This is a genomic window from Umezawaea endophytica, from assembly GCF_025061645.1.
In the GTDB taxonomy this organism is placed as follows: domain Bacteria; phylum Actinomycetota; class Actinomycetes; order Mycobacteriales; family Pseudonocardiaceae; genus Umezawaea; species Umezawaea endophytica.
Genome location: NZ_JANYMP010000015.1, coordinates 112,862 through 220,416 on the forward strand (window position 1 = coordinate 112,862; position 107,555 = coordinate 220,416).

The following is a 107,555-nucleotide window of genomic DNA, read 5'->3' on the forward strand; positions in this document are numbered from 1 at the left end:
CCCCGGCTCGATGTTCTCGCTGTAGCGCGGCAGGGGCCGAACACCCTGCCGCGCCACGACTAGTCCGCGACGTAGAAGTAGTAGGCCTCGTTGTACGGCGACTCGATCCCGGCCGAGGTGCGGCTCCGGACCCACAGGTCGTGCCAGCCCGTGGTCGTCGTACACGAAGATCGGGTCGCCGTCGCACGGATGATCCGACACCACCAGCCCGGTCGGCGTCGCCGGTGGCCCCACCGGATCGGCTGACGCGGGTGCCACCGCCATCGCCATCACCGAGGCCGACACCACCAGCACACCGGAGGCGCGCCGCGATAAACCCGCTGTTCCCATGTGATCCCCCTCGATGCGCACCCTGTGCCCAGAAAAGCTAACCGAGGACCGGGGTCCACCGAGGGAAAGCTCCGAGGTTGGGCCTTGCGGCGCAACGATGATCCTGTCCACCGGTGTCGCCCTCGGCGGGACGGTCACCGGCGAGCACGGCATCGGCACGATCAAGCACCGGTCCCGGAGCGCGACCATCCACTTCGGACGGTCGCGCTCCGGGACCGGTTAGCCCTTCGCCTGCGGGCGTCGTGCGCCACCGGTCTGCGGGCGGAACGATCTCGTCAGCCTCCCGGTACCAGCAAGGGCTTCCGGGAGGTTGGTGCGGGTTCTCCGGGCGGGCGCGTTCGGAGGCGGGGCCTCAGCGGTCGCGGTAGTCGGCGCGCGGGATGACCTGCGTGGCGTCCGAAGCGGAGTCGACGCGCGGCAGGACCTGGGTGATGTCCTCGACCTCCTGCGCGACCAGCGACTTCTTCTCGCGCCGCGCCTTGATGAACTCGATGATGATCGGCACGACCGAGATCAGCACGATCAGGATCAGCATCATCTCGATGTTCTTGCGCACGAACTCGATCTGGCCGAGGAAGTAGCCGAGGATCGTCAGGCCGGCGGCCCAGGCGACACCGCCGATGGCCGAGTAGGTGAAGTACTTCTTCGGGTCCATCCGGCCCACACCGGCCATGGCCGTGATGAAGGTGCGGACGATCGGCACGAAGCGGGCCATCACGATCGCGCGGGCGCCGTACTTCTCGAAGAAGCCTTCCGTCTTCTCGACGTACTCCTTCTTGAAGATCTTGGAGTCCGGCTTGCTGAACAGCGCGGGCCCGGCGCGGTGGCCGATGTAGTAGCCGACGATGTTGCCGACCATGGCGCACACCGTCACGAGCACGCAGACCAGCCACAACGGGTAGTCCAGCGCGCCGGTGGCGACGAACAGCCCCGCGGTGAACAGCAGCGAGTCACCCGGCAGGAAGAAGCCGACCAGCAGGCCGCACTCGGCGAAGATGATGAAGCAGAGTGCGAAGAGCGCGAACCCCCCGAAGCTGCTCAGGAGGTACTCGGGGTTGAGCCACTGCGGGCCAAGGGCAACCGTGGAGGTGGTGAGCGCGATGGTCACGGAGACCACGGTACAGGCCGGTGAACTTGGTCATTTCCGGCATCGGTGATGGGCGTTCAGCGCAACGTGACGACGATGCCGACGACCGTGCCCGCAGCGAGTCCGAAGAGGAGCGCGAGCAGCAGCACCCACCGCACCGGCAGCGACGGCGGGTGCGGTAGGGGTGGTGGCACGGGCTGGACCACGTGCAGGCCGGAACTGGTGGCCTGTGCGCGCAGCGCGTTGGCCACCAGCCGCTCCTGGTCGTCGGTCATGGCTCCGACGCTAGCCGAGTCCGCGACCTAGTCCTTGACCCACGCGCCCCTGCTCATCACATCGCGTGGCCGCAGCTCGGCGTCGAGCACGACCAGGTCGGCCGCCAGACCGGCCCGCAGCTCCCCGGTCTGGGCGCTCAGACCGAGCAGCGCGGCGGGCCGGGTGGACGCGGCCTGGGACGCCTCGACGACGCTCAGCCCGCACGACGTGACCGCGTTGCGGAACGCCGCGTCCATCGTCAGCGTGCTGCCCGCCAGCGAACCGCCGCCCGCGAGCGTCGGGACACCGTCGACCACGCGCACCTCCAGGCCGCCCACGTCGTACACGCCGTCGCCGACACCGGCCGCCGCGATGGCGTCGGTGATGAGGACCGTGCGGCCCGTGCCCGCGTGCCGCGCGGCGAGCCGCACCGCCGTGGGGTGCAGGTGCACGAGGTCGCAGATCAGCTCGACGGTGACGCGCTCGTCGTCCAGCAGCGCGCCGATCGGGCCGGGCTCGCGGTGGTGCAGCGGGCGCATGCCGTTGAACAGGTGGGTCGCCACGGACGCGCCCGCGTCGATCGCGGGACGGATCTGGGCCTCGGTGCCGTCGGTGTGGCCGACCGCCGCCAGGACACCGTTGTCGACCAGCAGCCGGACCGCGTCGACCGCGCCCTCCAGCTCGGGCGCCAGGGTGATCATCCGGACGGCGCCCCCGCCCGCGGCGAGCAGCTTCGTCACGGAGTCGCGGTCCGGCGGGCGCAGGATCGCCGGGTCGTGCGCGCCGCAGCGGGCGGCGGACAGGAACGGGCCCTCCAGGTGCAGGCCGGAGATCAGGCCGTCCTGCGTCAGCTCGGCGAGCTTCGCGATCTGCTCCACCATCTCCGGCACCGGCCGCGACACCAGGCTGGCCAACAGCGTGGTCGTGCCGTGCCTGCGGTGCGCCGACGCCGCCTTGCGCACGCGGTCCGGGTCGGCGTTGGTGAACGCCTCACCGCCGCCGCCGTGGCAGTGGATGTCGACGAAGCCGGGCACCAGCCACGACCCGCTCACGTCCGTCGTCGGCCCGTCCGGCGGGGCGCCCTCGCCGACGGCCAGGATCCGGCCGTCGCGCACGGCGAGCCACCCGGATTCGAGCACGCCGTCCGGCGTGACCACCCGACCACCGGTCAAGGTCACGTCCACCGGTCCGCCCCACGTGCTCATGAACCCTCCAACTCGTCGATGGCGAGCAGCGCCGCGCCGAGGCATCCGGCCTCGTCGCCGAGCGCGGCCAGCCGCAGTTCAGGTCGTCGCTGGAAGGTGATCAACCCGTCCAGCCTCTTCGCCAGTGGCGCCACGAGCAGTTCCCCGGACAGGGCGAGACCGCCGCCGAGCACCACCGCCTCGGGCCCGAGCACACCGGCCAGGAGCACGATCCCCCTGGCCAGCGCGTCGATCGCCTCGTCCCACACCAGGCGCGCGTCGGGATCGCCCGCGCGCACCATGGCCGCCACCTCGGCCGCGCCGCCGACGGGGATTCCCGTGCGCTCGGTGAACCGGCGGGCGATGCCGCCGGAGGACGCGCGCACCTCGACGCAGCCGATCTGCCCGCAGCCGCAAGGATCTCCGTGGCCGACGTCGACGTGGCCGACCTCGCCCGCGTAGCCGTCGCCGCCGTAGATCCGGCCGTCCAGCACCAGCGCGCCCGCGATCCCGGTGCCGATGGGCATGATCACCCCGTTGCGCAGGCCGCGCGCCGCGCCCATCCGGTACTCCGCGAGCCCGCCCGCCCGCACGTCGTGTCCGAACGCGACGGTCAGCCCGGTGCGCTCGGCGATCCGCTCGCGGAACGGGAAGTGGTTCCAGCCCAGGTTGGTCGAGTACACCCCGACACCCGCGCGCTCGTCGACGACTCCGGGGACGACGACGCCGACGGCGTCGACCCCGTGCTCGGAGGAGGCCCGTAACCCGTCGACGACGTCGACGACCAGGTCCACCACCGCCTCCGCTGTCGAGGGGCCGTCCACGCCCTTCGGCGTGTTCCGCCGCTGCTGTTCCACCGCGACCACGCGCTCCGGCGTACCCGCCACCAGCGCTGCTTTGGTCTCGGTTCCGCCGACGTCGACGGCCACCACGTGTCTCGTGCGTGCCACGAGGGTCGATACTGCGGCATGCACCGCCCATTGGTCTATACCAAGCACCGGAATGGGTCCGGTCGCGGAATCATGGGGGCGGTGAACCGGGACGAACGGCTGACGGCACTGCTGGAGCTGCTGGCCGCCAGGGGCCGCCTCGGGACCGACGAGGTCGCGGCCGAACTGGGCGTCTCGGCGGCCACCATCCGCAGGGACCTGGACCACCTGGCCGAGCAGCAGCTCCTCAGCCGCACCCGCGGCGGCGCGGTCACCCAGGCCGTCTCCTACGACCTGCCGATGCGGTACCGGACTTCGGCGGGCACCGACGAGAAGCAGCGCATCGGCCGAGCGGCGGCGGCGCTGGCCGGCCCCGGCTCGGTCGTGGGGCTCACCGGCGGCACCACGGCCACGGAGGTCGCGAGAGGACTGGCGACCAGGTCGGACCTCGACGTGACGGTCGTGACGAACGCGCTGAACATCGCGGGCGAACTCGCCGTCCGCCCCCGCGTGAAGCTCGTCGTCACCGGCGGTGTCGCGCGACCGCGGTCGTACCAGCTCATCGGCCCGTACGCCGCCAGGATCGCCGACGAGCTGTCACTGGACCTGGCGTTCCTCGGCGTCGACGGCCTGGACCCGGTGCTGGGCGCGACCGCCCGGCACGAGGGCGAAGCGGAGCTGTGCCGGGTGTTCGCCGCGCACGCCGAACGCGTCGTCGTGGTCGCGCACTCGTCCAAGCTCGGCAGGAGGGCGCTCGCGAAGATCATCGGCACCGACCAGGTGGACGTGCTGATCACCGACGCGGCCGCGACCGACCAGGCCGTGGCGCCGTACCTGGAACGCGGTGTCGAGGTCCAGCGCGTCTAGCGGGCCATGAGCTTCTGCAACGCGTCCAGCGCCCGGCTGGCCGTCGACTTCACGGTGCCCTTCGAGATGCCCGTGGCCTCGGCGATCTCCGCCTCGGACATGTCGCCGTAGTACCGCAGCACGAGCACTTCGCGCTGCCGCGGCGGCAACTGCTGGAGCGCCGCGACCACGGCCTGGTGCTCCGCGGTCAGCATCGCCAGGCTCTCGGCCGAACGCGCGTTCACGGCGTGCGGGGGTGTGTAGTCGCGCGCGGTCTTCCGGCGGCGCAGCACGCTGCGCGAGCCGTTGACGACCGCGGTACGCAGGTAACCGAGCGCCGCCTGCGCGTCGCGCAGGTTGCCCCAGTTGCGGTGCAGGCCGGTGAAGGCCTCCTGCACCACGTCCTCGGCCGTCGCGGGCTCGTCGACCAGCAGCAGCGCGAGGCGCACCAGCCGCATCCGGTGTTGGCGGTAGAGGTCCTCCAGTGTCAGGGGACCGGCGGGCGCCGGAGCCGCGCCGTCCTGGATGCGGAGGTTGGTCAGCGTGTCCTGCACGCGCACGACGCCGCTGTTGTTCTGCTCGGGACCGACCACGAGGAGGACGGTACCGGTCGCCGGGTAGCTTCGGCTCGGCAACACAGGTTCTCGCCGGAGGTGCGCATGCCCAAGTTCGCGGTCCAGATCGTCTACGGGCCAGATCGGGACAAGTTGGCGGAGGTCAGGCCCAAGCACCGGGACTACCTCGACACGTTGGTGGAGAAGGGTGTCCTGCTGCTCTCCGGCCCGTACGCCGACATGGAGGGCGCGCTGCTGGTGTACGAGGCGGCCGACGAGGCGGAGCTGCGCGGCTACCTCGCCGCCGACCCGTACGCGGGCGCGCAGGTGCTCTCCGAGACGACCGTGCGCGAGTGGAACGCCATCAAGGGCTCACTGCTGACCTAGGACTCCACCGGGTCCGCCCGCGGCACTTCCCTCGCGGCCGAGGGCGGGGTGCCCTCGTGGGGTTCGGCGGGGGTCACGTCGCGCGGTGCCGCGCTCGGCGGGGCCTCGGCGCTCGGGGCCGTGGTCGACGGCACCGGCTCGGTCGTCGTCGTCCACCCGACGTCCGGGCCCGCGGGCTCGACCGGGACCGGACCGCGTTCCCCCGGCAGCAGCACGATCACCACCACGACGGCGGCGACCGTGGCGAGCCCGCTGCCCACGGCGGCGGCCGTCCGCCGCCGCCGTCGGACCCGTTCCCCGGCGCGGACGACGTCGGTGACGTCGAACCCCAGGTCGGGGTCGCTCCCGGCGTGCAGCGCGCCGAACACGTCCCTCAGGTCATCCTCGCGCACCACGTCGCACCTCCATCCGAAGCTCGTCGAACGCGGGGCCCAGCCGTCGCCGGAGCGTGGCCAGGCCCCGGTTGCCCTGGCTCTTCACCGTGCCCACCGAGCAGCCCAGCGCCACCGCGGTGTCCTCCAGGCTCAGGTCGTGCCAGTACCGCAGCACCAGCACGGCCCGCTGCCGCGCGGGCACCGACCCGAGCGCCTGCCAGAGCACGATCCGCACCTCGTTGGACGAATCGGGCTCCGGCAGTTCGGGCGGCTCCCCGACCAGCCGCTCCCGGCGCCAGCGGACCCGCCGCCGCTCGGTGATGAAAGTTCGGACCACGATCTGGCGCAGGTAGGCGTCGAGCCCCTCCCGGCGGGCCACCCTCGGCCCGGCCAGGTACAGCTTGAGGAACGCCGACTGCACGACGTCCTCGGCCTCCGACCAGTTCCCGCACAGCAGGTACGCCGTGAAGCGCATCGACCGGGCGCTGCGGGTGAAGTGGTCGGTGAACTCGACGTTCCAGTTCAGGTCTGTCACCGCGTGGTGGTCTCCGGCTCGGGTCTCCTGGCGGCGTGGATCAGCGTTCGACGGCGGTGGGCGCGTCGTGCGGTGCCGCCTGGGGGCTTGCCTCCGCGGGCACCGCGGAAGGCGCTTCGGCGGCCTGCGGCGTCCACGCCTCCGGGACGGCTTCGGCGGGCACCGCGGAGGGAGCCTCGGCGGGCACCGCGGAGGGCGCTTCGGCGGCGGGCGGGACGGTCTCGGCGGGCACCGCGGTCGGAGGCCGGCCGACCGGGTCGGCGGTCTCCGCCGGGACCGCGATCGGGGCTGGTTCGGCGGGCACGGCGGCGGGTGGCGCCGTGGCCGTGGCGACCGGGGCGGGGTCGTTGCCGCTCACGGCGCCCGCGATGGCGGGCACGGCGAGCCCCACGCCGCCGAGCACGATCGCCCCGACCACCAACACCAGACGTTTGCGCATGTTCTGCTCCTCGCGGTTCGACGGGCGGTCACCGGTTCGGTGACGCCCTCACGCCGCTCCACGCGATTGGTGAGCAGAAATGTTGCACGGTATTTCGGCGGGCTAGCGGATCGCCGCCCGACCGCCCGGACCGACCGGTCGGGACGACTCGACGGCCCCGCGCTTCGCGATGTCGTCGAGCATCGCCCTGTCGCCCTTCGGCACGACCCCGGCCGACCGCCGTTCCACGACGACCGGCGTGAACGCCCGCAGCACCTTGATCCGCCCGACCCAGCCGGGCACGTGGACCGCGCGCGCCCGCTTGCCGATGCCCTTGACCACGGCCTTGCCGACGTCGGACACGTCGTACTTGCGGCTCGCCAGCCCCGGCAGGGCCTTGCGCATCGGGCCGAACACCGGGTGCTCGTCGGCGCCGTTGACCATGTCCGTGTCGATCCAGGAGAAGTACGCGATGCCGACGTCGACGCCCAGGTGGCGGACCTCGGCGCGGAGGCTGTTCGCGAACGCCTCGACGCCCGCCTTGGCGGCCGAGTAGGCGGCGTTGCCGGGGATCTGCACGATCGCCGCGAGCGACGACACCACCAGGCAGTAGCCGCGGCTCGCGACCAGGTGCGGCAGGCACGTGCGGACCGTCCGCCACACGCCGAGCAGGTTGACCTCGACGACCCGTTCGAACGCGGCGGGGTCGATGGAGCGGACGAACCCGGCCGACGCGATGCCCGCGTTGGCCACGACGACGTCGATGCCGCCGAAGTGCTCGACCACCCCGGCGACGGCGGCCTCCAGCGCCTCCCAGTCCGTGACGTCGGCTTCCCACGCCCGGCCGCCGCACTCGGCCGCGACGGCGGCCAACTGCTCGCCCTCCAGGCCGACCAGCGCGAGCCTGGCGCCCTGGGCGGCGAGCCGCCGGGCCACGTCGGCGCCGATCCCCCTGGCCGCGCCGGTGATCAGGACAACCTTGCCGTTGACGTCCACGGTGACCTCCCGAAGCTGTTCGGAAGGCCACCGTAGCCCAACTTACCGTCAGTAAGCTACTGGTGAGTTAAACGCTCGCGTCCGTCAGCCTCTGCACCTCGGCCGGTGACAACGCCAGGTCGAGCGCGGGCACCAGTTCCGCCAACTGCTCGGGGGTGCGCGCGCTGGCCAGCGCCGACGGCACGTTCGGCTGCGCCGTCAGCCACGCCAGCGCCACCGCGGCGATCGACGTGGCCCGCGCCGCGGAGATCTCGTCGAGCGCCGCCAGCACCCGCAGCCCCCGGTCGTCCAGGTACTTGGTCGCACCGGCCGCCCGCTTGCTGTCCACCTCGACGCCTGGCCGGTACTTGCCGGTCAGGAATCCCTTCGCCAGGCCGAAGTACGGCAGCGTGGACAGGCCGTTGGCCGCCACGACGTCCGCCACCGCGCCCTCGTACGACGAGCGCACGACGAGGTTGTACTCCGGCTGGAGCGCGACGAACCGGGCGAAGCCCTCGCGCTGCGAGATCTCCAGCGCCGCGGCCAGCCGCTCCGCCGAGAAGTTCGACGCCGCGATCTGCCGGACCTTGCCCGCCCGCACCAGCTCGTCGAACGCCGCCAGCGACTCCTCGGTCGGCGTGTCCAGGTCGTCCTGGTGCGCGTAGTACAGGTCGATGTGGTCGACGCCGAGCCGCTTGAGCGACCCCTCGGCCGCCGCCTTGATGTTCTCGGCCTTGAGGTTGTCCATCCCCTTGACCATGCCGACCTTGGTCGCGATCACGACGTCCGCGCGGTTGCCGCGAGCCGCGAGCCACCGGCCGATGATCGTTTCCGACGCGCCGCCGGTGTAGAGGTCCGCCGTGTCGACGGAGTTGCCTCCCGCCGCCGTGAACGCGTCGAGCACCGCGAACGACTGCTCCTCGTCCGCGTTCCCGCCGAAGACGTTGCCGCCGAGCGTCAGCCGGGACACGTCCAGATCGCTGTTGCCGAGTTTCGCCATGGATCGAACGTACCTTTCGGCCCTGTGGCGCACCGCGTGGATTAAATCGCTCCGAGGACCCGTTGTCGCAGGGGCCGGAACCGATCGAACGGGGAGCAGACGTGGCCGTGGAACTGGGATCTTTCGGGGTGTGGAGCCGGGCTGGGCTCTGGGAGGCGGAGGGCGACGCCGCCGCGGAGTTGGAGGAGCTCGGCTACGGTGCGCTGTGGCTCGGCGGGTCGCCCGGCGGTGACCTGGACGCCGTGACCGCCGTGCTCCGCACGACCCGCGCGCTGACCGTCGCCACCGGCATCGTGAACGTCTGGGCCGAACCGGCGGAACGGCTGTCCGCCACCTTCCGGCGGATCGACGCCGAGCACCCCGGCCGGTTCCTGGTGGGCGTCGGCGCGAGCCACCCCGAGGCCGTCAGCGAGTACGTGAAGCCGTACGACAAGCTCGTGGGCTACCTCGACGAGCTGGACGTGCCGGACGACCGCCGCGTCCTCGCCGCGCTCGGCCCGCGCGTCCTCAAGCTCGCCGCCGACCGCACCGCGGGCGCCCACCCGTACCTCGTCACGCCCGAGCACACCGCCACCGCCCGTGAACTCCTCGGCGCGGGCAAGCTCCTCGCGCCCGAGCAGCACGTCGTGCTGGAGACCGACCCGGTCGCCGCCCGCGCGCTGGCCAGGAAGTCGATCGAGCTGTACCTCGGGCTGCGGAACTACACCGGCAACTGGCTCCGGCTGGGGTACGAGGAGGCCGACCTCGCCGACGGCGGCAGCGACCGGCTGGTCGACGCGCTCGTCGCGTGGGGCTCGCCCGAGCAGGTCGCGGCCCGCCTGCGTGCGCACCTCGACGCGGGGGCGGACCACGTCGCCGTGCAGGTCGTCACGCCGGACGGCGGCCACGACCGCGAGGCGTTCCGGGAGCTGGCCAAGGAGCTTTTTTAACGGCCCGTTTCGCGCAGGTGAGCGACAGTTTCGGCTTACTCCGATCGCCAAGAGGGCCCATGATCAACTGTATCGGTCGGGTGGCGTCGTAGGATGCCCACTGATACGGCGTTCAGGGCACCTGAGGAGGACGACCGATGCCCATCGCAACCCCCGAGGTCTACGCCGAGATGATCAGTCGCGCGAAGGCGAACGAATTCGCCTTCCCCGCGATCAACGTCACCTCGTCCGAGACCCTCAACGCGGCACTCCGCGGATTCGCCGAGGCCGAGAGCGACGGCATCATCCAGGTCTCGACCGGTGGTGCGGAGTTCGCGTCCGGCACCAAGGTCAAGGACATGGTCACCGGCGCTGTCGCACTGGCCGAGTTCGCTCACGTGGTCGCGGCGAAGTACCCCGTCAACATCGCGCTGCACACCGACCACTGCCCCAAGGACAAGCTGGACGGCTACGTCCGCCCCTTGATCGGCATCAGCCAGGAGCGCGTCGCCCGCGGCGAGAACCCGCTGTTCCAGTCCCACATGTGGGACGGGTCCGCGGTGCCGCTCGACGAGAACCTCCAGATCGCGGCCGACCTGCTCCAGGAAGCCGTCAAGGCGAAGATCATCCTGGAGATCGAGGTCGGTGTCGTCGGCGGCGAGGAGGACGGCGTCGACAACGAGATCAACGACAAGCTCTACACGACCACCGAGGACTTCCTGAAGACGGTGGACGCGCTCGGAGCGGGCGACCGCGGGCACTACCTGCTGGCCGCGACCTTCGGCAACGTGCACGGCGTCTACAAGCCGGGCAACGTGAAGCTCCGCCCCGAGGTCCTCAAGCAGGGCCAGGACGCCGTCGCGGAGAAGCTCGGCCTCGCCGCGGGCTCCAAGCCCTTCGACCTCGTGTTCCACGGCGGCTCCGGCTCGCTGCTGGAGGAGATCCACGAGTCGCTCTCGTACGGCGTCGTGAAGATGAACATCGACACGGACACGCAGTACGCCTTCACCCGCCCGATCGTGCAGCACATGTTCACCAACTACGAGGGTGTGCTGAAGATCGACGGCGAGGTCGGCAACAAGAAGGTCTACGACCCGCGCAGCTACCTCAAGGCGGCTGAGCAGGGCATGGGCGCCCGCATCGCGCAGGCGTGCGAACACCTGAAGTCGTCCGGCCGCATGATCGCCGGCTGATTTCTCGTCACGGTCAACGCCCTCGGAGCCTTGGCTCCGGGGGCGTTTTCGTTGTCATTTGATGGACAGAAGATTCGCTTTCCCCCGGTGTCGTAACAGCCTTCGACACCCTCTCGATTAGGTCATCGAATCCGATTTCGGTGGACCGTCGGTGGGAAGGGGGTCGAAATGATGTCGTCGCCTGACAGGCCGATCATCTTCCAGCAAACGACCGTGTCCAGTGACCCGAGTTGGATGGAAGACGCCTTCAGGTTCTTCTTCTCCTACGTCGTCCTGGCTCCCGTGGCCGTCATCATCGCGGGGAAGCTGGCGGCGCAGGGCCTGCGGCTCTCCGGACAGAACGGCCAGCTCTTCCAGGTCAAGATCCCCGCCGTCGTCACCATCCGCGCCTCCAACCAGGAGGTCACCTTCGGATTCACGTTCTACCTGATCTGCCTGCTGGTCGCGGGTCTCGGCGCGGGGCGGACGATCCACCAGCTCTTCGTCGAGCGGTTCGGCGTGGACCCCGGCCAATTCACCTCCCTCTGCGTTTTCAGCTCACTGATGGCGATCACGTCGTCGGCCTTGATGCTCGCGGTCATCCGCTTGTCCAACCGCGTCCGGAGCAGATCCGAACGGGCTCTCAAGGAGAAGTACCGGAAGGTGCTCGAGGAATTGAAGCGGCGAGGACCGCTCGACCACCCGGCAGTTGGCCCGGCAGTGCCGAAAGACGGTAAGGGTGAGGGGAAATGAACGACCGCGACACAGCCTCCCGATCGCTCAGAGCCGACAGCGCCCGCGGCCGCATCATCGCGATCATGTCCGGCAAGGGCGGGTCCGGGAAGACGATGGTGGCCGCGACGATGGCCTCCGTGCTGGCCCGGTCCGCCAAGTCCGGTGAGTTCGACAAGGTCGTGCTCGTCGACGGCGACCTCGGCACGGGCGGGCTCTCGTACTTCCTGGCCCTCAACTACGTGCGGAACATCCGGAACGGGCTCACCGACCTCCTGCTCGGCGACGCCGTGGTCAACGCCCCGAAGGTCGGCGCGGTCGAGCTGAAGGACCGCTACCTCCAGCGCGTGAAGTTCCCCGCCCGCTCGATCGACGCGTTCTTTCTCCCGGTAGGGGACTTCCGCCGGTTGACCCACCGGGCGGGGGAGCAGTTCGCCTCCGACCGGTACAACCCCGGTGTCGCGTTGCAGAACGCGCTCGCCAGGGTGGTGGACGTGGCGGCCGGTCCGCAGTCGATCGTCATCGTCGACTGCCGCGGCGGCATCGACGACGAGACGCTCGCGATCGGTCGGGTGGCGGACGACATCATCCTGGTGTCCGAGCCCGACACGACGTCGTTCCAGGCCACCCGTCACCTCGCGGAGGTGCTGGGGGAGCGGAACCTCGGGCACAAGATCGCCGGGTTCGTGCTGAACAAGGTCTTCGAGGATCCGACGGTGGCGCGGCGGGAGGGCACCAGCGCGTTCGGGGCGCAGTCGTTGACGCCGGTGCCGTTCGACCCGGTGGCGACCCGCGCGTTCCTGGTGGGCGAACTGCCGCCGGAGAACTCGGTGTTCACCACCCACGTCGTCGACGCGCTGGCCAGCCTCTACCCGAAGGAGACGGCGGCGCCGCCGAGCCAGAGGCTGTTCCGGCCACAGCAGTACTCGGCGCTCGTCCTCGCGTCACCCGCCTCGGCCCGCGGGGGCTACGTGCTCTCGTTGCTCGTGCTGCTGCTCGGCACGGTGCTGCTGACGCGCGCGCTGACCGGGACCTCGGGCGCGCTCACGACGAACTTCTTCCTGCCCGCCCTCATGGCCGTGGGAGCGCTGGCGGGGATCGAGTCGTTCCGCAGGATCGTCGGTCGAGCGGTCGAGCGCTACCTGAGGCTGGTGTTCCGCGACTAAACCGCCGCGGCCACCCGCCGTCGCATCCAGTAGTCCACCCCGACCCACCCGGCGGCCAGCAAGCCGAACGTCGCCACCGCCGACGGGTACAGGATCGGGGGTGCCTGCACCCACTGCTGCTGTGCCCAGATCCCGCCGTACCCGATCCCCGTGACGGCCGCCGACCCCAGCAGGGCCACCGACAAAGCCGGGAGTGAAGCCAGGTGTGCGACGTCCACGCAAAGACCCACGAGCACCAGGAACAGCGGTACCGCCGACGTCGGGAAGTCCACGCCCATCAGGATCGGCCAGATCAGGCAGCGGTAGACCACGTACCCGCCCGCGACGGCGGTGGCGGCCCAGCGCCGGTCGATGGTGCGCCTCGCCAGCACCAGCACCACGCCTGCGGAGACCAGGCCCCACAGCGGGTACACCCAGTCCGCGATCGGCAGGGCGAAGCCGAGCACCGCGGTCCGGTCCACCGGGCGGCCGATCTGGTCGGCGGCGAACTGGAGGAGGATCGGTTCGGCCTCGGGTTTGCCCGCGTCCCAGGCTCCTAGGGCGATGACCCCGTACTCCTGGTGCTGGTTGGGGAACCAGGTGTTCTCCAGGAAGAACATCCACAGCGCGGCCAGGCCCCACGTGCCCGCGCGGCCCGTCGGGTAGTGGCGCAGCCAGCCGCGGATCGCGCCCGCGAGCATGATGCCGGTGCCCAGGTACAGCAGGGCGTGCGAGCCGCTCCACGACGTGATGTCCAGGCCGTTGATCCGGTGGTTGATCAGGTCGATCGGCAGTGCGATCAGGAACACACCGGTGCCCCACTGCATCAGGCGCAGGGCGATCCGGTCCACGCCGTAGCCGGTGAAGGTGTGGAAGATCGTCAGGCCGACCACGACCACCGTGCCGACGGTGTTGATCATGTGCGGTGGCGCGAGTTCGTCGCGCAGCCACTTGAAGTGCCACGCGACGTCCCACGACGAGCCGAGCAGCTTCAGCAGCAGGCCCACCAGCCACAGCCGGTACAGCAGCCGCGCGAGCTCCGCGGGCGTCTCGCGGCCGGGCTCGCCGCGCTCCCAGTACTGGTCGCGGAAGTCCGCGACACGTGCCCTTACCCCCGTGTTCACCCGGACATGATGCGTCGACCGGTGGGCCGCCCGGAAGTGCGCCCTCCCCTGGTCTTTCCGACGTCTACCCCTAGGGGAAGGTCCTGAGCTGCGCGAACGCCAGAGCGATCTCCCGAACGGGTGAGTATCGTTGATCCGAACAGCCGCACGCGGGAAGGTTCGGCGCTGAGAACCCGCTGAGAGTCGGAGGAGATCACGATGGGCAAGAAGGTCGTCGCGGGTGTGCTCGTGTCAGCTCTGGTGCTCGCGGCGGTGGCCGTGGCGGCCGGGGTGTTCCTGTCCTGACCGCGCTCGTGGGGCACGATTACCCCATGACCAACCTCCTCGGACCGGACCCGACCCTGCTGCCGGAGCGCCCGGAGGCGCAGGCCGCCTCCGACGGCGGCACCGATCCGGGCAAGATCGTCCGCGCCTACCCCGACTTCAGCGAGGCGTGGGCGCTGCTCGCGGAGCGCGCGCTCCAGGGCGGCGACCCGGTCGCGGCGTACGCCTACGCGCGCACCGGCTACCACCGCGGGCTCGACCAGTTGCGCCGCGCGGGCTGGAAGGGCTTCGGCCCGGTGCCGTGGCGGCACCGCCCGAACCAGGGGTTCCTGCGGGCGCTCGCCGCGCTGGCCCGCGCCGCCGACGAGATCGGGGAGACCGAGGAGTACGAGCGCTGCTCGAAGTTCCTCGCCGACAGCGACCCCCAGGCGCCCGCCGCGCTCGGCCTGAGCTGATCGATGGGCGCGGTGCGTGCGGAGCTGGGGCGCAGGCTCCAGCGGTGGCGGCGCACCGCGCTGCCGATCCTCCAGGCCGCGCTGGCCGCGGGGCTGGCGTGGTTCGTGGCGACGGCGCTGGTCGGCCACCCGCACCCGTTCTTCGCGCCGATCTCGGCGGTCGTCTGCCTCGGCGTCTCGCTGGGGCAGCGGCCCCGCCGGGTCGCCGAACTGGTCGTCGGCGTCTCGGTCGGTGTCGGCGTCGGGGACGTGCTGATCTCGCAGATCGGCTCGGGCCCGTGGCAGATCGCGCTGGTCGTGGCGCTGGCGATGTCGGCGGCCGTGCTGCTCGACGGCGGCGCGGTGATCGCGCTCCAGTCCGGCTCGTCCGCGGTGCTGGTGGCGACGCTGCTGCCGCCCAGCTCCAACGGCGGCTTCGACCGGATGGTGGACGCGCTGATCGGCGGCGTCGTCGGGCTGGCCGTCACGGCGCTGCTCCCGGCGAACCCGCTCACCATCGCCCACCGGCACGGCAAGGTCGTGCTCGGCGAGCTGTCCACGGCACTGCGCGGCATCGCGAGCGCCGTGGCCGAGCACGACACCGCGAAGGCCTCCGACGCGCTCGCCCAGCTCCGCAAGAGCCAGACCGCCATCGAGGACTTCAAGGACGCGCTCAAGGCGGGCCAGGAGATCGCGACCATCGCGCCGATCCGCTGGCACCGCCGCAACGAGCTGGACCACTACCGCGAGGCCGCGGTGCCCGTCGACTACGCGCTGCGCAACACCAGGGTGCTGGCGCGCCGGGCCCTGGCGGCCATCAGGGACGGCGAACAGGTCCCGGACAACCTCCCCGACGTCCTGCGCGCCTACGCGGACGCCGTGGACCTCCTGCGGACCGAACTCGCCGGTGGCGACCGGCCGGAGCGGACGCGCAAGGCCGTGCGGGACGCGGCGAGCACCGCGACCACGACCGAGCTGGGCGGCGACGGGTTCTCCACCAGGGTCGTCCTCGCGCAGATCCGCTCGCTCGCCGTCGACCTGCTCCAGGCGACCGGCCTGTCCCGCGCGGACGCCGTCCAGGCGCTGCCGCCGCTCACCGGGAAGCCGTGAGCGGCGGCCTCGACCCAGGTCAGCCCTCGGGCCGGTTCAGCACGCCCACCAGCAGCTCGTGCACCGCGGACAGGTCCTCGGGGTCCTTCAGCGCGCAGGAGCCACCGGTGAGGGCGTACCACTCGTCAGCGCCTTCGTAGCGCACCTCGGTCCGCACCGTCAGCCCGTCCTCGGCCAGCGCGGTGCGCAGTTCGAGCTCTCCGGTGATCACGCCGACGTCGTCGGTCATGATCCCGCCGGGGCCCGCGACGAACGGTGACGAGTATTCGGCCATCAGCACCTTCCGAGCATGTCCTGCAACGCGGTCTTCTCCGAGGTGTTCACCGTAAGCGCCCACTTGTACTTCGTGCGCGTCCACATCTTCGCGTAGGTGCACCAGTACGACGTCAGCGGCGGCTTCCAGGTGGCGGGTGTCTGGTCGCCCTTGGCCTGGTTCACGTTGTCCGTGACCGCGATCAACTGCGGTCCGGCGAGGTCGTTCGCGAACTGCTGCCGCTTCGCCGTGGTCCAGTTCCGCGCACCAGAGCGCCACGCGGCCGCGAGCGGCACGATGTGGTCGATGTCCACGTCGGACGCCGCGGTCCAGGTGGCGCCGTCGTACGGGGAGAACCAGCGGCCGGACGTGGCCGCGCAGCTCGAATCGACCACGACGCTGGTGCCGTCCCGCTTGAGCACGGTCTCACGGGTGTTGCAGGCACCCGAAACCGTGATCCAGTGCGGGAACAGGTCCCGTGAATAGCCCGTCATGGACCCGTCGGCCGCCACGGTGAGCGCGGCCAGTTCCGTTTTCGCGGTGGCGGTGCTGGGAATGCTCGGTGGTGTCGCGCTCGCCTGCGGAACGAGACCGAGGGTGAGCGCGGCGGTAGTCAGCAATGACAGGGCCGCCACTCGGACGGCATTGTTGACCGTTGACATGATTCCGACCTTCCGCTAGGGAAATCGGAATTACTGTCGGATAATCAGCTAGCCATAACAATGCTTTCGAGTGACACTCGAACGAATTACTTCGGTACTTACACCCCGCGCACCAGCCGCAGGTCCTCCGTGTGGCGGTACCAGGTCCACTTGTTCATCTGGCGCGGGTGCGCGAAACCGTCGGACGTCACCGCGGTCGGCAGGCAGCCGAGCTGGAACGCGCGCCCGGCGGTCGCCTTCACCTTGCTGCCGAACAGCCGCTTCTGGACCACCCGGACCACCAGCCCGGCGCCGCCGTCCGGGTCGGGCGTGACCTCCAGCCGGGTCGCCTGGCCGCGCAGCACGTTGTCGTCGTCGCAGTAGCCGACCCCGCGCACCGGGCTGACCACGCCGAGCCCCACGAGCACGCCGCCCGCGTCGTCGCGCAGGAACGGCACCTTGTCCGGGTCGCCCCCCAGCGCGAGGTCGAGCGCGCGTCCGGTCGAGGTCGGCAGACCCCACAGCGCGGCCACCTCCGAGTCGGGCGACGACGGCACGTAGGCGAGCGGGACGTCCGCGACACGCTCGGTCCGCAGCAGCCTCAAGACCACCGCGTTGAGGTCCGCGTCGGTCCCCGCGACGACGAGGCGCCGATCACCCAAATCGGACACAACGGCGTCGACGTGCGCTTTTCCCGGTCGCGAGGGCACGGCGAGCACCTCGATGTCGTCACGCTCAGTGACCATCGGCGACTCCCTGTCGAGGCTGTCGTTTCCGCAGGCCAGCACGATTCCGCGCACCATCAGCTCCTGGTCTACCCTCATGCACCGGCATTGCCCTTCCCAGTCCTAGCCCTTGGAGTTTCACATGCCGGCCGTAGTGCTGATCGGTGCCCAGTGGGGCGATGAGGGCAAGGGCAAGGCGACAGACCTGCTCGGGGAGCGCGTCCAGTGGGTCGTCCGCTACCAGGGCGGCAACAACGCCGGGCACACCGTGGTGCTCCCCAACGGGCAGAACTTCGCCCTCCACCTGATCCCCTCGGGCATCCTCACGCCCGGAGTGATGAACGTCATCGGCAACGGTGTCGTGGTCGACCCCGGCGTCCTGCTGGAGGAGCTCGGCGGCCTGGAGGCGAAGGGCGTCGACACCGACCGGCTGCTGCTCTCGGCGGACGCGCACTTGATCATGCCGTACCACGTGGCCATCGACAAGGTCACCGAGCGCTACCTCGGCAAGGCCAAGATCGGCACCACCGGTCGCGGCATCGGCCCGTGCTACCAGGACAAGCTCGCCCGCGTCGGCGTGCGCGTCCAGGACCTGCTGGACGAGAAGATCCTGCGGCAGAAGGTCGAGGCCGCGCTGGACATCAAGAACCAGGTGCTGGTCAAGGTCTACAACCGCAAGGGCCTCGAGGTCGACCAGGTGGTCGACACGGTCCTGGAGCACGGCAGCAAGTTCGCCTCGCGCATCGCCGACACCAGGCTCCTGCTCAACCAGGCCCTGGAGCGCGGCGAGACGGTGCTGCTCGAAGGCTCGCAGGGCACCCTGCTGGACGTCGACCACGGCACCTACCCGTTCGTCACGTCGAGCAACCCGACCTCGGGCGGCGCGTGCGCCGGTTCGGGCATCGGCCCGACCCGGATCACCACGGTGATCGGCATCCTCAAGGCGTACACGACCCGCGTCGGCTCCGGCCCGTTCCCCACGGAGCTGAACGACGACATGGGCGAGTACCTCAGGAAGACCGGCGGCGAGGTGGGCGTGACCACCGGCCGCAACCGCCGCACCGGCTGGTTCGACGCCGTGATCGCCCGCTACGCGGCCCGCGTCAACGGCATCACCGACTACTTCCTCACCAAGCTGGACGTGCTGTCCAGCCTGGAGAAGGTGCCGGTGTGCGTGGCCTACGAGATCGACGGCACGCGGGTGGACGAGATGCCGATGTCGCAGACGGACGTGCACCACGCCGTCCCGGTCTACGAGGAGCTGCCCGGCTGGTTCGAGGACATCAGCGGCTGCCGCAGCTTCGACGAGCTGCCCGCGAACGCCCGCGCGTACGTGGAGTACCTGGAGCAGATCTCCGGTGCCCGCATGTCGGCGATCGGTGTCGGCCCCGGCCGGGACCAGACGATCGTCCGCCACGACATGCTCGGCTGAGCACCCCCGCCTCACCACGGCCTGGCCGATCGGGACTCCCGGTCGGCCAGGCCTTTTTCCGGCCCGACCGCGCTGGGCCTTTTGCCGCGAATGCTCGTACACCGAGGTGTGTCACCATCCGGGACGGGTGTGTCCGCGCGTTGACATCGTGTTGCCCGGCACCAAAACTCGGTTCCATGAGTGGCCGCGAAGTCCTGGTCGCCCGCCTGCACGTCGATCTGCGACGCCAGGCGAGCGCTATCTGTCGCACGCGCTGATCACCTCGTCCCCCTCCGGGCGCTGACGCCCGAATCCCCTTTTTCAGCCACCGCTGGGAGAAATCGTGTCGATTTCCACCGCGGGTGTACTCGCGCGCCCGGATGAGGGAACAGCGGCGGCGCGCGCCACCCCGAAATCACGAAAACGCCGACTACCGGACCTCCGCCGCTGGATCAGCCCGATCGCGCTGGTCGTCCTATGGCAGGTCGCCAGCGCGAGCGGGGTCCTGCCGCCCGACAAGCTCGCGTCCCCGGTGACCGTGTTCGGCTCCGCGGTCGAACTGGTGGCGGACGGTCAGCTCGGAAGCGCTTTCCTCGTGTCGATGGGCCGGGTGCTGGGCGGGTTCGCCATCGGCGCGTCCGTCGGCGTGGTGCTGGGGCTCCTGTCCGGCCTGTCCCGCTGGGGCGAGCGGATCTTCGACCCGCCGGTGCAGATGCTCCGCACGCTGCCCCACCTCGGGCTGATCCCGCTGTTCATCCTGTGGTTCGGCATCGGCGAGCAGCCGAAGCTGGCGCTGGTCGCGGCCGGTGTCGCGTTCCCGCTCTACCTCAACCTGCACGCGGGCATCCGGCAGACGGACCCCGGCCTGCTGGAGGCGAGCCGGGTGCTCGGCTTCACCGGCGTCGAGCGCGTGCTGCACGTCGTGCTGCCGTCCGCGCTGCCGCAAACCCTGGTGGGACTGAGGATCTCGCTCGGCGCGGCCTGGCTGTCGCTGATCGTCGCGGAGCAGGTCAACGCGGACGCGGGCATCGGCTACCTGATCAACAACGCGCGGGAGTTCCTGCGCACCGACGTGGTCGTGGTCGGCCTGCTCGTCTACGCGCTGCTCGGACTGGCGACCGACGCGCTGGTGCGGGCACTGGAGAAGAGGATCCTCCGATGGCAAGCGCGGTGAGCGTTCGGGGCCTGGTCAAGGAGTTCGGCGAACGCCGGGTGCTGGACCGGGTCGACCTGGACATCGCGCCGGGCGAGTTCGTGGCGCTGCTGGGCCGGAGCGGGTCGGGGAAGTCGACGCTGCTGCGCATCCTCGCCGGGCTGGACACCGACGTCGACGGCGCGTTCGAGGTGCCCGGCACGATCTCGGTGGCGTTCCAGCAGCCCAGGCTGCTGCCGTGGCGACGGGTGTGGCGCAACGTCTCCCTCGGGCTGAGGGGTGTCGACGGCCGCGCGGTGGCCGAGAAGGCGTTGGCCGAGGTCCGCCTGACCGACCACGTCGACGCGTGGCCGTTGACGCTGTCCGGTGGCGAGGCGCAGCGGGTGTCGCTGGCCCGCGCGCTGGTCCGCGAACCGGACGTGCTGCTGCTGGACGAGCCGTTCGGCGCGCTGGACGCCCTGACCAGGCTCGCGATGCACCACCTGGTCGACCAGTTGTGGCGCGAGCACCGGCCCGCCGTGCTGCTCGTGACGCACGACGTTGACGAGGCGCTGCTGCTGGCCGACCGGATCCTCGTGCTCGACGAAGGCCGGATCGTGGCCGAGCACCACGTCGGCCTGGCCAGGCCGCGCCGACGCGCGTCCTTCACGGACCTCCGGACCAGCGTGCTGGCCGATTTGGGAGTCGATGATGTCGAAGCCGCTTAGGACCCTGCTGACCGGTGCGCTCGCCGCGGTGCTGCTGGCGGCCTGCGGGACGCCCGCCACCACGTCGAGCACCGTGCCCGCCGCCGTCAGCCCCGAGGAACTGGCGAAGGTCGTGCTGAAGGTCGGCGACCAGAAGGGCGGCGCCAAGTCGCTGCTCACGGCCGCGAACCTGCTCGCCGACGCGCCGTACAAGATCGAGTGGGCCACGTTCACCTCCGGGCCGCCCCTGCTGGAGGCCGCGTCCGCCGCGGCGATCGACATCGGCGCGGTCGGCAACACACCGCCGATCTTCGCCGCCGCCGCGAACGCGAAGATCGCCGCGGTGTCGGTGATCAAGGGCGACGTGAGCAGCGACGCGTTCCTGGTGCCCGGCGATTCGCCGGTCAAGGACGTCAAGGAGCTCAAGGGCAAGAACGTCGCGGTCGCCAAGGGCAGCTCCGCGCACGGCCAGGTGCTGCTGACGCTGCGCAAGGCCGGTCTGACCACGAAGGACGTGAACCTGAACTTCCTGCAACCGTCGGACGCCTACGCCGCGTTCACGCAGAAGCGGGTCGACGCCTGGGCCGTGTGGGACCCCTACACCGCGCAGGCGCAGCAGGAGGCGGGCGCTCGGGTGATCGCCGACGGCACCGGCACGGCGAACGGCTACGGGTTCCAGGTCGCGGGCACGGCGGCGCTCGCCGACGCGGGCAAGAACGCGGCGATCAAGGACTACGTGGTCCGCTACGCGAAGGCCAGGGTGTGGGCCGACACCCACCGCGAGGAGTGGGCGACCGCGTGGGCAGCGGAGACCGGGCTCAAGATCGAGGTCGCGCGCGCCGACGTCGACCGCGCGGGCGACCTGCCCGTCGCGCTGGACGACGCGGTCGTGCAGTCCGAGCAGGACCTGGCGGACGCGTTCACCGAGGACAAGACACTTCCCGGCAAGGTCGACTTCGCGAAGTTCGTCGACCGCCGGTTCGAAGCCGAACTGAAAGCCGCCAGCGGAGGCAACTCATGAGCGTGACCCTGCACTGGTTCCTGCCGACGTCGGGTGACGGCCGCACGATCGTCGAGCGGTTCCACGCGAACCGCACCCAGGGCGCGCCCGCGCAGCGGGAGGCCGACATCGACTACCTGGCGCAGATCGCCCGCGCCGCCGAGGCGAACGGCTTCGTCGGGGTGCTCACACCGACCGGGACGTGGTGCGAGGACGCGTGGCTGACGACCGCCGCGCTCATCGCCGAGACGAAGACCCTCAAGTTCCTGGTGGCGTTCCGGCCCGGCGTCATCTCGCCGACGCTGGCCGCGCAGATGGCGTCGACCTACCAGCGGATCTCCAGGGGACGGCTGCTGCTCAACGTCGTGACCGGCGGTGACGCGGTCGAGCAGCAGCGGTTCGGCGACTGGCACGACCACGACCAGCGCTACGCGCGCACCGACGAGTTCCTGCACGTGGTGCGCAACGCGTGGACCGGGCAGCCGTTCGACTTCTCCGGCGAGCACTACCGGGTGGCGGGCGCGACCGTGCTGGCGGCGCCGAACCCGACGCCGGAGATCTACTTCGGCGGCTCGTCCGACGCCGCCCTGCCGGTCGCGGCGCGGCACGCCGACGTGTACCTGACCTGGGGTGAACCGCCCGCGGCGGTGGCGGAGAAGATCGGCCGCGTCCGGGCGCTCGCCGAGGCGCGGGGTCGGAAGGTCCGGTTCGGCGTCCGGCTGCACACGATCAGCCGCGACACGTCCGCCGAGGCGTGGCTGGAAGCGGCGAAGCTGCTGGACGCGCTGGACCCGGAGCAGGTGCGGAAGGCCCAGTCGCAACTGGGCGCGAGCCAGTCCGTCGGCCAGCAGCGGATGGTCGCGCTGCACGGCGGCGACCTCGGCGCGGGCGTGCGCGGCCTTGAGGTCCACCCCGGTCTGTGGGCGGGCATCGGGCTCGTGCGCGGCGGTGCGGGCACGGCGCTGGTCGGCAGCCACAGCGAGGTCGCCGACCTGATCGAGGAGTACCACTCGGTCGGGGTCGAGGAGTTCGTGCTGTCGGGCTACCCGCACCTGGAGGAGGCGTACTGGTTCGGGGAAGGCGTCCGGCCGGAGTTGGCCGCCCGCGGTCTCCTGGCAGGGCAGGAGGAGATGGTCGCCGCCGGATGAGGGAGCGGTGGCCTCCCCTGCCGCCGCGGGGGAGGCCACCGTGGCGTCAGCTCACCCCCGGACGGCCGAGCGCGCCTCCACGGCCGTGTCGGAGTTGTCGCTGAAGAGGCCGTCGATGCCCGTGGCGAAGAACTTCGCGTACTCGTCGAACGCGCGGCCGTACGCGGCCGGGTCGGTGGACGTGCGGTAGTCGGCGGGCAGGAACGTGTTCTCGTTGCGGAAGGTGAACGGGTGCACGAGGAGCTTCACCGCGTGCGCGTCCGCCACCAGTGTCGTCGGCGCGAGCAGGAAACCGTTGGCGTCCCTGGGGATGACCTTGTCCTTCGACGGGCCGATGCCGTCGGCGTAGGAGGCGATCTCCTTGAGCCCGGCGGGCTTCACCAGGTCGTCGTAGGTGCGCTTGTCACCGGCCTTGACGAAGTCGTACGGGGCGCCGGTTCCGTTGACGAGCTGCACGATCGGGACGCGCAGCGACCGGTTCAGCGCCTTGAGGTTCGCCACCTCGAACGACTGCACGAACACCTTGGCGTCGCGCCGGTTCAGCCCGTTGCGGTTGAGCGCCTCCACCAGCTTCGGCTCCAGCGCGAGCCCGATGTCCTGGAAGTACGTGGGGTGCTTGGTCTCCGGGTAGATGCCGATGTCCCGCCGCAGCTCCTTGGACAGCCTGCGCTGGAGGTCGATCACCTCCTGGAAGGTGGCGACCTCGTACCGGCTGTCGTAGAGGGTGTTGCGCGGCCGGGTCTGCGGGATGCGCTCCTCGGCGCGCAGCGTCTTCAGCTCCGCGAGGGTGAAGTCCTCGGTGAACCAGCCGGTCAGCGCCACGCCGTCGACGGTCTTGGTCGTCTTGCGCGCGGCGAACTCCGGGTGGTCGGCGACGTCCGTCGTGCCGCCGATCTCGTTCTCGTGCCGGGTCACGAGCTTGCCGTCCTTGGTGGGGACCAGGTCCGGCTCGAAGTAGTCCGCGCCCATCCGCACGGCCAACTCGTAGGACGCCAGCGTGTGCTCGGGCCGGTAGCCCGACGCGCCGCGGTGCCCGATGACCAGCGGACCGCTGGGCCGCGACCACTGACCGGTGCGCTGGTCGGCTTCCTGCGGGGCGGCGGACGCGGTGGGCAGCACCGCGACCCCGACGAGTGCGAGGGCGGTGAGCACCGCCCCGGCCAAAACGGAACGCGCCATGGTCGTGGACCTCCTGGTGCCGGAACGGGACGGCCGGAGCCTCGTTGCCCACGGCGTCGTCCCGACCACGGTAGGAGGAACCGGCGGCCACGTCGTGGTGAACAGCGGGCATCCCGACCCGCGCTTCGTCCGAGGGTGTTGCTGTGAGCACGGTCACGGGTACGGTCACCCAAGCTGATCGACATCGGGGGTGTCCATGGCCGGTCCCGTCGAGCGCGTCAGCTCGTCCCCGGACGAGCGCCCCGACGTCGCCGAACTGGTTGCCGAGTACGACGAGGAACGGCCGTCGCGCAGGCTCGGCGGGCGCTGGGAGCTGGGCGTGTGGATCGCCGCCCTGGTCGTGGCGCTGCTCGTGCTCAAGCAGGTGTTCGACCCGTTCAGCAAGGGCAACCAGTACTACCTGGTGGTGTTCCTCGGCCTGACGCTGCCGCTGGTGTTCCTGAGCTACCGGCCGTGGCGCTCGGCGCCGGACGACCCCGGCCCGCTGGACTGGGTGCTCGCGCTGGTCGCGCTGCTCGTCGGCCTCTACCCGGTGCTCGGCGGCTACGACGCGTTCCTGGACCGCCAGGGCCAGTTGTCGACGCTGGACGTCGTCGCGGGCGCGGTGCTGTTGCTGCTCGTGCTGGAGGCGTGCAGGCGCACCACCGGGCTGGTGCTGCCCGCGGTCTGCCTGGCGTTCCTGGCGTACGCCTACTACGGCGGGTTCCTGCCGCAGAGCTGGGACGTCGCGCACGCGGGCATCGACTTCAGCCAGATCGTCAACGCGCTCTACAACGACGCCAGCGGCTTCTTCGGGACACCCCTGGACGTCGCCGCGACCTACATCGTGCTGTTCACCATCTACGGCGCCGTCCTGGACTCCTCCGGCGCGGGCAAGTTCTTCGTGGACATCAGCTTCGCCGCGTTCCGCAGGTCCCGCACCGCGCCCGGCCGCACCGCCGCGCTGTCCGGGTTCCTGCTCGGCACGGTCTCCGGCTCCGGCACCGCGACCACCGTCAGCCTCGGCGCCGTGACGTGGCCGATGCTGCGCAAGGCCGGGTACCCGCGGGAGAACGCGGGCGGGCTGCTGGCCGCGTCCGGCATCGGCGCGATCCTGTCGCCGCCCACGCTCGGCGCGGCGGCGTTCATCATCGCCGAGTACCTCCAGACGTCCTACCTGGACGTGCTGCTGTGGGCGATGGTGCCGACGCTGCTGTACTACCTCGGCATCGTGCTCGCCGTGGAGGCCGACGCCCGCCGGTTCGGCGCGAAACCGGTCGAGGTGGACTCGCCGAGCGCGTGGAAGCTGTTGCTGCGCGGCGGTTACCACTTCCTGTCGCTCGGCGTCATCGTGCTGTTCCTGGCGCTGGGCATCCCGCCGTTCGCCGCCGTCGTCTACGCCAGCGGCGTGGCCGCGCTGTTCGCGCTGATCACCCGCTGGCGGTCGCGCGAGGACGGCTGGCTGCTGGCGTGGGTGCGGTCGGTCGCGGACTCGCTGGCGACCGGCGTGCGCGGCGCCCTGCCGGTGATCGCGGTGTGCGCGGCGGCCGGGATCATCACGTCCACCATCACCAAGACCGGCCTGGGCCAGGTCCTCGCGTCGGCGCTGGTCGACGCGGCCCGCTCGGTCTCGTCGAACCCGACCGTCGTCCTGGCGCTGACCGTCGTGTTCGCCGCCGTCGCCGTCGGCGTGCTCGGCCTCGCGGTGCCCGTGACGGCGTCGTTCATCATCTCGTGGGTCGTGATCGGGCCCGCGCTGGCCGACCTCGGCGTCGCGGCGCCGGAACGCGCGATGTTCATCTTCTACTACGCCGTGCTGTCCGAGGTGACACCGCCGACGGCGCTCGCCGCCGTGGCCGCCGCCGCGATCACCGGCGGCGCGGTGATGAAGACCATGTGGCAGACGTGGAAGTACACGCTGCCCGCGTTCCTCGTGCCGCTCGCGTTCGTGCTGACCGACAACGGCTCCGCACTGCTGCTCCAGGGCTCGTGGCTGGACGCGCTGTGGGTCACGGCCGTGTCGGCGCTCGGCGTGGCGGCGCTGGCCGTCGTCACCGGGGGCTGGCTCATCAGCCGGGCGGGCCTGCCGGAGCGGCTGCTCTGCGTGCCCGCCGCGCTGCTGCTGCTCTACCTCCAGCCGATCACCATCGCCGTCGGGACCGGGTTCCTGGCGGTGGCCGTGGTCGTCCACCTCGTGTTGCGGAAGGGCAGGACCCAGGATGCGTAGCTGGATGCTCAAGGTCACCGCGGGAGCGCTCGCGGTCGGACTGGTCGCCACGGGCTGCGGCGGCAAGCGGGAAGCCGCTTCCGGCCCCTCCTCCGCCGGGTCGTGCGAGGCGGCCGAGGGCCGCGTCACCATCGCGACCGGCAACGCGGGCGGCGTGTACTTCGTCGTCGGCGGCGGCCTGGCGCAGGTGATCAGCGCCAACACCAAGCTCAAGGCCACCGCCGCCGAGACCGGCGCGTCCGTGCAGAACATCCAGCAGCTCGTCGCGGGCGACTACGACATCGCGTTCTCGCTGGCCGACACCGCCGCGGACGCCGTGAACGGCAAGGACGCGTTCGACGGCAAACCGCAGAAGGTCAAGGCGCTGACCCGGCTGTACTCGAACTACACGCAGGTGCTGGTGCGGACGGACAGCGGGATCAACAGCATCGCCGACATGCGCGGCAAGCGGATCTCCACCGGGTCCCCCAAGTCCGGCACCGAGGTCATCGCCAACCGGCTGCTCGCCGCGGCCGGGCTCGACCCCGCCGCCGACGTCCAGGCGCAGCGGCTCGACCTGACCAAGACCGCCGACGGCATGAAGGACGGCAGCGTCGACGGCCTCGTCTGGTCCGGCGGCCTGCCCACCGCGCAGATGACCGACATCACCACCTCGTTGAAGGACAAGGTGAAGCTGATCGACATCAGCGGCCAGCTCGACGCGCTGAAGAAGATCAACCCCGTGTACGACGTCGCCCCGATCCCCGCCGCCACCTACGGCATGGCCGCCGACGTGAAGACCATCGTCGTGCCCAACGTCCTCCTCGTCCGCGACGACTTCCCGGACGCCGACGCGTGCGCCGTCACCAAACTCGTCTACGACAAGAAGGCCGACCTGGAGAAGGTCCACCCGGCCGCCAAGGGCATCCTGCGCGAGAAGGCCGCCGACACCGCTCCCGTGCCCCTGCACCCCGGCTCGGAGCAGGCACTGAAGGGTTAGCCCGGATAGTCAACTACGCTGCTCCATCGTGCGTGTCCTGGTCATCGGGTCTGGCGCCCGTGAACATGCCCTTGTCCTCGCTCTGGCGAAGGACCCCGAGGTGATCGCGCTTGCCTGCGCACCGGCGAATGCCGGGATAGCGGGGCTGGCCGAGGTCTACGGGGTCGACGTCGGCGACGCCGGGGCTGTCGCCGCCCTGGCCAAGGAGTGGAACGCCGACCTCGTCGTGGTCGGCCCCGAACAGCCCCTCGTGGCGGGCGCGGCCGACGCCGTGCGCGCCGCGGGCATCCCGTGCTTCGGCCCGTCGAAGGACGCGGCCCGAATCGAGGGCTCCAAGGCGTTCGCGAAGGACGTGATGAACGCCGCGGGCGTGCCCACGGCCACCAGCGAGATCGTCGACACGTCCGCCCGCCTCGACTCCGCGCTGAACCGGTTCGGCCCGCGCTGGGTCGTCAAGGACGACGGCCTCGCCGCGGGCAAGGGCGTCGTCGTCACCAGCGACCGGGCCGTCGCCCGCGCCCACGCCATGACCCTGCTCGAAGGCGGCCACCCCGTCCTCCTGGAATCGTTCCTGGACGGCCCCGAGGTCTCCCTGTTCTGCCTCACCGACGGCACCACCGTCGTCCCGCTGCTGCCCGCGCAGGACTTCAAGCGCGTCGGCGACGGCGACGCGGGCCCCAACACCGGCGGCATGGGCGCCTACTCGCCCCTCCCGTGGGCGGGCCCCGACCTCGTCGACACCATCGTGTCCACCTGCGTCCAGCCCGTCGTCGACGAACTCCGCGCCCGCGGCAACCCGTTCACCGGCCTCCTCTACGCGGGCCTCGCCATGACCACCACTGGCCCCCAGGTCATCGAGTTCAACTGCCGCTTCGGCGACCCGGAGACCCAGTCGGTCGTCTCCCTCCTCCGCACCCCCCTCGCCGCCCTCTTCCTGGCCGCCGCCAACGGCACCCTGTCCACCCACCCCGCCCTTGAGTGGTCGGACGGCTACGCCGTCACCGTCGTCATCGCCGCCGAGGGCTACCCCGGCCGCCCCCGCACCGGCGACGTCATCGGCGGCGCCGAAGCCGAAGGCGTCCTCCACGCGGGCACCCGCCGCCGCGAAGACGGCGCCGTCGTCTCCACCGGCGGCCGAGTCCTCTCCGTGGTCGGCACCGGAGCCTCACTCGCGGACGCCCGCACCGACGCGTACACCCGCGTCGCGGGCGTCCACCTCACCGGCTCCCACCACCGCACCGACATCGCCCTGAAGGCGGCGAACGGCGAGATCGAAACGCCGTAACCCCACCCGTCGCCCCGTGGAACCGGCGGAGGCCGGAGTTCGTCCAACCACAGGTGCGTCTCACGCCGGCGTTGGTAGCCTGCGAAAAGAGACCGGACCGTCACCGACCGTACGGGGGTAGGACGACGTGGCACAGGAGAACGAGGTCGGGGACGCGCTGCTCGGCGCCGTGGCCGGCGTTGGCGGAGCGGTGGGAGCAGCCGTCGGCGCCCTGTTCAGAGCCGACGCCGCGCTCGACAAGACGCTCGGTTCGACCCAGGGCGCGGGTGCGCGGTTCGAGGTCCAGAAGGACACCGTGCTCGCCTCCGGCAAGATCATCAACGATCAGCTCGCGCTGCTGAAGCTCGCGTACCGGGACGCCTACGCGAAGCTCCGGGTCACCCTCGACGGTGCGGACGAGGTCAACGAGGGCATCGCTATCGCGTGGAACTCGCGCCTGGTCGACGCCGACGACTCGTACTCCGAACGCATCGAGATGTACATCACGAGCCTGACCAACCTCGTGGAGCAGCTCCGCACGTCTGCGGAGCAGTACGGGTTCAACGACGAAGAGATCTCGGCTTCCTTGGGAGTGCGTGCGTGATGTCGCGTGTTCGGTTCCTGGCGGTCGGCGCCGCTGTCCTCGCGCTGGCGGGGTGTTCCGCCGACCAGACCGGCCAGCCGAAACCTGAAACGTCGTCCACCGCCGGGACGGCCGCGCCGACCACCACCACGTCGAAGTTCGACGCCCCGCCGCCGGTGCGACCGAAGGTGATCAAGCTCGACGGCGTCGACCCCTGCGCCGCGCTCACCGCGGCGCAGTTGAAGCAGTTGAAGGTCGCCACTCCCGTCAGCAAGCCGCTGGACGTCGCGAAGACCGGGAACCCCGCTCCGACCTGCACCAGCAGTTCGACGGGCTCGCAGATCTTCAGCTACAGCGTGTCGCTGGTCGTGGACCGCGGGGTCGACCTCTGGCAGGGCAGCGGGAACCTCGACGTCTCCCCGGCGCAGGTCTCGGGCTTCTCCGCCTTCCAGATCAAGCTCAAGGGCACCTCCAAGGGCGACTGCGTCGTCACGGTGGACGTCGCCGACGGGCAGCAGGTCTTCGTCCAGTTCCTGCCCATCGGTGACGGCTTCACCCAGGACCAGATGTGCCAGAACGCGAAGCAGGGTGCGGAGATGGCCCTCGCCACGTTGCAGACCCTGAAGTGAGAGGGAGTCATGGGCAACTACAAGGACATCGCTGACCACCGCTTCGAGGGCTACGACAACCCCGCACTGGCGCAGCTCGTCACCAAGTTCAAGTCCGGTGACGGGGCGCAGAGGTTCAACGAGGCTTCCCACGCCCTCCGCACGCTGGCGAAGAGCCTCGCCGACACCGACGAGGTGTTGCGCACGGAGCTCCGCAAGCTTGGTATCACCTGGCAGGGCGCGGCTGGTGAGAACGCGGGCAAGACGATCACGGCCGAAGCCGACTACGCGGACCAGAGCGTCGAATCGGGGCAGCAGAACGCCCAGGCGACCGCCGTGCAGAGCGCTTCCTACAGCGACTCGCGGGACGGCATGCCCGAGCCGGACAAGCTGCGGGGCGACACGGAGACCTCGCTGGTCGACGACGTCGGCGGGTTCTTCGGGTACGAGACCGACCACGCGCAGGAGGTCAAGGAGACCAACGCCGCGCGGGAGCAGACGATTCGCGGGCTGACGCAGTACACCGAGGCCAGTCGGGACGCGTTGAACCAGTTCCAGGTGCCCGGTCAGCCGCCGAACTTCGAGGTCACCAGCACCTCCGCCACGGTCGGTGCTCCGGTCGGCACCGGTATCCCCGGTATCGGCAGCCCCACCCCCGGCATTCCCGGCGGTGGTTCCGTCGGTTCGCCGGTCGGCGGTGTCGGTGGTGTTCCCGGTGGTGGCGTTCTGCCTCCTCCGCAACCTCCCGGTGGTGGCACGCCCCTGCCTCCCGGTGGTGGCACGCAGTTGCCGCCCGGTGGTGGTACCGGTGTTCTGCCTCCCGGCATCGGCACGGTCGTCAACCCGCCCGCGGCGGCGGGGCTGTCCAGGGGTGGTGGGTTCGGGCCTGGATTGGGGATCGGGCTCGGGTTGGCGGGTGCGGCCGGGTTGGGGGCCGTTGCGGCTGGGGCGAAGGGGGCGCAGGTCATTCGTGGGGCTGGTGGGCCCGGTACGGGGGCCGCGCCGAAGGTGCCCGTGGTGAAGCCCGGTGTGCCCGGAGTCGGTGGCAACGGCACGATCGGTGGCGCGGGCAAGTCCGGTGTGGCCGGTGTGCCGGTCGACGGTGACGAGCGCGCCAACCGGGGAACCGGTGCGGCCGGTGCCGGTGGTCGGGGTGTGCGCGGTGGGGCCGGGGCGATGATGCAGCCCGCCGCGGCGGCCGGGCGGGGTGCCGAGGGTGACGAGGACGACGAGCACGTGCGCAAGTACGGGGTCGACTCGGACGACGTCTTCGGCGACGATCGGATGGTCGTGCAGTCCGTCATCGGTGAGGAACCCCAGAACAAGTGACATCTCCGGGCTCGCTCGTGCTCTCCGCGCTGGAGTTCGACGTCGTGTGGGAGGCGGCCCGCCTGACACGGCGCAACGTCGCCCTCGACGTGCCGAGTCCCGGCATCACCCACGCGGAACGCGCGGAGTTCGTCCGGAACGCGTGGGCGTCGCTCGAAGGACGTGGCCTGGCCCGCGGTGGCCGGGTCACGTCCGAGATCGCGGACACCCTGGCGCTGCTGGGGAATCCGCAGGTGTCGATCGACATCTGGATCTGGGCCGGTGGGCGGAAGATCAAGGGGCTCGCGGCGGCCGCGGACGAGGACGCCGTGCTGGCCGTCGTCGACGGCGCCGAGGTGTGGCTGATCGAGTCCCGCGGCAGCGCGCTGGCGGAAGCGGCGGTGTCCGTCGCGGGTGACATGCCCGCCGGGTTCGGGCGGTCGATCAGCCTGCCGAACGACGTGCTGCGCGCGGCGTCCGACGAGGCGGGGCGCAACCCGGAGAAGCTGGTGCTCGCGTTGGAGCGCAAGGGATTGCCGCTGAGCGACGCGCAGGAGCTGGCGCGGATGGCGGACGGCATGGGCACGCGCGGCCAGTTCGGCGCCGAACGCGCGCGGCACGGCGGCCCGCCCGCGCGCGCGGACCGGGTGGTGGCGTTCCACGACACGACCTCCGGCCGCTTCCTGCACCAGGTCCGCCCCAGCACGGACGGCCGGAACTGGAGCACGATCACCCCCGTCGACAACGCGCGCCTCGCGGGCTGCCTCTGGGAGCTGCTGCAAGAGGTCTGACCGGGAACCGAGCGGCGCGCCACCACGTCGATCCCTGTACGGGCCCGGAGACCCGCGGCCACGAGTCGTCGGATGCCCTTGATGGATGACATGACGCGATAAAGCGCGTCCCCGTCGCGGAACGGCTCTAGCATTCAGAAGACGGTCAAGGGGGTTGGTGTGGCGCTCGCGAAGTTCAACGCCGAAGCGATGGACCACTGCCGGAGCACGGCTTCCAGCGAGGCCGGGCACCTCGGCGCGGTGGGCGACGGCTTCGCCGACCTGTACGGGAACCCCGACATCTTCGGCAAACTGGCCAGTTCCGGCGGGGTGGCGTCCGCCGCGTCGGGCGTGGACGAGGCCGCGGGCACCGAGTTCGCCGCCGCCGAAACGCTCCTCGGCAAGGTCGAACGGGCGCTCGACACGATCCAGCAGGCCGTCGCGAACACCGACGACCAGGGCGCCGACAACTTCCGGATGGTGTGACCCATGAGCGCGAAGGACGAGGTGGCGGCCCTGCCCGGCGGGCAGGCGCTCGCCGCGCTGGCGGAGAAGGTCGACACCGCGCGGCCCGAGGCGGTCCGCGACATCGCGACCAGGTGGAAGGACGCCGCGGCCAAGTGCGGCGACAGCGGGAACGCGGTGCAGCAGTCGGTGAGCAGGCTCGACGGCGCCTGGGAAGGCGGGTCCGCCGACGGGTTCGTCGCGTACATGGGTGAGTTCGGCAAGTCCGGCACCTCGCTCAAGGACGCGCTGACCAACGCCGCCGCCGACCTGGAATCGGTGGCGGGCGCGCTGGAGACGGCCAAGACCTCGATGACCCGGATCTGCGAGGACCTGCTGAGCGCCGTGCGCGCGGCCCGGACCCGGAACGCGGCGATGCCGCCGGAGGACGTGGACGGGATCATCCGCGAGCTGTGCGCCGACGCCGCGGGCGACGCCGGTCCGGTGGTGGACACCGCCGAGAACGCGCTGAGCTCGGCACTGGGGGCGTTGAAGGGGCGGGCTTCGGGGATCGCGCCCAAGTTCTCGACGATGGCGGATCCGGGGGTGCAGGTGTTCATGCCCTCCCCTGGGGATCCGATCGCCTGGTCGCCGATGCCCGAGGCCCAGACCACCACCTCCGCCGCCGAGGTCGCGCCCGCGCCGGTGGCGCAGGAGGCTCCGGCCGCGGCTCAGCAGACCGGCGGCGGGTCGTCCGGCGGAGGCGGTGGCTCCGGCGGAGGCAGTGGCGGTGGCGGCGGTTTTGGTGGCGGAGGCTCTGGTGGAGGCGGCGGGGGCGGTGGCGGGTTCGGCGGATTCGGGTCCAGCGGGCCGCCGCCGTCGAGCGGCCCGCCGCCGGGGAACGTCGACCAGTGGATCCGCGAAGCCATCAAGATCTTGCAGGCCAACGGGATCCCGGTCACCGAGGAGAACATCGACGAGATCTGGACGATCATCGAGAAGGAGTCCGGCGGCAACCCGCACGCGCTGAACGACTGGGACTCGAACGCCGCGGCGGGGACGCCGTCCAAGGGGCTGATGCAGTGCATCGACCCGACGTTCCAGGCGCACAAGCTGCCGGGCCACGACGACATCTACAACCCGGTGGACAACATCATCGCCGGCGTCCGGTACACGTTCTCGCGGTACGGCGGGTTCGAGGGGCATCCGGGGCTGGCCTCGATGGCGGGTGGCGGCGGGTACCAGGGCTACTGACACCTGCTGCCGGGCGCGTCCGGCAGTTAGCCTGGCGTCATGCCGGATGACCTGCGCCGCCTGTCCGTCGCCGCTCGGGCGGACGTGCCGCCGTTCCACGTCATGGACGTGATGTCCGCCGCCGCGCGCCGTCAGCGGTTGCACGGCGACGTGGTGTCGTTCGCCGCCGGGCAGCCGTCCAGCCAGGCGCCCTCGCCGGTGATCGAGGCCGCGGCGCGGGCGTTGCGGGAGCAGACCCTGGGCTACACCGAGCAGCTCGGGATCCTGGAGGTCCGGGAAGCCCTCGCCGGGCACTACGCGCGGCAGTACGGGCTGGAGATCGGGCCTGGCGACGTGGTGATGACCACCGGGTCCTCCGGCGCGTTCCTGCTGGCGTTCCTCGCGGCGTTCGACCCAGGGGACCGGGTCGCGCTCGCCAGGCCGGGGTACCCGGCCTACCGCAACATCCTGCGCGCGCTGGGGTGCGAGGTCGTCGAGCTGCCCTGCGGGCCCGAGACCCGGTTCCAGCCGACCGTGGAGATGCTGGCCGACGTCGGTCCGCTGGACGGGCTGGTCGTGGCCAGTCCCGCCAACCCGACCGGGACGGTGCTCGACGTCGACGAGTTGGCCGCACTGGCGGAGTGGTGCGCGGAGCGGGGTGTGCAGCTCGTCAGCGACGAGATCTACCACGGCATCAGCTACGGGCGGCCGCTCGCGTGCGCGTGGACCACGTCGCGGGAGGCCGTGGTGGTCAACTCGTTCTCCAAGGCGTTCGCCATGACGGGGTGGCGGCTGGGGTGGATGCTGGTGCCCGAGCGGCTGCACCGGGCCGTCGACCGGTTGACCGGGAACTTCACGCTGTGCCCGCCCGCGCTCGCGCAGCACGCCGCCGTGGCCGCGTTCGAACCCGAGTCGTACGCGGAGATGGGCCTGCTGGTGGACCGGTACCGGGAGAACCGGGACCTGCTGCTGAGCGGGCTGCACGACGTGGGGATCGACCGGGTGGCGCCCGCCGACGGGGCGTTCTACGCCTATGCCGACGTGCGGCACCTGACCGACGACTCGCTGTCGTTCTGCCGCGAGCTCCTGGACGACACCGGTGTCGCGATCGTGCCCGGTGTCGACTTCGACCCGGTGCACGGGCACGAGTTCGTGCGGTTCTCGTTCGCCGGGGCCACGACGGACATCTCCGAGGGGCTGCGGCGGCTCAAGTCGTGGCTGGCCTGAGGAACTTCCCGGCCACCACGATCGTTCACCAAGTAAGAAACTCTCAGGGGGAGGCGCACTATGGTCCGGATCATCGCGGTGCTGTTGGCGATCTGGTTGGCGCTGACGATCCTCGGCGCTGTGGTCAAGGGTGTGTTCTGGCTGGCCGTCGTCGGCGGTGTGCTGTTCCTCGGCACCGCGGCCTACGGGGCGATCAAGAGTCGGTCGAAGACCTGAACCCGATGACCTGAACCACTGGAAAACCGCAGGTCGAGCGTTCAGTATGGGGCGATGCTCCAAGCTGACGAACGTCGCCTCGCCGAGTGGGAGGCGCGCGCCGAGTGGCCTCTGACGGGGCTGGCGGTCGTGTTCCTCATCGCCTACGCCTGGCAGGTGCTGGACGACGGCGCCACGCCGGGCGTGCGGACGGGGCTGGAGATCGCGCTCTGGGTGGTCTGGCTGGTGTTCGCGGTCGACTACGCGGTGCGGTTGAAGCTGGCCGTGAACAAGCCGAAGTTCATCGTCCGGCACCTGTTCGACCTGCTCGCCGTGGTGCTGCCGGTGGTGCGGCAACTGCGGGTGCTGCGCCTGATCACCGTGCTGAACGTGCTGAACAAGCGGCTGGCGGGCAAGATCCGGCAGCGCGTGGGCATCTACGTGGCCGGTGTGACGCTGATGGTCGGCCTGTGCGCGTCGCTGGCCGTGCTGGACGCCGAACGCCACCAGGAGAACGCCACCATCACGACGTTCGGCGACGCGCTCTGGTGGACGTTGACCACGATCTCGACCGTCGGCTACGGCGACCGCTACCCGGTGAGCTGGGAGGGGCGGATGGTCGCGGGCCTGCTCATGGTCGGCGGCATCGCCCTGCTGGGTGTCATCACCGGCACGATCGCGTCGTGGCTGGTGGAGAAGCTCAGCGGGGTCGAGCAGCAGCTCGAGCGGGCCGACGAGGCGCTGCTCACGGAGGTCCGCTCGCTGCGCGCCGAACTGGCCGAGATGCGGGCCGAGCTGAACAGCCGGTCAGCCGAGCACGCCTAGCCGCACGAGCTGCTCGCGCGCGGGAACGGCGCCCAGCCACAGCACGCCGCCCATGCCGGCTTCGAGAGCGCCGTCGATGTTGCTCTGCCGGTCGTCGAAGAACACGCAGTCCTCCGGCGTGGTGCCCAGCCTGCGCGCCAACGCCTCCCAGATCGCCGGGTCCGGTTTGGCGACGCCCAGGTCGCCGGAGAACACCAGGTGCCGGAAGTTCTTCGCCCAGGGCTGCTCCTCGACAACCCGGCCGAACGACGACGGCGCGTTGGACAGCAGCGCGAGCGGCAGGTCGGCGAGTTCCTCCAGCAGAGCCAGGGACTCCGGGTCCGGCTGGAGCCACCCCTCGGTGTCCACGTCGGTCAGCGAGGCCGCCAGCTCCGGTGACACGGACGTCCCCAGCACGTCGCCGACCGCCCGCCAGTAGTCCAGGTCGGACTGCCCGCGGTCGTAGGCGTCGCGGGCGGCCCAGTACACGTCGTCGAACCGCTCCTCCGGAGCGCCCAGCATCGACGCCAACGTCGGCAGCGCCGCCGTCCGGGTGCTGATGACCTCGCCGTAGTCGAACACGATCCACATGGACGAACGCTCCCTCAACTCGCGGACGAGATCCGGCGCAACGTCTCCTTGATATCAGCCTCGGTCACGTCGCGGTGCGTCACGAACCGCAGCATCCCCGGCATCGGCCACGCGTAAACACCGAGGTGGCGCAATCCGATGAGGGTGACCTCCGGGTCCGGCACCTCGGCCAGCACCATGTTCGTCTCCGGCATCCGCACGGTCCACCCCAGCTCGACCAGGCCTTCGGCGAGGGTGCGCGCGTTGGCGTGGTCCTGCGCGAGGTCGTCGATGCGGTCCAGCCCGACCAGGCCCGCCGCCGCGAGGACGCCGCCCTGCCGGACGCCGCCGCCGAGCATCTTGCGGATCCGCCTCGCCTCGGCGACGAACGTCGGCGAGCCCGCGACCGCGGAGCCGACCGGCGCGCCGAGACCCTTGCTCAGGCACACCTGGACGCTGTCGACGCCCACGGTCAGCGCGGCCGGCGGGACGCCGAGCGCCACGGCGGCGTTCCACAGCCGGGCGCCGTCGAGGTGGACCCGCAGCCCGGTCTCCTTGGCCACCGACACGAGCAGCGCGTGCTCGTCGGGCTGGGTCACGGTGCCGCCCGCCGCGTTGTGCGTGTTCTCCAGGCACAGCAGCGTCGTGCGGAGGTTGAAGTACAGGCCCGACGCGCCCGCCGCGGCGCGGATCGCCCCGGCCGACGCGCGGCCGGGAGCCGCGTCCCACGCCAGCGGGTGCGGCATGCCGCCCGCGAGCCACGCGGCCGTGCCCAGCTCGGCGTCCAGCACGTGCGCGCCCGCCGGGGCGAGGAACCGGTCGCCGCGGTTGAGGTGGATCATCAGCGCGATCAGGTTGCCCATCGACCCCGTCGGCACCCAGAGCGCCGCGTCGACCCCCAGCAGCTCGGCCACCCGGTCTTCGAGGGCGCGCATGGTCGGGTCGTGGTCGAGGACGTCGTCCGCCACCTCGGCCGCCGCCATGGCCAGCCGCATGGCCTCGTCCGGTCGGGTGACGGTGTCGGAGCGGAGGTCGATCGGCGCGATCTGGGTCACGAATGGATCACATCACACCTGACGGGTGCACACCGAACGCGACCGGCAGTAGGACGATAGGGGTGACGCACGTCTCCCGAGGAGTTCGTGCAACCGTTGGGCCCGTCAGTTCCGTCCCGTATTCGCAAGCACGACGAGCGGAGAGAGTCCGCGTGGACCAGCACGACGAGCAGGAGTTCGCGGAGTACTTCGCAGCTCGCCGGGAGGCCGTGCGCCGAACGGCGTTCCTGCTCTGTGGTGACTGGCACCGGGCGGACGACTTCGCGCAGACGGCGTTCGTCGCGCTGCACCGCAGGTGGCGCAAGATCCGGGACAAGCAGGCCCTGGACGCCTACGTCCGCCGGTCCGTGGTGCGCGCGGTGATCGACGAGTCCCGGCGGCCGTGGCGGAGGGAGCGATTCGTTGACCAGCTTCCCGAGACGCCCGTGGGCGACGGCGAGGTCGGCGAGTCCGTGGCGACGCGGGAAGCGCTGGTCCAGGGCTTGCGGCGGGTACCACCGCGGCAGCGGGCGGTCCTCGTGCTGAGGTTCCTGGAGGGACTGGACGTGGCGGCCGCCGCCGAGGCGCTGGGATGCTCGGAGGGCACCGTGAAGAGCCAGACCGCACGAGGCCTGACCGCGCTGCGCGAGGCGCTGGGCGACGCCATCGACGACCTGCGGCCCGCTTCATGACCGGGCGGGCCACGACCGGGTCCCGCACGACCGCGCTTCACCCGACCGCGCCGAGGAGGTGGATGTAGGTGGACGAGAACAAGCTCGCCGAGCTCTTCAAGGACGCGGTGCGGGACGCGCCACCGCCGTCCTTCGACGCGGGTGACGTGCGCGCCGCGTCGCACCGCGCGACCGTGCGGCAGCGCTCGGCCGTCGCGCTCGGCTCGACCCTCGCCGCGGTGCTGGTGTTCGGCGGTGTCGCGCTCGGGGCCGGGCTGTTCGTGAACGAGGCGAACACCACCTCCAGCGTCGCCTCCGACCTGGGGGGCAAGGCCGCCGACCAGCCCGCCGCCCCCTACGGCCTCGGATCGGCCCAGGCCTCCGCGGAACGCGATGGACCGCGGGCCCAGAACGTCCCCGAAAGCTCTTCCATGCAGGGAGTGGAGCCTTCGGGGAACGTCAGCCCTCCGGCTGACGGCACCCCAACGGGGTGCGGCACGGTCGACCGGGAGCTCGCCAACGCCCTCGCTGGCGAGCTCTCGGTCGCTCCGGACCAGGCGCGACCCGCGGACATCGCGTGCCCGTCCGGGTCGAGGTCGGCGTCGTTCGAGGTCGACGGCGGCCGGGTGTTCGCCGTGGTGGTCCCCGGCCGTGAGGCGTTGGGCACCCCGCTCGGCGCGGCCAAGTCCTCCGAGACCACCGACCGCGACGGGACGTTGTACGTGGTCAGCGAGTCGCCGAAGTTCGCGGACAAGGTCGGCGGGATCGCGGCGAACCTGCGCGGGAGGTTCTGACCCCGGAGAACTGGCACGGTTGTCCCAGAAATTTGGTACGGTAGTGCCAGATTCTGGAGGTGTCGTCATGGCATGGTTCGTCCTGGTGGTCGCAGGCCTCTTCGAGGCAGGCTGGGCCATCTCCCTCAAGCAGTCGGAGGGCTTCACCAAGCTGGTGCCCTCGCTGTACTTCGCCGTGACCTTCCTCATCAGCCTCGGCGGGCTGGCCTGGGCGTTGAAGCAGCTCCCCGTCGGCACCGCCTACGCCGTGTGGACCGGCATCGGCGCGGCGCTCACGGCCGTGATCGGCATGGTCTGGCTCGGCGACGGCGTGTCCGCGCTCAAGCTGGTGTCCATCACGCTCATCGTCAGCGGTGTGATCGGCCTCAACCTCGCGGGCGGCGGACACTGACGTGGGACAATCAACCCCTATGACCGCTGCAACTCCCAAGGGCGAGCGCCGCCGCCAAGCGCTCGTCGAGGCCGCGATCGGCCTGCTGGTCGACGGCGGTTTCGACGCGGTCAGGCACCGTGCGGTCGCGGAGCGCGCGGGCCTGCCGCTGGCCTCGACCACGTACTACTTCGACTCGCTCGACGAGCTGATCACCGTCGCCCTCGACCGGCACGGCCGCGCCGAACTGGCGTACGGCAAGGCGCGGCTCGCCGAGCTGGACCCGGAGGAGTGCGGCGGCGACGCCTTCATCGAACTGGTGCTCGACCTGCTGCTCGGCCCGGCGGGCGACGTCGAGGCGGTCGTCCTGCGCTACGAGCGGCTGGTCGCCACCGGCCGCCGCCCGTTCCTGCGGCCGCTGATGCGCGAGCTGACCGTCGAGCTGCACTCCCTGCTGCTGGCGATCTTCACCAAGGCGGGCAAGAAGATCAGCGCCGAACACGTCGAGGACCTGATCGCGATCGTCGACGGCACCGTGGTGAACGCGCTGGTGGAGGTGAGCCCCGACCCGAGGGCCGCCGCCCGCCGCAAGCTCGCGGCCGCGCTCGCGAGAACCGCCTGACCCCTCGTGCAACCCGGTTCGCGCACCGCGCGTACTAAGGGGTGAGCGCGCGGAAGGGGTATGCATGCGCAAGGCCGATGAACAGGGCTTCCGTGAGTTCGCGGTGACCCACGCCGCCTCCCTGCGCCGCACCGCGTACCTGTTCTGCGGGGATTGGCACACCGCGGAAGACCTGATGCAGCAGAGCCTGATGAAGCTGTACCAGGCGTGGCACCGCGTCCAGCAGCAGGACCACGCGGGGGCGTACGCCCGCAAGATCCTGCTGCGCACGTGGCTGGACGAGAAGCGCAGACCGTGGCGGCGAGCCGAGCAGCGCGACGGGGAACTGCCGGAGACGGCCGACTCGAACGCCGACCCGGACCTGGTCAGCGGCCGGTTGTGGGCTCGGGAACTGATCCAGAAAGCCCTGATCAAAGTCCCGCCCCGACAACGGGCCGTGCTCGTCCTGCGCTATTTCGAGGACCTGTCCGTCACGGACGTCGCGGCGGTGATGGGGTGCACCGAAGGCACGGTGAAGAGCCAGACGGCGAGAGGGCTCGTGGCGTTGCGGGTGGCCGTGGACGCTTTGGAGAACAACGGCTCGGCTATGGAGACGGAGGTGGCGTCGTGAGTGAACAGGACTTGCGGGATTGCATGAAGCAAGCCGTGTGGGACGAGCCACCGCTGGACTTCGACCCCGACTCGTTCATGGCCCGCGCCGAGCAGCTCACGAAGCGCAGACGCGCGCTGATGAGCGTCGGCGTGGCGACCGCGCTGATCATCGCCACGGTCGCGACGGTGCCGGCGATGTGGGTGGCGAGCCGGGACAAGGGGGTGGACACGGCGCACGGCGTGACCGCCACGAGCACCGTGCCGACGTCGGTCAGCTTCCCCTGGCCGCCGAACGACGAACCCCGCAAGAACCACACGTACGAACAGGACCAGCCGTACCTGGAGAGCATGTGGATCAACATCCTCAGCCCCGCGCTGCAACGCCAAGGCGCTGACCCCACCAGCATCGGCGTGTGGAGCCCGACGTACCAGCCGAACGGCTACGAGCGGGACAGCTCGGTGTCCGACGTGCTCTTCGGGACGGTCTCCTACGTCGGCCCGTCGGGGCCCGCGGTGCTGACCACCACCCTCGCCGGGGTGGGCGCCTGGGAGCCCGCCCCGGACAAGTTCTGCGCGATCCGCAAGGCCGCCGACACCACGTGCAACGCGACCAGGAGGCCGGACGGCTCGATGGTGGTCGCCATGGAGTTCGCCGGGCCCAAGTCGGCGAGCAACGGCTACCACCTGGGCTACCGGTCCGTCCACCACTACCGGCGGGACGGTTCGGTGGTGGGGATGGAATCCAGGTCCAACTTCTCCGGTGACGTCGCCGCGGGCAACTTCGCCATCCCGCTCACCTTCGACCAGTTGACCGACCTGGCCACCAACGAATCGATCGCCCTGCCGCGGTGACTAGGCTCGACCCGTGAGCAAGCCCCGGATCTCGAACGTCCTCGCAGGCCGCTACGCCTCCGCCGAGCTGGTGACACTCTGGTCGGCCGAGCACAAGATCGTGCTGGAGCGCAGGCTCTGGCTCGCCGTGCTGCGCGCACAGGCGGCACTCGGCATCGCCGTGCCGGAGGGGGCCGTCGCCGACTACGAGCGGGTCGTCGAACAGGTCGACCTGGCCTCCATCGCCGCCCGCGAGCGCGTCACCCGCCACGACGTGAAGGCCCGCATCGAGGAGTTCAACGCCCTCGCGGGCCACGAGCACGTGCACAAGGGCATGACCTCCCGCGACCTGACCGAGAACGTCGAGCAGCTCCAGGTGCTGCGGTCGCTGGAGCACGTCCGGGGCCGCGCCGCGTCCGTGCTCGCGCGCCTCGCGCGGCTGGCGGCGGAGCACACCGACCTGGTCATCGCGGGCCGGTCGCACAACGTGGCCGCGCAGGCCACGACCCTCGGCAAGCGCTTCGCGACCACCGCCGACGAGGTGCTGGTGGCGTTCACCAGGCTCGACGAGCTGATCGCCCGCTACCCGCTGCGCGGGATCAAGGGCCCGGTCGGCACCGCGCAGGACATGCTCGACCTGCTCGGCGGCGACCCGGCGAAGCTCGTGGAGCTGGAGCGCACGGTCGCGGGCCACCTCGGTTTCGAGAAGGTCCTGACCAGCGTCGGCCAGGTGTACCCGCGGTCGCTCGACTTCGACGTCGTCTCCAGCCTCGTGCAGCTCGCGGCCGGTCCGTCGTCGCTGGCGAAGACCATCCGGCTGATGGCCGGGCACGAGCTGGTCACCGAGGGCTTCAAGCCCGGTCAGGTCGGCTCCAGCGCCATGCCGCACAAGATGAACACCCGCTCGTGCGAGCGCGTGAACGGCTTCGCGGTGATCCTCCGCGGCTACCTGTCGATGGTCGGCGAGCTGTCCGGCGACCAGTGGAACGAGGGCGACGTGTCGTGCTCGGTAGTCCGCCGGGTCGCCCTGCCGGACGCCTTCTTCGCGCTGGACGGCCTGCTGGAGACCCTGCTGACCGTACTCGACGAGTTCGGCGCCTACCCTGCCGTCGTCGCGCGCGAACTGGACCGCTACCTGCCGTTCCTCGCCACGACCAAGGTGCTGATGGGTGCCATCCGCGCCGGTGTCGGCCGCGAGACGGCCCACGAGGTGATCAAGGAGAACGCGGTCGCCGTGGCGCTCGCCATGCGCGAGCAGGGCTCCGAGAACGACCTCCTCGACCGCCTCGCCGCCGACGACCGGCTGCCGCTCGACCGCGCCGCGCTGGACGAGCTGCTGGCGGACCGGCTGTCGTTCACCGGCGTGGCCGCCCAGCAGGTCGAGTCCGTCGTCGGCCAGGTCGAGGACGTCCTCACCAAGTTCCCGACCGCCGCGGGCTACGTGCCGGAGCCCATCCTGTGACCCCGATCGTCCACGGGCTCTACGTCCACCCGATCAAGGGGTGCACGGCGACCGCGCTCACCACGAGCGCGGTCGTCGAGACCGGTCTGCTGCACGACCGCGACTTCATGCTGGTCGACGCCGTGGACGGGCACTTCATCAGCCAGCGCAAGCTGCCCGCGATGGCCGTCATCCGCCCCACCGTGGTCGACGAGGGCCTGGTCGTGACCGCGCCGGGCCTGGAGGACCACGAGCACAAGACCCGCTACGACGGCGACCGGATCGCGGTCAAGGTCCACTGGTGGGACGGCGAAGGCGTCGACCAGGGTGACGAGGCCGCCGAGTGGTTCACGCTGGCGCTGGGCCGCCCGTGCCGGATGGTGCGCGTGCCCCCCGACCTCGACCGGCGGCTGGACGACGAGGGCCGGGTCGGCTTCGCGGACGCCCACGCGCTGCTGATGACGTCGCTGTCCTCGTTGGACGGCCTCAACGAGCGCATCCTCCAGACCGGTGCCGACCCCGTGCCGATGAACCGCTTCCGCCCCAACGTGGTCGTGAGCGGCTGGCCGGAACCCCACACCGAGGACCTGGTCCGCGAGGTCGCCATCGGCACCGCGTCCTTCGGCTACGCGCGCGTCTGCGTCCGGTGCGTCGTCCCGACCGTGGACCAGGAGACCGGCCTGAAGGCGGGTCACGAGCCGACCAGGACCCTCGCGGGCTACCGCCGCGCCAACGGCGGCGTCACCTTCGGCATGAAGGCCAAGGTCCTGCGCACCGGCACCCTGTCGGTCGGCGACCCGGTCGAGGTCACCGCCTGGGCCTAGAGCGGCTGCCAGCGGAGGTCGTCCCCGCCGCCCGCCGTGCACACCATCGGCTTCAGCCTGCGGTTCACCGCGAGCGCGCCCTCCACCGGGCACGCCGTCCCCTGGAGCACGAACGGTCCCTCGACCGGGGGATCGGTGGTCTCCTCGGGCGGCGGGGGCGTGGCCGTCGGCTCGGGCGGCGGGGCGGGCGCCTCGGTGGTGGGCTCGGGCTCCGGTTCCACCACGGCTGGCTCCTCCGACGTCGTGGGCACCTCCGTCGGTCTGACCGTGATGTCGTTGTTCGACGGCACCGGCGTTGAGCTGACCTGCGCGGACGTGGTGACGGCCGAGATGGTCGGGATGCTCGGGGCCGGTTTGGGGGCGGCGTCGGGCGCGCCGCAAGCGGCCGCGGCGAGCAGCACGGCGAGGCTGGTCGTCACGACTCCGCAGGCCTTCTTCGGGGAAAGCACGAGGTGCACCATAGGTGCGGATGGCCGCAACCAGAACCCCCGAACGGGCTACAGGCGGCCCGCGTCGATGATGCGGCCGAGGAACTGCCGCGTCCGCGGGTGGACCGGTTCGCCCAGCACCTGCTCCGGCGGCCCGGACTCCAGGAGCTTGCCGCCGTCGAGGAAGCAGACGCGGTCGGCGACCTGCTTGGCGAACCCCATCTCGTGCGTGGCCATCAGGATCGTGCGGCCCTGACCGGCCAGTTCGCGCACGAGCGCCAGCACCTCGCCGACCAGTTCCGGGTCGAGCGCGCTGGTGATCTCGTCGAACAGCAGCAGCCGCGGGTCGTACGCCAACGCCCGCGCGATGGCGACCCGTTGCTGCTGCCCGCCGGACAGCCGGTCCGGGTACGCGCCCGCCTTGTCCGCCAGTCCCACGCGGGCGAGCAGGTCGCGGGCGCGGTCGTTCGCCACCTCGCGCGGCACGCCGTGCACGACGCGCGGCGCGAGCGTCACGTTCTCCAGCACGGACATGTGCGGGAACAGGTTGAACGCCTGGAACACGACCCCCATCGACCGTCGCGCCACGTCGGCGTCCACGCGCGGGTCGGACACGTCCACGCCGTCGAGCAGGACCTGCCCGTCGTCCAGTTCCTCCAGCAGGTTCGCGCAGCGCAGCAGGGTCGACTTGCCGGAGCCCGACGACCCGATCAGCACCACGACCTCGTGCTCGCGCACGTCCAGGTCGATGCCGTCGAGGACCGTCGTGCCCCCGTACCGCTTCACCATCCCGCGCACGCTCAACACCGCCTGGCTCACCGCGCCCCCTCCCGACGCGCGGCGCGCCGCGACACCCAGTCCGCCAACCGCCCGGACGGCACGGCGAGCAGCACGAACAGCAGCCCCGCCACGACGTACGGCGTGAAGTTGTACGACGTGGACGACTCGATCTGCGCGGCTCGCACGGCGTCGACCGCGCCGAGCACCGAGATGAGGCCGCAGTCCTTCTGCAACGCCACGAAGTCGTTCAGCAGCGCGGGGAACACCCGGCGCACCGCTTGCGGCAGCACGACGAGCCGCATGGTCTTCTCGTGGTTCAACCCGAGCGAGCGCGCGGCGGCGAGCTGCGACGGGTGCACCGACTCGATGCCCGCGCGGAAGACCTCGGCCACGTAGGCGGAGTAGATCAGCACGAGCGCGATGCCGCCGAGCAGCACCGGGTCGTTGGGGACGCCGGACAGCCGCAGCCCTGGCAGGCCGAAGCCGACCAGGTACAGGCAGATGATCAGCGGCAGGCCGCGGAACAGGTCGACGTACCCGGTCGCGAGCGCCCGCAGCGGGAACCAGACCGAGCCGCGCAACGTCCGCACCGCCGCGATCCACAGCGCCAGCACCAGGATCGCGACCTCGGCGACGACGAGCACGCGGACGTTGAGCCACAACCCGTCCAGGACCGCGGGCAGGGTGCGCCACGCCGTGTCCAGGTTGAAGAACGACTGCCTCACCCGCGGCCAACCCGGTGCGCGGCGCACCGAGAACCAGAGCACGGCCGCGAAGACCACAGTGGACAGCAGGGCGACCGCGGTGGAGCGACGGGAGCGGGAACGCTTGTAGGCCAAGCGTTCCCGCTGGAGGTCGCTCATCACTTGAGTTCGGGCGCCTTGCCCTCGGTGGTCAGCCACTGCTTCTCGATCTCGGTGAGCTTGCCCTGCGACCGCAGCGCTTCCACGGCCGTGGACACGCAGCCGGTCAGCTTGCTGCCCTTGTCGAGCACGATGCCGAACATCTCGGGCTTCCCGTCACCGGCCGGGATCTGGCCGACGATCGTCGCCTCCGGCAGTTCGGAGCCGGTGATGAAGAACGCCGTGGGCAGGTCCACGACGATCGCCTCGACCTGGTTGGCGGTCAGCGCGGCCTTGGCGTCGTCGTTCGTGTTGTAGACGGCGATGTCCTGCTCGGCGGCCAACCGCTTCGCGGCGGTGAAGCTGGTCGTGCCGACCTGGGCGCCGATCTTGGCCTTCCGCACGTCGTCCAGCGTCTTGGCGCTCGCCACCGGCGAGGTCTTGAGCGAGACGACGGCCTGCGCGACGGTGTAGTACGGCGCCGAGAAGTCCACCGCCTGCCTGCGCTCGTCGGTGATCGAGAACTCCGTCAGGTTCGCGTCGTAGGTCTTGGCGCCGGGCTGGATGGCCGCGTTGAACGGCACCCTCACCCACGCCACGTCCTCCTTCGCGTAGCCGAGCTGCTGGGCGACGGCGTAGGCGACGGCGGACTCGAAGCCCTTGCCGTTGGTCGGGTCGTCGTCCTGGTACCACGGCGGGTAGACCGGCTGGTCGGTGCCGAAGGTGAACTTGCCCTTGGCCAGCGTCGTCAGGTTGTCCTTCGTGCAGGGGACGCCGTCGACGGCCGTGGGCCCGGAGGGTGCGGCGTTCTCGTCCACCGGGGCGCAGGCGGACAGCAGCAGGGCTGCGAAGAGCAGGGCGGGTGCGCGCATGCCGGGAATCTAGCCGCCCACGAGACCGATTTGGAGGCTGACCCGCTATCTGGGAAATCCGAAATCTGCCCGTGACCTGCGCGGATGCCTTTCGTAAGGCGAAGAAATGGTCTGAACAACCTGGTCGTACCGGGGCTGGCCTGCGTGATTGACACCACCGTCCGTCGCACGGTCGCGGTCCGGCCGGGAAGTACGCTGGCCCGCGTGCCCAAGCTCGCCGATTACCCGCAGGTCGCCGTAGGCAAGGTCCGCAGGCTGTACGCCGTGGACGACGAGCTGCTGCTGCTCGTCGCGACCGACCACATCTCCGCCTACGACCACGTGCTGTCCAGCGAGATCCCGGACAAGGGCCGGGTGCTGACCGCGATGAGCGTGTTCTGGTTCGAGCAGCTCGCCGACGTGGTCCCGAACCACCTCGTGGCCTACGACGACCCGCGGATCCCCGCCGAGGTCCGCGGCCGGGCGCTGCTGGTCAAGCGCTTGGAGATGGTGCAGGTCGAGTGCGTGGCGCGCGGGTACCTGACCGGCTCGGGCCTGTCCGACTACCGGGCGACCGGCGCCGTGTGCGGCGTCGAGCTGCCGCCGGGCCTGGTGGAGGCCGACGAGCTGGCGGAGCCGATCTTCACGCCCGCCACCAAGGCCGAGCTGGGGTCGCACGACGAGAACGTGAGCTTCGAGGCCGTCAGCGCCGACGTGGGCGCGGACCTGGCGAACCAGCTCCGCGAGACCACTCTGGCCGTGTACCGCGAGGGCCGTGACTACGCCCGCAAGCGCGGGATCATCCTGGCCGACACGAAGTTCGAGTTCGGCCACGACCGCGACGGGCGGCTCGTCCTCGGTGACGAGGTCCTGACGCCGGACTCGTCCCGCTACTGGCCCGCCGACACCTACCGGGCGGGCCGCGTGCAGCCGTCGTTCGACAAGCAGCAGGTCCGCGACTGGCTGACCTCGCCCGCCTCCGGCTGGGACCGCGCGTCCGACACCCCGCCGCCCGCGCTGCCGGACGAGGTCGTCGCGACGACCCGTGCCAGCTACGTCGAGGCGTACGAGAGGATCTCCGGACGCTCGTTCGCGGACTGGGTTTCCTGACCGGGTTCGGCGCGGAAGACCTTCTCCCGCGCCGAATCTCCTGGTCAGAGAGCTGACAGCAGCTCGTACTCCTCGTCGGGCGTCAGACCGGCCCGCCGCACCCGGTCGATCCCCAGCTCCAGCTCGTACGCGAGCGCGTCCTTCGCCGTCTCCCCGACGGGCCGCACCCGCAGTCCGGCGGCCATCGCGGGCCGGGCGTCGCGGAACATCATCGCCATGTGCGACTCGGTCAGCCACAGCGGCAGCGACCGCGGCCCCGCCCACGGCGCGATCTTCAACCGGTCCAACACCTCCAGCGGCACGCGCACAAGCTGCGTGCCGGGGGGCGCCACCGCGCCCGCGATCTCGCCGAGGAAGAAGCTCAACGGCTCCGACGGCCCGGTGCCGTCGAACGTCCCCACCAGCCGGTTCTCCGCCGCGTCCACGATCCACGCCGCCAGGTCCCGCACGTCGACGTGCGACGCCGCCTGGTCCGGCGAGTCCGGCACCGCGACCTGCCCGCCCTGCGACATCCGCGCGGGCCAGTACCCGAACCGGTCACTCGGATCACCCGGCCCGGTGATCAACCCGGCCCGCAGGATGAACGCCCGGTCCTCGAGCTGGTCGAGCACGGCGTGCTCGCTGGCCACCTTCACCGACCCGTACCGGTTCGCGTCGAACGGCGCCCTCGGGTCGTCCTCCAGCGGCGGCAACGTCGGCGACTGCACGGTCTGACCAGCGGACGAGTGGTCGCGGTACACGGAGCAGCTCGACACGAACGTCCAGTGGTCCGTGCTGCCCGCCAGGACGTGCAGCGCTTCGCGCACCCAGTTCACCGACATCTTCGCGACGTCGACGACGGCGTCGAACTGCTCGCCCCGCAGCACCTCGAGCCCACCCGGCTGATCCCGGTCGACCACGACGAGCTCCGCCCCATCGGGCACGGCCCCGGACGCCCCACGTGCCGCGCACACAACCTCGTGGTCGCGACGCACCGCCTCCGCCGCCACCGCCTTGCTGAGGAAGACGGTTCCACCCAGCACCAGGATTCGCATACTCGTAACAGTGACGACCCGAACGGGGTTCCGCCACCGGTCTCGCAGAGGGCGAACACCCCGACCAGGTGATTTACGCCAAAGTAAGCGCGTGATGGCCGTAAGTGATCTTCGAGAAACTTGCGAAGAGGGCAACGAAACCGCAGACCTGCGGACCACCGGTCAAAACGCCCGAAACACCGCTCGTGCGAGTGGGTGATCCTCCAGTGCACCCGCATGCCCGCCGATGGTGATCACCGTGAATCTGCACGCGTTCGTCGACGAATCCCGCCGCAACGACCGGTCGTGGGGTGGTGAATGGCGCAGGCGCGCCATGCCCTTGGTGGCCAGGGAGGTGAACCTCGACACCTGGTCCGGATAGCGCGAAGCGCGGCTGCCGACCGTCCGGACGGTAACCGCGCTCACTTCCTCGGCCCCTCATGGGCCTCGGCTCCTCAAAAATACATCCCGGCTTCCGCCGATCAAGCGAAGTAACCCAAAGGTGTGATGACCTGGCGGTGTGTGGTCCAGCGCACCCGTGACCGGGGTGAACGCGCAGGTCAGGTAACCTACAGCCATCCCCCGCCCTCGTAACAGGGAGCAGCCTGCTGTGGCTCGTGTCGTTGTCGACGTCATGCCGAAGCCCGAGATCCTCGACCCGCAAGGCCAGGCGGTGGCGAATGCGCTGCCCCGGCTGGGTTTCGAGGGGATCACCAGTGTCCGCCAGGGCAAGCACTTCGAGTTGGAGGTCGACGACTCCGTCGACGACGCCGCGCTGGAGAAGATCGCCGAGACCTTCCTCGCGAACCCGGTCATCGAGGACTGGGTGGTTCGGCGGGTCGGCGCATGAGCGTTCGCGTTGGGGTGATCACGTTCCCCGGCACGCTGGACGACGTGGACGCCGCTCGTGCGGCCCGGTACGCCGAGGCCGAGGCGGTGCCGCTGTGGCACGGTGACCCGGACCTCAAGGGCGTCGACGCGGTGATCGTGCCGGGCGGGTTCTCCTACGGCGACTACCTGCGCTGCGGCGCCATCGCGCGGTTCGCGCCGGTGATGGGGTCCGTCATCGAGGCCGCGGGCAAGGGCATGCCGGTCCTGGGGATCTGCAACGGTTTCCAGATCCTGTGCGAGGCGGGTCTCCTGCCCGGCGCGCTGATCCGGAACTCCGGGCTGCACTTCGTCTGCAAGGACCAGTGGCTCAAGGTGGAGAACAACACCACGGCTTGGTCGTCCCGGTACGAGAAGGGCGCCGAGATCCTGGTTCCCCTCAAGTCGGGCGAGGGCGGCTACCAGGCCACCCAGTCCACTGTGGACGAACTGGAGGGTGAGGGTCGCGTGGTGTTCCGCTACGTCGGCGACAACCCCAACGGTTCACGCAACAACATCGCGGGCATCACGAGCGCGAACGGTCGGGTCGTCGGCCTCATGCCGCACCCGGAGCACGCGATCGACGCGCTGACCGGCCCCACGGACGACGGACTGGGCATGTTCCTCAGCCTCATGGATGCGGTGGTGAACGCATGAGCATCGACACCGTCAAGAACGCCGAGACCACGCCCGACCAGGAGCAGCCGTTCCGGGAGTTGGGCCTCAAGGACGACGAGTACGCGCGCATCCGCGAGATCCTCGGCCGCAGGCCGACGGACGCGGAACTGGCGATGTACTCGATCATGTGGAGCGAGCACTGCTCCTACAAGTCGTCGAAGGTGCACTTCCGGCACTTCAGCGAGTCGCTGACGGACGAGATGCGCGCCAAGATGCTCGCGGGCATCGGCGAGAACGCGGGCGTCGTCGACATCGGCGACGGCTGGGCCATCACGTTCAAGGTCGAGTCGCACAACCACCCGTCCTACGTCGAGCCGTACCAGGGCGCGGCGACGGGCGTCGGCGGCATCGTGCGCGACATCATCGCGATGGGCGCGCGCCCGCTGGCGGTCATGGACTCGCTGCGCTTCGGCAAGGCGGACGCCCCGGACACGCGCCGGGTGCTGCCCGGTGTCGTCGCGGGCGTCGGCGGCTACGGCAACTGCCTCGGCCTGCCGAACATCGGCGGCGAGGTCGTGTTCGACGAGTCGTACGCGGGCAACCCGCTGGTGAACGCCCTGTGCGTGGGCGTGCTCCGCGTCGAGGACCTGCACCTGGCGCACGCGTCCGGCGCGGGCAACAAGATCATCCTGTTCGGTGCGCGCACCGGGCTGGACGGCATCGGCGGCGTGTCCGTCCTCGCGAGCGACACGTTCGCGGGCGACGACGGCAGCGGCAAGCGCAAGAAGCTGCCCGCCGTGCAGGTCGGCGACCCGTTCACCGAGAAGGTGCTGATCGAGTGCTGCCTGGAGCTGTTCCAGCAGGGCATCGTCGTCGGCATCCAGGACCTCGGCGGCGCCGGGCTCTCCTGCGCCACCTCGGAACTCGCCAGCGCCGGTGACGGCGGCATGCACGTCTACCTGGAGCGGGTCCCGCTGCGGGCGACCGGCATGACCCCGGCCGAGATCCTGTCGAGCGAGTCGCAGGAACGCATGTGCGCGGTCGTGGCGCCGGAGAACGTCGACGCGTTCATGGCCGTGTGCGCGAAGTGGGACGTCATCGCCTCCGAGATCGGCGAGGTCACCGAGGGCGAACGCCTGGTGATCACGTGGAACGACGAGGTCGTCGTGGACGTGCCGCCGCGCACCGTGGCGCACGAGGGCCCGGTGTACAACCGGCCCATCGAGCGCCCGGCGGACCAGGACGCGCTGATCGCCAACGGCCCGGAGTCGCTGGCCCGGCCGACCGCGGCCGCGGACATCCTCAAGACCATCGTCACCATGGCCGCGTCGCCGAACCTGGCGTCCCGCCGCTGGGTCACGCAGCAGTACGACCGCTACGTGCGCGGTGGCACGGTCCTGGCGCAGCCGTCGGACGCGGGCATGATCCGCATCGACGAGGAGACCAACCGCGGCATCGCGCTGGCCACCGACTGCAACGGCCGCTTCACCAAGCTGGACCCGTACGCCGGCGCGCAGCTCGCGCTGGCCGAGGCCTACCGGAACGTGTCAGTCAGCGGCGCGACGCCCATCGCGGTGTCGGACTGCCTGAACTTCGGCTCGCCGGAGGACCCGGCCGTGATGTGGCAGTTCGAGCAGGCCATCAGGGGCATCGCCGACGGCTGCCGCGAACTGGGCATCCCGGTGACGGGCGGCAACGTCAGCTTCTACAACCAGACCGGCAGCACGGCGATCCTGCCGACGCCGGTCATCGGCGTGCTGGGCGTGATCGACGACGTGCGTCGCCGCATCCCGACCGGCATCGGCGCGGAAGCGGGCGAGACCCTGCTGCTGCTGGGCGACACCCGAGACGAGTTCGGCGGCTCCGAGTGGGCGCACGTCGTGCACGGCCACCTGGGCGGCACGCCGCCGAAGGTCGACCTGGCACGGGAACGCCTGCTCGGCGAGGTGCTGCTGGCCGGGTCGCGCGACGGCATGGTGTCCGCCGCGCACGACCTGTCCGACGGTGGTCTGGCCCAGGCGCTCGTCGAGGCCTGCCTGATCGGCGAGACCGGCGCGCGGGTGTTCCTGGACAGCGACCAGGACGCGTTCACGCAGCTCTTCAGCGAGTCCGCGGGCCGCGTGCTCGTGGCCGTGCCGCGCAGCGAGGAACTGCGGTTCACCGACATGTGCACCGCGCGGCAGTTGCCGTGGCGCAAGGTCGGCGTCGTCGACCCGGAGTCCGAGTCCCTGGAGATCCAGGACCTCGGCCAGCTCCAGCTCGGCGAACTCCGCGCCGCCTGGGAAGGCACCCTTCCCGCGCTGTTCGACTAGGAACGCGGTGGTGGGGAGGCTTTCCGAAGCCTCCCCACCCCGGCGTCAGCCGTTGGCCAGCGCCTGGAGGCGGTCGTAGCCGCCGTTGAACCGGTTCTGGTCGATCGGCGTCGACGAGTACTGCCAGAACGTGTGGAACTCCCAGTCGAACGGGAGCGCGCCGGGCGCGGAGGCGTACCTGGCCACCCACAACGGGTTCGTGGTCTTGAAGCTGCCGCCGACGCACTGGTTCCACCAGCTCGCGGACGTGTAGATGACCGGGAACACGCCGGTCCGCGCGCGGTAGGTGTCGCTGAAGGCGAGCACCCAGGCCGTCATGGCGGCCTGCGACAGGCCGTAGCAGGTGCCGCCGTAGGGGTTGTACTCCATGTCCAGCGCGCCCGGCAGGGTTCGGCCGTCCGCCGACCAGCCGCCGCCGTTGGCGAGGAAGTACTCGGCCTGCGCCTCGCCGCTCGACTGGTTGGGCAGGGCGAAGTGGTAGGCGCCGCGGATCATGCCGACCTCGTACGAGCCGTCGTACTGCTGGGCGAAGTACGGGTTCCGGTACCCGGTGCTCTCGGTGGCCTTGACGTACGCGAACCGCTTGCCCTGGTTCCAGTGCGCCGCCCAGTCGACGTTGCCCTGGTAGCTGCTGACGTCGATGCCCTCCACCGTTTCCAGGACCCCGTGGTCCTTGTCCGGCTTGACGTCGGCACCCTCACCGCCCTCGTGCTTCCGGATCTGCGACCCCATCGAGTGGTTCTGCGTCGCGGGATCGGGGGCGGGGCCGCCGTCGACCGGGATTCGCGCCGTGACCAGCGAACCTGTTGGCGTCGGCAGGGCTCGTTCTTCGCGTGGGACTGTCTTCATCTCGGACTCCTTGAGCCTGTGCAGGGGCGGAGAGTCGAGCTGCGAGTGTCCTGCACTCGGTGACGCGGTGGCCAGCTCTCCGGTGATCGGGTTGCCGGACGGCCGCTCGGCTAATCCCCCACCAGCGCCAGCAGGCGGTCCCGCGGACCCCGTTCCACGGTCGGCGACGGCCGGTGCCACACCGGGTAGACGCCCCGGCCGCGGGGGAACGCCCCTGGTGTGGCCGAGTGCATGTCCACCCGCAGCGGGTTCACCGGGCCGGCTTCCGCGCCCGCGCACTGGGCCCACCAGACCGCCGACGTGTAGACCACCGGGTACCGACCGGTCCACTCCAGGTAGGTGTCGGCGAAGTCCAGCACCCAGTCGGACAGCGCGGCCCTCGTCAACCCGTAGCAGGCCTTGCCGTACGGGTTGAACTCCAGGTTCAGCGCGCCGGGCAGGGTCATGCCGTCGGCTTTCCAGGCCCCGCCGTTGTCCACGAAGAACTCGGCCTGGTCGGCGCCGCTCGACCGGTCCGGCAGCGCGAAGTGGTACGCGCCGCGGATCAGGCCGACGTCGAACGACTCGGCGTACTGGACGCCGAAACCGGGGTTCACGTGGTCGACGCCCTCGGTCGCGAGCACGTACGCGAACCTCTTGCCCTGCTGCCAGTGGCTCGTCCAGTCGGCCTCGGTCGGACCCTGCGCGCTCACGTCGACGCCGGACACCGCGTCGTCCCCCTGCCTCATGGTCCGCGGTCAGCCCATCACCAGGCGGACGAGCTGGTCGGCGTCGCCGTTGAACAGGTTCTGGTCGCCGGGGAACAGCCCGGCCGCCTCCCACTGCCAGATTGTCTGGTAGTCCCAGCCGACCGGCAGCGGGCCCAGTTCCTCGGCGTAGTGCGCGACCCACAGCGGGTTCGTCAGGCCGAAGTGGACGGTGCCGCCGACGCACCTGTTCCACCAGCTCGTCGACGTGTAGATCGTCGGGTACCGCTGGGTGCGTTCGAGCACCCGGTTGCTGAAGTCCAGCACCCACCGGGTCATCGCCGCCTGGTCGAGGCCGTAGCAGGTCTCGCCGTACGGGTTGTACTCCATGTCCATCGCGCCCGGCAGCGTCTTGCCGTCCACCGACCAGCCGCCGCCGTTGGACACGAAGAAGTCCGCCTGCTCGGTCCCACCGGACCGGTCCGGCAGCGCGAAGTGGTACGCGCCGCGGACCATCCCGATGTCGTAGGAGCCGTTGTACTGCTGGGTGAACTTCGGGTTCCGGTACCCGGTGCCCTCGGTCGCCTTGACGTAGGCGAACCGGGCGCCGTCGGCCCAGGACTGCTCCCAGTCCACGTCGCCCTGGTGGCTGCTCACGTCCATGCCCGGCACCTCGCCGAACGGCGCGAGCGAGCGGGCGGTCCTCGTCGTGCCCTCGTGCTTGGCGATCTGCGAGCCCGCGAAGTGCTCGGCGGACCCCTCGGGCAGCGGTGCGGCGGTCGTGCTCGGCGCGGGCGCGGCGGCGAGCGCGCCCGCCGCCGCGGTGATGACGCCGAGCCGGGCGGTCCAGGCGCGGAGTCGGGATCGGATGGCCACGGGACGCCCCCATTCGGTCGCAGATCATGGGCCGTACGGCCTAGATCCTCCGCCCGAATCGGGCGAACCGCACCCGATGATCACCCGAGTGGACCAGTCGAAGCGCACGTTCGGGGACGGCCCGCGCCTAGTCCAGGCGTGCGAACTCGGCGTCGGTCAACTCCACGTGGGTGGCCTCGGCCGAGCTGCGGATGCTCTCCGGCCGCGACGCGCCGGGGATCGGGATGACGACCGGCGCCTTGGCCAGCATCCAGGCGAGGCACACCTGCTGCGGGCTCGCGCCGTGCGCCTCGGCGACCTCGGCGAACGCCGTGTTCCGGTCGCCCAGTTCGCCCGCCTTGCCGATGCCGCCCAGCGGGCTCCACGGCAGGAACGCGATGCCCAGCTCGGCGCACAGCTCCAGCTCGGGTTCGCTCGACCGGAACGACGGGGAGAACTGGTTCTGCACGGCGGCGAGCCTGCCGCCGAGGACCTCATTGGCGAGCTCGATCTCGGCGGGGTTGAAGTTCGAGATGCCTGCCTGCTTGATCTTGCCCGCGTCGAGCAGCTCTGCCACCGCGCCGAACGAGTCGGCGATCGGGACGGTCGGGTCGGGCCGGTGGAACTGGTAGAGGTCGATCGCCTCGACGCCGAGCCGCTTGAGCGACGCGTCGCACGCCGACCGCAGGTACTCGGGGCTGCCGTTGAGGCCCCAGCCGCCGCCCGCGACCCTGGTGTGGCCGCCCTTCGTGGCCACGAGGACGCCGTCGGCCGCCGAGCCGAGGCTGCGAAGGGCTTCGGCGATCAGCTCCTCGTTGTGGCCGAAGTCCTGGTCGTCGAACGAGTAGGCGTCCGCGGTGTCGATCAGCGTCACGCCCGCCTCGACGGCGGCGCGGACCGTGCTCAGCGCTCGTTCGCGGTCGGGGCGGCCCTCGATGGACAGCGGCATGCCGCCGAGTCCGATCGCGCTGACCTCGACGTCGCCGATCCGGCGGGTGCGCATCAGGTGTACCTCCTGGGAGAAGTGGTGCCCCGAGTCTGCGCCGGAAGTATTAAGCTGTCCAACAGAACAGGCTGATGATATTCAGCAGTTTGGGTGATTAATCATGGAACTTCGTCAGCTCGAGTACTTCGTGGCGGTGGCCGAGGAGTGCCACTTCACCAGGGCGGCCAAACGCGTGCACGTCGCCCAATCGGGTCTGTCCGCGTCCATCCGGTCGCTGGAGACCGAGCTGGGCGCGCCCCTGTTCGTCCGCAGCACCAGGCAGGTCGAGCTGACCGAGGCGGGCCGTGCGCTGCTGGTCGAGGCCCGCCGGGCGCTCGGCTCGGTCGACGCCGCCCGCGACGCCGTCGCCGCCGTCCAGGGCCTGTTGCGCGGGTCGCTGTCCGTCGGCAGCCTCCAGTGCCTGCACGTCGTCCACCTGCCCGCCGTGCTGGCCGCGTTCCACGACTCGCACCCCGGCGTGGAGATCCGGCTCCGCCAGGGAGGCACCGCGGACCTCGTCGAGGAGGTCCGGGCGGGCCGGATCGACGTGGCGTTCGTGACCCGCTCGCCCGACCGGGACGTGCGGATGGCCAGCCTCGCCAGCGAACCGCTGGTGCTGGCGTGCGCGCCGGACCACCCGCTGGCCGGGCGGACCTCCGTCGCGCTGCCGGAACTGGCGGGCGAGTCCTTCGTGGACTTCAACGCCGGGTGGGGGACGCGGGACGTCGTCGACCGCACGCTCGCCGCGGCCGGGGTGGACCGGCGGGTCGGCGTGGAGGTCAACGACGTCCACTCACTGCTGGACTTCGTCGGGTTCGGACTCGGCGTCGCGCTCGTGCCGCAGTCGTTCTCGCTCAAGACGGAGCTGGTCCGGTTCGTCGGCCTGGACGGAGGTCCGGTCGCCGAGACCGTGGTCGTCACCGGTACGACCGTCAGCGCGGCCGCCAGGGCGCTGCTCGACCTGGTACGCCCCGGCTAGCCGCCAGCCCTCCGGCGGGGCGATCCGCATGCCGGTGCCCGGCTCGACGGTCAGCTCGCCCCGCACCGGCTTGGGCAGGTCGGTGCTGAGGTGCAGGAACGTGTCCACGACGGCGCCGCGGACGTCGAACTCGTCGTGGAACGTGGTGTCCTGCAACGACAGGCCGCCGCCGAACCGGGCCGAGTTGGCGGACGCGCGGCCGTGGAACACCGCCCCGGAGAACAGCGCGGGCTTGGACGCCTCCACCTCGTTGACCATGGTGATGCCGTAGAAATTGGCGCGCCGGGCGGTGAGCCGCCCGATCCGCCGCCCGGACAGCCGGAAGTACTCCAGGCTCGCCCCGGTCAGGTCCAGGTGGTACGCGACCGGGTCCTCGTCCGCGCCCCACGGCAGCATGTCGGTGATCAGCCGCTGGGCCGTGCGCCGGACCTCGCGCTCCCGGTCGTCGCGCGCCAGTTCCTCGTCGTTCGGCGTCCTCGGCTCCTTGTCCGGGTCGCCGGAGTGGTTCGAGTAGCTCCTGTGGTGGAACGGCCGCCGCAGGTACGCGCACAGCACGTCCAGCACGGTCTGCTTGTACCGCGGCGACGACGCGGTGAGGCCCGCCAGCGCGTGCATCGCGCCGACCCGCACCTGGTCGGCGTCGTGGCCGAGCATCTCCACCGACCGCGCGAACCGCTCGTCGGCGACCTTCTCGCTCTCCAGCTCGTGCCGCGCCTCCTCGGTGCGGCGCCTGCGGTCGTTGAGCCACAACGCGTACAGCGCCACGACCGCGCCACCCGCCAGCCCGCCGGTCTTGACCGCCTCGGCCTTGGACAGCTTCGGCTCCACCAGCAGCAGGACGACGACCGTCGCGGCGGTGACGGCGACGGCCGCCAGCACGCTCGCCAGCAGCATGAGTCGACCGCGCACCATCAGCTCCTCACCAGGCCGGTGCCGTCGGGGCGCTGGTCGACGACCCACCCGTCCGGCAGCCGGTTCTCGTGGTTCAGGGACACGACCATCGCGTTCGTGGTCGCCTCCTGCGGGACGGCGGTCCGCAGGTCGAGACCGCCGGTGAACTTGGTCCCGCTCATCTCGACCGGCTGGTCGAACACGGCCCCCTCGAAGGAGACCGGCCCGGAGAACTCGGTCCTGGTGAACTTCGCCGGTCCGTGGAAGCGGGTGTTCCGGAAGTCGACCCAGTCGTCGGTGGTGGCCACCTGGAACGACACCTTCCCGTGGAACACCATGTCGAGCAGGTGCAGCCGACCCTTGGTCGTGGACCCGCTGAGGAACACGTCGCCGTGCACGTGGGAGTGGTGCAGCGAGTTCGAGTAGTGGAACTCCGCGTCCCGCAGGATGAGCCGCCCGATCTGCCGGTTCGTCAGCTCCAGGAACGCCAGCGTGGCCTTCGACAGGTCCACCTCGTAGTGCGGGGCGTCGACGACGCCCACCTCGGGCAGCAGGTCGGCGATCAGCCGCTGGGCCGTGCGGCGCACCTGGAGCTCGGCCTCGTCGTGGTCGCCGTGCTCGTCGCCGAGCTCGAACGGCCGCCGCAGGTACGAGCAGACGATGTCCAGCACGGTCTGCGTGTACTCGGTGCGCGACCGGGCCAGGCCCGCCAGCGCGTGCAGCGCGCCGACCCGCACCTGGTCGGTGTCGTGCCCGAGCAGTTCCACGGCACGGGCGAACCGCTCGTCGGCGACCCGCGACCGGTCGTGCTCGGCGCGCTGGTTCTCCAGGTCCTGGCGCTCCTTCTCGATCTCCTGGCGCGCCTCCTCGGTGCGCCGCTTGCGGTCGTTGAGCCACAGCGCGTAGAGCGCGATCACCGAGCCGCCCGCGAGGCCGCCGGTCTTGATCGCCTCGTTCTTGGCGGCGTTGGGGTCGACGACGAAGAGCCAGCCGCTGACCAGGAGGAACGCGCCTATGGCGCCGACGATCGTCGGGGCGAGCATGTTGCGCTTCCCGTTGTACTTGACCACGGTCAACACCACCGCGACGGCGAGCACGACCGCTCCCGCGATCCAGAGGTACTTCACAAGTCCGGCATTCTCCAGTGCGGACGCCGTCGTTGTCCCCGGAACCGCGACCGTTCGTGCGGGCGGTGTGCCAACTCACCGCTGTGCACCATGATGGGGGACCATCGGTGTCGGCGAGGGGGGAGCACGTGGTCGAGCGGCCGGGCTGGGCGTCGGGTGACATAGACCTGGAGCGTCCGAGCGTCGCCCGCATCTACGACTACTTCCTCGGGGGCGCGCACAACTTCGCGGCGGACCGGGCCGTGGCGAACAGGACGCTGGAGGCCATGCCGGAGCTGCGCGGGGTGGTCCTGACCAACCGGGCGCTGCTGCGCCGGATGGTCCGCCACCTGCTGGACCTGGGGGTCCGCCAGTTCCTCGACCTCGGTTCCGGCATCCCGACCGCGGGCAACGTGCACGAGATCGCCCACCGGGTCGACCCCGCGGCGAAGGTCGTCTACGTGGACGTCGACGCGGTCGCCGTCGCGCACGGCAGGTCGCTCCTGCTGGAGGAGCCGAACGCGGTCGCGCTGCGGGCGGACGTCCGCGAGACGAAAACCGTGCTGGAGTCCGCAGAAGTGCGGTCGGTGCTGGACTTCGACCAGCCGGTCGCCATGCTGATGATCGCGCTGCTGCACTTCGTGCCGGACTCCGACGAACCGTGCCGGATCATCTCCGAGTACCTCGACCCGCTGGTCCCCGGCAGCTACCTGGGGATCTCGCACTCCGGTTTCGAGGAGGGCGAGGAGGGCGAGGGCGCCGCCGAGGCGCGCAGGACGTACAGCTCACAGGTCGCGCAGATGACCCACCGCACCACCGGCGAGATCACGTCCCTGTTCGGAGACCTGGAGGTCCTGGACCCCGGAGTGGTCCGAATGCCCTACTGGCACCCGGAGTCCCCGGACGACGTCGACGAGGCCTCGGCGCGCTTCCCCGGCTTCGCCGCGCTGGCGCGCAAGCGGTAATGGTCGACTCCAGTGGGCAACCGGCCGTATCCTCTGCGTTTGTGGTGGCAGGCCGACGAACATGACGGAACGGGTTGACCAGCGGGTGCCCAGCAGCCGATCGGAACTGGACCCGGCCCTGGTGGCCGGGGCCGAAGCGTTCGCGCGCACGTGGGCCACGGCGGTGATCGGCAGCAGCTACGTGCCGATGACCAGGGCCGAGGTGGCCGAGCACCTCCAGTCGCTGACGGAGGTGCTGGTCTCCGCGCTGTTCGCGAACCCGTTCCGCACCGCCCCCGGCTACGAGATCGGCTCGCGCCTGGTCGAGGCCCACTTCACCGGCACGGACACGCTGGGCCGGACCGTCCAGCTCCTCGGCGACGACCTGCTGACCGAACTCGGCATCGGCGTGGACAACCGCATGTCGTCCCGCCTGGCCGCACTCCAGGGCGCTCTCGCCGCCGGGTACGCGCGGGCGCTGCGCGAGCGGACGCTGGCCGAGCAGGAGGCCATCCGGGCCGCCGTGCTCGACGCCCGCGACCAGGCCGAAGCGGCGCTGCGGGCCAGCGAGGCCCGGTTCCGCGCGATGTTCACCGAGGCCGCGATCGGCATCGGCATCGCGGACATCGAAGGCCGGATCCTGGACGTGAACCAGGCGTTGCAGGACATGCTCGGGTTCAGCGTCGAGGAGATGCGGCAGTACAACATCCGCGACCTCATGCACCCGGAGGACAGCGGCAACGTCTGGCGGCTGTACGACCAGCTCATCGCGGGCGACTGCGACCACTACCGGGCCGAGAAGCGGTTCCACCGGGCCGACGGCGAGCAGGTGTGGACGCACCTGACGCTGTCGCTGGTGCGCGACGACCACGGTGAGCCGCAGTACCAGGTGGCGATGATCGAGGACGTGACCGACCGGCACCTGCTGCAGAACCGGCTGCGGTACCAGGCGCTGCACGACCCGTTGACCGGCTTGCCGAACCGGGCGCTGTTCCTGGAGCGGCTGGGGCGGGTGTTCGCGGCCGCGGCCGGGGTGCCCGGTCGGCGGGCCGGGCTCTGCTACCTGGACCTGGACGGGTTCAAGGTGATCAACGACAGCCTCGGGCACGACATCGGCGACCAGTTGCTGGTCGAGGTCGGGCGGCGGTTGGACCACTCGGTCTCCGGCGACGGGAAGCTCGTCGCGCGGATGGGCGGCGACGAGTTTGTGATCCTGGTGGAGGGATCGGAGAGCACCCAGGACATCGTGAACGTCGCCGATCGGGTGCTGCACGAGCTGGAAGCCCCGATCAAGATCGGCGGGCACGAGCTGACGGTGTCGGCGAGCATCGGGATCGTGGAGCGGCCGTTGGAGGGGACGACGGCCGCCGACCTGATGCGGGACGCGGACATCACGCTGTACTGGGCCAAGGCCGACGGGAAGTCCCGGTGGGCGCTGTACAACCCGGAGCGGAACGCTCGGGAGGTCGCGCGGTTCACGTTGTCGGCGACGATGCCCGCGGCGTTGGAGCGGGACGAGTTCTACGTCGACTACCAGCCGTTGGTGCGGTTGGCGGATAGTCGGATCACCGGTGTCGAGGCGTTGGTGAGGTGGCAGCACCCGGAGTTCGGGAGGTTGGCGCCTGATCGGTTCATCGAGTTGGCCGAGGAGACCGGGCTGATCGTGCCGCTCGGGCGGTGGGTGCTGCGGAAGGCCTGTCAGGAGGGGCGGCGGTGGCTGGAGGAGTTCGGTGACTCGGCGCCGTTCGTGAGTGTGAACCTGGCTGTGCGGCAGAGTCGGGATCCCGAGTTGGTGCGGGATGTGAAGCGTATTTTGGATGAGTGTGGGTTGCCGCCTCATCACTTGCAGTTGGAGTTGACGGAGAGCGCGATCATGGGGACCGCTGATGAGCCGTTGGAGGCTCTTCGGGCGTTGTCGGACATGGGCGTGCGGATTGCTATTGATGATTTTGGTACGGGGTATTCCAATCTTGCTTATTTGAAGCATTTGCCTGTGCATGAGTTGAAGATTGCCGGGTCGTTCATGGAGGGGCTGAGGGCGGCGGATGAGGAAGACGCCGTGGATGCTCAGATCGTGTCGACGTTGGTGCAGTTGGCTCATGCGTTGGGGCTTGGGGTTACTGCTGAAGGGGTGGAGACGCCTTCGCAGGCCAAGCGGTTGCATCGGATTGGGTGCGATACCGGGCAGGGGTGGTTCTTTGCTCGGCCTGGGCGGCCTGAGGATGTGGATCATTTGTTGCGTGGGGGGCTTTAGGTTCGGGGCGGTGGGTCCGGTGGGGGGCGGGTTGCGTACCGGGCTCTTGGTGGTGGGGTGGCCGGCGTGCTGTTTAGTGGGTCAAGAGTTTTGTTAGGATTTCGTCGAATTTTGTTAGCTCGGCTTCTGTTAGTGGGGATAGTGAGGCTGCGGCTACTTTGGTTACCAGTTTTGCGCCTTCTTTTTGTAGTTCTTGGCCGTGTTCTGTTAGGCGGTGTCGTATTGCTCTGCCTGGGCCTGGGATTCGTTCTATCAGGCCTCGGTTGATCATTCTGGTGGCTAGGGTGCCGAAGGCCTGGTCGCTTTGGAAGGTTAGTTGGGCCAGGTCGTGTAGTGAGGCTTCTGGGTTTTCGTGCAGGTGTCGTAGTGCGTCCCACTGGATGAGGCTTATGTCCAGTTTGGCCAGTTCTGCTGTTAGGGCGCGGTGGTGGCGCATCTGTAGGCGTTTGACTGACAGGGCTACCTGGTGTGGGGGTCTGGGCATGGGGGTAGGTTAGTCCACTTGTTTAGGTAAGGATGTTGATATAAGGTTGTTGATATGATCTCCTTTGAAGATCTTGGTGCTGGGCGTCCCTTTCTGTTGCTGCATGGTGGGGGTGGGCCTGGGACGGTGGCTGGGTTTGCTCGGTTGTTGGCTGCGCACGGGCGGGTGATCGCGCCTGTGCATCCTGGGTTCAACGGGACTGAGCGGGCCGATGGGCTGGTGACCATGCGTGGGCTTGCTGATCTCTACCTGGGGTTGCTCGAAGAATTGGATCTGCGGGATGTTGTCGTTGTCGGCAATTCCATGGGTGGGTGGATCGGTGCTGAGATGGCTGCGGCCGATACCGGGCGGATCAGTGGGTTGGTGCTGGTCAACTCTGTCGGGTTGGACGTGCCCGGTGAGCCGGTCGCCGACATCTTTCCGCTGTCGCCCGTCGAGTTGGCGAAGTTGAGCTTCCACGACCCGGCCAGGTTCGCGTTGGACCCGGCGACGTTGCCCGAGGCGCAGCGGGTGGTCATGGCGGCCAATCGGGCCGCGCTGGTCGTGTACGGCGCTGCTGGTATGACCGATCCGACGTTGCGCGATCGGTTGTCCGACATCGCTGTGCCCACGGTCGTGCTGTGGGGTGAGTCGGATGAGGTGGTGACCCCTGCCTACGGTCGGGAGTTCGCTGCCGCTGTTCCTGGTGCGTCGTTCCGGTTGCTTCCCGCTACCGGGCACGTGCCGCAGGTGGAGACGCCGGAGTTGTTGTTGGCGGCTGTGCTGGACTTCGTTGGTCAGACCGCCCAGTAGTCGTTGTCCGGCAGGCGCAGCCAGGTGTCGGGTGGGCCGGTGATGGAGCGGGCGTCCGTGGGTTTGAGGTCTACGTAGGCGAAGCAGTAGGCGATGGGGTGGAATTCGTAGAGGCGTTCCAGGAGTTGGGTGTTCTCCTCGTAGTCGTCGTCTGGGCCGCCGCCTGGGAAGAGGTCTGAGCCCAGCCAGACGCCGTCGGCGATGAGGCTGCCCTGGTGGCCGCTCTTGGGGTTGGCGTACATGCCGTAGCAGGTGGTGTTGATCGAGAGTTCGCTCATCACACCCGGCATGGAGGCGCCGTAGGCCCAGGGTTGGAACAGGACGCAGCCGCCGGGGACGGTGGTGGCGGCCAGGACGAAGACGTCCTCGGCTGTGGCGGCTTGTCGTGCGGCGGTGGGAGTTAGGGGTTCTGCCCGCAACCTGCGGATGGCCTCGGTGGTGTCGATCTCCGCCACGCAGGTCAGGCTGTAGCCGTCGTCCGGTAGGTCTCCCAGCGCGGCGATCAGGCGGTCGCGTTCGGTCTCGGCTGGTGTCTGGGCCGTCAATGGTCTCCCCAACTCGTGGACGGACGTCGAAACTACGCCGGTTCACCTTCGGGGTGGGGGTGTTCTGCCAGGCCCGTGCTCGGTGGTCCGGTTAGCCTCGCCAAGTGGCACATGACACGGGACCCGGTCGCATCGAGGACTACGCGTTGCTGTCCGACCTGCGCACGGCGGCGCTCGTCGGGCGGGACGGGTCGGTCGACTGGTTGTGCATGCCGCGCTTCGACTCGCCGTCGTGCTTCTCCCGGCTGCTCGGCACCGAGGACGACGGGCACTGGCGGATCGCGCCCACGGCGGAGGTGACGGCCGTGCGGCGTCGTTACCGGGACAACACGCTGGTGCTGGAGACGGAGTTCGACACCGCGGAGGGCACTGTTCGGCTGGTGGACACGATGCCGCCGGAGGCGACCGCCGACGACGCGGACACGCGGCTCGTGCGGGTGCTCGAAGGGGTGACCGGGTCGGTGGAGGTCCGGTTCCAGTGGGTGGTGCGCTTCGCCTACGGCGATTCGGTGCCGTGGGTGCGGCGGTCGTCCAGCGGTGGTGACGAGTGCGTGTTCGCGGTGGCCGGTCCGTCGGCGGTCGCGCTGTACGGGGATCGGCTGCCGTACCGGGTGCCGGGGAAACGGGCGCACGAGGCCGTGTTCACCGTGGACGAAGGTGACGTGCTGTCGTGGGTGATGGAGTTCTCGTACTCGCCGGAAACGCCGCCCGCCAAGGTGGATCCCGCCGACGAGGTGCGGCGGTCCGAGGTGTTCTGGCAGGACTGGGCGTGCGACCTCGGGTACCACGGGCCGCACGGGGACGTGGTGCGGCGGTCGCTGATCACGTTGAAGGGCCTCACGTACGCGCCGACCGGTGGCATCGTGGCGGCGCCGACGACGTCGCTGCCCGAGGTGTTCGGCGGCGAGCGGAACTGGGACTACCGCTACTGCTGGCTGCGGGACGCGACGCTGACCCTGTTGGCGCTGGACAACTTCGGCCGGTCCGGGGAGGCGGAGGCGTGGCGGCACTGGCTGCTGCGCGCGGTCGCCGGTGACCCGGCCGACCTCCAGATCATGTACGGCCTGTCCGGCGAGCGGCACCTCGTCGAGTGGGAGGCCGACTGGCTGCCCGGCTACCGGGGCGCGAAACCGGTGCGGATCGGCAACGCGGCGTACCGGCAGCTCCAGCTCGACGTGTACGGCGAGGTGATGGACGCGCTGCACCTGGCGCGGGAGCGGGGCATCGCGGAGTCCGCCGAGTCGTGGGCGATGCAGCGCGGCATGATCGGCCACCTCCGCAAGGTCTGGGACCAGCCGGACAAGGGCCTGTGGGAGGTTCGCGGTCCGGACCGGCACTTCACCCACTCGCGGGTCATGGTGTGGGTCGCGTTCGACCGGGCCGTGCGCGCGGTGGAGCAGCACGACCTGCCGGGGCCGGTGGAGGAGTGGCGCGAGCTGCGCGACGCCGTGCGCGCGGAGGTGCTGGCGAAGGGGTGGAACGCCGAGATCGGGGCGTTCACCCAGTTCTACGGCGGCACCGAGCTGGACGCCGCCACGCTGCTCATCCCGGCCGTCGGCTTCCTGCCCGGCGACGATCCCCGCGTGCTCGGCACGATCGAGGCGATCCGCCGGGGGTTGAAGCACGGCGACCTGGTCGACCGGTACGACACCGATCCCGGTGAGTCCGAAGTGGACGGCCTGAGCGGCGAGGAGGGTTCGTTCCTCGCCTGCTCGTTCTGGTTCGTGGACGCGCTCGCCCTGTCCGGGCAACGAGAAGAGGCGGTGGCGATGTTCGACCGACTGGTGGGACTGGTGAACGACGTGGGTCTGCTCGCCGAGGAGTACGACGCCCGCACGGGCCGGATGTCCGGGAACTTCCCGCAGGCGTTCAGCCACCTCGCGCTGGTGAACAGCGCGGCGGTGCTGTACGGCCAGGGCCACACGCGCGACGAGCGCGACCGCCGAGGCGGAGGAGACCGATGAGGGCCGCGTTCGTGGTGCCGGGCAAGCCGGAACTGGCCGAGGTCGTCGAGTGGGACGAGCCCGTGCCCGCCGACGGCGAGGTGCGGGTCGAGGGCCTGCTGGTCGGCATGTGCGGGACCGACGTGGAGATCGTGCGCGACGGCTTCGGCACGCCGCCGCCGGGCAAGACCGGGTTCGTGCTGTTCCACGAGTCGCTGGGCCGGGTCGTGGCCGCGCCGATGGGCGGTGACCTCGCACCCGGTGACCTCGTCGCGGGTGTAGTGCGGCGGCCGGACACCGTGCCGTGCTCCGCGTGCGCCGTGGACGCGTGGGACTTCTGCCAGAACGGGAAGTACACCGAGCGCGGCATCAAGGAGCTGGACGGCTACGGCATGCAGAAGTGGAGCGTTCCGCCGAAGTACGCGATCAAGCTGGACCCGACGCTCGGCGACCTCGGCGTGCTGACCGAGCCGACGTCCATCGTGGCGAAGGCGTGGGACCAGGCGCTGTTGAACTGCCGCCGCGCCCACCTGACCCCGAGGACCGTGCTGATCACCGGCGCGGGCCCGATCGGCCTGCTGGCGGCGATGCTGGCCGTGCAGCGCGGACTGGCCGTGCACGTGGTCGACCGGGCCACGTCCGGCCGCAAGCCCGACCTGGTGCGGGGGTTGGGCGCGACCTACCACTCCACTGTGGACACGGTGCCCGAGGTGGACGTCGCGATCGAGTGCACCGGCGTCGCCGAACTCGTCTGGGAGGCCGTGCGCCGCGCCGCGGTGACGGTGCTGACCGGCCTGTCCGGCGACCACGGGACGTTCCCCGCCGAACGCCTGGTGCTCGACGAACTGGTGCTGCACAACCGCTCCGTCGTCGGCTCGGTCAACGCGGGCCTCGCCGACTGGCACACGGCGGCCGACGCGCTTGCCGCCGCCGACCGCACCTGGCTCGGCGGCCTGATCACCCGCCGGGTGCCGCTCGACCGGTTCGTGGACGCGATGGAGCGGCAGCCCGACGACGTGAAGGTGGTCGTAGACCTGGCCTAGCGGTCGCCCGGACGGCGGGGCCGTCGCGGAATCCCGGATCGGCGTCGCCCGCGGTCCGGGATCCGCTACCTTGCCCCCATGAGCCACTGGCACCGCGTCGCGGCACTCGCCGCCGCCGTCGCCCTCCTCGCGGGCTGCTCGCAGAAGACCTCGGGCACCGCGTCCACGGGAGCGGCCGGGTCGAGCGGGCCCACGTCCGCGACGTCGAAGCCGTCGACCAGCGCGAAGCCGTCGGTCGAGCGGCCGAAGAAGGTCGATCTCACCGGTGTGGACTCCTGCTCCGTGCTCACCGACGCGCAGAAGCAGCAGTTCGACCTGACCGGGAAGCCGGGGCGGCTGCCGTACCCGACCCACCCCGAGGCGACCCTGTGCTCCATCGGGTCGAGCGACTTCTCCTACGGCCTCGCCGTCGCGGTCATCACGAGCGAGGGCATCGAGATGTACGCCCAGGGCGTCGAGTCCGGGAAGGCCGCCACGATGGTGGTCGGGAGCTTCCCCGCGGTCCTCAGCGAGTTCCCCGGCGCGCTGCCCGCCTGCTTCGTCGGTCTGGATGTCGCGGACGGCCAGTTGATCGAGGTTCAGGTCGACGGCTCGAAGCTGCCGATGGCCGAGCTCTGCGCCCGTGCCACGAACATCGCCGACGCGGTCATCCAGACGATCAGCGCCAGGTGACGAGTGTCTTAAGTAGAACTGCGCGAATACCAGCGGAACCGTCGCGTCGCGCCGTGCATCAGAGTTAAAGTCGTCTCAATTGCACTCACTGGGGTAAGTGCAGGACTGAGGAGGGTGTGCCGTGTTCATCGCGGATGGTGGTGGGGGCTCGTCGCAGCCCTCGGTCCCTGAGTACAGCGGTTCGAAGCAGGGGCTCAAGATCGAACCCTCGGCCATTCCCGCAGCTCGGAAGGTTTTCGAAGACGCGCTGACCGTGCTCGACAACCAGATCAGGGCGACCCGCGCCTCGCTCAAGGCGAAGCAGTGGGCGCTCGATCCGGTCAGCGCGGAGACGGCGGACAAGTTCAACGTCCGCACCTTCGAGGGCGGGGACACCGCCGCGACCGCCGCGATCCTGGCGTACCGCGAGCAGCTCAGCGGAGTTGTGACTCAGCTCACTCAGATCGAAGCCACCTACCGTCGGGTCGAGGGTGACAACGTCGCGTCCTGGGGGCGCATCAACCCGGCCTGACCCGGCCAGCCGCACGACCGCACCCGAGGGGGCGAAGGACCATGGGCGATCACCGCTGGCGCGGGTACACCCACGAAGAACTGCACACCATGATCAACGGCGGGCCTGGCGTTGCCGCTTCCATCCCGCTCGAAGATAGCTGGAAGGCCCTGTCGGAGACGCTGGGCCAGATCGACACGTCCATCCAGGACGGGCTGACCAAGGTCGGCGCGAGCTGGGAAGGCGCCTCGGCCGAGGCGGCCACCGCCGCGCTGTCGCCGCTCGCGGCGTGGGCGACCGACGCGGGCCAGGGCGCGGACACGATGAAGGCCTCGGCCCAGCTCCAGGGCGGCTACATCGCGGACGCGCGCAAGGAGATGCCCGAGCCGGTGATGGTGACCACCGAGGCGCCGTCGACGGGCGACAAGGTGCTCGGCGCGCTGACCGGGCCTGTCGGCATGCTGCACGTGATCAACCAGCAGAAGGACCACGAGGCCCAGGAAGCCGCTCAGGACAACGCTGAGCAGAAGGCCATCACGGTCATGAACAACTACCAGTCCAGCAGCGAGTGGAACAGCGACACGCTCGGCGAGTTCGTCCCGCCGCCGCAGGTCGTGATCGACACGCCGCCGCCGGGCGGCGCGGGCTCGTACAACAGCTCCAGCGCGAACTACAGCAGCACCGACTCGTCGGCGTACACGCCCAAGGGCGGCGACGGCACCACGTCGACGTCGTGGGCGCCGCCGCCGTCGAGCCCGCCCCCTGTCTCCCCGCCGCCGGTGTTCACCGGTGGTGGCGGTGGCGGCACGACGAACCCGACGTGGACGCCTCCGCCCGCGCAGCCGCCGGTGAACCTGCCGGTCCAGCCGACGCCCCCGCCTCCCGGCACCCCGCCGCCCGGTGGTTTCCCGCCGCCCGGCGCGGGTCCGGTCCGGCCGCCGTTCAAGGGCGGCCCGGTCCCGCCCGGTGGGCTCCGGCCCAGCGGTCCGGTCGGCCCCGGCGGTCGTCCGGTCCAGCCCGGCGGCTTCCGGCCCGGCGGTCCGGGTGGCCCCGGTGGTCCCGCCGGTGGTCCCGGTGGCACCAGCGGTTCGGGCGGTCCCGGTGGGCGCGGCGGCTTCGGCGGCGTGCCCGGCGGCCCCGGCCAGGGCATGGCGGGCGCGAACGGCCCCGGCGGGCAGTTCGCCGGTCGTCCCGGCGGTCCCGGTGGTCCTGGCGGCTTCGGTCCCGGTGGCGGCGCGAACGGCCCCGGCGGCCGTCCGGGCCAGGGTCCCGGCGGCGGTGCCGCGGGCGGTCGTGGGGGCGACGGCGAAGAGGACGGCGAGCACAAGATCGCGGACTACCTGGTGGAGACGGACGACGTGTTCGGCGACGACCGCCTCGTCGCTCCACCCGTGATCGGGGAGACACCGCAGCAGTGACGTACTTCGGGGGGCCGGTGGAGAGGGAACCCGTATCCCTCTCCACCGAGGAGTTCGACGTCGTGTGGGAGCACCTGCGACTGGGGCCGATGCCGCTCGTCATCAAGGTGCCCTCACCCGGCAAGACCGAGCGCGAACGCCGTGACCTGGAACAGCGGGTCTGGTACGCGCTGGAGTCCCGCGGGCTCGGGCGGCCGATCGGGCTGCACCCCGAACTCGACCAGTTGATCAGGATGTTCGTCCGCCCCCAGTTGGAGGTGGACGCCAGGGTGTGGGTCGGCAGGAGCGTCCGCGTGCTCGCCGTCGCGAACGGCGACGCGGGCGCGGTCGCCACGCTGTCCGGCGACCGGATCACGTTCCAGCGCGCGGCGGGGTCCGGTCTGCCGACCGCGGTCATCGCCGCGCTGCCGGAGCACCCGGCCGGGACGGGGCACTCGGTGACCATGCCGAGCGCCGACCTGGAGGCCGCCGTCCAGAAGTCCGACGGCACGCCCAAGAGCCTGGAGAACTCGCTCCGCGACCACGGTGTGCGGGACGAGGACGCGAAGACGCTGGTGAAGATGTTCACCAACCTGGTGCACACGGGGAACTTCGGCGCCGCGGCCCGCGACCGGTACGGCAAGCGCTGCCGCTTGGAGCGGGTGGTCGCGTTCTTCGACACCGAGGACGGGCGCTACCTCCAGCAGCGCCGCGCTTCGCCGGGTACCGAACCCTGGAGCACGTTCACCCCCACCGACCTGCGTAGGCTCAAGTTCCAGCTCGACGAACTGCTCGCGGAAGCCGTGCGCGGCGCGAAGGGCTGAGGTTCCGGGCCCGTGCCGCAGGAGTGCGACGGGCCCGGAACCACCTCCCGGCGCGGACGTGTCCGTTGTGGACGGTGCCGGGAAACGTGACGAGGCGCGACCTCCGCCGCCGTCCCGACTAGCCTGGACGCGTGCCGTCGAAAACCGTTGACCCACACGAGATGCGCGCCGCGGTGGCGGCCGTGCTGCCCTGGCTGGAAGGCGCGGCCGAGCAGCCGGACCGGCCCGTGCTCGCCGCCGCCGTCCGCCTCAGCCTCCGCACCCTGGAGCAGGACGCGCCCGGCCGCAGCGTCGAGGTGCGCGTGCCGCCGTTCGCCGCCGTGCAGTGCGTCGCCGGCCCCCGGCACACGCGCGGCACGCCGCCCAACGTCGTCGAGACCGACCCCCGCACGTGGCTCGAACTCGCGACCGGCAGGCTGACCTGGGCCGACGGCCTGGCCGACGCGAGGATCACCGCGTCGGGCAGCCGTGCCGACCTGTCCGCGCTGCTCCCCGTGCTGCGCTTCTAGCGATCTACCATCTCGGCATGAGCAACGCGGAAGCGAGCCCCGAGGTCGTGCCCTGCGAGTCCACGCGCTCAGCCCCCCAACTCCTGCTGCCGCGATCGGTCCCGCTCGGCGGTCCCAGGGCCCAGCCCGTCCGCCGGACGCTGCCGCAGCGCGCCAGGTCGTTGATCGGCGCCTGGTGCTTCGTCGACCACTACGGCCCGTCGACGCCGAGCATGGCCGTCCCCGGCCACCCGCACACCGGGTTGCAGACCGTGTCCTGGCTGTTCTCGGGCACCATCGAGCACCGCGACACGGTCGGCACCACGTCACTCGTGCGGGCGGGCGAGATGAACCTCATGACCGCGGGCCGCGGCATCGCCCACTCCGAGCACGCCACCCCTGATTCGGACCTCCTGCACGGAGTCCAGCTCTGGGTGGCCCTCCCGGACCGCGACCGCTTCACCGCCCCGCGCTTCGAGCACCACGTCCCGCGACCGGTCCTGGTCGGCGACACCCGCCTGACCGTCTTCCTCGGCAGCCTCATGGGCTCGACGTCCCCCGTGGCCACCAGCACCCCGCTGCTCGGCGCCCAGCTCGACGTCCCCGCTGGCGCCCGGCTGGACCTGACCGTCGACCCCGCGTTCGAGCACGGCGTCCTCGTCGACGCGGGCGACGTCGAGGTGGATGGCGCACCGGTGACCGACGCCCAACTCCTCTACCTGCCCACCGGCGCCCCGACCCTCACGATCACCGCGGGCGACCGCCCGGCCCGGCTCCTGCTGCTGGGCGGCGAACCGCTGGACGAGCGCATCGTCATGTGGTGGAACTTCATCGGCCGCACCCACGACGAGGTCGAACGCTTCCGCGCCGAGTGGCAGGCCCAGATCCCGGAGCGGGAAGGCCCGTACGGCACCTTCCCCACCGAGTGGTCCTCGGCCCTACCGGCCCCGGAACTCCCGAACGCCAGGCTCAGACCCCGCGACTAGAACCACGACCCGATCGCCTTCACCGCACCGGCGGCCCCGTCGTAGACGTCCCGCCCGAACTCCGCCACGTTCCCCACCGTGCCGACCACGATGTCCCCGGCGTCGTTCAACAACTCGGCCCCGGTGCTCACCGCCCCGTGCCCGGCGTCGGACCAGTTGCCGGAGAACAGGTCCCCGACCACCTGACCGCCGCCCGTGACGACGTCGCCGACCAGGTCCGCGCCACCGGCGCCGACGTCGCCGATCAGGTCGACCACGGGGCCCACACCGGGCAGGTTCGAACCGGGCAACGACGGCCCGACCGGGCTGTCGTACCACTTCTGCGATGTGACGGACGCACCGTCACCGGTGGCGATCTTGGCCAGGTTGGCGACGGACTCGCTGCCCTTGTCGTAGTAGTTCGAGTGCGCCCCGAGGAGGCTCGTCGAATCGGGCGTGCCGAACACCTTCGCCCCGAAGTCGCTGTCGTACGGACCGGTTGACGAACCGTCGGCGGTGAACCAGTCGGAACTGGTGCCCTGCACCACGGGATCGTGCTCGGTCGCACCGGCGTACACGTGACCAGGACCGGCGGAGAGCTGGTCGACGTTCGACGCCCCGACACCGGGCGACCCGACGAACGCGATGTCGTCCGCGGCCAACCCGTTCATGCCCGCGTAGCCGACCGTGGTGCTGCCGTAGGAGTGGCCGATCACCGTGAGGTGCTGGTTGTTGCCCGCCGCCTCGGCGGCGGCGCGGTAGCCGTTCACGTCGGCGACCAGGTTCTGCCCGCCCTCCTTGGCCAACTCCGGGCTGCCGACCTCACCAGGCGTCCAGCCGGGCGCGTCGTAGCCGAGCCACTGGATGGTGGCGTTGCCGTCGGCACCCATCTGCTCGCGCAGGTTCCCCGACTGCTCGATGCCGAAGCTGTCGAGCGTCGACCCGGTACCGGGAACGCAAACCGCCACGTTCTTCGCCGTGTCCGGGTCGCCGTACGCGATGGCCATGCCACCGTCGCCCCGAGGGCCGTAGGGGTCGTAGGCCAGCACGCGGACATCCGAGTTCGGCCAGCCCTTGTCCAGGGCGAGCGCCTCGGCGTCGTCCACGCTCTGCTGCGCGGCGGCGGCGTTCTCCGCCTTGGTGGCCGCTACCTGGCGCTCCTCCATGAGCGACGCGTACGCCGGGTCGTTGAGCAGCTCGGTCTGGCCGTCCGAGGTGTTGGGGTCGATGCCCAACTCGGCGGCCCGCTCGGCCATCGCGCTGTCCAGCCGGTCGCGCTCAGCACCGAAGCGCTGCGCGTCGTCGGTGATCCGCGCGCGGTTGGCCTGGTCGAGCACACCGGAGGGGAGGCCGCGCAACTGGCCGAGTTCCTGGAACTTCGACCTCAGGAGTTCGTCCTGCTGGTCCTTGGTCAGCGACTTCCACCACGCCGCGACCTGCTTGGGGTCCGTGCCGGGACCTGGCACGGTGGCCGACGTGCGCATCGCCGCGACGGTCTTCGCCCAGCCGGCGTCAGCCTTGGCTGTCTCCTCGAAACCGGGCTTCACCTGCGCCAACGCCGACGCGTACGACCGCAGTACCTGCTCGTACCCGCTCTTGACGTTGGTGAGCGACGAGTTGACCCGTTCGGCCAGCTCCAGGGTTTGCTGCGCGTCCATCAGCGGTGAGCGGCTCCGCCACACGGCGATGGCCTGGTCCGCGCTCCCGCGCATCTGGGAGTAGGCCCGAGACGCGGCCTGCACGACGTCGACCCCGACACCGAGGCGTTCCGTCGCCACCGTCGCGGACTTCGTCGACAGCTCCGCGCGGGCGCCGAACTTGTCCGAGGCCTGGCCGGTCCAGCCGGACTTGGCGGTGGAGCCGCCGGAGTTCACCGAGTCGCGTGCGCGGCCGACCGCGCTGATGGCGCCGCTGATCGGGTCGCCTGCGGCGGCGATCCGCCCGGCGTCACCTGAGGCGAGCTGGCCGTAGAGGACCTCGGGGTCGATCACTGCGCTCCACCGATCTTGCGGAAGCTCTGGTGCGAGTCGTCGTCGGTGCGTTCGTAGGTGTCGGCGTTCTGGGTCAGCCCCTCGCCCGCGTCGCGGTACCAGGCCGAGCCGCGCCGCAGGTCGTCGGACTGCTGACCGGTGAACCTGGCCAAGGCGTCCGCGAACTCGGCCGCCGCCGGAACCTCGCCGAGCGCCCCCGCGTCAAGGCTGAGCATGGAGATGAGTTCGGCGCCGTCCGCGGCGGCGTCCGCTCCGTCGTGGAAGCCCTTGGAAGCGTTCCGCAACGCCTCCGGTTGCACACCGAACACGATTTCCCACCCTTCGTGACTCCAACCGCTTGCACTGCGACGCACCCGGAGCGCGACCGGTTCCGGCACGATGACCAAGAAGAATCGAACCAGGAGGCAGCACGTGCCAGCAGGATGGACCACGCAGCGGTGGACCGAGGTCTTCCTCGACCAGTCGACGATGTTCCGCGAGGCGGTCGCGGAAGCAGATCCGGCCGCGAACGTCCCGAGCTGCCCCGGCTGGAACTTCGCCGAACTGGCGGTCCACGTCGCCAGGTTCCTGGAGACCTCCCTCGAATACCTGCGCACCGGCAGCACCGTCCAGCTCAAGCCGCCGCCCCCACCGGTCGGAGCGTCGCCGATCGAGTACCTGGACGCCCAGTTGGCCGACGCCGCCGAGGTGCTGCCCCTGGTGCCCGGCAACCGGCCCACCTGGACGTTCTCGCCCGCGGCTCCCGACCTGGCGTGGGTCTGGCACCGCCGGATCGCCCACGAACTCGACCTGCGGCGGTGGGACGCGCAAGCCGCGTTGCGGCAGCTCGTGACCGGTGACGCGGACTTCGCCGCCGACGGCGTCGACGAGGCACTCGGCACGCTGCTGGCCGCGAAGTACACGACCGACGTCCCGCTGAGGGTGACCGGCACGGTGGTCGTGCGCTGCACGGACGTGCCGGAGTCCTGGCACGTCCGGCTGACCCCCGGTGAAGTGCCCGAGGTCCGCGCGGCCGCTCCCGGCGAGGTCGCCGACGTCGAGGTCGACGGCGAGGCGCAGCTCATCCACTACGGGCTGTGGGGTCGTCTGCCGCTCAAGTCGGTCGGCGACGAAGCGGTGCTGCGAGCCGTGAGGATGGACCGATGAGGAAGCTGGTCCTGCTGCTCCCGTTCCTCCTGCTGCTCACGGGGTGCGCGCAGGAGTGGAGCGGTGAGGTGCGCTTCAAGGTCCGGGAGATCGGGGAGATCACCAGCGGACCCCTCGTGGTGCTCGACGTGGAAGGGGACAAGCCCACGGGGATCGAACTGATCTCCAGCGGCACCGCCAAGCCCGACCAGTTCCCGGCCGACATCAAGCCCGGTGACGTCGTGCTCTGCCAGGTAAAGCAGCACGACAAGGACAACCTCGACGGCGGCAACACCAGGACCACCATCGGGCCGTGCAAGCGGGCTTGAGGGTGCGTTTCATCACGTCAGGCGGGGTTGGATGGGGTGGGTTCACCCGATGTTCGCCGTACACTCGTGGTGCCGACCGACATCGTCGCTAGGGAGCACTCGGTGGTCACCGACCAGTCAGACGCCGGCCGCACAACCACCCCATTCGAGGACACACTCGATTCCGACCCGCGCGAAGAGTGCGGTGTTTTCGGTGTGTGGGCTCCTGGCGAGGACGTCGCCAAGCTCACCTACTACGGTCTTTACGCCCTCCAGCACCGCGGCCAGGAGGCCGCGGGCATCTCGGTGGGCGACGGCAGCCAGGTCGTGGTCTTCAAGGACCTCGGGCTGGTCAGCCAGGTGTTCGACGAGCAGGTCCTCCAGTCGTTGAAGGGCCACGTGGCGGTCGGGCACTGCCGGTACTCGACGACCGGGTCGACGACGTGGGAGAACGCGCAGCCGACGTTCCGCACGACGGCCGCGGGCAGCGGGCTCTCGCTCGGCCACAACGGCAACCTGGTGAACACCGCCGAACTGCTGGAGCGGGCGCAGAAGCTGGGGATCACGTCGCGCAACGGCGCGACGACGGACTCGGACCTGGTGTGCGGGCTGCTGGCCGCGACGGCCGCCGACATCGGCATCGAGCAGGCCGCGCTGGAGCTGCTGCCGACGTTGAGGGGCGCCTTCTGCCTGACGTTCTCCGACGAGAACACGCTGTACGCGGCCCGCGACCCGCACGGTGTGCGGCCGCTGGTGCTGGGGCGCCTCGAACGCGGCTGGGTCGCGGCGAGCGAGACGGCGGCGCTGGACATCGTCGGCGCGTCGTTCGTGCGCGAGGTCGAGCCGGGCGAGCTGATCGCCATCGACGAGAACGGGCTGCGGTCGACGCGGTTCGCGACGCCGGAACCCAAGGGCTGCATCTTCGAGTACGTGTACCTGGCGCGGCCGGACACGACGATCTCCGGGCGCGGCGTGCACGCCACCCGCGTGGAGATCGGCCGCAGGCTGGCCGCGGAGCACCCGACCGAGGCCGACCTGGTCATCCCGGTGCCGGAGTCGGGCACGCCCGCGGCCATCGGGTACGCGCAGGCGTCGGGCATCCCGTACGGGTCTGGCCTGGTCAAGAACGCGTACGTCGGGCGGACGTTCATCCAGCCGTCGCAGACGATCCGCCAGCTCGGCATCCGGCTGAAGCTGAACCCGCTGCGCGACGTGATCCGCGGCAAGCGGCTGGTGGTCGTGGACGACTCGATCGTGCGCGGCAACACGCAGCGCGCGCTGGTGCGGATGCTGCGCGAAGCGGGCGCCCTCGAGGTGCACGTGCGGATCGCGTCGCCGCCGGTCAAGTGGCCGTGCTTCTACGGCATCGACTTCGCCTCCCGCGCGGAGCTGGTCGCGAACGGGCTGGACCTGGACGGCATCCGCCGGTCGGTCGGCGCGGACTCGCTCGGCTACGTGTCGCTGGAGCAGTTGATCGCGGCGACGGAGCAGCCGAAGACGCGGCTGTGCAGCGCGTGCTTCGACGGCGACTACCCGATCCCGCTGCCCGCGGACGCGCTGATGGGCAAGCACCTGCTGGAGGGCATCAAGGGAGTAGCGGGCTCGGCGGCTCCCGTCCTGCCCACCGGGTACGGTGCCGAGGACGCCCTGCAAAGGCCCTGAATCCCCCCACGATGGAGCACGTTGACGTGAGTGCCGAGACCGACAACGCCAAGGCGACCTACGCCTCGGCCGGAGTGAGCATCGCCGCTGGGGACGAGGCGGTGGAGAAGCTCAAGCCCTGGGCGGCGAAGGCGCACCGGCCCGAGGTGCTGGGCGGCATCGGCGGGTTCGCGGGCCTGTTCCAGCTCAAGCTCGACCGCTGGAAGGAGCCGGTGCTCGCGGCCTCCACGGACGGCGTCGGCACGAAGATCGCCGTCGCGCAGGCCATGGACAAGCACGACACCATCGGCCAGGACCTGGTCGCGATGGTCGTGGACGACCTGGTCGTCTGCGGCGCCGAGCCGCTGTTCATGCAGGACTACATCGCCGTCGGCCGGGTCGTCCCGGACAAGATCGCCGCGCTGGTCAAGGGCATCGCCGAGGGCTGCGTCCTGGCCGGGTGCGCGCTGCTCGGCGGCGAGACGGCCGAGCACCCCGGCCTCATGGGCGACGACGACTACGACATCTCGGGCACCGGTGTCGGTGTCGTCGAGGCGTCGAAGATGCTCGGCCCGGACCGGGTCAAGCCCGGTGACGTCGTCATCGGCATGGGCTCGTCCGGCCTGCACTCGAACGGCTACTCGCTGGCCCGCCACGTGCTCCTGGAGATCGCCAGGATGCCGCTGGAGGGCCACGTCGAGGAGTTCGGCCGCACCCTCGGCGAGGAGATGCTGGAGCCGACCCGCATCTACGCCAAGCACTGCCTCGCGCTCGCCACGGAGGCCGACGTGCGCACGTACGCGCACATCACCGGCGGCGGTCTGACCGCCAACCTGGCCCGCGTCCTCCCGGCGGGCGTCCGCGCCGACCTGGACCGCGGCACCTGGACGCCGGACCCCGTGTTCGCCCTGATCGCCCAGCGCGGCCGGGTCGAGCGCGAGGAGATGGAGCGGACGTTCAACATGGGCGTCGGCATGATGGCGGTCGTCTCCCCCGAGGACGTCGACCGCTCACTGGCCGTGCTCACCGCCCGCCACGTGCCCGCCTGGGTGCTGGGCGAGGTCAACAAGGCCGACGACGCCGCCGCGCCGCGCGCCACGCTCGCGGGCGACCACCCCCGTTTCTGAGGCAACCTCCCCGGTCGCCGTCCACGTATAGGGCGGCGACCGAGGGGAGGGCCCATGCGAGATCGCGACCGCGAGTTCTCCGAGTACGTGGACGCGCGCGCACTGGTGCTGCGGCGAACCGCGTACCTGCTGTGCGGTGACTGGCACCGCGCCGAAGACCTGGTGCAGACGGCTCTGGCGAAGCTCTACGTGGCGTGGCCGAGACTGGTCCGCGCGGGTGGGGTCGACTCCTACACCCGCAAGGTGCTGGTGAACACGACCGTCGACGAGTCCCGCCGCGCCTACCGCCGTCGGGAGACAACCGTCGGCACGATCCCCGAACCGCGCGGCGACGCCGCCCGCTCGGAAGACCGGGTCGACGTGCTCACCGCGCTGGCCAAGCTGCCGCCGGGGCAGCGGGCCGTGGTGGTGCTGCGCTACTGGGAGGACCAGTCCGTGTCCGAGACCGCCCGGTTGCTCGGGCGGACCGAGGGCACCGTCAAGAGCCAGGCCTCGAAGGGGCTCGCGGCTCTCCGCGCCCTGCTCGGTGCGGACCACGTCGCCCTGGGGGAACAGCGATGAACGACAACGACATCAAGGGCGTGCTCGGCTCGGTCTTCGCCGACGAGCCGCCGCTGCGCGTCCACCGCGACGAGGTGCTCCGGAACGGGCGGACCCGGCTGCGCAGGCGCAGGGCCGCCGTTCTGGGCGGTGTCGTCGCGGTCGTCGCGGTGGCGGGGTTCGGCGCCTCGGTGCTGGCGGGCGCGGTGGGCGGTGGCCGGGTGGAGGCGGCGGGTGTCGGCTGCGCCGTGGAGTCGGTCGTCCCCACGGTGACGACCGCCCCGCCGAAGCCGTGCGAGCCCACGACCGCGGAGCGCGCCGAGCAGCTCACCGCGGTGCTGGCCGAGGGCCACGTCGTGCCCGCGGGGCTCACCGCCAAGACGTCCGGCAGGCGCACGCACCCGGATCCGCTCGTGTTCGTGCCGGAACGGGCCGAGTACTCCGCGAGCGCCGACCTCGTCACGGCCGACGGGCAGACGGGCACGATCAACGTGCTGGTCGGCGGCAGGGGTTCGAACCTCTCCCGAGCGGCCTGCGACCCCCCGGCGACCTGCGAGTCCCGGACCGTCGACGGTGGTGATGTGCAGATCACCAAGACTCCCTTCGGGACGGCGGGCGAGGTCCTCACCATGGTCGTCCTGCTGCGCGCGGACGGGACGAAGGTGTACGCCTCGGTCTCGAACGTCTCCACCGCCGCGGTCGCCGCGGGCCGCAAGGCGGAGACCGCGCCGACCATCGACCGCCAGCCGCTCACGGCCGACGAGCTGGTAAAGATCGTGACCTTGCCAGGGCTGAGGTTCTAGGCTGCGCGGGTGGCTGACGACTTGACCGTGACGCGGACGCTGGTGGTACCGGCGGCCGAGCTGCGCGAACGGTTCTCCCGGTCGTCGGGTCCCGGCGGCCAGGGCGTGAACACGGCGGACAGCCGGGTCGAGCTCAGCTTCGACCTGGCGTCCTCCGCGTCGGTCCCGGAGTGGCTGCGCACCCGCATGGTCGAACGGCTGGCGAACCGCCTGGTGGACGGCGTGCTGACGGTGGCGGCCAGCGAGCACCGCGCCCAGCTCCAGAACCGCATGGCCGCCCGTGCCCGCCTGGCGACCCTGCTGCGGGACGCCGCGGCCGCTCCACCGCCGGTCCGCCGCGCGACCAAGCCGAGCCGCGGGTCGAAGGAACGCCGGATCGCGGAGAAGAAGCGCCGCGCGATCACCAAGCGCGGTCGCAGCGGCGGGTACGACGACTAGCGCCCCAGCCAGACGTACTGCCGCTCCGGCCGTCCGGTGCCGCCGTACCGCAGCCGCACCTCGGCCCGGCCGGTGGTCACGAAGTGCTCCAGGTACCGCCGTGCGCTGACCCGCGCCAACGCCGTCAGCTCGGCGCACTCGCTGGCCGACAGCCCGTCCAGCCGGGACCGCAGCGCCCGCTCGACCAGGTTGGCGGTCTGCGCGGTCAAGCCCTTGGGCAGCACGGGCGCGGAGCTGGGGCGGCCGCCGAACACCTGGTCCACGTCGGCCTGGCCCGCCGACCCCAGCCGGTCCAGCTTCCGGTGCAGCGCGGCGAAGTGCGCGAGCTGGTCGCGCAGCGCGGCGAACTCGAACGGCTTGATCAGGTAGTGCAGCACTCCGCCGCGCATGGCGCTGCGCACGGTGTCCACGTCGGTGGCGGCGGTGATCACGATGACGTCCACGGCCTCGTCGCCCCGAGCCCGCAGCTCCCGCAGCACCTCCAGCCCGTCGACGTCCGGCAGGTAGATGTCCAGCAGCACGAGGTCCGGCCGCAGCGAGTGGACCAGGCGCAGCGCGTCCGAGCCGGTGTGGGCCACGCCCACGACCTCGAACCCCGGCGTCCTGGACACGTACCCGCTGTGCACCTTCGCCACCATGAAGTCGTCGTCCACGACCAGGACCCGGATCACAACGCCACCTCGCGCGGCAGCCGTGCGGTGAAGACGGCGCCGTCGGCGTTGTGCACCCGCACGCTCCCGCCCCGCCGCAGGCACGTCTGCCTGGTCAACGCCAGCCCGAGACCCCGCTGGCCCTGTTCGGCGGCCTTGGTGGTGAACCCGTTCTCGAACACCTCCTCGGCGATGTCCGGCGCCACACCCGGCCCGGAGTCCCGCACCTCGACCACCACCGTCCGGCGGCTCCCGACGCCGTCGTCCTCCGGCTCGTCCTCCTCGGCGACGGCCACCGAGATCGAGCCGCGGGCACCGGCGAGCGCGTCCAGCGCGTTGTCGACCAGGTTGCCCAGCACCGTCACCAGGTCCGTGGACAGCACCTCGTCCACCTCGTCGAGCCGGCTGTCCGGATCCATCTCCAACCCGACGCCGCGCTCGGCGGCCAGGCTGGACTTGGCGATCAGCAGCGCGGCCACGGCGGGGTCGGCGATCCGCGACCCGACCTCCGCCTGCCACTGCCCTTGCGCGGAGCTGATCCGGTGCACGAAGCCGCGGACCTCGTCGTACTCGCCGAGTTCGATCAGCCCGGAGATCGTGTGCAGCCGGTTGCTGAACTCGTGGGCCTGGGCCCGCAGCGTGTCGGTGGCGTGCCGGTTGGCGTCCAGCTCGTTTTGCAGCACGAGCAGCTCGGTGCGGTCCCGCAGCGTCACGACGGCCCCGACCTCGACGCCGTGCACGGCGATCGGCATCCGGTTCAGCGTCAGCACCGACCCGGCCCGCAGCACGACCTGGTCCGCGCCGGACGCCCGGCCGGTCAGCACGTCCAGCAGCCGCGAGTCCAGGTCCAGCTCCGCGACCTCGCGGCCGACGCAGTCCACGGGTAGGTCCAGCGACGACCGGGCGTGGTCGTTGGCCAGCGTGATCCGGTGCTGCGGGTCGAGGCCGACCACACCCTCCTTGATCCCGTGCAGCAGCGCTTCCCGGTGCTCCACCAGCGACGTGATCTCCTTCGGCTCCAACCCGAGCGTCTGCTTCTTCACCCGGCGGGTCAGCAGCACCGACCCGACGACCCCGATGGCCAGCGCCACCCCGAGCAGCCGCAGCGCGTCACCGGGGGAGTCCAGCACGCCCTCGAAGAACCCCGGCGACTCCTGGCCGGCCGCGACCAGCCCGATCACGGCCCCGCGGTCGCTCATCACCGGCACCTGCGCCACGATCGCGCCGCCGAGCGAGCCGACCCACGACCGCCCGTCGAGCGCGGTGCTGTCGCCGATGTCCAGCGCCTGGCCGATCTGCACGGGGTCGGGCGAGGTCAGCACCCGCCGCGAGGCGTCGGTGATCACCACGTAGGAGGCTCCGGACAGGCTCCGGCCGCTCTCCGCGAACGGCGCCAGCGCGTAGTGCCGCAGCGGGTCCGCCAACGCCAGCCGGACGCCCGCCGTCGCGGCCACGTCCTCGGCGACGGACAGCATCCGGCGTCCCTCGGTGGTGGTGAAGTTCGCACCCGCCTGGACGACGGACAGCGCGCCCACCGCGCAGAGCAGCGCGAGGACGACTACCAGTTGCCAGGCGAGCAGTTGTCTGGCCAGCGAACCCCGACCGCCCATGCACCCCTCCCGCTCCGTCGCGTGGGAGTGACAGTAGGACCTCCGGAGCGGCGGTGCGCGCGACCACAAAGACCAAAAGAACCGCTACGCCCGCAATCGGGACTTCCGGTTAACACGCGGGCAACATCCCAGCCAGGCGCAGAGAGGCGGAGATCACAGTGCGGATCAGGAACTGGATGGCGGTGGGGGCCGCGGTGGCGGCTGTGGTCGTCCTGCCACCGCTGCTCACGCCCGGCGGGGAGAGCACGGCGGGACAGCTCCGGGCGTTGCGGGTGCTGGTGCCCAACGCTCCCGGCGGCGGGTACGACATCACCGCGCGGACGGCGGCCAAGGCCATGGAGGACGCGGACCTGCTGCGCAACGCCGAGGTGTTCAACCTGCCCGGCGCGGGCGGCACGGTCGGGCTCGGGCGGACCGTGGCGGAGAAGGGCAACGGGAAGCTCGTCATGTCCATGGGGCTCGGCGTGGTCGGCTCCGTCTACACGAACAAGTCCCCGTCGTCGCTGCTGGACACCACGCCGATCGCGAAGTTGATCGAGGAGCCCGACATCGTGGTGGTCGGCAAGGACTCGCCCTACCGGGACCTGGACGAGCTGGTGTCCGCGTGGAAGGCGGATCCGGGCGGCGTGCCGGTCGGCGGCGGGTCCTCCCCCGGCGGCCCCGACCACCTGGCGCCGATGCTGATGGCCAAGGCCGTCGGGCTGGAGCCCAGGACGGTCAACTACATCCCGTTCGACGGCGGCGGCGAGCTGCTCGCGTCCGTGCTCGGCGGGAAGGTCGCCTTCGGCGTCTCCGGCATCGGCGAGTACCGCGACCAGATCCAGGCCGGGACGCTGCGGGTGCTGGCGGTGACCAGCGCGGACCGGATCCCCGGCGTGGAGGCGCCGACGCTGACCGAGGCGGGCGTCGACGTGAAGTTCAGCAACTGGCGCGGGATCGTGGCGCCGCCGGACATCCCGGACGTCGACCGCGAGCGGCTCGTGGACCTCTTCACGACGCTGCACTCGACGAAGCAGTGGAAGGAAGCGCTGGAGCGGAACGGGTGGACCGACGCCTTCGCGCCGGGCGACCAGTTCGGTTCCTTCCTGGAGGACGAGAACACGCGGGTGGCGACGGTGCTGAAGGACTTGGGGCTGGCATGACGACGACGAAGGCGTGGTTGAGGGAGCGGTCCGAGCTCGGGGTGTCGGCCGTCCTGGTGGTGCTCGGGGTCGTGGTGCTGGTCGACGCGCTGCGGATCCACACGGACTTCGCGCAGCGCGGGCCCGTCGGACCGAAGGCCGTGCCGATCCTGGTGGGATCGCTGCTGCTCCTGGTCGCGGTGCTGCTGGCGCGGGACGTGCTGCGCGGCGGCCGTGGTGAGGCCGAGGGCGGCGAGGACGTCGACCTCACGGCGCCGGCCGACTTCCGCACGGTGTTGTTGCTGTGCGGGGCTTTCCTGGCCAACGCGGCGCTGATCGGCGTGGTCGGCTTCCCGATCTCCGGCGCGGTGCTGTTCTGGGGCGCCGCGTACGCGTTGGGCAGCAGGCACTTCGTCCGCGACCCGCTGATCGCCGCCGGGTTGTCCGTGGCGACGTTCCTGGTGTTCAACAACCTGCTCGGTGTCCCCCTGCCCGGTGGCCCGCTGATGGGGGTGCTCTAGATGTTCCAGCAGTTGATGGACGGTTTCGCGACCGCGTTGACGCCGACGCACCTGGCCATGGCCGCGCTGGGCGTGCTGCTCGGCACCGCGATCGGCGTGCTGCCGGGGATCGGGCCCGCCATGGCCGTGGCGCTGCTGCTCCCCGTGACCTACGGGCTGGAGCCGACCGGCGCGTTCATCATGTTCGCCGGGATCTACTACGGCGGGATGTTCGGCGGGTCCACCACGTCGATCCTGCTGAACACCCCTGGCGAGAGCGCGGCCGTGGTCGCCGCGATCGACGGCAACCCCATGGCGCGCAAGGGACGTGGGTCGCAGGCGTTGGCCGCCGCCGCGATCGGCCACTTCATCGGCGGCATCATCGGCACGACGATGCTCGTGCTGCTGGCCCCCACCGTGGCGAAGTACGCGGTGGACATCGGCGCGCCGGACTTCTTCGCGATCATGGTGCTGGCGTTCATCGCGGTCACGTCCGTGCTCGGCGCCTCCCGGATCCGCGGGGTCGCCTCGCTGCTGATCGGCCTGACCATCGGGCTGGTCGGCCTGGACGAGATGACCGGGCAGCAGCGGCTGACGTTCGGGTCGCTGCACCTGGCCGACGGCATCGACGTGGTGATCGTGGCCGTGGCGCTGTTCGCCGTCGGCGAGTCGCTGTGGGTCGCGGCCCACCTCCGCCGGACCACCAGCGAGGCCATCCCGGTCGGACGGCCGTGGCTCGGGCGGGCCGACCTGAAGCGGGCCTGGAAGCCGTGGCTGCGCGGGCCGTTCATCGGGTTCCCGTTCGGCGCGATCCCGGCCGGTGGCGCGGAGATCCCGACGTTCCTGTCGTACGTGGCGGAGAAGCGGCTGTCGAAGAAGCACCGCGACGAGTTCGGCAAGGGCGCCATCGAGGGCGTGGCCGGGCCGGAGGCGACCGCGTCGGCGTCCGCGGCCGGGACCCTGGTGTCGATGCTGACGCTGGGGCTGCCGACCACGGCGGTGGCCGCGGTGATGCTGGCGGCGTTCCAGCAGTACGGCATCCAGCCCGGTCCGCTGCTGTTCCAGCGCGAGTCCTCGCTGGTGTGGGGGCTGATCGCGTCCCTGTTCATCGGGCTGACGCTGCTGCTGGTGCTGAACCTGCCGCTGGCGCCGCTGTGGGCCAAGCTGCTGCGGATCCCGCGGCCGTACCTGTACGCGGGCATCCTGTTCTTCGCCAGCGTCGGGGCCTACGCGGTCAACGCCGACGTGTTCGACCTGCTGGTGATGTTCGTGATCGGCGTGCTCGGGTTCGTGATGCGGCGCTACGGCCTGCCGGTGCTGCCCGCGATCATCGGCGTGATCCTCGGACCGGCCGCCGAGCAGCAGATGCGGCGGGCGCTCCAGTTGTCCGACGGCGACCTCGTCGGGCTGGTGAACACGCCGTTCGCCGTCGTGGTCTACGTGATCATCGCGGTGCTGCTGTTCTTCCCGCTGATCCGGAAGCTGGTGCGGCCGGACAAGCCCGCCTCCCCCGACCGCGAGAAGATCGACGTCTGAGCGAGCCCGGTCCACGGCACCCCTCGTGCCGTGGACCGGGCCCGTTCCTAGCCGTGGGTCGGGAAGCCCAGGTCGATGCCGTGCTGGCGCGGCCAGCGGGCGGTGACCGCCTTCGCCCTGGTGTAGAAGCGAACGCCCTCCGCGCCGTGCACGTGGGTGTCGCCGAACAGGGAGTCCTTCCAGCCGCCGAAGGAGTAGTAGGCCATCGGGACCGGGATCGGGACGTTGATGCCGACCATGCCGACGTGCACCCGCCGCTGGTACTCGCGGGCCGCCAGGCCGTCACCGGTGTAGATGGCCGTGCCGTTGCCGTAGGGGTTGGCGTTGACCAGGTCCACGGCCGCCTCGAACGTGGGCACCCGCACCACGCCGAGCACCGGGCCGAAGATCTCGTCCTGGTAGACCGCCATGTCCGGGGTGACGTGGTCGAAGAGCGTCGGCTTCAGCCAGAAGCCGTTCTCGTGGCCGTCCGGCGCGAAACCCCGGCCGTCCACCACCAGCGCCGCGCCCTCCGCGACGCCCGTGTCCACGTAGGCCGTCACCTTGTCGCGGTGGGCGCCGGTGACCAGCGGACCCATCTGCGACGCGGGGTCCGTGCCGGGACCGGTGGTGAGGCCGGTGGTCCGCTCGGCGATCTTCTCGACCAGGGTGTCGGCCGCGTCGCCGACGGCGACCACCACGGAGATGGCCATGCAGCGTTCGCCCGCGCTGCCGTACCCGGCCGAGACGGCGGCGTCCGCCGCGACGTCTAGGTCGGCGTCCGGCAGCACGACCATGTGGTTCTTGGCCCCTCCCAACGCCTGCACGCGCTTGCCCGCGGCGGTGCCGCGCGCGTAGACGTGCCTGGCGATGGCGGTCGAGCCCACGAACGAAGCCGCCGCGACGTCCGGGTGGTCCAGCAGGGCGTTCACCGCCGTCGCGTCGCCGTGCAGGACGTTGAGCACGCCGTCCGGCAGACCGGCCTCGCTGAACAGCTCGGCCAGCCGCACCGACGCCGACGGGTCGCGCTCCGACGGTTTGAGGACGAACGCGTTGCCGCTCGCGATGGCCACCGGGAACATCCACATCGGGACCATCACCGGGAAGTTGAACGGGGTGATGCCCGCGACCACGCCCAGCGGCTGGCGCACCGAGTAGGCGTCCACGCCGCGCGACACCTGCTCCGAGTGCTCGCCCTTGAGGAGTTGGGGGATGCCGCACGCGAACTCCACGACCTCCAGGCCGCGCTGGATCTCGCCCGCGGCGTCGTCCAGCACCTTGCCGTGCTCGGAGGTGATGATCGCGGCCAGCTCGTCGCGGTGCTCGTGCAGCAGGTGGCGGTAGTCGAACAGGATCCGGGTGCGGGTCGCGAGGGAGGACTCCGACCAGGACGCAGCGGCCTTGACCGCCGACGCGACCGCGAGGTCCACATCGGACTGGTCGGCGAGCCCGACGTGCTTCGCGACCTCGCCGGTCGCCGGGTTGAAGACGGCCGCGGTCCGGGTCGACACCCCGGTGGTGCGGGCGCCGTCGATCCAGTGCGGGATGGTGGAGCTCAAGACGGTCCTCCTGGGGCGGCTGTGGTGTTCCGGACTACGAGCGACGGGTGCAGCAGGTGGCGGACCGGTTCCGTCCGCTCACCGCGCACCCGTTGCAGCAGTGCTTCGGCCGCCAGCCTGCCGATCTCGTTGCGGGGCTGGTCGACCGTCGTGAGCGATACGTGGCGGAGCGCGGCCAGCGAGGTGTTGTCGTAGCCGACGACCGAGACGTCCTCCGGGACGCGGTACCCCGCTTCCTCCAGCGCCGAGATCGCGCCGACGGCGTTGAAGTCGTTGCAGGAGATGACGGCCGTGGGCATCCGGCCGCCCCGGTGCAGCTCCTGGACGGCCCTCGCGCCCGCGGCGTCGGTGTACTCGCTGGCCACGACCCTGGGCTCCAGGCCGTGCTTCGCCATGGCGTTGACGAAACCGCGGCGGCGCGGGCCGGACTGGCTGCCCTCGCCGCCGTCCAGGTGGACGACGTCCCGGTGGCCGAGCGAGACCAGGTGGTCCACGGCCAGGCCGACGCCCTGTTCGCCGTCGTCGTTGACGGTGTCGACGCCGGAGACCCGTGACGACCTGGCCACCAGGACGATCGGCAGGTGGTCGGCGGCGTTGCTGATGGCCGCCGTCGGCACGACGGGGCTGAGGAGGGCCAGGCCAGCGGGCCGGAACGAGAGCAGGCTGTCCAGCGCCCGCCGTTCCCGCGCCGGGCTCCGGCCGCCGGTGTTGATGATGAGCTCGAAGCCCTGCTCCCGCGCCACCGCGTCCAGGCCGTCCACGACCTCGGCGAAGAACGCGTTGTGGAGGTCGGAGACCATCACCCCGAGCACGGTCGACGTGCGGCTGGCCAGCGAGCGCGCCATGGCGTGCGGCGAGTAGCCCAGTTCCTCCGCCGCGCGGAGCACCGCGCCGCGTCGCTGCTCGCTCACCTTGGGTGACCCGCGCATCACCAGCGACACCAGCGCGCGGGACACGCCCGCCCGCTTGGCGACGTCCTCCATGGTCGGCCTGACCACCGCCACCTCCTCGTTCGCGGGTCACGAGCCGGAAACGCCCCCTTGACACCCGTGTGACGGAAGCTACAGCATTGGAGCGCTCCAACCAATAGAGCGCTCTAACGCCACAGACCTCCTACCAGGACGGAGACCCTCCGCATGCGGATCGGAGTCGCTGGAGTCGGCCGGATCGGCACGATGCACGCCACCAACCTCGCCGCGCTGGACCAGGTCGACGAGGTGCTCCTCTTCGACCCCGTCCCCGGTCGCGCCGCGGTGGCGTCGGCCGCACTGCCCGGCACGAAGGCCGTGGACGACCTCGACGCGCTGCTCACGGCCAGTGACGGCGTCCTCCTCGCCACCCCCACGACCACGCACCCGGCGCTGCTGCGCGCGGCGCTGGCCGCGAAGGTCCCCGCCCTGTGCGAGAAGCCGATCGCCAGCGACCTGGACGAGATGCGGGCGCTGGTCGACGACGTCGAGGCCTCCGGGGTGGAGGTGCTGGTCGGGTTCCAGCGCCGGTTCGACCCCGCCGTGTTCGAGCTGCACCGGCGCGTCCGCGCGGGTGAGGTCGGGGACGTCTACCTGGTGCGGGCCATCGGCAACGACGCCCAGCCGCCGGACTTCGGCTACCTGCCCGCGTCGGGCGGCATCTTCCGCGACCTGCTGATCCACGACCTGGACGCGATCCCGTGGCTGGTCGGCGAACCCGTCGTCGAGGTGTACGCGTCCGGCTCGGTCCTGGTGCACCAGGCCTTCGCCGACGCGGACGACGTGGACAACGCCGTGGTGATGCTGAAGTTCGCCGGTGGCGCGCACGCCACCCTGGCGGGCGGCCGTCACGACCCGCTGGGCTACGACCACCGCATCGAGGTGCTCGGCAGCAAGGACTCGCTGGCTGTCGGCGTCGACGCCCGCACACCGCTGACGTCGCTGGAACCCGGCGGCCCGGTGGTCGCCGACGACGCCTACCCCGGTTTCCCCGAGCGGTTCCACCGCGCCTACGTCAACGAGATGACCGTGTTCACCCAGGTCGTCGCGGGCGAAGTGGCGAACCCGTCCCCCGCGCGGGAGAGTTTGATCAGCCTCCGCCTCGCCGAGGCGTGCGAGGCGTCCCGGCGTTCCGGCGCGCCGATCCGCCTGACGGGAGTGAACGCATGACGAAGATCGCCGGCGCACCCATCTCCTGGGGCGTGTGCGAGGTGCCCGGCTGGGGTCGGGTGCTGGAGTCCGGGCAGGTGCTGGGCGAGATGGCGTCGCTCGGGCTGGCCGCGACCGAACTCGGCCCGCCCGACTACCTGCCGTCCGACCCCGCGGAGCTGAAGGCGCTGCTGGCCGAGCACGGTCTCGGGCTGGTCGGCGGGTTCCTCGCCGTCGTGCTGCACGACCCGCCGCGGGTCCCGTCCACCGTGGAGGAAGCGGACCGGGTGGCCGCGCTGCTGGCCGCCGCGGGCGCCGGGGTGCTGGTGCTGGCCGCCGCGACCGGGCTCGACGGGTACGACGAGCGGCCCGCGCTGACGGACGAGCAGTGGCGGACGCTGATCCAGACCTCCGCGAAGATCGCCGACGTCGCCGCGGGCCACGGCCTGCGCACGGTGCTGCACCCGCACGTGGGCACCCACGTGGAGCGCGCCGCCGAGGTCGAGAGGTTCCTCGCGGACTCCGAACTCCAGCTCTGCCTGGACACCGGTCACCTCCTGATCGGTGGCGTCGACCCGGTCGACCTGGCCCGCCGCCACCCGGACCGGATCGGTCACGTGCACCTCAAGGACGTGCGGGCCGAGATCGCCGAGGAGGTGCGCGCCGGGAGGCTCGGCTACACGGCCGCGGTCCAGCGGGGCGTCTACGTGCCACTCGGTGACGGTGACGTCGACGTGGAGGCCTTGGTATCCCTCCTCCGAGAGGCGGGGTACACCGGGTGGTTCGTCCTCGAACAGGACACCGCGCTCGGTGACGACGGTCCGACCGACACCCCGGTGCGGGACACCACGCGCAGCCTCGCGCACCTCAAGAAGATCATCGGAAAGGGCTAGGGACGATGACGTCTGTTCGCTCTGCAAGACGAAGTGTTCTGCGCGTGGGCCTCGGCGTGGCCGCGGTCGCCCTCCTGGCCGCGTGCAGCGGGCCGGGTGCGAGCAACACCACCGGTTCCGGCAGCCCGGACACCGGGTCCGCGTCCTCCGGCAGCGGGCCGCTCAAGGTCGCCGTGGTCACCCACGGCTCCGCCGGTGACGCGTTCTGGAACGTGGTGAAGAACGGCGCGACCGACGCGGGCAAGGCGCTCGGCGTGACGGTCGACTACAACTCCGACGGCGACCCCGCCGCGCAGTCCAAGCTGATCGACAACGCCGTGTCGCAGAAGGTCGGCGGCCTCGTCGTGTCGATGGCCAACCCGGACGCGCTGAAGACCTCGATCGACGCCGCCGTCAAGGCGGGCATCCCGGTGATCACCATCAACTCCGGTGGCGACAAGAGCGCGTCGTTCGGCGCGCTCGCGCACGTCGGCCAGGAGGAGGGCATCGCGGGCGAGCAGGCGGGCAAGAAGCTCAAGGAAGCGGGCAAGACCAAGCTGCTCTGCGTCATCCACGAGGCGGGCAACATCGGCCTCAACCAGCGCTGCGACGGCGCGAAGACCGGCTTCGGCGGCTCGGTGACGAACCTCCAGGTCGACATCAACAACCCGACCGACATCGAGGCCCGCATCAAGGGCGCGCTCCAGACCGACGCGTCGATCGACGCCGTGCTGGCGCTGAACCCGCAGGTCGCCGTCAACGCCGCGAGCGCGGTCAAGGGCGCGTCCAGCAAGGCCGCCGTGGCGACGTTCGACCTCAACGGCGACGTGGTCGCCTCCATCAAGGCGGGCGACGTCCTCTTCGCCGTCGACCAGCAGCAGTACGAGCAGGGCTACCTGCCGGTCGTGATGCTGAAGCTGTACAAGGACAACGCGAACACCGTCGGCGGCGGGCAGCCCGTGCTGACCGGTCCCGGCTTCGTCGACAAGTCCAACGTGGACAAGGTCGAGGAGTACGCCAAGCGCGGAACCCGCTAGGAACCGGCCGGGAAGGGAGAGATGGGGACGCAGTGGTAGCGCAATCAGAGGTGCCGTCCGTCGCCGACGAACGGATCGGCAAACCCGGTCTGCTCGACCGGCTGGTCGTCCGACCGGAGATCGGGTCGCTGCTCGGCGCGGTCCTGGTGTTCCTGTTCTTCTCCGTCGTGACCGAGCAGTTCCTCAGCCCCGGCGGCGTCGCGACCTGGCTCGACGACGCCTCCACGCTGGGGATCATGGCGGTGGCGGTGGCGCTGCTCATGATCGGCGGCGAGTTCGACCTCTCCGCCGGTGTGATGACGGCGTCCACCGCGCTGGTCACGGCCATCCTCTCCACCCAGCTCGGCTGGAACGTCTGGCTGGCCCTGTTCGCGTCGCTGCTGTTCGCGCTGGGCGTCGGAGCGCTCAACGGGTGGCTGGTGATGCGGACGGGGTTGCCCAGCTTCATCGTCACGCTCGGCACGTTCCTCGCGTTGCAGGGCCTCAACCTCGGCATCACGCGGGTCGTGACGGGCACCGTGCAGGTGTCCGGGATGCGCACGACGGACGGCTACGAGTCCGCGGGGTTCCTGTTCGCGTCGACGTTCACCTTCGGCGGCACGTCCTTCTACATCTCGATCGTCTGGTGGATCCTGTTCACGGTCGTCGCCTCGTCGATCTTGCTGCGGACGCGGTTCGGCAACTGGATCTTCGCGGTCGGCGGCTCGGCGCTCAGCTCCCGCGCGGTCGGCGTGCCGGTGATGCGCACGAAGGTCTACCTGTTCATGACCACGGCGTTCGCGGCGTGGCTGGTCGGGTCGATCAACATCCTGCGGTTCACCAGCGTGCAGGCCAACCAGGGCATCGGGCTGGAGTTCCAGTTCATCATCGCGGCGGTCATCGGCGGTTGCCTGCTCACCGGCGGCTTCGGTTCCGCGGTGGGCGCGGCCATCGGCGCGCTGATCTTCGGCATGGCGCGCCAGGGCATCGTCTACGCCAACTGGAACAGCGACTGGTTCCAGCTCTTCCTCGGCGTGATGCTGCTGTCCGCCGTGCTGGTCAACAACGCCCTGCGGCGGCGTGCGGAGAGGGTGCGGCGATGACGTCACTGATCGAGACCACCGAGATCGGCAAGACCTACGGCAGCGTCATCGCGCTGCGGGACGTCTCGACCGTGGTCAACGCGGGCGAGGTGACCTGCGTGCTCGGCGACAACGGCGCGGGCAAGTCCACGCTGATCAAGATCCTGGCCGGCGTGCACCAGCACGACCGGGGCAGCCTCAGGGTCGAGGGCGAGGAGATCAGCTTCGGCTCCCCGCGCGAAGCGCTCGACCACGGGATCGCCACGGTCTACCAGGACCTCGCGGTGGTGCCGCTGATGAGCGTGTGGCGCAACTTCTTCCTTGGTTCCGAACCCACCAGGGGCTTCGGGCCGTTCAAGGTGCTGGACCGCAAGCAGGGCCGCGAGGTGACGAAGAAGGCGCTGTCCGAGATGGGCATCGACCTGCGCGACGTCGAGCAGCCCGTCGGCACGCTGTCCGGCGGCGAGCGGCAGTGCGTCGCCATCGCGCGCGCCGTGCACTTCGGCGCGAAGGTGCTGATCCTGGACGAGCCGACCGCCGCGCTCGGCGTGAAGCAGGCCGGGGTGGTGCTGAAGTACGTGGCACGGGCCCGCGACCGCGGCCTCGGCGTCGTGCTGATCACCCACAACCCGCACCACGCCTACCCGGTCGGCGACCGGTTCCTGCTGCTCAAGCGGGGCCGTTCGCTCGGCTCGTACGACAAGGCGGACATCTCCATCGAGGAGCTGACCCGGCAGATGGCCGGTGGCGCGGAACTGGACGCGCTGTCCCACGAACTGCGCGCGGCCGAGGCAGGGGACGCGGGCTGATGGCGGTGGACGTGCTCACGGTCGGCCGCGTCGGCGTCGACCTCTACCCCGAGCAGAGCGGTGTCCCGCTGTCGGCCGTGCGCACGTTCGCCAAGTCGCTCGGCGGCACCGCGACCAACGTCGCCGTGGCCGCCGCGAGGCTCGGCAGGCGGACCGCCGTGCTGACCAAGGTCGGGCCGGACGGGTTCGGCGACTACGTGCGGGAAGCGCTGGAGGGGTTCGGCGTGTCGTCCGACTACGTCGGCACCTCGCCGGACCTCCAGACGCCCGTGGTGTTCTGCGAGCTGAACCCGCCGGAGGACCCGCCGCTGCTGTTCTACCGCTCGCCGATCGCGCCGGACCTGACGCTCGCCGCGGCGGACGTGCCGTGGGACGTCGTCGCGGACGTGCCGGTGCTGTGGGTGACCGGGACCGGCGTGTCGACCGAGCCCGCGCGGGGTACCCAGCGGAAGGTGCTGGAGCACCGCGGCCGCAAGGCGCACACCGTGCTGGACCTCGACTACCGGCCGATGTTCTGGTCCGATGTGGACAGTGCGAGGCGGGAGATCGGCTGGATGCTGGACCACGTGACCGTGGCCGTCGGGAACCGGACCGAGGTCGAGGTCGCCGTGGGCACCTCGGATCCCGACGAGGCCGCCCGGCGGCTGCTGGACCGGGGCGTCGAACTCGCGCTGGTGAAGAAGGGCGCGGAGGGCGTGCTGGTCGCGACGCGCGAAGGGTCGTGGACCGTGCCGCCCCACCCGATCGACGTGGTCTGCGGGCTCGGCGCGGGTGACGCGTTCGGCGGTGCGCTGGCGCACGGCCTGCTCGCGGGCTGGGACCCGGTGCGGATCGCCCGCTACGCCAACGTCGCGGGCGCGCTGGTGGCGTCCCGGCTGGCGTGCGCGGACGCCATGCCCGAACCGCACGAGATCGAGGAGCACCTGTGATCACCGACGAGCGGTGGGCCGACCTGCTGACCACGCGGGCCACCGACCCCGGCGCGATCCGGCGGGCCTACCAGGCCCGCCGCCGCCGGAAGTCGCTGCTGTCCGGCCGGGGGACGCTGTTCCTGGTCGCGGCCGACCACCCGGCCCGCGGCGCGCTCGGCGTCGGCGGCGACCCGCTCGCGATGGCGGACCGCCGGTCGCTGCTGGACCGGCTGCTCACGGCGTTGGCCGACCCCTCCGTGGACGGGGTCCTCGGCACGCCGGACGTCGTCGAGGACCTGCTGCTGCTCGACGGGCTGCACGAGAAGGTCGTGATCGGCTCGATGAACCGCGGTGGCCTCGCCGGCGCCGACTGGGAGGTCGACGACCGGTTCACCGCGTACGACGCGCCGTCCATCGCCACGAACGGGCTCGACGGCGGGAAGATGCTGCTGCGCCTGGTGAACTCCGACGCGGGCACCGCCCCGACGTTGGAGGCCTGTGCGCGGGCCGTGTCCGCGCTGGCGCAGCTCGGCCTGATGGCGATGGTCGAGCCGCTGCCGTACGACCGGGACGCCGCCGGGAACCTGGTGCTGCGCGCCGACTCCGCGTCGCTGGCCCGTGCCGCCGCCGTCGCCGCGGGCCTGGGCACGACGTCCGCGCACACCTGGCTCAAGCTCCCGGCACCCGCCGACCCCGACGTCGCGCTGGGCAGCACGACGCTGCCCGCGCTGGTGCTCGGCGGTGTGCCGTCACCGCGACCCGAGGACGACCTGGCCTCGTGGGGCCGGTCGCTCCGGCACCCCGCCGTGCGCGGGCTGGTCGTCGGCCGCGCGCTGCTCTACCCACCGGACGGCGACGTGGCGGGCGCGGTGGCGTCGGCCGCCGCCGTCCTGCACGCCGCCCACGAGGAGGTCACGGCATGAGCTGGCACCGTCCACTCGGGACACTGGGGCACGGCGGCGACCCGATCCGGCTCGGCCCCGAGGAGGCCGGGTGGACCTACACCGGTCTGCGCGTGCTGGTGCTGGCCGCCGGGGAGAGCCGCGCGGTCGACACCGGCGAGTTCGAGGCGTTCGTGCTGCCCCTCGCGGGCGGCTGCGTCGTGGAGGTCGACGGCGAGCGGTTCGAGCTGACCGGCCGCGACTCGGTGTTCACCAGGGTCACCGACTTCGCCTACGTGCCGCGGGACGCGCACGTCGTGCTGACGTCCGCCGACGGCGCCGAGGTGGCGCTGCCGATGGCCCGCTGCGAACGGCGGCTGGCGCCCAGGTACGGGCCCGCCGAGGACGTGCCGGTCGAGGTGCGCGGTGCGGGCAGCGCGACCAGGCAGGTCACCAACTTCGGCGTGCCCGGCGTGTGGGACCACGCGGACAAGCTCGTGGCCTGCGAACTGATCACGCCCGACGGCAACTGGTCCTCCTACCCGCCGCACAAGCACGACGACACCGAGCCGTGCGAGGTGGTGAACGAGGAGGTCTACTACTTCCGGATCGCGGGCCGGGACGGTGTCACGCCGTCCCGCGAGGGGTTCGGGCTGCACAAGACCTACACCGGTGACGGCGAGGTCGACGAGGACGTGGCCGTGCGCGACGGCGACGTGTTCCTGATCCCCCGCGGCTACCACGGCCCGTGCGTCGCCGCCCCCGGCTACCCCATGTACTACCTGAACGTCCTGGCAGGCCCCGGCGCCGAGCGCTCGCTGGCGTTCTGCGACGACCCCGCGCACACCTGGGTCCGGGAGAGCTGGACCGACCAGGACCTCGATCCCCGCTGTCCGGTGACGAACGCGAAGGGACGGACGACATGAGGATGACCACGGCGCAGGCCATCGTCCGGTGGCTGGTGGCGCAGCGGACCGAGCTGTTCGACGGGTCCGAGGCCCCGCTGTTCCCCGGTGTGTTCGCGATCTTCGGGCACGGCAACGTGCTCGGGATCGGCAACGCGCTGGAGGAGGTGCGCGAGGAGTTGCCGGTGTGGCGCGGCCACAACGAGCAGGGGATGGCGCTGGCCGCCGTTGGCATCGGCAAGGCCACCCACCGCCGCCAGGTCGGCGTCGCCACGTCGTCGATCGGGCCGGGCGCGCTGAACATGGTGACCGCCGCCGGTGTGGCCCACGCGAACCGGTTGCCGCTGCTGCTGTTGCCGGGCGACACGTTCGTCGGGCGCGCGCCCGACCCGGTGCTCCAGCAGGTCGAGCACTTCCACGACCCGACCACGACCGTCAACGACGCCTTCCGGGCCGTGAGCCGGTACTTCGACCGGATCACCAGGCCGGAGCAACTGCTGTCCACGCTGCCGCAGGTGGCGCGGGTGCTGACCGACCCGGCGGACTGCGGGCCGGTCACCCTGGCCCTGCCCCAGGACGTCCAGGCGGAGTCGTACGACTTCCCCGACGCCCTGTTCCGGCCCGTGGTGCACCGGCTCGTCCGGCAGCGCCCCGACCTGCGGTCGCTGGTCGACGCGGTCTCCCTGATCACCGCGGCCAGCAAGCCGCTCCTGGTGCTCGGCGGCGGGGTCCGGTACTCCGGCGCGGGCGGGCGGGCGCTGAGGTTCGCCGAGCAGCACCGGATCCCGGTCGTGGAGACCACCGCCGGGCGAACGCTCGTCCCGCACGACCACCCGCTGAACGCGGGCCCGCTCGGGGTCACCGGGTCCACGTCGGCGAACGTCCTCGCGGCGGCGGCCGACGTGGTGATCGCGGTGGGGACCAGGTTGCAGGACTTCACCACGGCCTCGTGGACGGTGTTCTCGCCGCACGTCAAGCTCCTCACGCTGAACGCCGCCCGGTTCGACGCGGTGAAGCACGGCGCGCAGGAGCTGGTGGCCGACGCCGACGAGGGCCTGCGGGAGCTGACGGACCTGCTCGGCGAGTGGCAGGCCGACCAGGCGTGGGCCGCCGAGGCCGTGGTCGAGCGGTGCCGCTGGGACGAGCACGTCGACGGGCTCCGCGCCCCCGACTCGGACCTGCCCACCTACGCCCAGGTCGTCGGCGTGGTCAACGACCTGAGCACGCCGGAGGACTACGTGATGACGGCGTCCGGCGGGCTGCCCGGCGAGCTGATCGGCGGCTGGCGCGCCGTCGGCGAGTCCACGATGGACGTCGAGTACGGCTTCTCCTGCATGGGTTACGAGCTCGCCGGGGCGTGGGGCGCCGCCATCGCCCGCCCCGCCGGTGTCGTCACGACGCTGCTCGGCGACGGCTCGTACCTGATGCTGAACTCCGAGCTGTTCTCGGCCGCGTTCGCCGGGCACGGGTTCGTGGCCGTCGTCTGCGACAACGACGGGTACGCGGTGATCCACCGGTTGCAGACCGGGCAGGGCGGGGTCGGGTTCAACAACATGTACGCGGACGTGCGCAGCACGCACGCCTCGCCGCCGCGCACCGACTTCGCGGGCCACGCCGCGTCGCTGGGGTGCGCGGTCTTCTCGGTGGACAAGCTGGACGACCTGGCCGACGCGTACCGGCGGGCTCGGGACGCGGCGGCCGGGGAACGGCGGCCCGCGGTCGTCGTGATCCGGACCCACCCGGCCTCCTGGACCGAGGCCGAGGCCTGGTGGGAGGTCGCCGTTCCCTCGGTCTCGCACCGCGAGGAGATCGACGAGGCCCACGACCGGATGCTGGAGGACAAGGCGCGGCAGGTCCGCTACCTGTAACCAGGCCCCGGCTCCGGTTCGGCTAGGACAGGCCGGGCGGGGCCGGGTGCAGGACGGCGGCGTCCACGGGGGTGCGGGGCAGTGCCGGGCTGATGGCCCCGAGCACCGCCCGCAGCTCCTGCTCCAGCTCCGGGTGCTCCCACAGGACGGCGTGGATCGACCCGCGCCACTCCGTGGTGAACTCCGCCCTGGCCTGGGTCTGGCGTTCCAGCGGCACCAGGGCGAGTTCGTCGCGCGAGGCCTGGAGCCTGGTCGTGACGAACTCGACCCTGCGCGGTTCGCCGGAGCCAAGCACACCCGCGACCTCCGTGCGGACACCCGTCCAGAGGTGGGTGTCCATCGCCTTGACCAACGCGCCCGCGATCGTGCCCGCCAGCAGGCGGAGCCCCTCGTCCGGCATCCGTTTCCTCTCGAACCTGGTTCTCGCCATCAGTTCTCGCCAGTTCTCCCGTGGTAGTTCGGGCCGAACGACGAGCCCTTCATGTCGTTGCCGTCGAAGTTCTGGATGACGTCCGCGTTCTGCACGGAGCGCGGGATGCGGATGTCGTTGCCCGCCTGGTAGATCGCGGAGCCGCCGCTCGCGACCGCGTGCTGGTTCACCGAGCCGGTCTGCGCCGGGGGCAGCTCGGCGGGTTCCGCGGCCTCGTCGAACTTCATCGCGTGCACGTCGCCGTCCGGGATCCACATCCAGCCGTGGCCCTTGAAGTTCTTCACGGTCACGTCGACCTTGCGGAAGTCGGAGGGCTTCAGCGACGTGTGGCCCGCGGCGACGAGCGTGCCGTAGAGGTGGTCGGAGAGGACGACCACGAGGTCGGCGTTGGGGAAGTCCTCCAGTGCCTGGTGCGCGGCCTGGCTGTTGAGCAGGCGGCTGACCAGGACCGCGTCGTTGCCGGGGAAGCCGTTCGCGCCGTCGACGATGGCGCCGTGGTGCAGTGCCATCCGCATGCGGACCTTGGCGTCGGGGACGCGGTAGCGGTTGACCGACTGGAGTTCGGCGTTCAGCGCCCGCACGTAGTCGTCCACCACCGGTCGTTCCGGGCTGTCGGGTGGCAGCACGGCGAACTCCTCGTCGCCCTTGGGTTGGCGGTGCCACGTGGTGCGGTCCAGTCCGGCCACCTGACCCGCGCGGTCCAGGCTCTGGATCAGCAGTTCCTGGAGGATCCGCTGGAGCTGGTCGTCGGCCGCGCCGTACTTGCGCAGGTCGCAGCTGACGAGCAGGCTGCGCCGAAAGTTGGCCTGGTTCATGGCGAATGACCTCCGGGTGGGTTCGAACAGGCTGCTGCGCAGAGTCACTGTCCTGTACGACATCGGACGGAAAACCGCAAAAGTGCGGTCTTGTCTCAGTAGCTTGCGAATTCACGCAAACGCTGGAGGTCGGGAACGACCACGTTGCGCCTCAGATGGCTCACCACGACGCCCGCCTTGCGCAGATCGCTGAACGCCTTCTCGGCCGTTCGCGGCTTCATCCCGGCGATCGACGCCAGTTCGACTTTGGTTAGCGGGATTCCCAGCACCCATCCCTCGGCCTCTTCTCGACCATAGGTCTGCACCAACTCGCAGACCACTCGCGCGACCCTCTCCGCCGCGGGGTGCGAGAGGAAATCACGACGCCGCTGATTGGCCCATCGGAGCCGGTCGTTCGTCATCGCGAACAATTCGAGGAACGCGTCGTAGCGGCGGTGCAGAAAGGCGGTCAGCTCGGCGGCGCTGATCATCTTGGCCACGACGTCCCCGCAGGTCACCACCGTGGCCGAGCGCGGCTTCTGGTCCAGGGCCGACATCTCGCCCACGAGGTCGCCCGCGACGCGGATGGCCAGCAGCGCGGTGTTGCCGGTCTCGTCCGAGGCCTGGACCTTCACGACCCCGTCCAGCAGCAGGAGCACATGAGTGTCGCTCGCGTCCTGCTCGATGACTTCCTTGTCCGCCGGATAGCGAACGACCGTCCCGATGTTCAGGAGTTCCTGTCTCGGACCCTCGCGCAGGCGGCCCAGCAGGCTGTTCGACGGCCACGCGAGATCCTGTGTTGCTGTGGGCAATGGCATTTGGATCCTGGTTACTCGTCGGTACCGGCGGGCGATGTGAAAATCGAATTCAATCGTGAGCGCACACTCGTACCTGAGAGTAAGTGTGTGCGGCGGGGAGCCCGAACGTGCAGCGGAGAGTACACCCAATTGGACGCATGGCGCAGGCGATGCGTCTTATCGCCAATTCGATGATCAACTTCTATTGGGAATGGATACCGGACCGGCTGGAATTCCGCTGCTCCCACCTGCTGTGATCCGCGGCGGAACGGGAACAAGTCGGCGGGTGCCGAAGCTTGGACCAGGCAGCGCCCACGAGAAGAAGGAGCCCGTTGTGAGCCTGCTGTTCACCCCGCTCGACCTGCGGTCGGTGACCCTGCCGAACCGGATCGCCGTGAGCCCGATGTGCCAGTACTCGTCGGTGGACGGCCTGCCCGACGCCTGGCACCTGGTCCACCTCGGCTCCCGCGCGGTCGGCGGTGCCGGCCTGGTCTTCACCGAGGCCACGTCCGTCCAGGACATCGGCCGCATCTCGCCCGGTGACACCGGCATCTGGAACGACGAGCAGCGCGAGGCGTGGCGGCCGATCGCCGCGTTCATCCGCGAGCACGGCGCCGTGGCGGGCATGCAGCTCGCGCACGCGGGCCGCAAGGCCTCGACCTACGCGCCGTTCGCCGACGAGCACGGCGGCGTGCCGGACGACCAAGGCGGCTGGACGCCCGTGGGCGCCGGGTCCGAGCCGTTCGACGAGACCTACCGGACCCCGGTCGAACTGGACGAGGACGGCATCCGCCAGGTCGTCCGCGACTTCGCCGCCGCCGCTCGCCGGGCGGTCGACGCGGGTTTCCAGCTCCTGGAGGTCCACGCCGCCCACGGCTACCTGCTGCACCAGTTCCTGTCGCCGCTCACGAACAAGCGCACCGACTCCTACGGCGGCGACTTCCAGGGGCGCATCCGGCTCGCCGTCGAGGTCACGGCGGCGGTGCGCGCGGAGGTCGGCGAGGACGTGCCCGTGCTCGTCCGCATCTCCGCCACCGACTGGGTCGACGGGGGCTGGGACGTGGAGGACAGCGTCCGGCTCTCGCGCGCGCTGGCGGACGTCGGCGCGGACCTGATCGACACGTCGACCGGTGGCCTGGTCCCCGACGCCAAGATCACCTTGGGGCCGGGCTACCAGGTGCCGTTCGCGGACGCCGTTCGGAAGAAGGCCGAAGTGCCCACCGGGGCCGTCGGACTCATCACCGACGCCCGGCAGGCTGAGACGATCCTCGCCGACGGGTCGGCGGACATCGTCCTACTGGCGCGCGAACTGCTCCGCGACCCGTACTGGCCGCTGCGCGCAGCGGGTCAGCTCGGGGCGGAGGTGAAGGCGCCCAAGCAGTACGCGAGGGCGCTCTAGAAGGTCCCGAGACTTCAAGGGTTGAGCTGCTTGTGGCAGCTCAACCCTTGAGAGTCCCAGGTTGATTCAGCGACGGTAGTCGTCGTATCCGTCTTCCGACGGATCGTCTGGTCGCTCGTCGCTGAAGTGTCCATTCGCGGACTCGCCGCTGGACAGCTCGCGTTGCAAGGCGTCAAAGTCGGTGGAATGGGAGCTGTACTTAAGCTCTCGGGCCACCTTCGTCTGCTTGGCCTTCGCTCGGCCGCGCCCCATGGCTCGACCCCCTCAGACAGGGACGGGGGCGGCCGGGGGAACGGCGGCCCCACTCGTCTCGACAACTAGTTCCTGGTAACTACCGTACCGTGTCGATGGGGTTCCTCGCGACGCGGTAGGCCCTGGGAGTTGTGAGACGCACCGCCCAATCTCCTCCGAGGGCCCTCATGGCACGATGCACACGTGCCTCGACCGTTCGTCGCCTACCTCCGGGTGTACGAGCCGCTGTCGGCGCTCGAACCCGCGTTGGCTGATCAGGTGCGTCGCGCGCTGGAAAAAGGGCCGCTGAGCCGAGCCGACGCGGGCAACCGCGAACGAGAGCTGTGGTTGCGGTCACAATTGGCCACACCGCCGAGATTGCTCCCCGGAGATCGGTCGGACGGGCGTGGCGCGGCACCCAACGCGCCCTTCGACGTGATGACGATCAGCCCCGCCGAGGTGCCGACCAGCGACGCCGCCCGCGTCGGTCCCGGACCGCTGGTCTGCCCCCTCGACCTGCGGGCCCGCTCGGCCGCGGGCCTGATCGGCTTCCTCGCCCAGTCCTCCGGCCCGCTCCGCGAGGAGGCCCTGAGCACCGCCGCCGACGAGGCGCGGACCCGAGCGGCCTTCGTGATGGCCGAGCTGAACGCCGGGGCCGTCCACGTGGTGTCGACGACCTGGACGGTGCCGCTGCCGTGGTTCGCGCTGGTGGACCCGGACACCCGGCGGATCGTGCTGGCCCCGCAGAACGACCCGGCCCGGCAGCTCTCCTGGCGGGTCGCGATGGCCGACGCCCGCCGACGGGTGGCTCGGGCTCACACGATCGTGAAGCGCTCGATCGGGGAGAACGGCCCTGCTCGGGTGCTCGCCGACACCGGACGGTGGCTGGAGAACTTCCACCCTCACTCGGCCGTGGAGTTGGACTACGGCGGCCTGGTGCAGCTCGTCGAGGACAAGGACCTGCTGGAGGACACGTCCGCCCAGGACGTGAACGCGATCATCGACGCGCTGGAGGCCGGGGACTCGGAGGCGGTCGCCCTCCGGTACGAGTCGCTGCGCGAGTTCTGGTCCGAACTGGGCCTTCGGGAACGCCACGGCTGATTGTCGGTGCCCTCCTGTACAACTCCCGAGTTGGATCATCCGGGACGAGGGGGTTCGTCATGAGACTGGTGGCACTGGTGTTGGCGTTCGGGTTGCTGGGGTCCGGGGCGGCGGTGGCCGAACCGGGGTTCGTCCACGCCCAGGTGGTCCCGGTGAAGGCCCGTGACGTCGCGGGCGGCCCGGCCGTTGGGGCGGTGTACGAGGGGCGGCAGAGCCTGCCCGTGCCCTGCTGCGAGCAGGTCGTGCCCGTGGAGGACTGGGCGGGCGCCAGCCCGTTCGCCGTGGGGCTGAGGGTGCTGGGCGGCGGGGTGGACGGGGGCCTCGGCGGGGCCGAGGAGCACTTCCGCCTGCTGGGGCCGGACGGGCGGTCGCTGTACGCGCTGCTGGGGGCGCGGAGTTCGGTCGGCTGCGCGCCGGACGGTTCCACGCGCTCCGAGACGCCTCCCGTGCTGGTGAAGACGGAGGCCGGGGAGCGGTGGGTCTCGGGGGCCGAGCCCGACGCGGTCGGCGTGCCCGTCGGTGACGAGGTGGCCGACCTGGTCCTCACCAGGGTGACCGGTGAGGGCGACGTGGCCGAGTTCGTGGACGTGTGGCCGGGCGACTGGAGCGCCGCCGCGGGCTGGGTCGTCGACCTGCGGGTCGGCGCGGCCCACCACAGGTACCTGGTGGCGGGCGGCTACTGCGTCGGCCGCGCCGGGTAGGGGCGATCGGGCTTCGCCGGTGAAGGCCGGATCGTGGACCGCCGTGCCCCGGCAGGGCGGTCCACGTCCTCACGCCACCACGGCGGACCGGTCCCGGAGCAGCACCCGCGCCGCCACCGCCGCACCGGCCGCCAGCAGCAGCGCCGCCTGCCACGAGGTGGTGACCGCCACCCACCCGGCCAGCGCCGGGGTGATGGACGCGCTGAGGTAGTTGGCCGAGTTCTGCATGCCCAGCGCGGTGCCGCTGCTCCCCGGCGGGGCCAGTTCCGCCGCGGCCGTGACCGCCAGCCCGTTCCAGCACACGGCCAGGGCGGTGGTGGGGACCAGCGCCGCCGCCAGCAGCCAGACCGGGGCCTCCAGCAGCGCCGCGGACAGCAGGAAGCCCGCCGCGACCAGGACGGTGATCGTGCGCAGCGGGCCCAGTCGGCTGTCGACCCGGTCCGACCACACGCCCGCTCCCAACCTGCCCGCGCCGCCCAGCACCTGGGCCACGGCGAAGAGGGCGGACGCGGCGCCGAGGGCCAGGCCGCGGTGGTCGTGCAGGAGTTCCACCACGAGGGCGGCCGCGGTGAACTGGGGGACCACCAGGAGGCCGCTGGCGACGCTCAGCCGGATGAGCGCCGGGTCGCGCAGGACCACGCCCTGGCCGGTCGTGGAGCGGACCGCGTCCGGTGGTTCCCGGATGAACACGGCGACGGCCACGGCCACCAGCCCGGTGAAGCCGCTCAGCGCCAGGAAGGCCGCCGGGACGCCCGCGCTCGCGGCGACGGCCGGGAGGGCCACCGCCGCCAGCGCCGCGCCGAGCGGGGTGGCCGTCTGGCGGATGCCCATGGCGAAGCCGCGCCGCTCCCTGGTGAACCAGGACATGACGGCCCGGCCGCTCGCCGCGTTCACGCTGGCGCCGAAGACGCCCGCGCCGAACAGGGCCAGCCCCGCGACCAGTGCGCTGTCGGTGGCCGCCAGCGCCAGGCAGCCTGCCGCGCCGACGCCGCCGATGGTCATGACCAGGCGTTCGCCGCGCCGGTCCGCCAGCGCGCCCCAGGTGACGAGGGTGAGCATCGTGCCCAGGTTGACGGCGCCGATGAGCAGGCCGACCTGGGGCAGGGGCAGGTCGAAGTGGGCGCGGAGCTGCGGGATGAGGGCGGGGAGACCGAGGAACACCGCCGCGTTCGTGCCCTGGGCCAGCGCGCCCACCGCCAGGACCACCCACCTGTAGCGACCCGCCATGGCTGCACGGTAGGCCCGGCGTCCATCAGTCGGGAAGGAAATTCCACTAGTTGGGAACTCGTATCACTGGCCGATGCACGGTTAGTGCAAATGCACGTGCAACAGCAAAAAAGCCGCCCGGCACGCCCCGCGGGGCACGTCGAAGCGGCAGTGTCCGCCGTGCCCGCACGTGGTGCCGGGCGGTGTCGGCTACTCCTTGAGCCGGTTGTTCGGCCTGCCCCGCTCGCTCGCGAGCAGGTCGTCCACCGACGCGCTCCCGCGCTGGTAGCGGCCCGCGATCTCGGCGTTGAGCTGGTCCATGACGACCTGCACCTGGCGGCGGCGCTGGGAGACCGAGGCCTCCTCGCCGATGAAGGTGCGCAGGGTCAGGTCCAGCTTCTCGTCCGACAGCGTGCTGACGTCCGAGAGGTCGACGTCCGAGACGAGCGCTTCCACGTGCCGCTGGTGGGCGTCCGCCCGTGACGGCTCGTGGGACTGGTAGCGGCCGAGACCGGTCGACGGACCCACCGCGTTGGACGCGAGGATCGTCGCGAGCTGGTCGACCACGGACGAACCGCCATCGGTCCGCCGGAGCTTCTCCGCGCGCACGATGTCGATCCGCGCGTGCAGCAGGCGTCGGAGGTAGGAGAGGTCGGTCTCCTCTTGGGCCGCTTCGTCGCGCAGCGCGCGCACGTCGGCGAGAGGGCGCTGCTCGACGCCCTCTGCGTAGTCAGGGGCGAGCACCCGGTCGATACGGCGGCGTCCGCCAGGACGCACCTCGATCACGTACTCATCCTGAGGTAGATCCTGCTCAGCCGCCAACACGAACCTGCTTCCAAAGTGGTGTCAAACCTGTACCGGACCGTGCGCACCCAGTAGTTCCCGTGCCCCGGCCGCCGCGAGCGGTGGCCGTTGAGCGATCTTGGCCAGCCCCGCGGCGCGCGCCACGAGCTGGACGTCGTCCCGCGCCGCCTGGCCCTCGGCGTAGTCGGAGGTGTCGGCGGTGCCCACCCGGAGGTGGCCACCGGTGGCCAACGCCGTCAGCATCACCGGGATGGTCGACCCACCCAGCCCGGCCGCCGAGAAGGTCGCCCCCACGGGGAGAAGACGCACGGCGTCGACCAGGGTTGCCGCGTCACCCGGCAGTCCTCCAGGGGTACCCAGGACCAGACCGACGTGCACCCGGCCGTTCGGGGGAAGTCCGTGGTCGTCCAGGAGCCTGCGCAGCACGGCGAACTGGTCCGTCCGGGTGATCTCGTACTCCGGCGCGACGCCGCGGTCCCGCAGGGCCGTGTGGAGTCGGACCAGCGCCGCCCAACCGTCGGCGGAACCCGCCTCGGCGAGCGGGCAGGAAGCGCTGTCCGGCAGGGCGTCGAGGGCCCGCTCGTCGGTGACGTCGGCCAGTTGGACGAGCAGCGCGGTCTGCTCGCGCAGCCCCGCCACGGCGTCAGCGGTGCTGGTCAGACCGGTCGACGGGACCCGCACGACACCCGCGCCCACGCGCTCGACGGCCAGTGCGCCCGCCAGCAGCACCTCGATCGACCTCGTCGATCGAGGAACGACCGTGAGCAGCGTGCCGGGTGAGCCGGGGCGGGCCATGGCGAAATACTGGCACAGGTCCAGCCGCGGACGACGGGGGTGGCGGGCCTCCCGTCCACCGGACAGCCGCCCGGCATCCCGGTACCGGTTCCGGGAAAACCGGGCCCCGGACCGGGATCACGCCGTCAGCGGCCCAGGTTCCGCGCCGCCTCGCGGCCGAGCGCGGGGGTGTCCGGCGGGATCGAGTCCGGGTCGATGGACCCCTGCACGACCCGGTCGTCCACGCCGAGCAGCAGTTCCGCGTCCACCGGCACCGAGCGCTTGACCAGCGCCAACGCCACCGTGCCCAGCTCGTGGTGCAGCGCGACGCTGCCGACCCGGCCGACCACCCGGTCGCCGAGCAGCACCGGGTCCCCGGTCTCGGGTTGCACCTCGCGGGAGCCGTCGAGGTGCAGGAGCAGCATCCGCCTCGGCGGGCGGCCGACGTTGTGCACCTTCGACACGGTCTCCTGGCCCCGGTAGCACCCCTTGTCCAGGTGCACGGCGGAGCCGATCCAGTTGACCTCGTGCGGAATGGTCTTCTCGTCGGTGTCCAGGCCGAGCCTGGGCCGCAGCGACTCGACCCGCAGCGCCTCGAACGCCCACGTGCCCGCGGGCCGGGCACCGGCGTCGGTCAGCCGACCCCACCAGGCCACGAGGTCGGCGCGCGGCACGGCCAGGTCGACGGCGTCGTGGCCGGGCCACGTCATCCGGCGCGCGAACCCGCCGTCCGGCAGGGCGACGGCCTCGTCCGGCTTGCCGGGCACCGGCACGTCCAGCTTCGCCAGCAGCGCGGCCACGTCCGGTCCGACCAGCGACAGCACGGCGAACTCCGCCGTCGCGTCGCGCGGCTCGACCTTCGACCAGAACCGCATCGAGTCGAGGTACTTCAGCAGCGGCTCGGTGGTGCGGGCCTCCACGTCGAGGTACACGGTGCCGCCGACGTTCGCGACGACGGCGTGGTGCTCGACCCGGCCCTGCACGTCGAGGACCAGCGCCTCCGTGCCCCTGCCCTCGGCCAGCGCGGCGAAGTGCTGGCTGGTCAACGAGTGCAGCCAGCTCAACCGGTCGTCACCGGGCACGGCGATCACGCCGCGGTGCGAGCGGTCGACGACCGCGACGGAGCGCGCCGCCGACCGCTGCTCGGCGAACGGGTCGCCGAAGTGCCATGGCACGCCCTGGTCGGGAGCGCCGTCGAACGGTGCGACGGCGCCCGGTGCGGTGAGCAGCGGTGAGTTCACTCGGTCTCCAGTTCCAGGCATTCCCGGCACGTGCCGGACAGCGCGAGGTGGCTTGCGTCCAGTTCGAACCCGTAAACCCTGCCGAGTGTTCCGGCCAGCTCCTCGAGCAGGTCGCACGGGATCTCGTCCATCCGCCCGCAGCGGTGGCACACCAGGTGCACGTGCTCGTGGTCGTCGGCGGAGTACGTCGGCGCGCCGTGGCCGAGGTGCGTGTGCCTGACCAGCCCGAGCTTGTCGAGCAGGTCGAGCGTCCGGTAGATCGTGGTGATGTTCACCGTCGACGCGGTCGCCTGGACCCTGGTGCAGATCTGCTCGGGTGTCGCGTGCTCCAGTTCACGCACCGCGTCGAGCACGAGCTGTCGCTGGGGTGTCATGCGCATGCCGCGCTCGTGCAACGTCTTGCGCAACGCCTGCCTGCCACTTGCGGTCTCCACCATGCCGATGGTAGGCCGTGAGTAGTCTGCCCGTATGCGCGTGCTGGCACTTCTCGACGGAACCCTGGCAGACCCCGACGCCCCGCTGCTGCGGGTGGACGACCTCGGGTTGGTGCGCGGCGACGGGATCTTCGAAACGATCCTGGTCGTCGACGGCAAACCACGGGAGCTCGACCCCCACCTCGACCGGCTGGCCAGGTCCGCGGCGATCCTGGAACTCCCGGAGCCCGACAGGGCGGCGTTCGAGCGGGCCACCTCCCTCGTGCTGGACAACTGGTCCGGCGGCGCGGAGATGGCGCTGAAGCTCGTCTACACGCGCGGGATCGAAGGCGGCGACGGCACCCCCACCGGGTTCGCCCTCGGCCTGCCGATCAGCGCGAAGGTGCTGGCCCAGCGCGCGGCGGGCATCTCGGCCGTCACACTGGACCGGGGCATCGAGCCGGGCCTGGCCGAGCGCGCCCCGTGGCTGCTCCTCGGCGCCAAGACCCTGTCGTACGCGGTCAACATGGCGGCGCTGCGCGAGGCCGAACGCCGCGGCGCGGAGGAGGTCGTCTTCACCACGTCCAGCGGCAGCGTCCTCGAAGGCCCCACGTCGACCCTGCTGGCGGTCAACGGCCGCACCATCACCACCCCGCCGGCCACCCTCGGCATCCTCCCCGGCACCACCCAGGCCGCCCTCTTCCGCGCCGCGAAGCGCGAGGGCTGGACGGTCGTCGTCGAACCGATCCCGGCCGCCGACCTCCACACCGCCGACGGCGTCTTCCTGGTGTCGAGCGTCCGCAAGGTCACCCGCGTCCACACCCTCGACGGCAAGCCGCTGACCGACGCCTCGGCACTCGCGACCGAACTGGCGGACCTGTACGAGTCGGAGTACTAGAACCCCGTCGTCGGGCTCCTGCCGGAGCCCGACGAC

The 107,555-nt window shown here is 71.0% G+C and carries 118 protein-coding genes and 2 pseudogenes (1 of these 120 cut by a window edge); 75 read left to right on the forward strand and 45 right to left on the reverse strand.

Features of this window, described 5'->3' with window-relative positions; all coding sequences use genetic code 11:
- Positions 1-25, forward strand: the final stretch of a protein-coding gene (locus NZH93_RS28510) for an FAD-binding oxidoreductase (protein ID WP_276024289.1). Its footprint begins 1,355 nt before the window's first position; only the last 25 of its 1,380 coding nucleotides appear in the window; its start codon lies beyond the left edge, outside the window; its stop codon occupies positions 23-25.
- 402 nt (positions 26-427) lie between these two features.
- Positions 428-553 (forward strand): hypothetical protein, encoded by a 126-nt coding sequence (locus NZH93_RS28515; protein ID WP_259626309.1) that lies wholly within the window; start codon positions 428-430, stop codon positions 551-553.
- A 129-nt stretch (positions 554-682) separates the two neighbouring features.
- On the opposite strand, the gene NZH93_RS28520 is transcribed toward NZH93_RS28515, so the two are convergent.
- From NZH93_RS28520 to NZH93_RS28535, 4 genes are read right to left on the reverse strand one after another with little or no spacing between them, the layout of a single operon-like run.
- A complete protein-coding gene (locus NZH93_RS28520) occupies positions 683-1,447 on the reverse strand; it encodes a DedA family protein (protein ID WP_259626310.1) in 765 nt (254 codons plus the stop codon).
- Positions 1,448-1,494: 47 nt separating this feature from the next.
- Positions 1,495-1,692, reverse strand: coding sequence for a hypothetical protein (locus NZH93_RS28525; RefSeq protein WP_259626311.1), 198 nt, complete (start codon positions 1,690-1,692; stop codon positions 1,495-1,497).
- Positions 1,693-1,719: 27 nt separating this feature from the next.
- Complete coding sequence (nagA, locus tag NZH93_RS28530) at positions 1,720-2,877, reverse strand: N-acetylglucosamine-6-phosphate deacetylase (protein WP_259626312.1); 1,158 nt, start codon at positions 2,875-2,877, stop codon at positions 1,720-1,722.
- The gene (locus NZH93_RS28535; protein ID WP_259626313.1) at positions 2,874-3,806 is read right to left on the reverse strand and encodes an ROK family protein; all 933 of its coding nucleotides are present in this window, start codon (positions 3,804-3,806) and stop codon (positions 2,874-2,876) included. The genes nagA and NZH93_RS28535 overlap by 4 nt, the downstream gene beginning before the upstream one ends.
- Positions 3,807-3,887: 81 nt before the next feature.
- On the opposite strand from NZH93_RS28535, the gene NZH93_RS28540 reads away from it, so the two are divergent.
- Complete coding sequence (locus tag NZH93_RS28540) at positions 3,888-4,652, forward strand: DeoR/GlpR family DNA-binding transcription regulator (RefSeq protein ID WP_259626314.1); 765 nt, start codon at positions 3,888-3,890, stop codon at positions 4,650-4,652.
- Here the strand turns inward: NZH93_RS28540 and NZH93_RS28545 are convergent.
- Positions 4,649-5,224: a SigE family RNA polymerase sigma factor gene (locus NZH93_RS28545; protein ID WP_259626315.1), complete on the reverse strand. Its 576-nt coding sequence runs from the start codon at positions 5,222-5,224 to the stop codon at positions 4,649-4,651. The two genes, NZH93_RS28540 and NZH93_RS28545, sit on opposite strands and share 4 nt — an antisense overlap.
- A gap of 66 nt (positions 5,225-5,290) precedes the next feature.
- Here NZH93_RS28545 and NZH93_RS28550 point away from each other — a divergent pair, with 66 nt between their 5' ends.
- Positions 5,291-5,572, forward strand: coding sequence for a YciI family protein (locus NZH93_RS28550; protein WP_259626316.1), 282 nt, complete (start codon positions 5,291-5,293; stop codon positions 5,570-5,572).
- Here NZH93_RS28550 and NZH93_RS28555 read toward each other — a convergent pair.
- The 5 genes from NZH93_RS28555 to NZH93_RS28575 all read right to left on the reverse strand — a co-directional run bounded on the left by NZH93_RS28555 (position 5,569) and on the right by NZH93_RS28575 (position 8,874).
- Positions 5,569-5,964 carry a hypothetical protein gene (locus tag NZH93_RS28555; RefSeq protein WP_259626317.1) on the reverse strand — a complete coding sequence of 132 codons (396 nt, stop codon included), beginning with the start codon at positions 5,962-5,964 and terminating at the stop codon, positions 5,569-5,571. The two genes, NZH93_RS28550 and NZH93_RS28555, sit on opposite strands and share 4 nt — an antisense overlap.
- Positions 5,951-6,472, reverse strand: coding sequence for a SigE family RNA polymerase sigma factor (locus NZH93_RS28560; RefSeq protein WP_259626452.1), 522 nt, complete (start codon positions 6,470-6,472; stop codon positions 5,951-5,953). The genes NZH93_RS28555 and NZH93_RS28560 overlap by 14 nt, the downstream gene beginning before the upstream one ends.
- Positions 6,473-6,521: 49 nt before the next feature.
- The gene (locus tag NZH93_RS28565) at positions 6,522-6,920 is read right to left on the reverse strand and encodes a hypothetical protein (protein ID WP_259626318.1); all 399 of its coding nucleotides are present in this window, start codon (positions 6,918-6,920) and stop codon (positions 6,522-6,524) included.
- A 102-nt stretch (positions 6,921-7,022) separates the two neighbouring features.
- Positions 7,023-7,895 (reverse strand): SDR family oxidoreductase, encoded by an 873-nt coding sequence (locus NZH93_RS28570; RefSeq protein ID WP_259626319.1) that lies wholly within the window; start codon positions 7,893-7,895, stop codon positions 7,023-7,025.
- A 67-nt stretch (positions 7,896-7,962) separates the two neighbouring features.
- Positions 7,963-8,874 carry an aldo/keto reductase gene (locus tag NZH93_RS28575; protein ID WP_259626320.1) on the reverse strand — a complete coding sequence of 304 codons (912 nt, stop codon included), beginning with the start codon at positions 8,872-8,874 and terminating at the stop codon, positions 7,963-7,965.
- 101 nt (positions 8,875-8,975) lie between these two features.
- Between NZH93_RS28575 and NZH93_RS28580 the strand changes: the two genes are divergently transcribed.
- The 4 genes from NZH93_RS28580 (at position 8,976) to NZH93_RS28595 (ending at position 12,852) form a co-directional block, all read left to right on the forward strand.
- Positions 8,976-9,803, forward strand: a complete 828-nt coding sequence (locus NZH93_RS28580) for an LLM class F420-dependent oxidoreductase (protein WP_259626321.1) — start codon at positions 8,976-8,978, stop codon at positions 9,801-9,803.
- Positions 9,804-9,940: 137 nt separating this feature from the next.
- Positions 9,941-10,975: a class II fructose-bisphosphate aldolase gene (gene fbaA / locus NZH93_RS28585; RefSeq protein WP_259626322.1), complete on the forward strand. Its 1,035-nt coding sequence runs from the start codon at positions 9,941-9,943 to the stop codon at positions 10,973-10,975.
- Between the two features lie 213 nt (positions 10,976-11,188).
- The gene (locus tag NZH93_RS28590) at positions 11,189-11,707 is read left to right on the forward strand and encodes a hypothetical protein (protein ID WP_259626323.1); all 519 of its coding nucleotides are present in this window, start codon (positions 11,189-11,191) and stop codon (positions 11,705-11,707) included.
- A complete protein-coding gene (locus NZH93_RS28595) occupies positions 11,704-12,852 on the forward strand; it encodes a CpaE/TadZ family protein (protein WP_259626324.1) in 1,149 nt (382 codons plus the stop codon). Before NZH93_RS28590 ends, NZH93_RS28595 begins: the two co-directional genes overlap by 4 nt.
- On the opposite strand, the gene NZH93_RS28600 is transcribed toward NZH93_RS28595, so the two are convergent.
- Positions 12,849-13,955 carry a hypothetical protein gene (locus NZH93_RS28600; RefSeq protein WP_259626325.1) on the reverse strand — a complete coding sequence of 369 codons (1,107 nt, stop codon included), beginning with the start codon at positions 13,953-13,955 and terminating at the stop codon, positions 12,849-12,851. The genes NZH93_RS28595 and NZH93_RS28600 overlap by 4 nt on opposite strands.
- Positions 13,956-14,266: 311 nt before the next feature.
- Between NZH93_RS28600 and NZH93_RS28605 the strand changes: the two genes are divergently transcribed.
- Positions 14,267-14,674 (forward strand): DUF3151 domain-containing protein, encoded by a 408-nt coding sequence (locus NZH93_RS28605; protein ID WP_259626326.1) that lies wholly within the window; start codon positions 14,267-14,269, stop codon positions 14,672-14,674.
- Between the two features lie 3 nt (positions 14,675-14,677).
- The gene (locus tag NZH93_RS28610; protein WP_259626327.1) at positions 14,678-15,763 is read left to right on the forward strand and encodes an FUSC family protein; all 1,086 of its coding nucleotides are present in this window, start codon (positions 14,678-14,680) and stop codon (positions 15,761-15,763) included.
- 19 nt (positions 15,764-15,782) lie between these two features.
- Here the strand turns inward: NZH93_RS28610 and NZH93_RS28615 are convergent, their stop codons facing one another.
- From NZH93_RS28615 to NZH93_RS28625, 3 genes are all read right to left on the reverse strand, one after another.
- On the reverse strand, positions 15,783-16,037 hold the full coding sequence (locus NZH93_RS28615; RefSeq protein WP_259626328.1) for a hypothetical protein: 255 nt from the start codon (positions 16,035-16,037) through the stop codon (positions 15,783-15,785).
- The gene (locus tag NZH93_RS28620) at positions 16,037-16,678 is read right to left on the reverse strand and encodes an HNH endonuclease family protein (RefSeq protein WP_259626329.1); all 642 of its coding nucleotides are present in this window, start codon (positions 16,676-16,678) and stop codon (positions 16,037-16,039) included. The genes NZH93_RS28615 and NZH93_RS28620 overlap by 1 nt, the downstream gene beginning before the upstream one ends.
- Positions 16,679-16,776: 98 nt before the next feature.
- Positions 16,777-17,403 (reverse strand): hypothetical protein, encoded by a 627-nt coding sequence (locus NZH93_RS28625; protein WP_259626330.1) that lies wholly within the window; start codon positions 17,401-17,403, stop codon positions 16,777-16,779.
- A 121-nt stretch (positions 17,404-17,524) separates the two neighbouring features.
- Between NZH93_RS28625 and NZH93_RS28630 the strand changes: the two genes are divergently transcribed.
- The 5 genes from NZH93_RS28630 to NZH93_RS28650 all read left to right on the forward strand — a co-directional run bounded on the left by NZH93_RS28630 (position 17,525) and on the right by NZH93_RS28650 (position 22,780).
- Positions 17,525-18,814: an adenylosuccinate synthase gene (locus NZH93_RS28630; protein ID WP_259626331.1), complete on the forward strand. Its 1,290-nt coding sequence runs from the start codon at positions 17,525-17,527 to the stop codon at positions 18,812-18,814.
- Between the two features lie 322 nt (positions 18,815-19,136).
- Positions 19,137-19,967, forward strand: coding sequence for an ABC transporter permease (locus NZH93_RS28635; protein ID WP_259626332.1), 831 nt, complete (start codon positions 19,137-19,139; stop codon positions 19,965-19,967).
- Complete coding sequence (locus tag NZH93_RS28640; protein ID WP_259626333.1) at positions 19,952-20,653, forward strand: ABC transporter ATP-binding protein; 702 nt, start codon at positions 19,952-19,954, stop codon at positions 20,651-20,653. The genes NZH93_RS28635 and NZH93_RS28640 overlap by 16 nt, the downstream gene beginning before the upstream one ends.
- The gene (locus NZH93_RS28645) at positions 20,637-21,653 is read left to right on the forward strand and encodes an ABC transporter substrate-binding protein (RefSeq protein WP_259626334.1); all 1,017 of its coding nucleotides are present in this window, start codon (positions 20,637-20,639) and stop codon (positions 21,651-21,653) included. Before NZH93_RS28640 ends, NZH93_RS28645 begins: the two co-directional genes overlap by 17 nt.
- Positions 21,650-22,780 (forward strand): LLM class flavin-dependent oxidoreductase, encoded by a 1,131-nt coding sequence (locus tag NZH93_RS28650; protein WP_259626335.1) that lies wholly within the window; start codon positions 21,650-21,652, stop codon positions 22,778-22,780. Before NZH93_RS28645 ends, NZH93_RS28650 begins: the two co-directional genes overlap by 4 nt.
- A gap of 51 nt (positions 22,781-22,831) precedes the next feature.
- Here the strand turns inward: NZH93_RS28650 and NZH93_RS28655 are convergent, their stop codons facing one another.
- Entirely contained in the window at positions 22,832-23,959 is a 1,128-nt protein-coding gene (locus tag NZH93_RS28655; RefSeq protein ID WP_259626336.1) for a glycerophosphodiester phosphodiesterase, read from the reverse strand.
- A 196-nt stretch (positions 23,960-24,155) separates the two neighbouring features.
- Between NZH93_RS28655 and NZH93_RS28660 the strand changes: the two genes are divergently transcribed.
- From NZH93_RS28660 to NZH93_RS28715, 12 genes are all read left to right on the forward strand, one after another.
- The gene (locus tag NZH93_RS28660; protein WP_259626337.1) at positions 24,156-26,165 is read left to right on the forward strand and encodes a TRAP transporter permease; all 2,010 of its coding nucleotides are present in this window, start codon (positions 24,156-24,158) and stop codon (positions 26,163-26,165) included.
- Complete coding sequence (locus NZH93_RS28665) at positions 26,158-27,144, forward strand: TAXI family TRAP transporter solute-binding subunit (protein ID WP_259626338.1); 987 nt, start codon at positions 26,158-26,160, stop codon at positions 27,142-27,144. The genes NZH93_RS28660 and NZH93_RS28665 overlap by 8 nt, the downstream gene beginning before the upstream one ends.
- Before the next feature lie 28 nt (positions 27,145-27,172).
- Entirely contained in the window at positions 27,173-28,429 is a 1,257-nt protein-coding gene (purD, locus tag NZH93_RS28670; RefSeq protein WP_259626339.1) for a phosphoribosylamine--glycine ligase, read from the forward strand.
- A 127-nt stretch (positions 28,430-28,556) separates the two neighbouring features.
- The gene (locus NZH93_RS28675) at positions 28,557-29,012 is read left to right on the forward strand and encodes a hypothetical protein (protein WP_259626340.1); all 456 of its coding nucleotides are present in this window, start codon (positions 28,557-28,559) and stop codon (positions 29,010-29,012) included.
- Complete coding sequence (locus tag NZH93_RS28680) at positions 29,012-29,620, forward strand: DUF3558 domain-containing protein (RefSeq protein ID WP_259626341.1); 609 nt, start codon at positions 29,012-29,014, stop codon at positions 29,618-29,620. The genes NZH93_RS28675 and NZH93_RS28680 overlap by 1 nt, the downstream gene beginning before the upstream one ends.
- A gap of 9 nt (positions 29,621-29,629) precedes the next feature.
- Entirely contained in the window at positions 29,630-30,928 is a 1,299-nt protein-coding gene (locus NZH93_RS28685; protein WP_259626342.1) for a PPE domain-containing protein, read from the forward strand.
- A complete protein-coding gene (locus tag NZH93_RS28690; protein ID WP_259626343.1) occupies positions 30,925-31,698 on the forward strand; it encodes an ESX secretion-associated protein EspG in 774 nt (257 codons plus the stop codon). The genes NZH93_RS28685 and NZH93_RS28690 overlap by 4 nt, the downstream gene beginning before the upstream one ends.
- Positions 31,699-31,857: 159 nt before the next feature.
- Entirely contained in the window at positions 31,858-32,163 is a 306-nt protein-coding gene (locus NZH93_RS28695; protein WP_259626344.1) for a hypothetical protein, read from the forward strand.
- A gap of 3 nt (positions 32,164-32,166) precedes the next feature.
- Positions 32,167-33,375, forward strand: coding sequence for a transglycosylase SLT domain-containing protein (locus tag NZH93_RS28700; RefSeq protein WP_259626345.1), 1,209 nt, complete (start codon positions 32,167-32,169; stop codon positions 33,373-33,375).
- Positions 33,376-33,414: 39 nt separating this feature from the next.
- Positions 33,415-34,581, forward strand: coding sequence for a pyridoxal phosphate-dependent aminotransferase (locus NZH93_RS28705; protein WP_259626346.1), 1,167 nt, complete (start codon positions 33,415-33,417; stop codon positions 34,579-34,581).
- A gap of 60 nt (positions 34,582-34,641) precedes the next feature.
- Positions 34,642-34,797, forward strand: a complete 156-nt coding sequence (locus NZH93_RS28710; RefSeq protein WP_259626347.1) for a hypothetical protein — start codon at positions 34,642-34,644, stop codon at positions 34,795-34,797.
- A gap of 54 nt (positions 34,798-34,851) precedes the next feature.
- Positions 34,852-35,601, forward strand: coding sequence for a potassium channel family protein (locus NZH93_RS28715; protein ID WP_259626348.1), 750 nt, complete (start codon positions 34,852-34,854; stop codon positions 35,599-35,601).
- Here NZH93_RS28715 and NZH93_RS28720 read toward each other — a convergent pair.
- Entirely contained in the window at positions 35,584-36,171 is a 588-nt protein-coding gene (locus NZH93_RS28720; RefSeq protein WP_259626349.1) for an HAD-IA family hydrolase, read from the reverse strand. The two genes, NZH93_RS28715 and NZH93_RS28720, sit on opposite strands and share 18 nt — an antisense overlap.
- A 14-nt stretch (positions 36,172-36,185) precedes the next feature.
- Entirely contained in the window at positions 36,186-37,205 is a 1,020-nt protein-coding gene (locus NZH93_RS28725; RefSeq protein WP_259626350.1) for a threonine aldolase family protein, read from the reverse strand.
- Positions 37,206-37,357: 152 nt separating this feature from the next.
- On the opposite strand from NZH93_RS28725, the gene NZH93_RS28730 reads away from it, so the two are divergent.
- The 8 genes from NZH93_RS28730 to NZH93_RS50845 all read left to right on the forward strand — a co-directional run bounded on the left by NZH93_RS28730 (position 37,358) and on the right by NZH93_RS50845 (position 43,328).
- Positions 37,358-37,876, forward strand: a complete 519-nt coding sequence (locus tag NZH93_RS28730; protein ID WP_259626351.1) for a SigE family RNA polymerase sigma factor — start codon at positions 37,358-37,360, stop codon at positions 37,874-37,876.
- Positions 37,877-37,944: 68 nt separating this feature from the next.
- Complete coding sequence (locus tag NZH93_RS28735; protein ID WP_259626352.1) at positions 37,945-38,649, forward strand: hypothetical protein; 705 nt, start codon at positions 37,945-37,947, stop codon at positions 38,647-38,649.
- Between the two features lie 67 nt (positions 38,650-38,716).
- The gene (locus NZH93_RS28740) at positions 38,717-39,040 is read left to right on the forward strand and encodes a DMT family transporter (protein ID WP_259626353.1); all 324 of its coding nucleotides are present in this window, start codon (positions 38,717-38,719) and stop codon (positions 39,038-39,040) included.
- A 19-nt stretch (positions 39,041-39,059) separates the two neighbouring features.
- Complete coding sequence (locus NZH93_RS28745) at positions 39,060-39,641, forward strand: TetR/AcrR family transcriptional regulator (protein ID WP_259626354.1); 582 nt, start codon at positions 39,060-39,062, stop codon at positions 39,639-39,641.
- A gap of 64 nt (positions 39,642-39,705) precedes the next feature.
- Positions 39,706-40,251, forward strand: a complete 546-nt coding sequence (locus NZH93_RS28750) for an RNA polymerase sigma factor (RefSeq protein WP_259626355.1) — start codon at positions 39,706-39,708, stop codon at positions 40,249-40,251.
- Positions 40,248-41,084: a hypothetical protein gene (locus NZH93_RS28755; RefSeq protein WP_259626356.1), complete on the forward strand. Its 837-nt coding sequence runs from the start codon at positions 40,248-40,250 to the stop codon at positions 41,082-41,084. The genes NZH93_RS28750 and NZH93_RS28755 overlap by 4 nt, the downstream gene beginning before the upstream one ends.
- Positions 41,085-41,097: 13 nt before the next feature.
- On the forward strand, positions 41,098-42,525 hold the full coding sequence (gene purB / locus NZH93_RS28760) for an adenylosuccinate lyase (RefSeq protein ID WP_259626357.1): 1,428 nt from the start codon (positions 41,098-41,100) through the stop codon (positions 42,523-42,525).
- Positions 42,522-43,328 (forward strand): MOSC domain-containing protein, encoded by an 807-nt coding sequence (locus NZH93_RS50845; RefSeq protein WP_259626358.1) that lies wholly within the window; start codon positions 42,522-42,524, stop codon positions 43,326-43,328. Before purB ends, NZH93_RS50845 begins: the two co-directional genes overlap by 4 nt.
- On the opposite strand, the gene NZH93_RS28770 is transcribed toward NZH93_RS50845, so the two are convergent.
- The 4 genes from NZH93_RS28770 to NZH93_RS28785 are packed head-to-tail and all read right to left on the reverse strand — an operon-like array spanning position 43,325 to position 46,250.
- A complete protein-coding gene (locus tag NZH93_RS28770) occupies positions 43,325-43,777 on the reverse strand; it encodes a hypothetical protein (protein ID WP_259626359.1) in 453 nt (150 codons plus the stop codon). The genes NZH93_RS50845 and NZH93_RS28770 overlap by 4 nt on opposite strands.
- 48 nt (positions 43,778-43,825) lie before the next feature.
- The gene (locus NZH93_RS28775; protein ID WP_308214249.1) at positions 43,826-44,575 is read right to left on the reverse strand and encodes an amino acid ABC transporter ATP-binding protein; all 750 of its coding nucleotides are present in this window, start codon (positions 44,573-44,575) and stop codon (positions 43,826-43,828) included.
- Positions 44,572-45,399: an amino acid ABC transporter permease gene (locus tag NZH93_RS28780; protein ID WP_259626360.1), complete on the reverse strand. Its 828-nt coding sequence runs from the start codon at positions 45,397-45,399 to the stop codon at positions 44,572-44,574. The genes NZH93_RS28775 and NZH93_RS28780 overlap by 4 nt, the downstream gene beginning before the upstream one ends.
- Positions 45,399-46,250, reverse strand: a complete 852-nt coding sequence (locus NZH93_RS28785; protein WP_259626361.1) for an ABC transporter substrate-binding protein — start codon at positions 46,248-46,250, stop codon at positions 45,399-45,401. The genes NZH93_RS28780 and NZH93_RS28785 overlap by 1 nt, the downstream gene beginning before the upstream one ends.
- A gap of 204 nt (positions 46,251-46,454) precedes the next feature.
- On the opposite strand from NZH93_RS28785, the gene NZH93_RS28790 reads away from it, so the two are divergent.
- Positions 46,455-47,339, forward strand: coding sequence for a phosphoribosylaminoimidazolesuccinocarboxamide synthase (locus NZH93_RS28790; protein WP_259626362.1), 885 nt, complete (start codon positions 46,455-46,457; stop codon positions 47,337-47,339).
- A gap of 44 nt (positions 47,340-47,383) precedes the next feature.
- On the opposite strand, the gene NZH93_RS28795 is transcribed toward NZH93_RS28790, so the two are convergent.
- On the reverse strand, positions 47,384-48,373 hold the full coding sequence (locus NZH93_RS28795; RefSeq protein ID WP_259626363.1) for an NAD-dependent epimerase/dehydratase family protein: 990 nt from the start codon (positions 48,371-48,373) through the stop codon (positions 47,384-47,386).
- Between the two features lie 238 nt (positions 48,374-48,611).
- Between NZH93_RS28795 and NZH93_RS28800 the strand changes: the two genes are divergently transcribed.
- From NZH93_RS28800 to purL, 4 genes are all read left to right on the forward strand, one after another.
- Entirely contained in the window at positions 48,612-48,734 is a 123-nt protein-coding gene (locus NZH93_RS28800) for a hypothetical protein (protein ID WP_259626364.1), read from the forward strand.
- A gap of 228 nt (positions 48,735-48,962) precedes the next feature.
- Positions 48,963-49,202 (forward strand): phosphoribosylformylglycinamidine synthase subunit PurS, encoded by a 240-nt coding sequence (gene purS / locus NZH93_RS28805; protein ID WP_259626365.1) that lies wholly within the window; start codon positions 48,963-48,965, stop codon positions 49,200-49,202.
- A complete protein-coding gene (gene purQ, locus NZH93_RS28810; protein ID WP_259626366.1) occupies positions 49,199-49,876 on the forward strand; it encodes a phosphoribosylformylglycinamidine synthase subunit PurQ in 678 nt (225 codons plus the stop codon). The genes purS and purQ overlap by 4 nt, the downstream gene beginning before the upstream one ends.
- Positions 49,873-52,149: a phosphoribosylformylglycinamidine synthase subunit PurL gene (gene purL / locus NZH93_RS28815; protein WP_259626367.1), complete on the forward strand. Its 2,277-nt coding sequence runs from the start codon at positions 49,873-49,875 to the stop codon at positions 52,147-52,149. The genes purQ and purL overlap by 4 nt, the downstream gene beginning before the upstream one ends.
- A gap of 45 nt (positions 52,150-52,194) precedes the next feature.
- Here purL and NZH93_RS28820 read toward each other — a convergent pair whose 3' ends face one another.
- The 4 genes from NZH93_RS28820 to NZH93_RS28835 form a co-directional block, all read right to left on the reverse strand.
- Positions 52,195-52,998, reverse strand: coding sequence for a lysozyme (locus tag NZH93_RS28820; RefSeq protein ID WP_372506903.1), 804 nt, complete (start codon positions 52,996-52,998; stop codon positions 52,195-52,197).
- Between the two features lie 110 nt (positions 52,999-53,108).
- Positions 53,109-53,726, reverse strand: coding sequence for a GH25 family lysozyme (locus NZH93_RS28825; RefSeq protein WP_308214250.1), 618 nt, complete (start codon positions 53,724-53,726; stop codon positions 53,109-53,111).
- A gap of 9 nt (positions 53,727-53,735) precedes the next feature.
- On the reverse strand, positions 53,736-54,560 hold the full coding sequence (locus NZH93_RS28830; protein ID WP_372506904.1) for a lysozyme: 825 nt from the start codon (positions 54,558-54,560) through the stop codon (positions 53,736-53,738).
- Between the two features lie 127 nt (positions 54,561-54,687).
- Complete coding sequence (locus tag NZH93_RS28835) at positions 54,688-55,542, reverse strand: aldo/keto reductase (RefSeq protein ID WP_259626368.1); 855 nt, start codon at positions 55,540-55,542, stop codon at positions 54,688-54,690.
- A 103-nt stretch (positions 55,543-55,645) separates the two neighbouring features.
- Between NZH93_RS28835 and NZH93_RS28840 the strand changes: the two are divergent.
- Positions 55,646-56,434 (forward strand): annotated as a pseudogene (locus NZH93_RS28840) (LysR substrate-binding domain-containing protein); the annotation flags it as partial.
- On the opposite strand, the gene NZH93_RS28845 reads toward NZH93_RS28840, so the two are convergent.
- Together NZH93_RS28845 and NZH93_RS28850 are read right to left on the reverse strand one after the other, a co-directional pair.
- A complete protein-coding gene (locus NZH93_RS28845) occupies positions 56,318-57,412 on the reverse strand; it encodes a pentapeptide repeat-containing protein (protein WP_259626369.1) in 1,095 nt (364 codons plus the stop codon). The pseudogene NZH93_RS28840 and the gene NZH93_RS28845 overlap by 117 nt on opposite strands.
- 2 nt (positions 57,413-57,414) lie before the next feature.
- Positions 57,415-58,521, reverse strand: a complete 1,107-nt coding sequence (locus NZH93_RS28850) for a pentapeptide repeat-containing protein (protein WP_259626370.1) — start codon at positions 58,519-58,521, stop codon at positions 57,415-57,417.
- A 107-nt stretch (positions 58,522-58,628) separates the two neighbouring features.
- Between NZH93_RS28850 and NZH93_RS28855 the strand changes: the two genes are divergently transcribed.
- Positions 58,629-59,465 (forward strand): SAM-dependent methyltransferase, encoded by an 837-nt coding sequence (locus tag NZH93_RS28855; RefSeq protein ID WP_259626371.1) that lies wholly within the window; start codon positions 58,629-58,631, stop codon positions 59,463-59,465.
- 61 nt (positions 59,466-59,526) lie between these two features.
- Complete coding sequence (locus NZH93_RS28860; protein ID WP_259626372.1) at positions 59,527-61,698, forward strand: putative bifunctional diguanylate cyclase/phosphodiesterase; 2,172 nt, start codon at positions 59,527-59,529, stop codon at positions 61,696-61,698.
- 73 nt (positions 61,699-61,771) lie between these two features.
- Here the strand turns inward: NZH93_RS28860 and NZH93_RS28865 are convergent, their stop codons facing one another.
- Positions 61,772-62,182: a MarR family winged helix-turn-helix transcriptional regulator gene (locus tag NZH93_RS28865; RefSeq protein WP_308214251.1), complete on the reverse strand. Its 411-nt coding sequence runs from the start codon at positions 62,180-62,182 to the stop codon at positions 61,772-61,774.
- A gap of 54 nt (positions 62,183-62,236) precedes the next feature.
- Here NZH93_RS28865 and NZH93_RS28870 point away from each other — a divergent pair, with 54 nt between their 5' ends.
- On the forward strand, positions 62,237-62,974 hold the full coding sequence (locus NZH93_RS28870) for an alpha/beta fold hydrolase (RefSeq protein WP_259626373.1): 738 nt from the start codon (positions 62,237-62,239) through the stop codon (positions 62,972-62,974).
- On the opposite strand, the gene NZH93_RS28875 is transcribed toward NZH93_RS28870, so the two are convergent.
- A complete protein-coding gene (locus NZH93_RS28875; RefSeq protein ID WP_259626374.1) occupies positions 62,959-63,519 on the reverse strand; it encodes a hypothetical protein in 561 nt (186 codons plus the stop codon). The genes NZH93_RS28870 and NZH93_RS28875 overlap by 16 nt on opposite strands.
- A 104-nt stretch (positions 63,520-63,623) precedes the next feature.
- Between NZH93_RS28875 and NZH93_RS28880 the strand changes: the two genes are divergently transcribed.
- The 8 genes from NZH93_RS28880 to NZH93_RS28915 all read left to right on the forward strand — a co-directional run bounded on the left by NZH93_RS28880 (position 63,624) and on the right by NZH93_RS28915 (position 71,362).
- Positions 63,624-65,483 carry a glycoside hydrolase family 15 protein gene (locus NZH93_RS28880; RefSeq protein ID WP_259626375.1) on the forward strand — a complete coding sequence of 620 codons (1,860 nt, stop codon included), beginning with the start codon at positions 63,624-63,626 and terminating at the stop codon, positions 65,481-65,483.
- A complete protein-coding gene (locus NZH93_RS28885) occupies positions 65,480-66,505 on the forward strand; it encodes a glucose 1-dehydrogenase (RefSeq protein WP_259626376.1) in 1,026 nt (341 codons plus the stop codon). Before NZH93_RS28880 ends, NZH93_RS28885 begins: the two co-directional genes overlap by 4 nt.
- 78 nt (positions 66,506-66,583) lie before the next feature.
- On the forward strand, positions 66,584-67,177 hold the full coding sequence (locus NZH93_RS28890) for a DUF3558 domain-containing protein (RefSeq protein ID WP_259626377.1): 594 nt from the start codon (positions 66,584-66,586) through the stop codon (positions 67,175-67,177).
- A gap of 121 nt (positions 67,178-67,298) precedes the next feature.
- Complete coding sequence (locus NZH93_RS28895; protein ID WP_259626378.1) at positions 67,299-67,688, forward strand: transcriptional regulator; 390 nt, start codon at positions 67,299-67,301, stop codon at positions 67,686-67,688.
- Between the two features lie 41 nt (positions 67,689-67,729).
- Positions 67,730-69,085 (forward strand): PPE domain-containing protein, encoded by a 1,356-nt coding sequence (locus tag NZH93_RS28900; RefSeq protein WP_259626379.1) that lies wholly within the window; start codon positions 67,730-67,732, stop codon positions 69,083-69,085.
- Positions 69,082-69,888, forward strand: a complete 807-nt coding sequence (locus tag NZH93_RS28905; protein WP_259626380.1) for an ESX secretion-associated protein EspG — start codon at positions 69,082-69,084, stop codon at positions 69,886-69,888. The genes NZH93_RS28900 and NZH93_RS28905 overlap by 4 nt, the downstream gene beginning before the upstream one ends.
- 161 nt (positions 69,889-70,049) lie before the next feature.
- Complete coding sequence (locus tag NZH93_RS28910; protein ID WP_276024292.1) at positions 70,050-70,397, forward strand: sterol carrier family protein; 348 nt, start codon at positions 70,050-70,052, stop codon at positions 70,395-70,397.
- A gap of 17 nt (positions 70,398-70,414) precedes the next feature.
- Positions 70,415-71,362, forward strand: a complete 948-nt coding sequence (locus NZH93_RS28915) for a pirin family protein (RefSeq protein WP_259626382.1) — start codon at positions 70,415-70,417, stop codon at positions 71,360-71,362.
- Here NZH93_RS28915 and NZH93_RS50850 read toward each other — a convergent pair.
- Together NZH93_RS50850 and NZH93_RS28925 are read right to left on the reverse strand one after the other, a co-directional pair.
- Positions 71,359-73,332 (reverse strand): alpha/beta hydrolase, encoded by a 1,974-nt coding sequence (locus NZH93_RS50850; protein ID WP_259626383.1) that lies wholly within the window; start codon positions 73,330-73,332, stop codon positions 71,359-71,361. The genes NZH93_RS28915 and NZH93_RS50850 overlap by 4 nt on opposite strands.
- Entirely contained in the window at positions 73,329-73,640 is a 312-nt protein-coding gene (locus NZH93_RS28925; RefSeq protein WP_259626384.1) for a DUF2563 family protein, read from the reverse strand. Before NZH93_RS28925 ends, NZH93_RS50850 begins: the two co-directional genes overlap by 4 nt.
- Positions 73,641-73,743: 103 nt before the next feature.
- On the opposite strand from NZH93_RS28925, the gene NZH93_RS28930 reads away from it, so the two are divergent.
- From NZH93_RS28930 to arfB, 7 genes are all read left to right on the forward strand, one after another.
- A complete protein-coding gene (locus NZH93_RS28930) occupies positions 73,744-74,478 on the forward strand; it encodes a maleylpyruvate isomerase N-terminal domain-containing protein (RefSeq protein ID WP_259626385.1) in 735 nt (244 codons plus the stop codon).
- The gene (locus NZH93_RS28935) at positions 74,475-74,786 is read left to right on the forward strand and encodes a hypothetical protein (RefSeq protein ID WP_259626386.1); all 312 of its coding nucleotides are present in this window, start codon (positions 74,475-74,477) and stop codon (positions 74,784-74,786) included. The genes NZH93_RS28930 and NZH93_RS28935 overlap by 4 nt, the downstream gene beginning before the upstream one ends.
- A gap of 102 nt (positions 74,787-74,888) precedes the next feature.
- Entirely contained in the window at positions 74,889-76,427 is a 1,539-nt protein-coding gene (purF, locus tag NZH93_RS28940; protein WP_259626387.1) for an amidophosphoribosyltransferase, read from the forward strand.
- An 11-nt stretch (positions 76,428-76,438) separates the two neighbouring features.
- Positions 76,439-77,533 (forward strand): phosphoribosylformylglycinamidine cyclo-ligase, encoded by a 1,095-nt coding sequence (gene purM / locus NZH93_RS28945; protein ID WP_259626388.1) that lies wholly within the window; start codon positions 76,439-76,441, stop codon positions 77,531-77,533.
- A 54-nt stretch (positions 77,534-77,587) separates the two neighbouring features.
- Positions 77,588-78,094, forward strand: a complete 507-nt coding sequence (locus NZH93_RS28950; RefSeq protein ID WP_259626389.1) for a SigE family RNA polymerase sigma factor — start codon at positions 77,588-77,590, stop codon at positions 78,092-78,094.
- The gene (locus NZH93_RS28955) at positions 78,091-78,876 is read left to right on the forward strand and encodes a hypothetical protein (RefSeq protein ID WP_259626390.1); all 786 of its coding nucleotides are present in this window, start codon (positions 78,091-78,093) and stop codon (positions 78,874-78,876) included. The genes NZH93_RS28950 and NZH93_RS28955 overlap by 4 nt, the downstream gene beginning before the upstream one ends.
- A 9-nt stretch (positions 78,877-78,885) precedes the next feature.
- The gene (gene arfB / locus NZH93_RS28960; protein WP_259626391.1) at positions 78,886-79,314 is read left to right on the forward strand and encodes an alternative ribosome rescue aminoacyl-tRNA hydrolase ArfB; all 429 of its coding nucleotides are present in this window, start codon (positions 78,886-78,888) and stop codon (positions 79,312-79,314) included.
- Here arfB and NZH93_RS28965 read toward each other — a convergent pair.
- Both NZH93_RS28965 and NZH93_RS28970 read right to left on the reverse strand, forming a co-directional pair.
- On the reverse strand, positions 79,311-79,985 hold the full coding sequence (locus NZH93_RS28965) for a response regulator (protein WP_259626392.1): 675 nt from the start codon (positions 79,983-79,985) through the stop codon (positions 79,311-79,313). The genes arfB and NZH93_RS28965 overlap by 4 nt on opposite strands.
- On the reverse strand, positions 79,982-81,574 hold the full coding sequence (locus tag NZH93_RS28970; RefSeq protein WP_259626393.1) for a sensor histidine kinase: 1,593 nt from the start codon (positions 81,572-81,574) through the stop codon (positions 79,982-79,984). The genes NZH93_RS28965 and NZH93_RS28970 overlap by 4 nt, the downstream gene beginning before the upstream one ends.
- 176 nt (positions 81,575-81,750) lie before the next feature.
- On the opposite strand from NZH93_RS28970, the gene NZH93_RS28975 reads away from it, so the two are divergent.
- The 3 genes from NZH93_RS28975 to NZH93_RS28985 are packed head-to-tail and all read left to right on the forward strand — an operon-like array spanning position 81,751 to position 84,731.
- The gene (locus NZH93_RS28975; protein WP_259626457.1) at positions 81,751-82,716 is read left to right on the forward strand and encodes a Bug family tripartite tricarboxylate transporter substrate binding protein; all 966 of its coding nucleotides are present in this window, start codon (positions 81,751-81,753) and stop codon (positions 82,714-82,716) included.
- Positions 82,713-83,216, forward strand: coding sequence for a tripartite tricarboxylate transporter TctB family protein (locus tag NZH93_RS28980; protein WP_259626394.1), 504 nt, complete (start codon positions 82,713-82,715; stop codon positions 83,214-83,216). Before NZH93_RS28975 ends, NZH93_RS28980 begins: the two co-directional genes overlap by 4 nt.
- Positions 83,217-84,731, forward strand: coding sequence for a tripartite tricarboxylate transporter permease (locus NZH93_RS28985; protein ID WP_259626395.1), 1,515 nt, complete (start codon positions 83,217-83,219; stop codon positions 84,729-84,731). It begins immediately after the preceding gene.
- A gap of 47 nt (positions 84,732-84,778) precedes the next feature.
- On the opposite strand, the gene NZH93_RS28990 is transcribed toward NZH93_RS28985, so the two are convergent.
- Both NZH93_RS28990 and NZH93_RS28995 read right to left on the reverse strand, forming a co-directional pair.
- Positions 84,779-86,269 carry a CoA-acylating methylmalonate-semialdehyde dehydrogenase gene (locus NZH93_RS28990; protein WP_259626396.1) on the reverse strand — a complete coding sequence of 497 codons (1,491 nt, stop codon included), beginning with the start codon at positions 86,267-86,269 and terminating at the stop codon, positions 84,779-84,781.
- Positions 86,266-87,267 carry a LacI family DNA-binding transcriptional regulator gene (locus NZH93_RS28995; protein WP_259626397.1) on the reverse strand — a complete coding sequence of 334 codons (1,002 nt, stop codon included), beginning with the start codon at positions 87,265-87,267 and terminating at the stop codon, positions 86,266-86,268. Before NZH93_RS28995 ends, NZH93_RS28990 begins: the two co-directional genes overlap by 4 nt.
- A 135-nt stretch (positions 87,268-87,402) precedes the next feature.
- Here NZH93_RS28995 and NZH93_RS29000 point away from each other — a divergent pair.
- The 9 genes and pseudogenes from NZH93_RS29000 to iolD all read left to right on the forward strand — a co-directional run.
- Positions 87,403-88,407: pseudogene (locus NZH93_RS29000) on the forward strand (Gfo/Idh/MocA family protein); the annotation flags it as partial.
- A complete protein-coding gene (locus tag NZH93_RS29005; RefSeq protein WP_259626399.1) occupies positions 88,404-89,279 on the forward strand; it encodes a TIM barrel protein in 876 nt (291 codons plus the stop codon). The pseudogene NZH93_RS29000 and the gene NZH93_RS29005, both read left to right, overlap by 4 nt.
- Before the next feature lie 5 nt (positions 89,280-89,284).
- Positions 89,285-90,295, forward strand: a complete 1,011-nt coding sequence (locus tag NZH93_RS29010) for a sugar ABC transporter substrate-binding protein (RefSeq protein WP_259626400.1) — start codon at positions 89,285-89,287, stop codon at positions 90,293-90,295.
- 32 nt (positions 90,296-90,327) lie between these two features.
- The gene (locus NZH93_RS29015) at positions 90,328-91,377 is read left to right on the forward strand and encodes an ABC transporter permease (RefSeq protein WP_259626401.1); all 1,050 of its coding nucleotides are present in this window, start codon (positions 90,328-90,330) and stop codon (positions 91,375-91,377) included.
- A complete protein-coding gene (locus NZH93_RS29020) occupies positions 91,374-92,165 on the forward strand; it encodes an ATP-binding cassette domain-containing protein (RefSeq protein ID WP_259626402.1) in 792 nt (263 codons plus the stop codon). The genes NZH93_RS29015 and NZH93_RS29020 overlap by 4 nt, the downstream gene beginning before the upstream one ends.
- Positions 92,165-93,094 (forward strand): 5-dehydro-2-deoxygluconokinase, encoded by a 930-nt coding sequence (gene iolC / locus NZH93_RS29025; protein WP_259626403.1) that lies wholly within the window; start codon positions 92,165-92,167, stop codon positions 93,092-93,094. The genes NZH93_RS29020 and iolC overlap by 1 nt, the downstream gene beginning before the upstream one ends.
- Positions 93,091-93,999 carry a Cgl0159 family (beta/alpha)8-fold protein gene (locus tag NZH93_RS29030; RefSeq protein ID WP_259626404.1) on the forward strand — a complete coding sequence of 303 codons (909 nt, stop codon included), beginning with the start codon at positions 93,091-93,093 and terminating at the stop codon, positions 93,997-93,999. Before iolC ends, NZH93_RS29030 begins: the two co-directional genes overlap by 4 nt.
- Complete coding sequence (iolB, locus tag NZH93_RS29035) at positions 93,996-94,883, forward strand: 5-deoxy-glucuronate isomerase (RefSeq protein ID WP_259626405.1); 888 nt, start codon at positions 93,996-93,998, stop codon at positions 94,881-94,883. Before NZH93_RS29030 ends, iolB begins: the two co-directional genes overlap by 4 nt.
- On the forward strand, positions 94,880-96,730 hold the full coding sequence (gene iolD, locus NZH93_RS29040; RefSeq protein ID WP_259626406.1) for a 3D-(3,5/4)-trihydroxycyclohexane-1,2-dione acylhydrolase (decyclizing): 1,851 nt from the start codon (positions 94,880-94,882) through the stop codon (positions 96,728-96,730). Before iolB ends, iolD begins: the two co-directional genes overlap by 4 nt.
- Positions 96,731-96,752: 22 nt before the next feature.
- On the opposite strand, the gene NZH93_RS29045 is transcribed toward iolD, so the two are convergent.
- From NZH93_RS29045 to NZH93_RS29055, 3 genes are all read right to left on the reverse strand, one after another.
- Positions 96,753-97,130, reverse strand: a complete 378-nt coding sequence (locus tag NZH93_RS29045; RefSeq protein ID WP_259626407.1) for a hypothetical protein — start codon at positions 97,128-97,130, stop codon at positions 96,753-96,755.
- A gap of 29 nt (positions 97,131-97,159) precedes the next feature.
- Positions 97,160-97,975 (reverse strand): hypothetical protein, encoded by an 816-nt coding sequence (locus NZH93_RS29050; protein WP_259626408.1) that lies wholly within the window; start codon positions 97,973-97,975, stop codon positions 97,160-97,162.
- 95 nt (positions 97,976-98,070) lie between these two features.
- Positions 98,071-98,772 carry a Crp/Fnr family transcriptional regulator gene (locus NZH93_RS29055; RefSeq protein WP_259626409.1) on the reverse strand — a complete coding sequence of 234 codons (702 nt, stop codon included), beginning with the start codon at positions 98,770-98,772 and terminating at the stop codon, positions 98,071-98,073.
- A gap of 313 nt (positions 98,773-99,085) precedes the next feature.
- Here NZH93_RS29055 and NZH93_RS29060 point away from each other — a divergent pair, with 313 nt between their 5' ends.
- Positions 99,086-100,150, forward strand: coding sequence for an NADH:flavin oxidoreductase/NADH oxidase (locus NZH93_RS29060; protein WP_259626410.1), 1,065 nt, complete (start codon positions 99,086-99,088; stop codon positions 100,148-100,150).
- Positions 100,151-100,216: 66 nt separating this feature from the next.
- On the opposite strand, the gene NZH93_RS29065 is transcribed toward NZH93_RS29060, so the two are convergent.
- Positions 100,217-100,402, reverse strand: a complete 186-nt coding sequence (locus tag NZH93_RS29065) for a DUF3073 domain-containing protein (protein ID WP_106196235.1) — start codon at positions 100,400-100,402, stop codon at positions 100,217-100,219.
- A 183-nt stretch (positions 100,403-100,585) separates the two neighbouring features.
- Between NZH93_RS29065 and NZH93_RS29070 the strand changes: the two genes are divergently transcribed.
- Positions 100,586-101,482, forward strand: a complete 897-nt coding sequence (locus NZH93_RS29070) for a DUF8083 family protein (RefSeq protein ID WP_259626411.1) — start codon at positions 100,586-100,588, stop codon at positions 101,480-101,482.
- Positions 101,483-101,541: 59 nt separating this feature from the next.
- On the forward strand, positions 101,542-102,183 hold the full coding sequence (locus tag NZH93_RS29075; protein ID WP_259626412.1) for a hypothetical protein: 642 nt from the start codon (positions 101,542-101,544) through the stop codon (positions 102,181-102,183).
- 69 nt (positions 102,184-102,252) lie between these two features.
- Here NZH93_RS29075 and NZH93_RS29080 read toward each other — a convergent pair whose 3' ends face one another.
- From NZH93_RS29080 to NZH93_RS29100, 5 genes are all read right to left on the reverse strand, one after another.
- Positions 102,253-103,410, reverse strand: coding sequence for an MFS transporter (locus tag NZH93_RS29080; RefSeq protein WP_259626413.1), 1,158 nt, complete (start codon positions 103,408-103,410; stop codon positions 102,253-102,255).
- Positions 103,411-103,599: 189 nt separating this feature from the next.
- Complete coding sequence (locus NZH93_RS29085; protein ID WP_259626414.1) at positions 103,600-104,175, reverse strand: RsiG family protein; 576 nt, start codon at positions 104,173-104,175, stop codon at positions 103,600-103,602.
- A 60-nt stretch (positions 104,176-104,235) separates the two neighbouring features.
- Entirely contained in the window at positions 104,236-104,988 is a 753-nt protein-coding gene (locus NZH93_RS29090) for a 3-keto-5-aminohexanoate cleavage protein (RefSeq protein ID WP_259626415.1), read from the reverse strand.
- A 125-nt stretch (positions 104,989-105,113) separates the two neighbouring features.
- Positions 105,114-106,208, reverse strand: a complete 1,095-nt coding sequence (gene ygfZ, locus NZH93_RS29095; RefSeq protein WP_372506905.1) for a CAF17-like 4Fe-4S cluster assembly/insertion protein YgfZ — start codon at positions 106,206-106,208, stop codon at positions 105,114-105,116.
- On the reverse strand, positions 106,205-106,642 hold the full coding sequence (locus NZH93_RS29100; protein WP_259626417.1) for a Fur family transcriptional regulator: 438 nt from the start codon (positions 106,640-106,642) through the stop codon (positions 106,205-106,207). Before NZH93_RS29100 ends, ygfZ begins: the two co-directional genes overlap by 4 nt.
- A 34-nt stretch (positions 106,643-106,676) precedes the next feature.
- On the opposite strand from NZH93_RS29100, the gene NZH93_RS29105 reads away from it, so the two are divergent.
- Entirely contained in the window at positions 106,677-107,519 is an 843-nt protein-coding gene (locus tag NZH93_RS29105; RefSeq protein WP_259626418.1) for an aminodeoxychorismate lyase, read from the forward strand.
- The last annotated feature ends 36 nt before the right edge of the window (positions 107,520-107,555 follow it).

Bases quoted from the DNA above. Each gene is read 5' to 3' on its own strand.
- NZH93_RS28515 (WP_259626309.1), top strand. From the start codon at position 428: ATGATCCTGTCCACCGGTGTCGCCCTCGGCGGGACGGTCACCGGCGAG.
- NZH93_RS28525 (WP_259626311.1), bottom strand. From the start codon at position 1,692: ATGACCGACGACCAGGAGCGGCTGGTGGCCAACGCGCTGCGCGCACAG.
- nagA (WP_259626312.1), bottom strand. From the start codon at position 2,877: ATGAGCACGTGGGGCGGACCGGTGGACGTGACCTTGACCGGTGGTCGG.
- NZH93_RS28550 (WP_259626316.1), top strand. From the start codon at position 5,291: ATGCCCAAGTTCGCGGTCCAGATCGTCTACGGGCCAGATCGGGACAAG.
- NZH93_RS28565 (WP_259626318.1), bottom strand. From the start codon at position 6,920: ATGCGCAAACGTCTGGTGTTGGTGGTCGGGGCGATCGTGCTCGGCGGC.
- NZH93_RS28575 (WP_259626320.1), bottom strand. From the start codon at position 8,874: ATGGCGAAACTCGGCAACAGCGATCTGGACGTGTCCCGGCTGACGCTC.
- fbaA (WP_259626322.1), top strand. From the start codon at position 9,941: ATGCCCATCGCAACCCCCGAGGTCTACGCCGAGATGATCAGTCGCGCG.
- NZH93_RS28595 (WP_259626324.1), top strand. From the start codon at position 11,704: ATGAACGACCGCGACACAGCCTCCCGATCGCTCAGAGCCGACAGCGCC.
- NZH93_RS28605 (WP_259626326.1), top strand. From the start codon at position 14,267: ATGACCAACCTCCTCGGACCGGACCCGACCCTGCTGCCGGAGCGCCCG.
- NZH93_RS28610 (WP_259626327.1), top strand. From the start codon at position 14,678: ATGGGCGCGGTGCGTGCGGAGCTGGGGCGCAGGCTCCAGCGGTGGCGG.
- NZH93_RS28615 (WP_259626328.1), bottom strand. From the start codon at position 16,037: ATGGCCGAATACTCGTCACCGTTCGTCGCGGGCCCCGGCGGGATCATG.
- NZH93_RS28620 (WP_259626329.1), bottom strand. From the start codon at position 16,678: ATGTCAACGGTCAACAATGCCGTCCGAGTGGCGGCCCTGTCATTGCTG.
- NZH93_RS28625 (WP_259626330.1), bottom strand. From the start codon at position 17,403: ATGGTCACTGAGCGTGACGACATCGAGGTGCTCGCCGTGCCCTCGCGA.
- NZH93_RS28630 (WP_259626331.1), top strand. From the start codon at position 17,525: ATGCCGGCCGTAGTGCTGATCGGTGCCCAGTGGGGCGATGAGGGCAAG.
- NZH93_RS28640 (WP_259626333.1), top strand. From the start codon at position 19,952: ATGGCAAGCGCGGTGAGCGTTCGGGGCCTGGTCAAGGAGTTCGGCGAA.
- NZH93_RS28645 (WP_259626334.1), top strand. From the start codon at position 20,637: ATGTCGAAGCCGCTTAGGACCCTGCTGACCGGTGCGCTCGCCGCGGTG.
- NZH93_RS28650 (WP_259626335.1), top strand. From the start codon at position 21,650: ATGAGCGTGACCCTGCACTGGTTCCTGCCGACGTCGGGTGACGGCCGC.
- NZH93_RS28655 (WP_259626336.1), bottom strand. From the start codon at position 23,959: ATGGCGCGTTCCGTTTTGGCCGGGGCGGTGCTCACCGCCCTCGCACTC.
- NZH93_RS28660 (WP_259626337.1), top strand. From the start codon at position 24,156: ATGGCCGGTCCCGTCGAGCGCGTCAGCTCGTCCCCGGACGAGCGCCCC.
- NZH93_RS28665 (WP_259626338.1), top strand. From the start codon at position 26,158: ATGCGTAGCTGGATGCTCAAGGTCACCGCGGGAGCGCTCGCGGTCGGA.
- NZH93_RS28680 (WP_259626341.1), top strand. From the start codon at position 29,012: ATGTCGCGTGTTCGGTTCCTGGCGGTCGGCGCCGCTGTCCTCGCGCTG.
- NZH93_RS28685 (WP_259626342.1), top strand. From the start codon at position 29,630: ATGGGCAACTACAAGGACATCGCTGACCACCGCTTCGAGGGCTACGAC.
- NZH93_RS28700 (WP_259626345.1), top strand. From the start codon at position 32,167: ATGAGCGCGAAGGACGAGGTGGCGGCCCTGCCCGGCGGGCAGGCGCTC.
- NZH93_RS28705 (WP_259626346.1), top strand. From the start codon at position 33,415: ATGCCGGATGACCTGCGCCGCCTGTCCGTCGCCGCTCGGGCGGACGTG.
- NZH93_RS28710 (WP_259626347.1), top strand. From the start codon at position 34,642: ATGGTCCGGATCATCGCGGTGCTGTTGGCGATCTGGTTGGCGCTGACG.
- NZH93_RS28715 (WP_259626348.1), top strand. From the start codon at position 34,852: ATGCTCCAAGCTGACGAACGTCGCCTCGCCGAGTGGGAGGCGCGCGCC.
- NZH93_RS28720 (WP_259626349.1), bottom strand. From the start codon at position 36,171: ATGTGGATCGTGTTCGACTACGGCGAGGTCATCAGCACCCGGACGGCG.
- NZH93_RS28740 (WP_259626353.1), top strand. From the start codon at position 38,717: ATGGCATGGTTCGTCCTGGTGGTCGCAGGCCTCTTCGAGGCAGGCTGG.
- NZH93_RS28745 (WP_259626354.1), top strand. From the start codon at position 39,060: ATGACCGCTGCAACTCCCAAGGGCGAGCGCCGCCGCCAAGCGCTCGTC.
- NZH93_RS28750 (WP_259626355.1), top strand. From the start codon at position 39,706: ATGCGCAAGGCCGATGAACAGGGCTTCCGTGAGTTCGCGGTGACCCAC.
- NZH93_RS28780 (WP_259626360.1), bottom strand. From the start codon at position 45,399: ATGAGCGACCTCCAGCGGGAACGCTTGGCCTACAAGCGTTCCCGCTCC.
- NZH93_RS28785 (WP_259626361.1), bottom strand. From the start codon at position 46,250: ATGCGCGCACCCGCCCTGCTCTTCGCAGCCCTGCTGCTGTCCGCCTGC.
- NZH93_RS28795 (WP_259626363.1), bottom strand. From the start codon at position 48,373: ATGCGAATCCTGGTGCTGGGTGGAACCGTCTTCCTCAGCAAGGCGGTG.
- purQ (WP_259626366.1), top strand. From the start codon at position 49,199: ATGAGCGTTCGCGTTGGGGTGATCACGTTCCCCGGCACGCTGGACGAC.
- purL (WP_259626367.1), top strand. From the start codon at position 49,873: ATGAGCATCGACACCGTCAAGAACGCCGAGACCACGCCCGACCAGGAG.
- NZH93_RS28820 (WP_372506903.1), bottom strand. From the start codon at position 52,998: ATGAAGACAGTCCCACGCGAAGAACGAGCCCTGCCGACGCCAACAGGT.
- NZH93_RS28825 (WP_308214250.1), bottom strand. From the start codon at position 53,726: ATGAGGCAGGGGGACGACGCGGTGTCCGGCGTCGACGTGAGCGCGCAG.
- NZH93_RS28835 (WP_259626368.1), bottom strand. From the start codon at position 55,542: ATGCGCACCCGCCGGATCGGCGACGTCGAGGTCAGCGCGATCGGACTC.
- NZH93_RS28860 (WP_259626372.1), top strand. From the start codon at position 59,527: ATGACGGAACGGGTTGACCAGCGGGTGCCCAGCAGCCGATCGGAACTG.
- NZH93_RS28865 (WP_308214251.1), bottom strand. From the start codon at position 62,182: ATGCCCAGACCCCCACACCAGGTAGCCCTGTCAGTCAAACGCCTACAG.
- NZH93_RS28870 (WP_259626373.1), top strand. From the start codon at position 62,237: ATGATCTCCTTTGAAGATCTTGGTGCTGGGCGTCCCTTTCTGTTGCTG.
- NZH93_RS28885 (WP_259626376.1), top strand. From the start codon at position 65,480: ATGAGGGCCGCGTTCGTGGTGCCGGGCAAGCCGGAACTGGCCGAGGTC.
- NZH93_RS28890 (WP_259626377.1), top strand. From the start codon at position 66,584: ATGAGCCACTGGCACCGCGTCGCGGCACTCGCCGCCGCCGTCGCCCTC.
- NZH93_RS28900 (WP_259626379.1), top strand. From the start codon at position 67,730: ATGGGCGATCACCGCTGGCGCGGGTACACCCACGAAGAACTGCACACC.
- NZH93_RS28910 (WP_276024292.1), top strand. From the start codon at position 70,050: ATGCGCGCCGCGGTGGCGGCCGTGCTGCCCTGGCTGGAAGGCGCGGCC.
- NZH93_RS28915 (WP_259626382.1), top strand. From the start codon at position 70,415: ATGAGCAACGCGGAAGCGAGCCCCGAGGTCGTGCCCTGCGAGTCCACG.
- NZH93_RS28935 (WP_259626386.1), top strand. From the start codon at position 74,475: ATGAGGAAGCTGGTCCTGCTGCTCCCGTTCCTCCTGCTGCTCACGGGG.
- purM (WP_259626388.1), top strand. From the start codon at position 76,439: ATGGAGCACGTTGACGTGAGTGCCGAGACCGACAACGCCAAGGCGACC.
- NZH93_RS28950 (WP_259626389.1), top strand. From the start codon at position 77,588: ATGCGAGATCGCGACCGCGAGTTCTCCGAGTACGTGGACGCGCGCGCA.
- NZH93_RS28955 (WP_259626390.1), top strand. From the start codon at position 78,091: ATGAACGACAACGACATCAAGGGCGTGCTCGGCTCGGTCTTCGCCGAC.
- NZH93_RS28970 (WP_259626393.1), bottom strand. From the start codon at position 81,574: ATGGGCGGTCGGGGTTCGCTGGCCAGACAACTGCTCGCCTGGCAACTG.
- NZH93_RS28975 (WP_259626457.1), top strand. From the start codon at position 81,751: ATGGCGGTGGGGGCCGCGGTGGCGGCTGTGGTCGTCCTGCCACCGCTG.
- NZH93_RS28980 (WP_259626394.1), top strand. From the start codon at position 82,713: ATGACGACGACGAAGGCGTGGTTGAGGGAGCGGTCCGAGCTCGGGGTG.
- NZH93_RS28985 (WP_259626395.1), top strand. From the start codon at position 83,217: ATGTTCCAGCAGTTGATGGACGGTTTCGCGACCGCGTTGACGCCGACG.
- NZH93_RS29005 (WP_259626399.1), top strand. From the start codon at position 88,404: ATGACGAAGATCGCCGGCGCACCCATCTCCTGGGGCGTGTGCGAGGTG.
- NZH93_RS29010 (WP_259626400.1), top strand. From the start codon at position 89,285: ATGACGTCTGTTCGCTCTGCAAGACGAAGTGTTCTGCGCGTGGGCCTC.
- NZH93_RS29020 (WP_259626402.1), top strand. From the start codon at position 91,374: ATGACGTCACTGATCGAGACCACCGAGATCGGCAAGACCTACGGCAGC.
- iolC (WP_259626403.1), top strand. From the start codon at position 92,165: ATGGCGGTGGACGTGCTCACGGTCGGCCGCGTCGGCGTCGACCTCTAC.
- iolB (WP_259626405.1), top strand. From the start codon at position 93,996: ATGAGCTGGCACCGTCCACTCGGGACACTGGGGCACGGCGGCGACCCG.
- iolD (WP_259626406.1), top strand. From the start codon at position 94,880: ATGAGGATGACCACGGCGCAGGCCATCGTCCGGTGGCTGGTGGCGCAG.
- NZH93_RS29045 (WP_259626407.1), bottom strand. From the start codon at position 97,130: ATGCCGGACGAGGGGCTCCGCCTGCTGGCGGGCACGATCGCGGGCGCG.
- NZH93_RS29050 (WP_259626408.1), bottom strand. From the start codon at position 97,975: ATGAACCAGGCCAACTTTCGGCGCAGCCTGCTCGTCAGCTGCGACCTG.
- NZH93_RS29055 (WP_259626409.1), bottom strand. From the start codon at position 98,772: ATGCCATTGCCCACAGCAACACAGGATCTCGCGTGGCCGTCGAACAGC.
- NZH93_RS29065 (WP_106196235.1), bottom strand. From the start codon at position 100,402: ATGGGGCGCGGCCGAGCGAAGGCCAAGCAGACGAAGGTGGCCCGAGAG.
- NZH93_RS29075 (WP_259626412.1), top strand. From the start codon at position 101,542: ATGAGACTGGTGGCACTGGTGTTGGCGTTCGGGTTGCTGGGGTCCGGG.
- NZH93_RS29080 (WP_259626413.1), bottom strand. From the start codon at position 103,410: ATGGCGGGTCGCTACAGGTGGGTGGTCCTGGCGGTGGGCGCGCTGGCC.
- NZH93_RS29090 (WP_259626415.1), bottom strand. From the start codon at position 104,988: ATGGCCCGCCCCGGCTCACCCGGCACGCTGCTCACGGTCGTTCCTCGA.
- NZH93_RS29105 (WP_259626418.1), top strand. From the start codon at position 106,677: ATGCGCGTGCTGGCACTTCTCGACGGAACCCTGGCAGACCCCGACGCC.